The following is a 97,072-nucleotide window of genomic DNA, read 5'->3' as shown; positions in this document are numbered from 1 at the left end:
CCCCCCTGCTCGAGATCTCCCAGGTCGGCTTCCTCGACGACGGAACGCCCTTCGAGTTCTCCGTCGCACGCAGCAACGGCATGCGCTCCGAACTGCGCGACGTGAACGTCATATAGGCAGCAGGCAGGGACAGGAGAAGGACATGAAGAAGCTGGCGGTTCTCGACGTAGGCGGCTCCGCGATCAAGTACTGCACCATATGCGGTACGGATATCGAGGGTAAGGGGCAGGTGCCCACTCCCGACGGGGAAAGCCACGACCCCGAGGCATTCCTCGAGACCATCGAGGGCATCCTTGAGCGCATGGGAGACGTCGAGGGTCTGGCCCTCTCCATGCCGGGAGAGATCGACGCACGCCGAAAGTACATCCGAACGGGCGGCGCACTGCTCTACAACTACGACGTCGACGTAACGGAGTGGGAGAAGCGCTTCAGACTCCCAGTTGAGATCGAGAATGACGCGCGCTGCTCGGCAATCGCTGAGTTCTCCCGCGGTAACCTCCAGGGCGTTAACTGCGGCGTGGTTCTTGCCTTTGGGACGGGCATCGGCGGCGGTGTGGTCATCGACGGCAAGGTCCTGCGGGGAGCGCACCTCTTTGCGGGGGAGGCCTCGAAGGTCCTCACCTCCTGGCCCGAGAGGGTCTGCGACCCCATTGCGAACGACCGTCTCTGGTCGTCCGCCTGCTCGACCAAATCCCTATGCGAGCGCGTCGCCCGGGCAAAGGGAATCGACGGCTGCGACGGACGGCAACTCTTCGGCTGGCTCGAGGACGGGGACGAGGTCGTCGCCGGCGTGTTCCATCGGGTGTGCGACGAGATTGCCCTTCAGATCCACAACATCCAGTGCTGGCTCGACCCCGAGCGCGTCTGCCTCGGCGGCGGCATCAGCCAGAACCCGCTCTTCGTGGAGGGCGTGAGGGACGCACACCGGCGCTTCAACGCCGCGTTCGACAACGCATTCCCCGAGACGGACATCGTGGCGTGCCGGTTCTTCAACGATGCCAACCTCATCGGCGCCTACGAGCACTTCCTCGCCATGGAGCAATCGCGCTGACATGCGCGCATTATAGAAATGCATAGCGTCAGGGGGTGCGGACGAAAAGTTGGACCATCGGGTCCGGACTGGAGGTCCGCATGTACTCTAAGGACGACGTCGAGCTCGCCCTCCTCGTCGTCAGGGAGGGCATGAGCAGGGGGGAGGCCGCCGAGCTGGCGGGCTGCGGCGAGGCCGCGGTGCGCAACTGGGCGGCCGGCAGGCTCCCTCCGTCCGCCCCTCGCCTAGAATCGGGGGCGTGGGGCGGACGGAGGGAGCGCGCATGTGCCCGAGGGGCGTCTACGACCCGCCGGCGACGGGGCCGCTCGCCGGCCTGGAGCCGGCGCAGATGGAGAACATCCTGCTCAGGGCGGTGTTGGCCGACCTAAAAGCGGTCGGCTGGGGGCCGGGTTCGATCTCGAGCAGGAGCAAGTGCGAGCTCGGCGAGAGATTGAGGCTGGCGACCGGCCTGCCCCTCCGCTCGATCACCGGTTTCTTGAGGATATCGAGGAGCTCCTATGAGTGCCGCCGGGCGCGCCTTCGAGGCCGCCGAACCTGCCGCGCGAGCGCGCGGAGGCGAGGAGGGCGGCGGGCGAGGGCTACGCGCCCGACCACGACTTCTCCGCGGCGGCGCCCGGCGTGCTGGCCGTGACTGACGTCACCGAGCTCGCCATGGACGGCTACAAGTGCTACCTGAATCCCGTGGTCGACTGCTTCGACGGGATGCCGGCGGCGTGGTCCCTGTCGCTCCACCCCGACTCGGCCCTCTGTTCGTCGTCCCTGCGCTCCTGCCTCGACTCGCTGTCGTCCGGGTCGGCGCCGACCGCGCACACCGACGGCGGCGGGCCCTACCGCTCCGCGGGCTGGAAGGAGCTGTGCTCGGAGCGCGGCGTGACGCGGTCGATGTCGCGGCCGGGGCGAAGCGCCGACAACGCCCCGGCCGAGGGCTTCTTCGGCACGTTCAGGACCGAGTTCCTCGAGCCGCTCGACCGGGCGGGCGTCGGCCTCGGGGAGCTGGAGGGGGCAATCGGGGACTACATGGAGTGGTACGGGGACGGAAGGCTCAAGCGCTTCGAGAAGCCCGGCGGAGGGCGTCGCTACGAGACGATCTCGGGGAGGCGCAGGCGGCTGGGGGTCTCGCTGTAGGATGTATACAAGAAAATGTCCGCCCCCCCAAGTCACGTTCTCGCAGCTGAAAGCGTAACTTTGAGTGAGCTAGCTCCGCTCAACTCATTGAAAGCCACGCTTCGAGCGACGAAAACGTGACTTTGCATGAGTTTTCGCACAGCACGCGCGCGGCTCAGCGGCCCTTGCGCGCCACGGCGACGCAGGCGGTCATCCCGACGCGGCGCCAGCTCATCTCGGCGAACCAGGCGCCCAGGATATCCCTGAGCTCCGCCTCCGAGTAGATGCGCACGTCCCCCTCGCGCGAGCGCGGCAGCCACGCGTTCATGACGGCGCGCGCCGGCGCCGGTTGCCAGGCGTCGCCTATCACGAGCGCGCCGCCGGGCGCGAGCACGCGCCACGCCTGGAACGCCGCGCGCTCGGGGTCCGGGTAGTGGTGGAACGAGTCGTTGCACCAGGCCGCGTCGAAGCCCGCGTCGTGGAAGGGCAGGCGCTCAGCGTCGCCGAGAAGGACCTCGGCGCGCCCGGCCAGGCGCACACGCGCGGCCCCTGCCATGCGCGGCGACAGGTCAACGCACGTGAGGGTAGAGCCGGCGCGCGTGCTCGCCCTCCATCCCAGCGTCGTAGGTCGCGGCCTGCGCGTCGAAGGCCGCCCGGGTGCGCGCCTTGAGCTGCTCGGCGTTCTTCTCGTCCATCGTGGTTCCCTTCTGTTGAGCAATGTTCAATACAATTGGCAGAACGAAGCCCCGGCAACAGCCGGGGCAAGGTCCCTAGCTTGGCGACCCTCCCGCCCGAAACTCGGCGACAAGCGCGCGGAGGTAGCGCCGCGCCGCCGCGAGGGCCGCCTCGTCCGGCATGCCCGGGCCGGAGGCCAGGCCCACGCAGCCGTAGACCATGATGGCGGCGAGCTCGTCGGCGTCCTTCGCGGCGGCCCCCCGCTCCGCGGCGTCCACCTCGAGCGCGCGGCGCAGGTGCGGGCGGACCGCCTCGCACATCGCGAGCGAGAGCCGGTCGTGGAGCGCCCCGTGCCCCGCCGCGTGGAAGAAGTCCGCGTACGGGTAGCCGTCGTGGCGCGCGCCCGTCGCGAGCGCGCGGTCGAGCCGCTCATCCAGCGAGGGGCCCCGCTCGTCCAGCACGGCGCAGACCCCCTCGGCGCAGCGGCGCGCGTAGTCCTCGATGGCCTCCGCGAACAGGCGCTCCTTGGAGTCGAAGTAGTGGTACGCGAGCCCCGGCGCCACGTGCGCGGCGCGCGCGACCGCGCGGACGGACACGTTGTCGTAGCCATCCTCGGCGAAGAGCCGCATGGCGCAGGCGAGCAACTCGCGCCTGCGCTCCTCGGGGTCCCTCACGGTCCTGGGCATGCGGCATCACCTCCTCGGAGCCATCGTAACTCAGTGTTGAACATTGGTCAATAATTGGAGGGCAATCGCCCGTCCCACACGCCATCGGGACCTGTCCCGTTTGAGCTGCTCGTTTGAACCCGTCCCTTTTTTGCAGCCGTTAGGGCTTCGTTAGAAATGGGCCGCACCATGGAGGACGTCCACAAAAAAACCGAACGAAGGGACGTCCATGGAATACCTGCTCGAGACGCGCGGGCTCACCAAGCGCTTTGGCCGCAGCGCCGAGGTGCAGACGGCAGTGGCCAACGTGGGCCTCCACCTGCGCGAGGGCGAGGTCTACGGCCTGCTCGGCCCCAACGGCGCGGGCAAGTCCACCACGCTCAAGATGATCTGCGGGATGCTCCGCCCCACCGAGGGGCAGATCATCTTCGACGGCCATCCATGGCGCCGCGAGGACCTCTACGCCATCGGATCGCTCATCGAGGAGGCTCCGCTCTACCCCAACCTCACCGCCCGAGAGAACCTCCGCGTCCGCACGACGCTTCTCGGCCTGCCCGAGCGCCGCATCGACGAGGCGCTCGAGGCCGCGGGCCTTACCGACACCGGGCGCAAGCGGGCGGGACGATTCTCGATGGGCATGCGGCAGCGCCTGGGGATAGCGCTCGCCCTTCTCGCCCGGCCGCGCCTTTTGGTGCTGGACGAGCCCACCAACGGCCTCGACCCCATCGGCATCGAGGAGCTGCGCGACCAGATCCGCGGATTTGCGGCGGCGGGCACGACGGTCCTCGTCTCCAGCCACATCCTCTCCGAGGTGCAGCAGATGGCGGACACCATCGGCATCATCTACCGGGGGCGCCTCGCCTACGAGGACGCGCTGCGCCCGGGGCAGGACCTCGAGGAGCTCTTCATGGGCGTCTGCCGAGAAGGACGGCGCGGGCGCGGGGAGGTGGCGGCATGAGCGGCACGAAGAGCGGCCTGATCGCGGGCCTACGCGCCGAGGCGCTGAAGTCGCGCCACGCGGCGCCCGTGCGCCTGGCCGTGCTCATGGCGCTGCCGATGCCGCTGCTCGGCGCGATGCCCTACCAGGGCGTGCAGTCCTTCAGCGCGTGGAACTACTGGTACGCGCTCTTTTTGCCCGTGGCGCTCTCGCTCGTGGTGGCGTGCGTCGCGCAGGCGGACGCGCGAACGCGGATGCGGGGCATGCTGGGCCTGGGCTTTCCGCTCGGGCGCGCCTGGTGGGCCAAGGCGCTCTGGTGCCTGGCACTCTGCGCGCTCTCGAACCTCGTGGTCTTTGGCATCTACCTCGCGGGGTCGACGTTCTCCGCGCAGGGCCTCACGGCGGCCGGCACGCTCACGATGCTCTGCTGCGCGCTCGTGAACACGATGACCGCGGCGTGGATGATCCCGGCGGGGCTCTGGGCCACGGCGCGGCTCGGCATGCTCGCGGGGATCTTCTGTCCGCTTGCCGTGCAGCTCGTGGGCGGGTTCGCCTGGTCGCTGGTGCCGCTGCCGCAGCTCTTCCCGCCATCGGCGAGCATGGTCATCCCCACGAGCTTCATCCCCGTGCTGCCGAGCGGCGAGCCGCTCGCGGCGGACATGGCGCTCGGCGGGGCGCTCGCGGCGGACGGCATGCTCACGCTGGCCGGCCTTGCGGTCTGTGCGCTCGCGTTCGTCGCGCTCACGACGGCGGGCGCGGCCTGGTTCGCGCACTCCGAGGAGAGGTGATCGGCATGGCACAATTCACCGAAGCGACGCCGCGCATGACGCTCCCGCGGACCCTGCGCTCCGAGGCCCTGCGCCTGGCGCGCTCCCCGCTCGTGGCGGTGCACCTCGTCTGCGGCCTGGCCGCCGGCCTTGCCTGCGGCGAGTACTTCTCCGTGGCCCGATGGGACCCGGCACTGGGCGCGGACGCCTACGCCCAGTTCCTCGGCGCCCTCATGCCGCTCATGTCCGCCATCGTCTGCGGGCTCGCCGTGGACGAGGAGCGCGCCGCCGGGCGCCTCGCCAGCCTCACGGCGGTCCCCTCGCGCGGCCGCGCCGTCCTCGCCAAGTGGCTCGCCCTTGCGGCGCTCGGCGCGGGCGCGCTGGCCGTGGCGCTCGGCGTGTTCGGGGCCGTGCTCGCCGCGGCCGGCCGCCTGCCACTCGGGCCCGCTCCGCTCGCGGCAGCCTGGGAGGGCACCGTGCTGGGCAGCCTGCCGATCTACGCGCTTGGGCTCGGCGTGGCCCTGCGCCTCGGCCGCAACGCCGCCATTGGCGCCGGCGCGGCAGGCACGCTCCTCGCGTTCTTCTCGGTGGGAGGGCTTGCGCACGGCCTCATGACGGGCGAGCTCACCGGCGCCCTGACGACGCCTCTGAGCTGGGTGCCGTTTGCCTGGCCCGCGCGCCTGGGGTCGCTCGGGGTGGAGGCCTTCATCGACGTCGCGCGCGCGGCGGGACCGCTCGCCGCGACCGCACTCGCTGACGCCGTGCTCACCCTCGCGGCCGTCGTCGTTCTTCTCGCCTGGTTCCGCCGCTTCGAGGACGGGAGGGCAGATGCGTAGGAAGCCCCTCGTCGCCGCCATGCTCGCCCTTCTTGCCGTAGCGCTCGTCCTGGGCGGGAATTCCCTGCTCGAGGCCGGCTGGGGACCGGCCCTGCGCTCCGTCGCCGACCGTGTTCTGCCTAACCCGGAGGTCACCATGTGGGCGCCCGCGCCCGTGCCCGGAAGCCACACGAGCTCCTACGCCGACGCCACGGGCGCCGGCACCAACTACGTCTACCTTGTGGACGCGGCAGACGCCGACGGCAACGTCCGCGAGCTCCAGCTCATCTTCTTTGGGCGGGAGTCGGACGGCAGGGGCTGGCTCGAAATCGAGGCGTGCGGCGGATCTGGGGTGCGCTACCGGGCGCATGACCGGACGGACGTGCCCCCCAAGGCCCTCGACGCGCTGGGATAGATTGGTCGTCAGCGCATACCCCGACATTTTGGCTCAAATCTGGCCCAAAATGTCGGGGTATGCGACGTCGGCCGAAGTACCCTCGTTACACCTTCGTTAGAATTGGGCGCCAGACTGGTCTTGGACGAGTGAGGGGACGGGAGATGGCACGCATTCTGGCGATTGACGACGAGCGGACGATCCTGGACGCCCTCGCGCGCGTCCTGTCGCGCGACGGCCACGAGGTCGTGCGCGTCGCGGATCCCACGCAGGTCCCGGGCATGGACCTCACCCGCTTTGACCTCGTGCTCTGCGACGTCATGATGCCAGGGCTCGACGGCTTCGAGCTCATGCGGCAGATCCGCCCGGCCTTTGACGGGCCCATCCTCTTCCTCACCGCGCGCGTGACCGAGGAGGACGCCGTCACCGGCTACGGCCTGGGGGCCGACGACTACGTCCGCAAGCCCTTCGGCGCCGCCGAGCTGCGCGCCAAGGTTGCCGCCCACCTGCGCCGCGAGCGCCGGCCGCACGCGCATGCGCTCGCCTTCGGCGACGTGCGGCTCGACCTCGGGGCGCGCGAGCTCTCCGTGGGCGGAGCACCCGTGCCGCTCTCCCCCACCGAGTACGCGATCTGCGAGCTTTTGGCCCGCCGCCCCGGGCAGGTCATGAGCCGCGCGCAGATTCGCGAGGCCGTGCTCGGCTGGGAGAGCGACGCCGACGAGACGGCCATTTCCATGCAGGTCAGCCGTGCGCGCAAGAAGCTCGCCGCAGCCGGCGCCGACCCAATAGCAACCGTCTGGGGAATGGGGTACAAGTGGCAGCTCTAGGGACCGTGCAAAAGGGACAGGCACCTTTGCACGGCGGCCTGCCGCTCTCCTTCGTCATCGCGCGCTACTTCGCCTACGCATTCGCGGCGGTTGCCCTGGCGTGGCTCCTCGCGTTCATGGCGATTTTCTCGGCAATCAATCTGGGATGGGTCTACCAGGCGAGCTGGGGGCCCGCCAACGTGCGCGAGGTCGCGGCGCGCCTGGCGGACAAGAAGGACCTCGGAGCTGCGGACATCCCCACGGCGTACCACTACCTCGTCGTGGACGAAGCCGGCGGAGCGCTGACGACGGACCTCGAGGGCACGCGGCTCGAGGACGCGACGACCGCCGCCCTCGCGGCGCTCGCCGCCGAGCCGGGCTCGGTGGAGATCGACGGCGGCGGCTCGGGCCTCACCTACGCCGCGTTTCCGCTCGCAAACGGCGGCGCCTGCGCCCTCGTCTCCGAGTACCTGCCGCAGTGGGTCGCGCGCGAGGCGGCCGAGACCCTCCCCAACCCGCAGAACCTCATGCTCGCCGCCGGCGCGGCAGGCAGCGCGCTCGCGCTCGCGCTCGTGGCGCGCCGGGCGAGCCGCGTGATCTCCCGCAAGATGGCCCCGCTCACGGAGGCGGCCGCGCGCATCGGGCACGAGGAGCTCGACTTCTCCGTGGGCCGCACCAACGTGCGCGAGATGAACGATGTCCTCGACGCGATGGACGCCATGCGCGCCTCCCTCGCCGCGTCGCTCGAGGCTCGCTGGCAGGCCGAGCGCAGGCAGCGCGAGCAGGTGGCCTCGCTCGCCCACGACCTCAAGACCCCGCTCACGGTCCTGCGCGCCAACGCCGACTTTGTGGCGGAGGAGCTGGAGGGCGAGAAGGACGCGGACCTCGCGGCCGCCGCTCGCGACATCTCGGACGGCGCGGAGCGGCTCGACGGCTACGTGCGCCTGCTCATCGAGGCGTCGCGCGGGTCGGACGCCTCGGCAAAGGCGCCCACGCGCCCCGCCGAGCTCTGCGAGCAGGTCGTTGCCGAGGCGGCCCCCGTCGCGCGGGCGCACGGCGTGGAGCTCGTCGCGAACGTCGACCCTGCCGTCGCGGGCGCGCCCGAGGTCCCGCTCGACCGCACGGCCCTGGCGCGCGCCGCCGCCAACCTCGTTGCCAACGCCGCCGAGCACGCGCGCTCGCGCGTGGCGCTTACGTGCTCGATTTCAAACGAAGCGCTGGTCATCGAGGTCTCCGACGACGGCCCGGGCTTCTCGCCCGCCGCGCTCGAGCACGGATGCGAGCGCCTCTTCACCGACGACGCCTCCCGCACCGAGCGCGACGGCGAGCGTCACTACGGCCTCGGCCTCTCTGCGGCGGCGGAGGCTGCCCGCGCCCACGGCGGCACCGTCTCGCTTGCCAACAGCCCCTCGGGCGGCGCGGTGGCAATCATCGCGATCCCCCTGAGCGGGTCCTGACGACTCACGCCCCCTTCCGCGCGACCGCGACGCAGGCGGTCAGGCCCACGCGGCGCCACGTGACCTCACTGAACCAGGTGCCGAGGATGCGGCGCAGCTCGGCCTCGGAGTAGATGCGGACGTCGCCCTCGCGCGAGCGCGGCATCCACGCGTTCATGATCGCGCGGGCGGGCGCCGGCTGCCACGCCTCGCCCACGACGAGCGCGCCGCCGGGCGCGAGCACGCGCCACACCTGAAAGGCCGCCCGCTCGGGGTCCGGATAGTGGTGGAAGGAGTCGTTGCACCAGGCGGCGTCGAACGAGCCGTCGCGGAAGGGCAGGCGCTCGGCGTCGCAGAGCAGGACGTCGGCCCGCCCGCCCAGGCGCGCCCTCGCGGCCTCGGCCATCCTCGGCGACAGGTCCACGCAGCTGAGGCGCGCGCCCGGAACCCCCTCGAGCACCAGCGCAGCGAGAGCGCCTGTGCCGCAGCCCAGGTCGAGCAGGCGCGGGGCGGGCCTCCCCGCCACGGCGCGCCTCACCTCCGCGAGCACGTGCGGGTAGAGCCGGCGCGCGTGCTCGCCTTGCATGCTCTCGTCGTAGGTCGGCGCCTGCGCGTCGAAGGCGGCACGGGAGCGGGAGCGCAGCAGCTCGGCATTCTTCTCTTCCATCTTGTTCCCTTCTGTTGAGCAATGTTCAATACAATCGGCCGAAAAGAGCCCCGGCCGCAGCCGGGGCGGGATCCCTAGTCCGTGGCACTCCCCTTGCGGAACTCGGCGAGAAGGACGCGCAGGTAGCGCCGGGCGGCCGTAACTGCCGCCTCATCCGGCATGCCTGGGCCCGAGGCGAGTCCCACACAGGCGTAGACCATGATCGCCGCGAGCTCGTCGGCGCCGGACGGCGGCGCGCCCCGCTCCGCCGCGTCCGCCTCGAGCGCCGCACGCAGGTGCGGCCGCACCGCCTCGCACATGGCGAGCGAGAGCCTGTCGTGCAGCGCGCCATGCCCCTCGGCGTGGAAGAACGCGGCGTAGGGGTAGCCCCCGTGCCGCGCGCCGGCGGCAAGCGCGAGCTCGAGCCTCTCGTCCAGCGTGAGGTCCCTTCCGTCCAGGACCTCGCAGACGCCCTCGGCACAGCGGCGGGCATAGTCCTCGATTGCCTCGGCGAACAGGCGCTCCTTGGAGTCGAAGTAGTGATAGGCGAGCCCCGGCGCCACGCCGGCCGCACGCGCCACGGCGCGGACGGACACGTTGTCGTAGCCCTCCTCGGCGAAGAGCCTCATGGCGCACGCCAAAAGCTCGCGCCGGCGCTCCTCGGGGTCCATCACGGTTCTGGGCATCGCTCGCCACCTCCTTCACCGGTATCGTAGCCCTATATTGAACATTGGTCAATTAATGGGTGTCAAGAAGGACAGCTTGCGGTGTGGGCCCTCTTCAATCTTGGCGCCCTAGCTGTGGAAAGGCTAGTTTACGTCGTTGCCCGCCATTCAAAGAGGCAGGGTTCACCGCTCCGCAAGGTCGCTGGCGGAAGAGAGCCCGCTAGTGTCCCTGGCGCTTCCGCTTCGCCTTCTCCTGCCTCTGTTTGAAGCGCTGGCGCCTCTCCTCTTCTCGACGCTCCTTGACGCGGGCACCGGACTCCTGCGCCAGAGCCTCGCGCCGCTCGGCGAGCGCGACCTGGGCCCTCGTCGAGGGACCGCGCTGCTTCAGCTCGCGGGCGGCCTGGCGCTGGCGGCGCTTCGGGTTTCTCGCCATCGCCCGCCCCTCGCAGGCGACGGCAGGGCCGAGGGGGAGCCTCGCCCACTCCCTGAGCACGAAGTCGAGAACCTCCTCGTTCGAGGGCTCGGCGCCAAAGACGACGCGGCACGAGCTCAGGGCGCCGTCCTCGACGCGCTCCACGATCCCCACCCAGAACTGGCCGTCGAAGCACACGACGAGGGTGGAGGACACGGCTGTCTTCCGCATGGCGAATTCCTCCTTTATGTAGAGAGCCACGCGGAGAAGGGACAACCAAGGAGGCAGGTTACTGACGGGCGGCGCCCGCACCCCGACTACCCGACGGGGTCGTGTTTTCATCTCCGATGCGCCGATTATATCGCGCGGCGGGCCGCCCGTGGGGACTGTCTTTTGGGCTGCCGCCCGGAGAGGCGCCGCGCGGGCGCCCCTCCAGGCGGGGGCTCCCCGCGGGAAGCCTCTCGCCCGGCCGCTACCGCTCGCGGACGAGCCTTCCGCGCTTGAGGCGGAGCACCCGGTCCGCACGGCGGGTGAGGTCGCGCGAGTGCGTGACCGCGACCACGCATCGCCCCTCCTCGTGGGCGGCCCGCACGAGCAGGCCCGCGATCTCCTCCGCGGTGTCCTCGTCGAGGCTGCCCGTGGGCTCGTCGCACAGCAGCGCCCGCGCGTCGCTGCCCAGCGCCCGGGCGATGGCCACGCGCTGCTGCTGGCCGCCCGAGAGCGCGAGCACGCTGCGCCGCGCGTCCTCGGCCGAGATCCCCACCTTCTCGAGGAGCGGCAGCGCGGGCAGGCGCGTGGCGAGCGCCACGTTCTCCGCCGGCGTCAGGTAGTCGACGAGGTTGTAGCCCTGGAACACGAAGGCGACGTTCTCGCGTCGGTGCCGGGCGAGCCCTCCCCGCCCGAGCGGCGCGCCGCCGGCCGCGACCTCGCCCGAGACGGACACGTCGAGACCGCCCAGGAGCGAGAGCAGCGTGGACTTGCCGCAGCCCGACGGGCCCACGATCGCGTACATCACCCCCTCCTCGAACGAGGCGCTGACGCCGTTCAGTATCTTGAGCCGCGGGCGCGAGGCGTAGGCGTAGGTCACGTCCCTCAGCTCGAGCGCGGGGGCGCCGCGCCTTAGGGTCTCCGGGTTCTTCTCCATGGTCTTCCTCCCTAGCTGAGCGTGGACAGGATCTCGCGGGGCCCCATGCGCCTGAGCGGCAGGGAGGCGAGAAGGACCGCGCCGGCAGAGACGGCGAGCCCCACGCCGAAGAGCGCCGCGACGGACCCCGGCCCCACCTCGACCTCGATGTCGGTGAACGAGGCGCCGTCGACCTCGAAGGTCGGCGCGAAGGGGTCGCCCGAGACGGTGGACACGCCGTCGGCGGTGCTGACCCCTCCGTCGCCGCCGCCCGTCTGGACGCTCTCGGACGCCGAGCCCAGGAGGGCGTCCCCCATCGTTTGCGCCGCGAGCGAGCTCGCCGGCACGGCGAGGGCGAAGGCGACCGCCGCGACGAGCAGGACCTCGCAGAGGTACTGCCCCACCACCGAGGCACGCGTGAGGCCGAGCGAGAGCAGCACGCCGCTCTCGTGCAGGCGGTCGCGCACGCGCCCGGAGAGCACGAGGTAGAGGACCACGGCGCCCACGGCCACCGACGCCGCCGCGAGCGCGGTCACGAGGCGGTCCATGTTCTCGAGCGGGGCGCTCACCGCGTCGACGTCGGAGGTGTCGGCCGAGACGAGGTAGCCCTTGCCCGCGAGGGCGTCGAGCCCCTCGACCTCACCGGTGATGCGCCCGAGCTCGGCAGGGTCGTCCACCTGGAAGGTCACGCGGTCGTAGCCCTGCTCGGCGGTGCCCTCGCGGGCGTGGTCGAGCGTCGAGATGGTGCCGAAGATGGCGTTGTCCATCGACCAGCTGGAAAGGTCGGCCTGGGACTTGGCCGTGGGCTCGAAGACGCCGGCGACGCGCACCCGCGTGCGGGTGTCCTCCACGTCGATGCCGGCCATCTGCGCGTGGACGGTCGCCCGGCGCACGCTGAACTCGTCGCCGACGGCAAGTCCGTTCTTCTCGGCGAACTCCCGGCTCACGAGCACGCCGTCGCCGGAGTCCTCGGTGATGGGCTCGCCCTCGACGAGCTTGAGGTAGCCGTTGGCGAAGTAGGAGTCGAAGGCGCTGTCGCTCACGGCGTAGAACTGCACCGTGCGCCCGAAGTCGTCGCCCGCAAAGGCCGCGGCGAGCGAGGAGTCGCCGTCGGCGCCCTCCACGAGCTCGAGGGCCGCGGAACCGTCCGTGGTCTCGGGGATGAGCACGTTGGAGACGCTGCCCGAGCCGCCGCGCACGCCGTCCACCCCCTCCACGACCTCGCGCACGAAGTCGGCCGTGAGCGGCTCGCCCTGGAAGGTTATCTGGGAGCCCGTGCCCACGCTCGAGCTGCCCCAGTTGGCCGCGTTGGAGGAGTCGGGCTCCACGGTGAACGTGCCGCCGAGCGCCTGCCGGACGTTCAGCTGCGCCGTCTGGGCGGCGCCGCGTATCGACCAGCTCGTGAGAGCGAGAACTGCCACCACGAAGAGCAAGGCGAGAAGGGTGAGGGTCTTGCCCCTCTTGCGCGCGAGGTAGAGCAGGGCGCGTCTGGGAAACGGCATGGTGCCACCTTTCCGTCGGGTTCGGCGGCCGCGGCCGCCCGTGCGATCCCGATGGTGGTGTGTGCCCGTTCGCGCGCGGTCCTCGTTTGGTTAGTCTTCCGTTCGCACGGGCGCGGAGAGGCCGGAGAGGTCCGCCTCGAAGACGAAGCTTCCGTCCTCGCAGGAGAGCGAGAGCGGCGCGCCCAGGCGAGCGAGGGCCCGCGCGGCGAGGTGGAGCCCCAGGCCGGACCCGCCGCCGTCGCGCGAGCGCGAGGCGTCCGCGCGGAAGAAGGGCTCTGCGAGCCGGGCCACGACCTCGGGCGGCAGCGGCTCGCAGCGGTTCTCCACGCGCAGGCGCCCGCCCCCGAGCGAGACGGTCGCGTGGGTGCCGGGCGTGGCGTGGCGCGCGGCGTTGGAGACGGCGTTGAAGACGGCCAGCTCGAGCTGCGCGCGCTCGGCCACCACCGGGCAGGCCGCGCCGGGGAGCAGCGCGAGCTCCACGCCGCGCGACGCGGCGAGCTCCCGCGACGCCGCCACCGCCGAGGCCGCGACCTCGCGGGCGTCGAGGGCCTCGGGGGCCGCCGCGGGGCCGGACTCGGCCCGCGCCGCCGCGAGCATCTCGCACACGAGAGCGTCCATGCGGTCGAGGGCCGCGAGCGCCCGGGGCAGGTGGGCGCCGTGGTCGGCGAAGTCGCCGATGCCGAGCATCATCCCCTCAACCTGCGCCCGCGCCGCGGCGAGCGGGGTCTTGAGCTCGTGGGACGCCGCCGCCAGGAAGTCGCGGCGCTCGCGCTCCCGGGCGGTGGCCTCCTCGGCCTCGGAGCGCAGGCGCTCGTTGGTGCCGCGGAGCTCGCCGATGGTGCGCTCGAGGCGCGCCGCCATGGCGTTGAGGCTGCGCGCGAGCACGCCCACCTCGTCCGCGCGGCGCTCGTCACAGGACCACGTCATGTCGAGGCGCGACAGGCGCTCGGAGACGTCCGCGATCTCGACGACGGGGCGCGCCACGAGGCGGGCGCAGACCCACGCGCCGGCGGCGGAGACCGCGAGGATGAGGGCCGCGGCGGCCGGGAATAGGCGCAGGAGCGCGTCGGCGATGATCCCGAGCGACCCCGAGGAGTCGGTGATGGTGACGAGCTCGCTCGAGCCGTCGGCGAGCTCGACGGCGACGGAGACGGTGTAGGCGGAGCCCTCCGGCGCCCCCTCCCCGGCGGACGCGGCGCCGGGCTCGCCGGAGAGCGTCACCGAAGCCCCGTTCTCCGCGGCGAAGCGCTCGACGATGCCCGCCGCCTCCCCGGCGTCGGCCCCGGAGAGCTCGGCGGCAAGCGCGGAGGCTGCCTCCTCGGCTCGGGCGGCGGAGAGGGCGCGGTAGCCGCCCGGCAGCGCGAGGGCCACGGCGACGTAGAGGGCGAGGCACCCGACGGCGAGAAGCGCCGCCGTGAGCAGGAACACCTTCGCGGAGAGGCTACGGGCGATCGCGCGGCACACGGTAGCCCACCCCCCTCACGGTCTCGACGACGTCGGCGCCGAGCTTGCGGCGGATGTTCATGACGTGGAGCTTCACCGCCGACTCGCCGGCGGTGGGGTCCGCGGGGTCGGCCTGCCCGCCGGCCGAGGCGAGCTCGGCGCGGGAGAGCACCCTGCCCGGGCGCGACATGAGGACGAGAAGGACGTCGAACTCGGTCCTGGTGAGCCCGACCGGCGCGCCGGCCCGCACGGCCTCGCGCGAGGCGGGGTCGAGGACAACGTCGCGCCAGGCGACGACGCCCGCCGCCCCGACGCGCCCCGGGGCGGACCTCCTCAGCAGCGCGCGCACCCGCTCGAGGACCACGGGCAGCGAGAAGGGCTTGGGGACGAAGTCGTCGGCGAGGAGTGAGAAGGCGCGGAGCTGGTCGTCCTCCCCGTCGAGGGCGGTGAGGACCATGACGGGGACGTTGGAGGAGGACCTGATCGCCTCGCAGAGCGTGAAGCCGTCGATTTTGGGCATCATCACGTCCAACATGACGAGGTCGAAGGGCGCCGCCCCGAGCGCCGCCTGGAACGCGCGGAGGCCCGCGAGCCCGTCCTTCTCGCCCCGCGCCTCGTAGCCCGCGTGCGCGAGCAGCTGCACGAGCGCGTCCAGCACGTCGGGCTCGTCCTCGACCACGAGCACCCTCTCTGCCATGGTCGCCACCCCTTTCTCATCCGACCCCGCTGGAACCATACCGCGCGGGCGTTAGCTTACGGTTAGCTTCCCAGCTGAGGGCCGTCCCGGAGTCGCGATTCAAAAAAGTCGGAAATTACCCTTGCACTGTGTATAGGTGAGTATATGCTGTAGCTATCGGGTATATACGGTATATACCCGACGGGGCGGCGCGAAGACGTCCGCCGCCGCCAAGGGGGACGCCCCGCGGCGGCAACCCCCCGAGGGGACGCCCGAGGGGCGAGCAGGAAGGATCGGAATTTGGACATCATCATCTCAAACTCGAGCGGCAAGCCCATCTACGAGCAAATCACGGACCAGATCAAGGCCGCGATCGTGACGGGCCAGCTCAAGGAGGGCGAGCAGCTCCCCAGCATCCGGGCGCTGGCCAACAGCCTTCGCGTGAGCGCGATCACCACCAAGCGCGCCTACGCGGACCTGGAGGCCACGGGGCTCATAGAGACCGTGCAGGGCAAGGGAAGCTTCGTCGCCGGCGGAAACGCCGAGCTCATCCGCGAGGAGCAGCTGCGTGAGGTCGAGGGGCTTCTCGCCCGCGCCGTGGAGCGCGGCCGGGCCTGCGGCCTCACGAACGAGGAGCTCACAGAGATGCTCGCCCTCGTACTGGAGTGACGTGGAAAAGTGACAGGCACTTTTCCACATGAGGAAAGGAACTCACATGAGCGGCAGTCTCATCGAGGCCCGCGGGCTCACCAAGCACTACGACGGCTTCTCGCTTGAGGGCGTTGACCTCACCGTAAACGAAGGCGAGGTCGTGGGGTTTGTCGGCCAGAACGGCGCGGGCAAGTCCACCACCATCAAGGCGCTTCTCGGCCTCTTCCCCGTGGACGGCGGCGAGGCGCAGGTGCTCGGCACCCCGAGCGCCGAGCTCTCCCGTCCCTCCGGCGCGGCCACCAAGGAGCAGGTCGGCGTGGTGTTTGACGCGATCTCGCTGCCGGAGCACCTGCACGTGGCGGACGTGGGCCGCATCTACGAGCGCGCCTTTGCCACCTGGGACGCGCACCGCTTCTCTCGCCTGACCGCGGAGCTCGGCCTGGACGCGCGCAAGACCGTCAAGGAGCTCTCGCGCGGCATGGGCATGAAGCTCAGCCTGGCCTGCGCGTTCTCGCACGACGCGCGGCTGCTCATCCTGGACGAGGCCACGGCGGGCCTGGACCCGATGGCGCGCGACGAGGTGCTCGACCGCCTGCGCGACTTCGTGGCCGAGCCGGGCCGCGCCGTCCTCATGAGCAGCCACATCACGAGCGACCTGGAGCGCATCGCGGACCGGATCGTGTGCATCGACAATGGACGCATCGTCTTTGACCTGCCCAAGGACGCCATCACCGACGAGATGGGCATCGCGCGCTGCCGCGTGGCGGACCTCGAGCGCGTGGCGGCGAGCGGCGTCATCCCGGAGCGCGACCTGCGCTACCTGCGGCACGACTACGGCATCGACCTGCTGGTCCCCGACCGCTTTGCCTTTGCAGAGAGCTTCCCGGAGGTTCCGGTGGACCGCATGACCATCGACGACTACCTGGCACTCACGCTGAAGGGCGGTGTCCGATAATGAAGCGCGCATACCTCATTGAGATGACGATCTTCCGCGACTACGCGAAGCAGCTCCTGGGCCTGGGGCTCATCGTGAGTCTGTGCATCGGAGTGGGCATGCAGACGCCGCTCGCGATGCCGGCGACCCTCACCGTCATGTTCTTCATGATGGGCGCGATGGGCCTGGCCGCCTACGACGAGCTCAACCACTGGGGGCTCTTCCGCCTCACGCTGCCGCTCTCCCGGCGCGACGTGGTGCTCGGCCGTTATGGCGCCATCGTGACGCTGGGACTCATGGGCATGGTCGTGGGCCTTGTGGGCGCACTTATCGCCATCGGCGCGGTGAGTGCGCTGGGGATCGGCGGCGAGATAGGAGAGGCGTTCACCTTTGACGAGAGCCTCACGGGACCGACGGCCTTCGTCACCAGCTTCTGCCTGCTCATGGGTGCCGTGGTGGCAAGCGTGGTGACGCCGCTCTACTTCCGCCTGGGCCAGACGCGCGCCACGCAGCTCCTGCCCACGGTGATCGTGCTGCTCTTCGTGGTGCCGGTGGCGCTGCTGGGCAACAGTGGGATGCTCGACGGCGCGATCCCGGGACTGGACCTGCTGTCCGACCTGCTCACCGCGCTGGAGACGCCGGCGGGCATGGTCTGCGGCGTGGCGGCGTGCGTGGCGCTGGCCGCGGCGGCGCTGGCGATCTCCGCCGCGGCCTCCCTGCGCCTCTACGAGAAGCGCGAGCTCTAGGGACGGGCGAGAAGGACCTGACGGGGCGTCGCACCCACCTGATGGGGCGGCGCCCCACTCATGACGTGATGATTTCACTTTTTTATCCCTAGGAGCGCGCATGCGACGGGATTTCTGTCCGCGCGCTCGGCAGGGCGCCGCTCCCGTGGCGCATCGTCCGGTACGCTCCCGTGGCGCATCCTCCGATACGCTCCCGTGGCGCATCCTCCGATACGCTTCCGTGGCGCATCCTCCGGTATTGGGTGGCATTTTTTATGCACGGGGCAAAGCCGGCACCTCTCTGGGGCCGCCGAGCCCACGTTTCCGCAGGTCGTTTCTCTTGGCGCGCGCAGGCGAGCGCCCGGCGGGCGGCAACACATAAAACATGCCACCCAATACCGGAGGAAAAGGCCGCCGGCCCCCTAGGCGCGCGACCCCGCGCGCTGGCGCCACAGGTGGTCAACGGGACCTGAGCCGTGCCCCAGGTCCAGCCCGGCAGAAAGCGCGCCCGTGAGGTAGTCCTTCGCGCGCGCCACCGCCTCGGGCAGCTCGCGGCCCTCCGCCAGGCCGCAGGCGATCGCGCTCGAGAGCGTGCAGCCCGTGCCGTGAGTGTTCGCGGTCTCCACGCGCGGGGCGCGCAGCCACGTCACGCGCGGCGCGCCCTCGTCCTCGACGGCCGACTCCACCAGCACGTCGCTGGCGTCCGCCACGCCGTGCCCGCCCTTCACGAGCACCGCGCAGCCCAGGCGCCCGGCCAGCGCGAGCGCGGCGAGCTCCTGCTCGTCCTCGTTCCGCACCGGCTCGCCGAGAAGCGCCGACGCCTCGGGGATGTTGGGCGTGATCACGCGGGCGAGCGGCAGCAGGCGCGCCACGAGCGCCGATGCCGCATCGTCTCCCATGAGGCGCGCACCCGAGGTGGCTACCATCACCGGGTCCACGACCACGTTCCTCGCGCCCCAGCGCTCGAGCCGCGCGGCTATGGCCTCGGCGATCGCTGCGGAGGGCACCATGCCCACCTTGACCGCGGCGGGCGGGATGTCCTCGAAGACCGCGTCGATCTGCTCGGCCACCATCTCGGGCGTAGCCTCCATGACGTCGCGCACGCCGCAGGTGTTCTGCGCCGTGAGCGCGGTGATCGCGGTCTCGGCAAAGAGCCCGTGCGCGGAGATGGTCTTGATGTCCGCCTGGATGCCCGCGCCGCCGCTCGAGTCCGAGCCGGCGATCGCAAGCACCGCGGGAACGCTCCAGCCTCCCATGCCCATGAGACCCCCTATCTCGATCCCACGGCGGCCTCGGCAAGACGGCGCAGCTCGCGCGTCGCCGCCTCGATATCCCCGGCGGCAAAGATCGCCGAGACCACCGCCGCCCCATCCGCGCCCGTGCCGGCGAGCGAGGGCAGCGTGCGCGTGCTCACGCCCCCGATGGCCGTCACCGGGATATCCACGGCGGCGCAGATGCGCGCGAGGCCCTCAGGGGACACGGCCACGGTGTCGGGCTTGGTGGACGTTCCAAACAGCGCCCCCACGCCCAGGTAGTCGGCGCCGGCCGCCTGCGCGGCGAGCGCCTCCCCCACCGTGTGGGCGGAGACCCCCACGATGGCGTCCGGCCCGAGCGCCTCGCGCGCGGCGGCGCACGCCGTGTCAGACTGCCCCACGTGCACGCCGTCCGCGCCGCTGCGCCGGGCCGCCTCCACGTCGTCGTCGATCACAAAGGGCACGCCCGCCGCGCGGCAGACGGGGATGATCTCCAGCGCCTCCGCCACGATCTGGTCCGTCGCGAGGTCCTTCTCGCGCAGCTGGACGAAGGTGGCGCCGCCGGCGATGGCCTCCCGCACGCAGTCGGCGAGCGTCCGGCCAGCGAGCCAGGACCGATCCGTCACCGCATAGAGCAGCATGCCGTGCCGGATGGCCTCAGGCGAGAAGGACCCGCGGACGACGGGGCCCACTTCCGTGTGATTGACGTCCATGAGGGGTGTCTCCTTTCCTAGGCGCACGCCATTGCGCCGGACATGCGGACGGCACCGGCGGCGCCGGCGGCGCGGACGGCAAGCTCGGTGGCGTCGGTGATGCCGCCGAGGGCGAGCACAGGCACGTGGGCCGCAGCGATGACCTGCTCGAGAAACGCGACCCCGCGGCCCGGGAGCGGCTTGCACGACGGCGCAAAGACGGGGCTCGCCACAAGGTAGTCGGCGCCGAGCCCCTCGGCAGCCGCCACCTCGGCCACCTCGTGCACGTTGGTGCCGACGAGGTCGAACCCCTCCGGGCGACCAGCGAGCGCAAGCGCGGGCAGCGGCAGATGCAGGCGCGACACGCCGAGCTCGCGGGCGGCGGGCACGTGGCCGTGGGCGACAAAGGCGACGCCCGCGCGCCCGCAGGCCGCCATGACCTCACGGGCGAGCGCGACGTACGCGCCGTCGTCCAGGTCCTTCTCGCGCATGATGAGCGCGTCGTAGGCACCGGCGACCCGCGCCACCTGCTCGGGCAGCGGCCGCGCGCAGCGGCGCCGGTCCGTCATGGCAACGCGCAGGAAGCCTCCATCAAAGAGCGATCCCATGGGCGCCCTCACACCAGAACGTGGTCGTTCATGACCGGCTCGAGCCCCATGTCGCGCATGGCGGCGCACATCTCGGCCAGGCTGCGGCCGTCGTCGATCTCAAACTGGTCGTCGCCCTCCTCGGCCTGGTGCGCGTGCTCGCCGATGCCCGTGGACACGCCGGCCGAGACCTTGGTGGCCGTGATCGTGGCCACGTGGTCGCGGAAGCGCGCCGACTCGCGCGACGAGACCGTGACGCCGGCGAAGGGCATGAACAGGCGGTAGGCGCAGATAACCTGCAGGAGCTGCGCCTCGCTCACGTGCGGCCCGTTAGGCGTGACGGCGCCCGCGGCGGGACGCAGGCGCGGGCACGAGAAGGAGATCTCCGCGTGCGGGTAGGCCCGGCTCACGTAGTAGGCGTGCAGCGCGCAGGCGAGCGCGTCACGGCGAAACTCCGAGAGGCCAAGCAGCGGCGCGAAAGCCACGCCGCGCATGCCGCCCCTGAGCGCGCGCTCCTGCGCCTCGAAGCGGTAGGGCATGATGCGCTTGCGGCCGCGCAGGTGGAGCTTGGCGTAGCGCACCGGGTCATAGGTCTCCTGGAACACGGTCACGAAGTCCGCGCCGGCCTCGTGCAGGCGCGCGTAGTCGGCCACGTTGGCGGGGTACACCTCGACGCCAACATTCCTGAAGCGCGCGGCCGCGAGCTCGCAGGCGCGTGCGATGTAGTCCACGTCCGACGTCACCGGGTCCTCGCCGGTGAGCAGCAGGATCTCCTCCTGGCCCGTGGCGGCGATGGCGTCGAGCTCGGCGATGGTCTGCCCCTCGTCCAGGCGGGCGCGACGGATGCCGCTCTCGCAGTTGAAGCCGCAGTACACGCAGCGGTTCTCGCAGTAGTTTGCCAAGTAGAGCGGCGTGAAGAACTGGATGTTTGTGCCAAACCAGCGCACGCGCTCGGCCCGGGCCCGCTCGGCCATCTCCTCGAGGAAGGGCTCGGCCGCGGGCGACACGAGCACGCCGAAGTCGGCGGGCTCCACCACGTCGGCGTCGAGCACGCGGCGCACGTCGGCGGCGGTCACGGCGTCGGGGTCGTAGGCCTCCACGGCGTCGAGCACGCGGTCGAACATGCCGTTGTCCAGGACGTCCATGTCGGGCAGGAAGGTCATGGTGTCCAGGCCGTAGTCGGTGTGGATGGCGTGCGCCATGTCCTTCTCGTCCATGGAGACGATGCGCCGGCAGCGCTTGCCCACGGGTACGGTCTCAGGCCCCACTACCTGCACGTTCTTCTCGTCCGCGCTCATCTGGCCTCCTCCCCCAGAAATCCGGTGAGCGGGCTCGAGGCCTCGCCCGCGCCGTCGAGCACGCGACCGGGACCCGCAAGGAACGCCGCGCGACCGGCCCGCACCGCGTCGCCAAAGGCGCGCGCCATGAGCGGGATGTTGCCGGCGGTGGCCACGGCCGTGTTGGCCATGACGGCAGCCGCGCCCATCTCCATGGCCTCGCACGCCTGCGACGGGCGCCCGATGCCCGCGTCCACGATCACCGGCAGGTCAATCTCCTCTATGAGGATGCGGATGAAGTCCCGCGTCACCAAGCCGCGGTTGGAGCCGATGGGCGCGCCGAGAGGCATGACGGCGGCCGCGCCCGCGCTCACCAGGTCGCGCGCGACGTTGAGGTCGGGGTACATGTACGGCAGCACCGTGAAGCCCTCGCTCGCCAGCATGTCGGTGGCGCGGATGGTCTCTGCGTTGTCGGGCAGGAGGTAGCGCGCGTCGCGGATGACCTCGACCTTGACGAAGTCGCCGCAGCCGAGCTCACGCGCGAGGCGGGCGATGCGCACGGCCTCCTCGGCCGTGCGGGCGCCCGAGGTGTTGGGCAGAAGCGTCACGCCCTCGGGCACGGCATCGAGGATGCTCCCCTCCTGATTGGTGTTGGCGCGGCGAACAGCAAGGGTCACGATCTGCGCGCCCGCGTCCTCCACGGCCGCCCTGACCACGTCGAGCCTGAACTTACCCGACCCCAGGATGAAGCGCGACGCAAACTCCTTGCCGCCGAGGGTCCAGGTGTCCGCGCTGGGCGCGACGGCGCCCGATGCGATGTGCTCTGTCATGGTGCTTCCTTTCGTTGATGGGCGTCGCGGGCGCTGGGCCCCGCAAAACAGGTCGGCCCGCGGCGCGTTTGGTTGCCAGATAACCGGGGACGTCAGGAGCCCTCGAGCCCCAGGACGATCCTCACGGCGAGAAGAGCCTGCTGGGCGGCGCAGAGCGCGACGCGCGGGGCGAGAAGCGCCCCGGTCGCCCCGACGTCCGACGCGCCGTCGCCGCAGACGTAGAAGCGCCGGCTCACCCGCCTCGTGACGATCTCGCTCGCCGGGCCCGCGCCCGCCATGCCGTTGCCAGCGACGAGCACGGGACCCTCGGGCAGGGTGAGGAGCTCCTCGGCGAGAAGCGCCTTGGCCTCGGGGTCGTCGAAGGCCTCGCAGACGATGTCGCACCCCTCGAAGACCCCCCGGGCATTCTCGGGCGTGACGCGGGTGCGCAGCGCACGCACGCGCGTGCCCGAGCCGATGGCGAGGAGCTGCTCGGCGAGCGCCTCGACCTTGGGACGGCCCAGATGCTCGCGGAAGTAGTGCTGACGGTTGAGGTTGCCCTCATCAACCACGTCAAAGTCGGCGACAACGAGCTCGCCCACCCCGCTGCGCGCAAGCATGACGGCGATGTTGGAGCCGAGCCCGCCCGCCCCTGCGATCCCGATGCGCGCCGCGCGCAGGCGCTCCCGCGCCTCGTGCCCGATACGGCACTCGAGGGCGTCGGGGAGAGCGTCCCCCACGACGGCACCGCCCCTCTCGACGTCCCTCTCCCCCGCCATCAGCCGCCTCCCACGAAGCGGACGACCTCGAGCGCGTCCTCGGCCGTCAGCCGGCGGACATCGAACTCGGCGCGGGGAAGAATCTCCCCGTTGAGCTCGCACGCCACGCGGGCACGCTCGTATCCCATCTGCTCCAGCACCTCGGCGACGGTCCGGCCGTCGGCCTCGGGCGCGGTCCTGCCGTTTATCTGTGCCATGGCAGCCCCCTATTCCAGGTCGAGGTCGATCGTGGTGCCCTCGAAGACCTTGTTCACCGTGCGGACGGCGCACATCTTGCCGCACATGGTGCAGGTCCCCTCCGTCGAGGCGGGCGAGGCCTCGTGGCGCGCACGGGCCGTGTCCGGGTCGAGCGCATAGTCCCACATCTCGCCCCAGGCCAGGCGCCGCCGGGCGTCGCCCATGCGGTCGTCCGCCTCGCGCGCGCCGGGCACGCCCTTGGCGATGTCCGCCGCGTGCGCGGCAATCCGGGTGGCGATAAGACCGTCGAGCACGTCCTTTGCGTCGGGCAGGCAGAGGTGCTCGGCCGGCGTCACGTAGCAGAGGAAGTCTGCCCCGGCGCTCGCCGAGATGGCGCCGCCGATGGCCGCCGTGATGTGGTCGTAGCCCACGCCCACGTCCGTCACGAGCGGGCCGAGCACGTAGTACGGCGCGCCGTGGCAGAGGCGCTTCTCCATCGTCACGTTGGCGGCGATCTCGTTGATGGCCATGTGACCAGGGCCCTCGATCATGACCTGCACGCCCGCGTCCCAGGCGCGCTTCGTGAGCTTGCCGAGCTCGATCATCTCGGCCGTCTCGGCGGCGTCGTTGGCGTCGAAGAGGCAGCCCGGCCGGCACGAGTCGCCCAGCGAGATGGTCACGTCGTACTCGTGACAGATCTCGAGCACCTCGTCGTAGTGCTCGTAGAAGGGGTTCTCGTTGCCCGTGACCTCCATCCAGCCAAACAGCAGCGACCCGCCGCGGCTGACGATGTTCATGAGGCGCCCGGTCTCCTTGAAGGTCTCGATCACGCGGCGGTTGATGCCGCAATGGATGGTGAGGAAGTCCACGCCGTCCTCCGCGTGGGCGCGCACCGTGGCGAGAAGGTCCTCGGCAGTGAGCTCCACGAGCGGCTTCTCCATGTAGCCGATGGCGTCGTACATGGGGACGGTGCCCACCATGAGCGGCGTGCGCTCCACGAGCTGCTGCCGGAAGAAGCGGGTCTTGCCGGAGTTGGAAAGGTCCATGATGGCGTCCGCGCCGTACTTCTCGGCCGTGCCAACCTTCTCCCACTCCATGCTGGCGTCCGCCACGTCCCCGGAGATGCCGAGGTTGACGTTGACCTTGGTGGAGAGGCCCGCGCCCACACCGCGCGGCACGAGGCCCTTCTCGAGGTGGCGGACGTTGGCCGGGATGGCGATGCGCCCCGCCGCCACACCTGCGCGGACGAACTCCGGGTCTCGGCGCTCCGCCTCCGCCACGGCGCGCATCTCGGGCGTGATCTGCCCGGCGCGGGCATAGTCGAGCTGCGTGACGAGGTTCTTCTCGCCGCGCTGTGCCTGTCCGCCCAATTTCTCTACAGCTGTGCTCATGCGCAAAACTCCCTCCGTTGGCATTACCCATGTCAGGTTCCTCGGGTCGGGGCGGGCGCGCCCCCTCTCAGCCTGCCGTCCTGCAAGCTCCCCGCGCTATGCGATTGTTCCGGCGGCGCGAAGTCCGCCCGCGGCAAGTATAGCGCTCGCCCCGGGACTTGTGCTCGCACAGACAAAAGGTGGTTGTAGCGGGGCAAACGGCGTGTCGAGAAAAACTTTGCCCTTCTCGCTTGCACTGTGTATAGGTGTGTATATACTGTACTTACCGAGTATACACGGTGGGCTCGCGGGAGACGTCCTGGCGGGCCAGCACGGAAGGACGACGGCTTGGACATCATCATCTCAACCTCGAGCGGCAGGCCCATCTACGAGCAGATAACCGACCAGATCAAGTCGGCGATCGTGACGGGCCAGCTCGCGGAGGGCGAGCAGCTCCCCTCGATCCGGGCACTCGCCAACAGCCTGCGCGTGAGCGCGATCACCACCAAGCGCGCCTACGCGGACCTGGAGGCGGCAGGCCTGATCGAGACGGTGCAGGGCAAGGGCACCTACGTCGCCGGCGGAAACGCCGAGCTCATCCGCGAGGAGCAGATGAGGGAGGTCGAGGGGCTTCTCGCCAAGGCCGTGGAGCGCGGTCGGGTGATCGGCCTCACCGACGACGAGCTGTCCGAGATGTTCGCCCTGGTACTGGAGTGATGAAAAGGGACTGTCCCTTTTCGTCGGAAAGGACGTCACATGAGCGGCAGTCTCATCGAGGCCCGCGGGCTCGCCAAGCACTACAGCGCCTTCTCGCTGGAAGGCGTGGACCTCACCGTGAACGAGGGCGAGGTCGTGGGCTTCATCGGCCAGAACGGCGCCGGCAAGTCCACCACCATCAAGGCGCTTCTCGGCCTCTTCCCCACCGACGGCGGCGCCTCGAGCGTGCTCGGCGTGCCCAGCGACGAGCTCTCCCGCGCGTCGGGCGCGGCAACCAAGGAGCAGGTCGGCGTCGTCTTCGACGCGATCTCGCTTCCGGAGCACCTCAAGGTCGCGGACGTGGGGCGCATCTACCAGCGCACCTACGCCACGTGGGACGCGCACCGCTTCGGGCGCCTGGTCGACGAGTTTGGCTTGGACACCAAGAAGACCGTGAAGAGCCTCTCGCGCGGCATGGGCATGAAGCTCTCCCTGGCCTGCGCGCTCGCGCACGACGCGCGCCTGCTCATCCTCGACGAGGCCACCGCCGGCCTGGACCCGATGGCGCGCGACGAGGTGCTCGACCTGCTGCGCGACTTCGTGGCCGAGCCCGGCCGCGCGATCCTCATGAGCAGCCACATCACGAGCGACCTCGAGCGCATCGCGGACCGCATCGTGTGCATCGACGCCGGGCGCATCGTCTTTGACCTGCCCAAGGACGTCATCACCGACGAGATGGGCGTCGCGCGCTGTCGCGTGGCTGACCTCGAGAAGATCGCGGACGCGGGCGTCGTCCCGGACGCCGAGCTGCGCTACCTGCACCACGACTACGGCATCGACGTGCTCGTCCCCGACCGCTTTGCCTTTGCGGAGAACTTCCCGGAGATCCCGGTCGACCGCATGACCATAGACGACTACATGACCCTCACCCTGAAGGGCGGTGTCCGATAATGAAGCGCGCGTTCCTCCTCGAGATGACGATCTTCCGCGACTACGCACGGCAGCTCGTGGGACTGGGGCTTCTCGTGAGCCTGTGCATCGGCCTCGGCATGCAGACGCCGCTCGCGATGCCGGCAACGCTCACCTGCATGTTCTTCATGATGAGCGCGATGGGCCTGGCCGCCTACGACCAGCTCAACCACTGGGAGCTCTTCCGGCTCACGCTGCCGCTCTCCCGGCGCGACGTGGTGCTCGGCCGCTACGCTGCCATCGTGACGTTTGGCCTGCTCGGGATGGCCGTGGGCCTCGTGGCGGCGCTTGCGGCGACGGCCGTCGTCTCGGCGGTGGGCCTGCCCGGCGAGGTCGGAGAGGCCTTCGCCTTCGACCCCGGCATGCTCTCCGTCATGGCCGTCGTCACCTGCTTCACCCTGCTCATCGGTGCCGTCGTGGCGAGCGTGGTGACGCCGCTCTACTTCCGCCTGGGCCAGACGCGCGCCACGCAGATCCTGCCCACGGTTATTGTGCTGCTCTTCGTGGTGCCCGTGGTCGTACTCGGCAACAGCGGCATGCTCGACGGCGGTATCCCCGGCATGGAGCTTGTCTCCGCTGCGCTCGAGGCGCTCGACACGCCGACCGGCATGGTTGTGGGCTGTGTGGTCCTTATCGCCCTCTCGTCCGTAGCACTGGCGATCTCCGCCGCCATCTCCCTCAAGCTCTACGAGAGGCGCGAGCTCTAGGGCTAGCGAGAAGAATAGATGCGTTCCCAAGGTACGGGCTTCGTAAGCATAGCCCCGGCTGCCCCCGGCGCGCCGTGGCGCGTCCTAGACTGAGGGCGTTATCGCCAATTGGATTGGAACATGCATGCCCTTCTCGCCAGCAGACATCCTGGAAACCGCACGCCCATGGGTCGTCGCATGGGGTGTGCCCGTTGCCTACCTTGTCCTGTGCGTCATAATGAACCGTGTGGGCAAGCGGCTTAGGCCGCCGATTCCCGACGAAGTCCCCGCAACCTCCAACGTCCCCGAGCTGCACCCGGTGCTGCTCGGTGCGCTGCGCTGCCACGAGGAGAGCGAGCTCTCCAGCGAGAGAAACGCCTACGAGATCGCCCTCGCAGCGGTCGCTCGCATGCTGGGACACGGAGCCGCGACCTTCACGGCGCGCGGCCACGCAACGGGCATTGTTGCAACGTCCGACGAGGACGAGGGGCCCATTGTCACGAAAAAGCGCCACGAAGACCAACGCAACCTCAAGGAAAGGCTGATTCACTCATACGGCGCTCACCTGCGCCTTGCCGTGAAGACGGCTGGCCTGAGCCGCTACGACCTTGACGCACTCAAGCTCGTCATGCCCCCGGACGCCGCGAACTCAAGCGTGGAGGAGCTCTGCAGACACGCGAGAAGCGCCGATCAGTACCGTCGGCTCGGGCGTTTCCTCAAGGATTACGTTGGCGAGCTCTGCTCAGCTGGGCTCGCTCATAGGCCGAACCCACTTGTCTACCTTGTATTCAACCCTCTCGTCAGCATACTCGCCTGCCTCTGGTGCGTGTTCGGGCCGGCCGCCGCGCTCACCGACCCAAGCCCCGCAATCGCAGGCGTGTCGGTTGCGCTGATCGTTGCGGTCATGATCTTTCGTGTGGCCTTCGTTGACCTGGGGCTGAGGCTCACGCCGGCGGGCTGCCAGGTGCTCGCCCATGCGTCAGCGAACGTCAGCTGGGCCGCGACGGCGCGCAACGGCGACGCGTCCTTGGTACGGGAGCTCGCTGACGAGCAAGTTGCCGACCTGCTTGCGGTCCTTCTCGCCATGGGTCGCCGAGACCTGGCAGGCGACCTGGCCGATCAGCTCGTTTACGTGAAGGGGGAGGGCGATCCGGACGCGCGCGGCACGTCCATGGCAGCGAGCTTCTGCGCGCGGCGGCGCTACATAGACGCCTCAACTATGAGGCAGGACCTCTCCCCTGTCGACCTGCTGATCAAACAGACTGACGATATGGTCAACAGCATGAGCTAGCCCGCGGCGTCAGCGCGCGAGCGCCGCGCGGCCACAAAGCGTGGCCGCGAGCACATGCTCGAGCGCGCCGGAGCCGTGGAGCGGGGCACCGCAAGTCACGACCTCGCGGGCCAGCGCCGCGTCGGCGACCACGCTACCGGCAACGAGGTCCACGCCGGCTTCAAACACCGGCGCGCAGATCGTGGCCGACGGGCCCACCACACAGGTGAGCGCGCCGCGCGAAAGCTCCAGCAGCCGGGGCATGGTCTTGTTGGCGAGCGTCATGCCCGTCATGACAACGAGGTCCGCATCCGGCAGCAGATACTCGCACGCGGTGTCAGGCAGGTCGGTGTCCGCACGGGATGCGCGCTCCAGCACGGAGACGTTCGCATGCTCCGCGATGGCGCCGAGGTGTGGGAAGTGGCCGACCACCACCGCACGGGGCCGCGAGCCGTCGTTCTTCTCCGCCGCCATGCGCGCAGCGATCGGGGCGAGAAACACGAACGGGTCCGTGCTCTCAGCGTCCCTGATCAGGCCCAGCGCGTCCAGGCGCCCGAGCTGGTTGTGCCAGGCGTTGAGCGCCGCGACGCCCGTCGACGCCACCTCGAAGTCCCACGACTTGGCGCAGGTCGCAAGCTCACGTAAAGGACGCCCCACCCAGCCGCGCTCCATGCGCAGGCGCACGCCGCCGCGATGGAGCGCCGCCACGCCCGTCCCGCACTCGGCCTCGACAAGGCAGTGGTGAGCGCCCATGGACACGTGCCGCACGAGAACGTCCTCGGGAATCTGGGCGATCATCTGGTCGTAGAGCGACCACGCGTCTGTCATCATTTCCTCCAAGCGGGGTTGTTGGGAGGCGGCATGCTGTTCATTCTCACCGGAGACATCCGGACGGGCAAGACCACGTGGCTCGAGGCGCGGATGCGTGAGCTCGAGGCGGCAGGCGACCCCGTGTACGGCGTGCTCGCGCCCGGCGTGTGGCGCAATGGCGACAAGGTCGGCATCGAGAACGTGCTGTTGCCCTCGCACGAGCGCGTCCTTCTCGCCACACCTGCCGAGGATGGGTGCTCGACCGGCCTGGGCTGGGACTTTGACGCCGACGCGCTTGCCCGCGTGAACGCGCACCTTGCCGAGCTCGCAGCGGCCTCGGGCAACATGCGGGGCGGCCTTCTCGTGATCGACGAGATTGGCCCGCTCGAGCTGCGCTGCAGCGGCGGGCTCACCGCAGCGTTCGAGCTGCTGGATGCCGGGCCCACGCCCGCCTGGCCCCACGCCCTCGTGGTCGTGCGCTCGGCGCTCGCCGAGGACGCTCGCACGCGCTTTGCCCAGAGCTGGCGCTCCGGCGAGCTCCTCTTCCCCGATGAGTCGGGTGCCCGCCGGCTGCATGAGGCCCTTCCCTGACGCCTCCCGAAAAGGTTGGGTACTTTTTTGCTCACCCCCAAAGTAGCCGACAAATGTAACAAGCGTTTGAGCTGATAAAACGTCAAGGACGTGCGCGCTTGTACTCTGGACATGCACAAAAAAGTACCCAACCTTTTGCAACCGTGCGAGGGCCCCGCAAAACCGCAGGAAAGCGGTTGACAAACAGGCACCGCGGCTCCCCAACTCATTGTCTGGGTACTTTTTCTCGAGCACTCAAAGTAGTCAGGACAGCAGACAATGAGTTTGCGCAGCTCAAACCGCCATCGCTTCACAGCGATACTTGAGGGTGGGGCGAAAAAGTACCCAGACAATGAAATCTACTCCCGCACGGCGCCGCGCATCAGCGCGTCGTACTCCTCGTCCGTGAGGTCGTGGCCGTAGAAGAGCTGGTAGTACTCCCCCACCACGTCGCGCAGGTCGTCGTCGAAGCGGTCCGGGTAGCACAGGCGCGCGTACCACTGCAGGCCGATGATCTGGTTGACCGAGGCAGGCATGGAGATCCAGTTGTAAGGCTCGCTCGGCGCGCGGAAGTAGTTGCCGGACTTGATGGCGCTGAGCTCGGCCCAGGCCGGCTCGTCGCCCACGGTGTCAAAAATCGAGTCGCCTACGAAGACGATGAGCTCGGGGTCCCAGAGCGCAATTTGCTCGAGGCCGATCTCGTTGCCCTTGCCGCTAGACGACGGGTCGTCCACCACGACGACGTTCTCGGAGCACATGTCGATGATGCCGGACTGGAAGCCGCCGCGCGCCATCGCGTTGGTGCCGGTGTCGCCGAGCAGGTACGCCGCGTGCGGGCGCTCGTCCTCGGGGACCTCGGTCACGACGGACTCGACCTCGGCCACCGCATCGCGGCAGTAGTCCGCGAGCTCGGCGGCCTTCTCGGACTCCAGGATCTCCGCGAGCTGGTCATAGAGCTCGGCGTAGCTGTGGAGGTCGGTCGAGTCGATGTGCACGCACGGGATGCCGAGCTGCTCCTGCAGCGTGTCCAGCTCCTCGGCGAGCGAATCCTTGGCCTCGCCGATGTCGATGATCAGCTGCGGGTCCGCCGCGGCGACGGCCTCCTTATTGAAGTTGCCCTTGCCTCCGTAGATCTGGCCAAAGACGGGCAGGTCGGCAAGGTCCTCGCCGAGGTAGGCGAGCTGCTCGTCCGTGAGCTCGCCGGAGAGTCCGACCATCTTCTCGGGCGCCACCGTGAGCAGCACCTGCTGGGCCACGGGTCCGGACGCCGCGATGCGCTCGACCTCGGCCGGGATCTCCACCTCGCGCCCGAGCGAGTCCGTGACCACGCGCGTTGCGGCCTGCTCGGCTGCGGGCTGCTGGTCATCGGACTGCTGCGCCGCGGGCGCGCCGCCGCATGCCCCGAGCGACACCGCCACCGCAAGCGCCGCAACCGCCGACAGGAACGTTCTTCTCCTCATCTCACTGCCCTTCTATCTCGTCATATCCAGAGGCACGCAGGCGCGCGCCCGATCGCCGTGGAGCGAGCTGACCTCGACGGGCAGGCCGTAGAGCTCGCTCAGGAGCGGCCCGGTGATGACGTCAGCCGGACTGCCGCAGGCGCGGACGCGCCCGCCGTCGAGCGCGAGCACCGTGTCCGCGTAGAGATAGGCCAGGTCGGGCGCGTGCGTGGACGCAATCACCGAGAGCCCCTCGCTCGCGAGCCGCCGCACGACCGCCATCACGCGCGCCGTGTTGCCAAAGTCGAGCGCGCTCGTAGGCTCGTCCATCACGATCGAGCGCGCGTCCTGCGCGATGGCGCGGGCGATAAGGACGAGCTGCCTCTCCCCGCCCGAGACCTGCATGAAGCTCCGGTGCGCCAGGTGCGCCACGCCCACGCGCTCGAGCGCCTCCTCGGCGCGGGCGCGGTCGGCCGCGTCGGGCGCGCGCAGCGGACCCAGGCGCGACGCCGCGCTCATGAGCACCACGTCGAGCACCTCGTAGTCAAAGACCTGCGCGTGGCTCTGCGGGACGAAGGCCATCTCGCGGGCGCGCTCGGCCACCGTGAGCTCGCCGAGCGGCCGGCCGTTCACGAGGATGGTCCCCGCGCGCGGGCGCTCGAGGCCCAGGATGCAGCGGAAGAGCGTGGTCTTGCCCACGCCGTTGGGCCCGAGCACGCACGCGAGCTCGCCGTCCGCAACGGAGAGGTCCACGCCCTCGAGCACCGCGTGGTCGCCGTAGGAGAAGCTGAGGCCGGAGATCTCAAAGCTCATGTCAGCCGCGCCCCCTCTTCACGATGAGCCACAGGAAGAACGGCGCGCCCACCACGGACGTGAGGATGCCGATGGGGATCTCCGCCGTGAGCGCGAGACGCGCGATGTCGTCGACCACCAGGAGAAACGTCGCGCCCGCGAGCATGCTGGCCGGCAGGAGGTGCCGGTAGTCGCTACCCACCAGGCCGCGCGCGAGGTGCGGCACCACGAGCCCGACCCAGCCGATGAGGCCGGAGACCGCCACGCTCGCCGCGGTCACGAGCGCCGAGAAGAGCACGGCCACGGCACGCACGCGCGGGGCGTTCACGCCCATGGAGAGAGCCTCGTCGTCGGACATCGTGAGGACGTTGAGGCGCCAGCGCATGGCTATGAGGCCGGTGAGGCCGATCGCGATGGGCGCGGCCGCCAGCGCGAGGTCAGCCACCTTGGCGCCGTTGAACGAGCCGAGCAGCCAGAACGTGATGGCCTGCAGCTGGTTGGACGGGTCGGCCACGAGCTTGGTGTAGGAGACGCCGGCCTCGAAGAGCGACTTCACCATGATGCCGGCGAGCACGGTCACGAGGATCCGGTTGCCGCGCGCCCGACTGCTCACCAGCAGCACGATGCCCACCGCGGCGAGCGAGACGGCGAAGGCCGAGCCGGAGATCACGAGCGAGGTACCGCCCGCGAGGATGGCCCAGCACGCGCCGAACGCCGCGCCCTGCGACGCGCCGAGGAAGTCCGGCGAGACGAGCGGGTTCTGGAAGATGCCCTGAAAGGCGGCGCCTGCGGCCGAGAGGCTCGCACCCACGAGGATCACCAGCAGGATGCGCGGCAGGCGCACGTTGAAGAAGAGCGTCTCCTGCTGCGCGGAGAAGTCGCCGAGGCCGGGCGCCACGCGGGAGGCCAGGAGCTCGAGCGCGTCGGCCGGGCCGATGGGATAGCGGCCGAGCGCCAGCGACACGAGGACGATGGCCACGAGCAACGCGCCGAGAAGGGCAATGATCCGGCCGGGATGTCTGCGGGCGAGGGCCGTCATGCGCGCTCGCCCTTCCCCGGACCCTCGCCGCGGCGCTCGGCGCGCCGGCGGACGAGCTGCGCCACGATGGCGAGGGCAATCTCGGCGGGCGTGACGGCACCGATGGCGAGGCCGATCGGCATGGCCACGGCGTCGACGCGCTCCCGCGGCACGCCGGCGGCGACGAGGTGCTCGCGCGCGAGTGCGGCCTTGCGAGCGCTGCCGATGCAGCCCACGTAGGCGGGCTGGACGTCGCGGGAAAGCACGGCGAGAAGGACCGTCTCGTCGTAGGCGTGCCCGTGCGTGAGCACGACGACGGAGTCGCGCGGCCCGATGGCGGCGCTGGCGGCGAGCTCGTTGAATGCGCCGCAGGTCACGGTGGCTGCCTGCGGCAGGCGCTCGCTCGTGGCGAGCTCCGGTCGATCGTCGTAGACGTGCGCCTCGAAGCCCGCCGCGACGGACATGCCCACGAGCGCGGCGCCCACGTGCCCGGCACCAAAGACGTGCAGGCGGCTCGGGGCGGCGACGGGCTCGCGGTAGGTGGCCCGCGCGTCGTCCCAGGTCGGGGCGGAGAGGCGCGCGGCCGGGCCGACCTCGATCGTCGGCGCGGCGGCGTCCGCCCAGCGCTCCGACACGCAGACGGGCTCGTCACGCAGCAGCGCGTCGCGCACGGCGAGAAGAGCGGGCAGGTCGTCGGCCGTGAGCGCGCGCACCGCGAGCAGGGCGTCGCCGCCGCAGGCCATGGCGTCGCCCGTGTGGTACCACTCGAGGCTCGGAGCGCCACCGCCCTGCGCCGCGCGGGCGCGCTCGCTGGCCAGCTGCTCGATAGCGCCGCCGCCGACGGTCCCGATGAGCTCGCCATCTGCGAGGACCGCCAGGCGCGCTCCCTCGTGGCGCGGCATCGAGCCGCTCGTGGCGAGCAGGCTCGCCAGCCCCACGCGCCGTCCGGCCTCGAGCTCCGCCACGAGCGCGGAGACGAAGCCCTCGTCGGAAAGGGAGCCGTTGACAGGACGCGCGTTCTTCTCGGCCTGCTCGTCCTTCTCGCCCGAGAGCGCGAGGATCGCCTCGAGCACGCCGCCGCCCACGGCCAGTGCCTTGTCGGAGGCGCTCTCGATGTACTCCGGGTGGCAGCGCGGGTCCACGTCGCCGCACTTCATGCCCTTGTGCACGGGAACGCCCGCCTGCAGGAGCCCCCGCACCACGCCGTCGATCGTCGCGCGCATGGGCTCGCCGACCACCGTGGCGCAGACGTCACCGGCCGCGACCTGCGCGCCGACCTCCACACACGGCTCGAAGACGCCGTCCGCCGGCGCCCGCATCACGCGCTCGCCCGCGTAGCCGCCGATGAGTCCGGGCACCGCCGTGTTGGGGATCGGCGAGCCCTCGTAGTAGACGCGCCCCAGGTAGTGGCCGCGCATCGTCTCCACGGCAGCGTCGCAGTCCTCGCGCGCGGTGAAGCCGGGGCCCACGCCAATGACGACGGGCGCCAGGTCGCGCGTGGTGCCGAGGTTGCGCTTGGCGAGAATGGCATCCACCAGCGCGTCGGGTGCGAGGTCTCGCACGCAGGCGGCCTCGGGGTCAACGAGCACGGCGACGTCACCCGCCGCCGCGGCCGCACGCGCCGCCGCAGCGTCCGCGCACAGCACGCCGCGCACGCCCTCCACGCGCATCTCGCCCAGGCGGATGGCCTCCGAGAAGCACACGGTGCGCCGGATTGACGTGGGCACCGCAAGGTCGCACATCACGACCTGCATGCCCGCGCGATGCAGTCGCAGCGCGATGCCCGACGCGATGTCCCCCGCCCCGCGAATCACGACCAGCATGTCTTGATAACCTCCTCGTCAGCGTTATATTTTCAAAAACATAACGCTCTGCGCGACGTCGAATTCCTTCTAGTTAGTCTAGCTCACAAATAGTTTGCCTCTGCTGTCGACAGGGCGAGCGGCGCCAGTACGCTCCTGGGCGGCACCAGCATAACCATCGCGTCAGAACGGACAAAATCGGCCGGTTATATCGCTCGTTTTGGTCGTTTTGACGCGATGGTTGCCCGAAACGGCACGGCGAGAAGGACCTCAGCTCGCGGCGATCTCCCGCACGGCGGCCACGGCGGCGTCGATCTCGTCCTCCGTGTTGAACCAGCCGCAGCTCAGGCGCACGATGCCCTGGCGCTCCGTCCCCAGCGCACGGTGCATGAGCGGCGCGCAGTGGGCACCGGCGCGACACGCGATCCCCCAGCCGGCAGACAGCGCGTCGGCAACCTCCGCCGAGTCCAACCCATCCACGTTCAGTGCCACAATCGATCCGCAGCGCTCGGGCGCCACGGGCCAGCCGCCGTACACCGTCACGCCCGGCACGTCGCACACGCCCTCGTAGAGCCGCCGCGCCAGCGCGTGCTCGCGCGCGCCCACCGCCGCGGGCCCGCCGTTCTTCTCGATAAACGCAATGCCCGCCGCAAGACCGGCCAGACCGTGAGCGTTGAGCGTCCCCGCCTCCATCCGCGTGGGCCACTCCAGCGGGTGCCGACGCTCGAAGGAGTGCACGCCGGAGCCGCCCTCGGCCCACGGTCGCACGTCGACGCCCTCGGCCACCGCCATGCCGCCCGTGCCCTGCGGGCCCATGAGACCCTTGTGTCCGGTGAAGCATACCACGTCGATGCCCATGGCCTCCATGTCCAGGGGCACCGCCCCCGCCGTCTGCGACGCGTCCACCAGGCAGAGCGCGCCCGCGGCGTGCGCGAGCCGCGCCACGCGGGCCACGTCCACAAGGTTGCCCGTCACATTGGAGCCATGCGTCACCGCAACGAGACGCGTGCCCGGCGTGACCAGCCGCTCGAGCTCGTCCAGGTCGAGAAACCCGTGCGCGTCGCAGCCGGCGTAGGCGACCTCCACGCCCCGCTCGTCCGCCAGGCGCGCGAGCGGGCGCAGCACGGAGTTGTGCTCCAGCACCGTCGTGACCACGCGGTCGCCCGGACCCACCAGGCCGGACAGCGCGGCATTGAGCGCCGCCGTCGCATTGGCCGAGAAGCACACGTGGTCGGCGCGCGGGCAGCCCAGGAGCGTCGCCACCGCCTCGCGGGCGCGCAGCACCACGCGCCCGGCGTCGAGCGCGCCCGCGGACGCACCGCGCCCCGCGTTTCCGAGCGAGCCCATCGCCGCCACGACGGCGTCCACGACCTCCTGCGGCTTGTGCATCGTCGTTGCCGCGTTGTCCAGGTAGATCATCGGTCCCACGTCCTTCTCGCCTGCCACTCAGCGAAACTCCAAGAGCTCGATCACCGTCATGGCCTCGACGGGCACGCCGTCGGCGGCCAGCGCGGACGCGAGCTCCTCGCGTGCCTCCGGCGCGGTCTTCCACGCCAGGCCGCAGCCGGCCGCGACCTCGCCGGGCACCGGAATCATCCGTCCGCCCAGGCCGCGCCGCTGGCAACACTCCTCGCATGACATCGCCGCCGCCGTGGTGGGAAACGTCACCACCAGAGACGGCACCCGCACGCGCGCCATCGCCCGACGCCCCGCCGGACCCTACGGCCGCACCACGAGGCTCGCACCGGTCAGCCGCTGCGCGATCACGTACATGTTGGTGACCTCGCCCACGGCCAGCGTGTCCGCGATGCCGTAGTGGTCGAGGCAGGTCCCGCAGGTCAGCACCTCCACGCCGGAGGCCGCAAGGCCGCGCAGGTCCTCGAGCGCCGCAGAGCCCTCGCAGCTGAGGTGCGCGCCGCCGTTGTAGAGCAGCACGGTCGCCGGCAGCTCGTCGAGCTGCGTGAGCGAGTAGACGAAGCTCCCCATGAGCTTGCGTCCCAGCACGTCGTCGCCAGTGCCCATGCACTCGGAGGTGATGGCCACCACGACCTTGCGCGCCGCAGGCGCGGCCGCGGACGGCGCGCCCGGCGTCGGCACCTCGCACGTCGCCGACTCCGCCTCCGCGTCGCTCACGCCCAGCGCCACGTCCGTGGTCACGGTCACGCGCCATTCCTTCTCGCCCAGGCGCTCGCTCGCCACCGCGCAGCCCTTGCCCTCGCCCATGCGCGTGAGGTTCTGCACCGCGACCTCGTTGTCCACGAGGGTCTCCACGCTGCCCGGACCGGCCAGCGCCGCGAGCGCCTTCAGGGTCCGCACCACAGGGATGGGGCACGCCTCGCCCCGCGCGTCGATCGTGAGCACCGTGTCTGCCATGTTCTCTCCTCGCTCGTTTGCCGAAAAACGGTCTGCTAGCCAGAAAAATTGTAATAGGGCGTTGTATTTTGAAAACTACAATGCGGCGGACGGCAGCAATGCGTCGAGGAGGTGGGACATGGGCTTTGCGGAGGCTCTGGGCGTGAGGCCCGGCGTGACGTCGGTCATCGGCAGCGGCGGCAAGACGTCGCTTCTGGCGGCGCTCGCGCGCGAGCTGCCGGGCGCGGTCGTGCTCACCACCACGACGCACATCCTGCCATTCCCGAACGTACCGCTCGTGACCTCGGCCGACGCCGACAACGTGCGCACGGCCCTCGCGGGGTCGCGCGTCGTCTGCGTGGGCTCGCAGGCCGAGAAGAACGGCAAGCTCGTGACCCCCGAGCTGGGCATCGACGCGCTGGCGTCCCTCGCGGACCACGTGCTCGTGGAGGCCGACGGCGCCCGGCGCCTCCCCCTCAAGGCCCACGCCCCCTGGGAGCCCGTCATCCCCGCATGCTCGGACCGCACGATCCTCGTGCTCGGCGCCTCCGGCCTCGGCCATCCCGTGCGCGAGAAGGTCCACCGCCCGGAGCTCTTCTGCGAGCTCGCCGGCTGCGCGCCGGACGACCCCGCCACACCCGAGCTCGTCGCCCGCGCCGCCAACGCCGAGGCCCTGGCCGACGTCGCCCTCGTCAACCAGGCCGACGTCGCCCCCGACGCGGCCCGCGACCTCGCCGCCCTTCTCGCCATCCCAGCGTTCGTAGGCAGCGTCTTGCTACCCTCTTCCGGGTGTGCACAAGATTAAGCTATTGATAAGTTACCTAACGATTACAAACCCGCAGCTAGATGTCCCGCCGACAAGAACATCAGACTTGCAACTTCGTAGACACCCGGAAGGAAACCACCCAGCACCTGAGGACCAAAACGGCGGACGCCCGCCGCGCTTCTAAGCGAGAGTTCTGAGCGCAAAGCGCGAACACTCTCGCGTGAAGCGTGACGGGCCGTCCCCCGCGCGTGAGGCCCTGCCTACAGGTAAGCCACGGCCTTGATCTCGACCTTGGCGGCCTTGGGCAGCGCGGCCACCTCGAAGGCGGCGCGGCTGGGGTACGGCGCGGTGAAGAACTCGCCGTAGACCTCGTTCATGGCCGCGAAGTCGGCGATGTCGTCGAGAAGGACGGTGACCTCGGCGACGTCGGCCATGGAGGCGCCGGCGGCCTCGAGGATGTTCTTGATGTTGGTGAGGCTCTGGCGCGTCTGGGCCTGGATGTCCTCGCCGGCGAACTCGCCGGTGGCCGGGTCGATCGGCAGCTGGCCGGACACGTGGATGGCCTTGGTGGCCGGGGCGGCCACGGCGGCGGAGTAGGGGCCGAGCGCCGCAGGCGCCTTGTCGGTGACGATTGCCTCGATTGCCATGTTCTTCTCCTTTGCTTGAGGGGGATGTCCCCGCTTTACGACTGACTGGTGACTATCGTGCCACGTAGCGGCCGGGGGTGGGGCCGCAAGGTTCGCCGTCGCGGGCCACGAGCTCGCCGCCCACGTAGACGAGGTGCGCGCGACCGTGCGCCTCGAGGCCCTCCCACGGCGTGTAGTCCACGGCCTGGTGCTGGGTCGCGGCGCTGATGGTCCAGCGCGCCGACGGGTCCCACACGCAGACGTCGGCGGCGGCGCCCACGGCCAGGCGCCCGCGCTCCGGCCACAGGCCGAAGGTACGCGCCGGGCCCTCCGACAGCAGGCGGCAGAGCCCCTCGGGCCCGAGCTGACCCTCGAAGGTCGTGGCCATCACGGCCGGTCGGTGCTCGATGCCGGGACCGCCGTTGGGGATCTTGGTGAAGTCGCCGCGGCCGCGGTCCTTCTGGCCGTGCAGGTTGAACGAGCAGTGGTCCGTCGCGATGGAGTCCACCTCGCCGGCGAGCACCGCCTCGCGCAGGGCGCGCACATCACGCGGCTTACGCAGCGGCGGGCTCATCACGTACTTGGCGCCCGCGAAGCCGTCGTCACCGGCCTCGAGGTAGCGCGTGTCGTCCAGCGTGAGGTACTGCGGGCAGGTCTCCACGTAGATGCCCTGCTGGCCGCGGGCGCGGGCGGCGCGCACGGCGAGAAGGCCGAGCTCCGTGGACAGGTGCACCACGTTGACGCGCGCGCCCGCGATCTGGGCCAGGTAGAGCAGGCGGCTCACGGCGTCCGCCTCGGCCTCGGCCGGTCGGGAGAGCGGGTGCCCCTCCGGGCCCGTGATGCCCTCGGCGAGCACCTGACGCTGCAGCTCGTTCACCACGTCGCCGTTCTCGCAGTGCACGCAGAGCACGGCGTCCAGGTCGCGCACGACCTCCAGGCAGCGCAGCGTCTCCGCGTCGGAGAGCCGCAGGTGGTCGTAGGCGAGGTAGGTCTTGAAGCTCGAGACGCCCGCCTCGCGCATGCGGCGCATCTGCCCCGGCGAGTCCTCGCCCCACTCGGCGATCGCCATGTGGAAGCCGTAGTTTGCCGTGCAGCCGGCGCCGCCCTCGGCGCGCGCGTGCCACTCGGCCAGCGCCTCGTCCATCGTCACGCCGCGGTCGGCCGTGGCGTAGTCCACGATGCAGGTGGTGCCGCCGCAGGCAGCGGCGCGCGTCCCGGTCTCAAAGCTGTCGGCCGTCCAGTCCATGCCGGTCCAGCACTGCAGGTGGGTGTGCGCGTCGATGAAGCCGGGGAACACCCAGCAGCCGCTCACGTCCTCCACGACGTCCGTGAGCCCGGGCTCGATGTGCGCGGCAATCTCCGCGATCTTCTCGCCCTCCAGCGCGAGGTCGGCGCGACGCAGCCCCTCCGGCGTGACCAGCGTGCCGTTTGCCAGGATCCTCCTCATCGGCTCTCCCCTCTCTCGGCCAGCGCGCCCTCGAGGCGCGCCAGGTCCTCGGGCGTGTCCACGTCGGCGAGCTCCCACTCGTCGGCGGCCTCCACCAGGCGCACGCGACCCTCCAGCTCGGCATGGCCGTCGAGAAGGACGCGCCCTCCCGTGTCGCCCTCCAGCCGAGCCAGCGCGGCCAGCGTGTCGTTCGGCCAGAGCACCGGGTTCGCGGCGCGGCCGCGCCAGCCCAGGCGCACGATTGCCGTGGGCTCGCGGACGAGCTCCGCCACCATCGAGCGCACGCTCCTCTCGCTCAGGAGCGGCTGGTCGCCGGTCACGAAGAGGCAGCCGGCGCGATGCCCCAGCGCCTCCAGTCCCGCGCGCATCGTGTCGCTCTTGAGCGGACCGTCCGCGCGCACGCAGCGAACGCCGAGCCGCTCGCACAGCTCCTCGACCGCGTCCCAGCGCGTCACCACCACGACGTCCAGGAGATTCGCCGGCAGCGCGGCGAGCGTGCGCTCCAGCACGGCCGTGCCGGCCAGCGGCGCCACGAGCTTCTCGCCCGGCTCGCCGCCAAAGCGCGCGCCCTCGCCGGACGCCATGACCACGCAGCCCAGGCGGGCCACGTCGGCAAAACCCGAGAAGCACGTCTCGTAGGCGGCGGAGAGCGCCCAGCGGCTCGTGCGCTCGAACGCGCGGTAGCGCTCGATCAGCTCGCGCGCCTCGGCGGTAAGCTGCGAGCCGCCGCCCCCGGAGCCGCCCACGGTCCGCTCGGTGAGCGCGAAGCCAAAGGCCTGCTCGGCGTCGTGCACGAGGCGCGTGGCCTTGGTGTAGGCCATCCCCATGTCGATCGCGGCGGCGCGCAGGCTGCCCAGCTCGCCCACGCGCTCCAGCAGCTCGACCGGACCGGGCCCAAAGACCCGGTGCCCGTCGTCGCCCAGAAGATATGCCCTGAGGTCGGGTCTCATGCCGCGCGCCCCACCGTCCTTCTCGCCCGACGCGTCCTTGCTAGCCACGTACGATGGTACCCGTCTTGCCGGCGATTCCGTCGGCCGCCCGGTCGAGGAGCGTGATGAGCGACGAGCGGCCCTCGCCGGACTGCGCGAAGGCCAGCGCGGCCTCCACCTTGGGCAGCATCGAGCCGGGCGCGAACTGGCCCTCCTCGATGTAGCGCGCCGCAGTCTCGGGCGTGAGCTCGTCCAGCCACTGCTGGTCGGGCTTGCCAAAGTTCACGGCCACCTTCTCCACGGCCGTGAGGATCACCAGGAAGTCGGCGTCCAGCTGCTCGGCCAGGCGCGCCGCCGCGAAGTCCTTGTCGATGACCGCCGCGGCGCCCTTAAGGTGGTGGCCCTCGGTGTGGAAGACCGGGATGCCGCCGCCACCGCAGGCGATGACCACGTGGTTGGTCTCGACGAGCGAGCGGATGGTGTCCAGCTCCACGATGCCCACGGGCTTGGGCGAGGCCACCACGCGGCGGTACCCGCGCCCGGCGTCCTCGATCACGTCGTAGCCGCGCTCGGCGATCATGCGGTCGGCCTCCTCGCGCGTCATGAAGGCGCCGATCGGCTTGGTGGGGTTGGCGAACGCCGGGTCCTCCGGGTCCACCTCCACCTGCGTGAGCACCGTGGCGGCGCCCATCTCGATTCCGCGGTCCAGCATCTCCTCGCGCAGCGCGTTCTGCAGGTCGTAGCCGATGTAGCCCTGGCTCATGGCCACGCAGACCGACAGCGGGCACGGGATGTACTTCTCGGGGTCGGAGCGCGTGAGCTGCGTCATGGCCTCCTGGATCATGCCCACCTGCGGGCCGTTGCCGTGGGCCACCACGACCTCGTTGCCCTGCTCGATGAGGTCCACGATGGCGCGCGCCGTGTGCTTGACCGCCTCCATCTGCTCCGGCAGGTTCTTGCCCAGCGCGTTGCCGCCCAGGGCGATGACGATTCTCTTACCCATGGTTCCTCTCCTGAATAGAAAAGTTGCCTAGAAGGGGCGCTCCCCCTCTAGGCAACTCTGGGGAATCGAGCGACTAGGCCTGGTTCCAGCGGGGCTTGCCGGCCGCCTCGAGCGCGGCGAGCGTGGCCACGGGGTCCTTGACCTTCTGCAGGAAGATCATGGCCGCGATGGCGTACGGCTTGTAGCTGGCCTCCTTGTACATGCCCACGCGGTGCATGTCAAAGACGTCGGCCATGACCTCGCCGTGCTCGCAGGAGACGCCGGAGATGTCGGCGGGCAGCGGGTGCATGTAGATGGTGTCCTGGCCGTTGGCGGTCTTGGCCATGAGGTCGGTCGTGGAGCACCAGTCCTGGTGCGTGGCGTTCTGGGCGAGGAGCTCCTTCTCCAGCGCCTTGATGCCCTCGTCGTCGCCCGCGGCGTAGAGCTTGGTGCGCTGCTCCATGGCGGCGTAGGGCGCCCAGCTCTTGGGGATGACGATGTCGGCGCCCTCGAAGGCCTCCTCCATGGTGTTCACCTGCTTGAAGGTGCAGCCGGACTCGGCGGCGTAGGCCTTGGCGGCCTCCACGCGGTCGCCCATGAGGTCGTAGCCCTCGGGGTGGGCCAGCGTAACGTCCATGCCAAAGCGCGGAAGCAGCGAGATGAGCGACTGCGGGCAGGAGAGAGGCTTGCCGTAGCTCGGGGAGTACGCCCAGGTCACGGCCACCTTCTTACCGCGGAGGTTCTCCAGGCCGCCAAACTCCTCGATGAGGTAGAGCATGTCGGCGGAGGACTGGGTGGGGTGGTCGGAGTCGGACTGCAGCGAGATGAGCGTGGGACGGTGGTCGAGCACGCCGTCGGCGTAGGCCTCGGCGACGGACTCGGCGACCTCGGCCATGTAGGCGTCGCCGGCGCCGATGTACATGTCGTCGCGGATGCCGATGACGTCGGCCATGAAGGAGATCATCGTGGCGGTCTCGCGGACGGTCTCGCCGTGGGCGATCTGGGACTTCTTCTCGTCGAGGTCCTGGAGCTGGAGGCCCAGGAGGTTCGTGGCCTTGGAGAACGAGAAGCGCGTGCGCGTGGAGTTGTCACGGAAGAGCGAGACGGCGAGGCCGGAGTCGAAGATGCGCGGGGAGATGTTGCGCTCGCGGAGGTTGCGCAGGGCAGCGGCCACGGCGTAGAGCGCGCGCAGCTCGTCGGTGGTCTTGTCCCAGGTGTGCAGGAAGTCGGAGTCGTACATGCCGGAGAAGTCGTAGCCCTTGAGCTCGTCGAGGAGCGCGGAGAAGTCCTTGGCCATGGTTGTTTCCTTTCTGTGTGGGTCAGAGCGTCTACTGGATGTCGTTGTCGGTGGCGCCGGCGCGGAAGACGGTGACGTCGCCGGTCTTCTTGGAAGGGTCGTAGAGATTGAGCGCGGCGGTGTAGAGCGCGGCGCAGGTCACAAGGTCCTGCTTGTAGGTGACCTCGTTGGGCGCGTGCGCCTGGCTCTCGGCGCCGGGGCCAAAGCCCACGCACGGGATGCCGTAGCGGCCCTGGATGGACACGCAGTTGGTCGAGAAGGTCCACTTGTCCGTGAGCGGACGGCCGGCGCGCTTGTCCATGGACGGCTCGCAGCCGATGCGCTCCTCGCCGTAGAGCGCGTGGTGCGCGTCGACGAGGGCCTGGACGTGAGCGGCGCTCTCGGCGTTGATCCACGTGGGGAAGTAGGCCTCGGTCTCGTAGACGGTGCCCTTCCAGCTCGGGCGGTCGTACATGTACATGGAGACCTTGACGTCGTCGCCGTACTTCTTGACGGACGGCAGGTCGCGGATCTCCTGGAGGCAGGAGTCCCAGGTCTCGCCGGCGGTCATGCGGCGGTCGATGGAGATCGCGCAGCTGTCGGCCACGGCGCAGCGGCTGGGCGAGGTGTAGAAGATCTGCGACACGGTGCAGGTGCCGCGGCCCAGGAAGCGCGCGTCCTCAAAGTGCTCGGGGTTGTACTTGGGGTCGAGCATCTTGACGAGGCCCTTGATGTCGGTGGACTCGTCGCAGCCGTTGTTGTTGAGGGCGCGGACGTCGGCGATGATGTCGGCCATCTTGTAGATGGCGTTGTCGCCGCGGTCGGGAGCGGAGCCGTGGCAGGAGACGCCGTGCACGTCCACGCGAATCTCCATGCGGCCACGGTGACCACGGTAGATGCCGCCGTCGGTGGGCTCGGTGGAGATCACGAACTCGATCTTCTCGCGGGCGTCCTCGGGGCCGTCGAAGTACTTGTTGACGATGTACTGCCAGCACATGCCGTCGCAGTCCTCCTCCTGGACGGAGCCCACGACCATGATCTTGTAGCCCTCGGGGATGAGGCCCAGGTCCTTCATCATCTTCGCGGCGTAGGTCGCGGAGGCCATGCCGCCCTCCTGGTCGGAGCCACCGCGGCCGTAGATGAGCTCGTCGGTCTCGTAGCCCTCGTAGGGGTCGGCCTCCCAGTTATCGCGGTTGCCGATGCCCACGGTGTCGATGTGGGAGTCGATGGCGATGATCTTATCGCCTTCGCCCATCCAGCCGATGACGTTGCCCAGGCCGTCGACCTCGACCTTGTCAAAGCCGAGCTTCTCCATCTCGGCCTTGATGCAGGCCACGACCTCGCCCTCCTCGCAGGACTCGCTCGGGTGGGAGATCATGGCGCGCAGGAAGGCGGTCATGTCCTTGCCATACGCCTCCGCCGCGCTCTTGATCTGCTCGAAATCCAGTTCCTTGGCCATTTTGCTTACGTCCTTTCTGACGCCCTCGTTACCAGTCATCTGCCGAGAAGAACCCGTTCTTCTCGCTCTCCCCTACTCGGCGGGGTACGCGCCGTCCCACACGACCTTGCGGTAGTTCACCGGGTCCGTGTCGCCCTCGGTCGAGAAGAGCAGCACGGAGCTCGTCTCGTCCAGGCCGATGGCCTCGCGGAGCTCGGCGTACTCGTCGGACTCCATGAGGGTCGTGATAAGGCCCGCGCCCACGGCGCCGGACTCGCCGGAGATGACGCGCGGGTCGCCCTTCCTGGGGGCGCCGAGCACGCGCATGCCCTTGGCGGCCACCCAGTTGGGGCAGCTCACGAACACGGACACGTGGTTGCGCAGGATGTCCCAGCCCAGCGTGTTGGGCTCGCCGCAGGCCAGGCCCGCCATGATCGTGGGCATGTCGCCGTCCACGATGCGCGGGTCGCCGTCGCCGGCAAGGGCGCCCTTGTAGAGGCAGGCCGCGGTGTCGGCCTCCATCACCACGAAGGTGGGCGGGTTGTCGGGGAAGAGGTTGGTGAAGTAGCCCACCACGCCGCCGGCCAGGCTGCCGACGCCGGCCTGCACAAAGACGTGCGTCGGGCGCTCCACGCCGGCCGCCGCGTACTGCTCGGCCGCCTCGGAGGCCATGGTGCCGTAGCCCTCCATGATCCAGGACGGGATCTCCTCGTAGCCGTCCCAAGCGGTGTCCTGCACGATGACGCCGTTCTCGCAGGCCTCGGCCTCGGCGGCGGCCATGCGGACGCACTCGTCGTAGTTGACGTCCTCGATCGTGACCTCGGCGCCCTCGGCGGCGATGTTGTCAAAGCGGCTCTTCACGCTGCCCTTGGGCATGTGCACGACGGCCTTCTGGCCCAGCTTGTTGGCGGCCCAGGCCACGCCGCGGCCGTGGTTGCCGTCGGTGGCGGTGAAGAACGTGGCCTGGCCGAAGTCGCGTGCGAGCTCGTCGCTCGTGAGGTAGTCGTAGGTCATCTCGGAGACCGGGCGGCCGATCTTGCCCGCGATGTAGTTGGCCATGGCGAAGGAGCCGCCGAGCACCTTGAAGGCGTTGAGGCCAAAGCGGTAGGACTCGTCCTTCACGGCCAGGTTCTTGAGGCCGAGCTCACCCGCCAGCGCGTCGAGCTTGGCGAGCGGGGTGACGTCGTACTGCGGGAAGCTCCGGTGGAAGCTGCGCGCCGCCTCCACGTTCTCGAGGGACATGATGCCGAGGTGGCGGTCGTCGCTCTTAGGCATCTTGTTGGCGACCCACTTGATCTTCTCGCTCAACGCTTCCTCCTTGCTCCTTCGGGCTTACCAACTTTTTGTTTGCGTACCAAACAAAATGTTTGTTAGCCCATATATTCCCACTTTTCAAGAGTGTTTCAAGAGGAATTTTCGCGATGCCGCGGGCGGTACGTTTGCGGCTGCGAACGGCATGGCCAGAAGAACCACTCCACGACCACCACACGCGCCGTTCGTTCTTCTTGCCCGTTGCGTCGAAGACGTCCCGCGCCCCTCTCGCCGAAGCGGAGCAACTGCAGAAAAGGGTCGCGATTTCTCAGCCGATTTGTGCAGATGCTCCGTTTCGATAAAACGCGGACGGGCGAAAAGGACCGTGCGGCCAGCCTGGCACCCCTTACAAGCCGTCGTTGCTCAGCGCGGCCAGCACATCCGAGAAGCTCCGGGCGAGAAGGACCGGCTCCTCGTAGACGTTCTCCTGACGGGCGTCGTCAAAGTAGCCCTCAGGAGCCTGCAGGAGAACGCTGCCGTACGTGCTCGAGCCCTCGTCGCAGTCGAGCGCCGCAACGCAGCCACAGCTGTCGAAGATCGGAAGCAGCTGCTCCGCTATCAGCCCCTCCGCGCGGCAGCATCGGTAGATGTCGGGTATGCGCTCGGCGGGAAACCACTCGGAGACCTCGTACTCGTCGCCGTCGTCCGTGACAAGATGCGCCCGCGCGGGCATGACGGGCTCGGCGTACGCGGTCGCCACGTCCCGGAAGAGGAAGTCCCGGTACTCGCCGGGCACGGGGTGACGGAACTCCCGCTCGACCCAGTCCACGAAGTCGCTCTCCATGTGCCCTCCCCCGCCTCGTTGGCGCATCGCCCTTGCCCGTCCATCTTACGAGAAGAGCGGGAGCTCGAGCGGGGCTCGACCATGCGGTATGCTTTCGTTCCGTAGGCGCGCGAGAGGAGCGCCCGTCCGCGAGGGAGCCGCCATGTCCAACCGCCAGATCGCCCGCTGCGGCGTCTGCATAGCGCTGCTTGCCGTGAGCGCCTGGGTCACCGTGCCGCTGGGCCCGGTACCGTTTACCCTGCAGACCTTTGTGCTGGCGCTGCTGCCCCAGGTCATGCGCACGCGCGACGCGCTGTTCACCGTTGTCGTCTACCTGCTGCTGGGCGCGGTGGGCGTGCCGGTGTTCTCCGGCCTCCAGGGCGGGGTCGGCGTGCTGCTGGGACCCACGGGGGGCTATCTCCTGGGCTTCGCGGCGGGCATGCCCGTGGCGGGCGCCATCGCGCACACGGACGCGCTGCCGAGAAGGGCGTGCGGCGCGGCGGGCGGAGTCGCGCTGCTGGCGGTGAGCTACGTGCTGGGAACGATTCAGCTCATGAACGTCTACGCGCTCGACGCGCCTGCGGCGCTGGCCGTGGCGGTGGTGCCGTTCGTGGTGCCGGACGTGGCAAAGGTCGCGCTGAGCGTGGGCGTGGCGGAGCGGGTCAACCGCGCGCTGGGAGCAACGACGGGGCGATAACGGCAACACAAAACAGGCAGTCAGTAGCCGGACACCATGAAAGACATCACGTGCCTACGACCACGTCCCAGCCAGGAATTCGACGGGCTCGGTCGTCTCCTCTATCCGCACGCCGATTCGCTCGAGGAACCCCCGGTACTGCTCGTCCACGCCAAAGAACGGATCCGTGCCCGCGTCGCTCGGTATCCCCTTCTCAAGGAGGGCGAGGCACAGCCCGCGCTCGTCCTCCCACCTCCTGCCGCGCCGCCACACGTCATGGATGTGCGCATCCGGGCTCGGAATGATCCAGACAGTCTTGTCTTTCCTGTTATGGAACCCAACGCACTGCGTGATTCCAACAACGTTGATGCGGACGATTCCGCGGTCGTCCTGGTACTTCTTCTTATCCCGCAGAAACCAGGTGTGGAACAGGCGCCCATCCGCCGCAAACACGTCGCTCTTGACCGGGTGCAGGTGGTGGTGGCGGGCGACAAGAACCGACACGACCGCAAGCACGGCAAACGCGACGAACACGGAGCCGCCAATCACGGCGAGCCACGTTATGTCCTGCCCTCCGTACTCGCCGCGCGCCACGCCACTGACGAGCACCGAGATATCAATGACAAGGACAACGAGGAAGAACCCCGCGAAGGCCGCCACCCCGAGCGCCGTGCTGTCATGCGCGAAGGACCGCCCGAACGTCTGGGCAGCCTTGGCCGCGGCCTTCTCGTCATCGGTCGGCTCGACGACCCGTGTTGCGCGCCCGTTCGGGCGCAGCTGCCCCTCACCCATTGCCTTCCGCCTCTCAAGCGCGGGCGACACCTCTCCGGCTAGCATACCTCTCCTACGAGAACAGCTCGTCCAGCGTCGCGAGCACGCCGTCCTCGTCGTTGGAGGGGCACACACGGTCGGCGGCGGCCTTCACCTCGTCGGGCGCGTTGGCCATCGCGTAGCCGACGCCGCAGAAGCGAAGCATCTCCACGTCGTTGCCGCCGTCACCGAACGCCACGCACTGCTCCGGAGAGATTCCCCGGCGCTCGGCGAGGCGCGCGAGCCCCGACGCCTTGTGGCAGCCGGGAGTGATGAGGTCGATGGAGCCGTGGCCGCTCGTCGTGGGCTCCACCATGCCCTCGAGCTCTCGGCGAAAGAGGTCGTAGAAGAAGTCCGTGCGCTCGTCTGGGACGTTGACGGCAAACTTGAGGATCTGGTCGCCCGTGGCCTTGAGGTCGTCCACCCAGCTCAAGCGGTGGCAGTAGCGTCTCATCTCGTCGAAGAAGTCATCGGGAGCCGCGTCACGACTTGCCGGGGCTGGGCCTCCGCACCCGCGGTCGGCTTGAACGGGCTGACCTTCCTCATGGTGCCCCCTCGCGTCGAGTTCTCCGTTTTCGTTGTTTTATCCGTTTTCGTTTTTCTATTTTTTCTCGTTTTTCTATCAGAAGAGGCACGCCTCAATGATGTCCTTGCCCCGCAGCGCCTCCATCCATGCGGCAGGGATGGCGTCCGCTCCGTACACGATGCCCGCAAGCGCCCCGGCCACGGCCGCGGTGGTGTCCGTGTCGTCCCCGAGGTTGACGGCTCGCAGCACGCACTCCTCGTAGGATTCCGAGACCACCAGGCACCAGAGCGCGGCGCAGTACGTGTCCCGCACGAAGCCTCCCGAGCCCAGGTCCTTCTCGCTGGCAGCGAGAAGGACGTCAAAGTCCGGGACCGCCTCCGCCGGCGAGGCGCCGGCCGCGAGCGCGCGCATCACGTGCACCATATCCACGCAGGCGCCAGTGGAGACCGCGTGAGCGTGCGTGATTGCCGAGACCGCGCGGACCTACCTCGTCATCCGTCGCACCAGTGAAGGCAAGCGGCGCGATGCGCATGAGCGAGCCGTTGCCGTTGTCGCGCTCGCCCGTGCAACCCGTACCGGCGGCGAGCGCACGAGCCGTCGTGCCGCCGTAGTCAAAGACCACCCCATCGATGGCGTAGGCGCCGTCGTTGATCCACGCGCGGAACCGGGAGAGCATGTCCGCCGTGTCCACACGCCCGCACGCGCGGATGCTGTCACAGGTGGCGAGCGTCATGCTCGTATCGTCCGACCAGGTGCCCGCCGGTTGGTCGTGCGTGCCGTGGCCGACCATCCCCGTGCAGGAGAAGCTCCCCCGCGTGCGAAATTCGTACGGCACGCCGAGCGCGTCACCCACGGCCAGGCCGTAGATCGCGTCACGAAGCGTTGGCATGCGCGCCTCCCCTAAAGGAGCTGATCGAAGTTCCCCTGGTCGAGATTGAACCTCATGTTGCCGACGGTCTGCTCGATGCCGATCGAGCCATTCGGACGCACAACGCTCTGCATGTCCCCGAACGAGCCCAGAACCTGTGTCATGCTGCCGTCGGAGAGGTCAAAGCGCGCGTTGCCAATCTCGTGCTCGAAGTGCATCATGCCGTCAGACCTGATCACGCTGCGAAAGCCGGTATCCATCTGGACCCTCCGTTCTTCTCGCTTTGCTGGCCGTACGCCGACCCAGCCTCAGCGCGCATCCGTCACGAAGACGCCGACGCGCACCTGCTTCCAAGGCGCGGCCTCCGGGTCCACCTGCAGCACGCGCGCCTCGAACGCCGCGGCATGCCCGTAGAAGCACATCACCGAGAGCACGGCGTTCTCGTCTGCCGGAACGTAGCCGAGCTTGGTCCCATGGTAGCGCAGCGCAATGGCCTCGGGATCGTGCGGGTTGTCCGGCTCCGGGACGAGCTCGAGCGGCGTGCCCGCCCTGAGCTCCCCGAGCACCAGCGCACCGTCCCAGAACTGGAACCCCGCGACGTTGAACGACATCAGCTGACGTGACGGCTCGTACATGTTGGCTCCCCCCTCTTGACTTGAGAGGAGCGTACAAGGGCGACCGGACAATAATTAATGGCGGGGCTGTCGACACAGCGCCGACAGCCCCGCCGCCTCGTTCTATGCAGGCGAGCTCAGCCCGCCATCCAGCCGCCGTCCACGGGCAGGACGACGCCGTTGACGTAGCTCGCGGCGTCGCTGGCCAGGAAGAGCGCCGCAGCGGCGATCTCCTCGGCGCTGCCCGGCGCCGGCGCGCAGTCCAGCACGGGCTTGATGCGCCCGTAGCCTGCCGGGTTGGGGACGCCCATCGACGTGGCGATCTCCGTCACGATGCCGCCCGGCGCAATGCAGTTCGTGCGGATGCCGTCGGCCATGTACATGTAGGCGGTGTTCTTGGTGAGCGAGATGAGCGCGGCCTTGGAGGCGCAGTAGATGGCGCCGGCACAGGTGCGCATGCCGCCGACGGACGCCACGTTGACGATCGAGCCCTTGGTGCCGGAGGCCTTGAAGGCGTTCACCGCGGCGCGCATGGCCGCGAGCGGGCCGTAGACGTTGACGGCCATGACCTGCTCGTACTTCTCGTCCGTGGCATCGCCGACGGGGGACATGTCGTCCATGATGCCCGCGTTGTTGACGAGGACGTCAAAGCCGCCGAAGGTCTTCTGGGCAAAGTCGATCATGCCCTCGTTGACCTCGCGCAGAGAGACGTCGCCGGGATAGGGAGCAACCTCTCCCGGGGCGTCGGCCAAGCTCGCCGCCAGCTCCTCCAGGCGCTCCTTTCGCCGAGCGACGGCCACCACCTTTGCCCCCTCTCGCGCGAAGAGCTCCACGATGGCGTGCCCCATGCCCGACGACGCGCCGGTGACGACCGCAACCTTGTTCTCGAGCTGCATGTTCTTCCCTTCTTCCGTTGCGCGCCGGATGCGCGCTGCTGGCGTTTTCCTACCCCATGACAGGACGGGCGATAAGTACGGCACGACGGACGGAGACACGTCTTTCGGTAAGGGGCGTGCCGAGAGGGACGCGGGCTCTCGCACCCCTTGCCGCGGAACATCACCCTCGGCCGTCTGCCGTTTGTCTCATCGATGCGTGTCGCGCTGAGTCCTGGGGCGCCTCGTTGAAACTGGAAGTCAACGATGAAATGGCTGACGGATTCTGCAGGAAATCAGCTATCTCATACCAGTGGATACTGTAGCTATAATGGATAATAGAACTAGCGGATTTTGCAGAGAACTGAGGTAGAGATATGTATAGACGTAAATGCTATGAAAAGCTCCTCATATGGAAGCGGGAGTCAAAAGGAAAAAGTGCCCTGCTCATCGAGGGCGCAAGACGTGTGGGCAAGACCACGCTCGTCCGAGCATTCGCGAAGAACGAATATGCTGACTACCTCTATATCGACTTTTCGGCGGCAAGTCCCGCAACGCTCGAGCTCTTTCGCAACCATCGTGAGGACGTTGACACGTTCCTCCGCATGCTGCAGCTGGAGTACGGAAAGCAGCTGAAGAGGCGTGACAGTGTCATCATCTTCGATGAGGTGCAGCGATTCCCCCTCGCCCGTGAGTACGTCAAGCACCTCGTCGAAGACGGGCGTTTTGACTACATAGAGACCGGGTCCCTCGTCTCGCTGCGAAAGAACATTGCCGACATCGTCATCCCCTCGGAGGAGGACCGGATCGAGCTCAACCCCATGGATTTCGAGGAGTACCTGTGGGCATGCGGGCTCGACATCTACGCTGACGAGATACGGAGAGCCCGCGCAAGTCTACAGCCGCTCCCCGATAACGTGCACGCCAAAATCATGCGGCTGTTCAACGAGTACATGCTCGTAGGAGGAATGCCCCAATCGGTCGAGGCTTTCATAGAGGAAAAGGACTTCGGAGGATGCGACCACATCAAGCGCCGTATCCTCAACCTCTACCTCGAGGACATCACAAAGTTTGGGGGAAGTGACGCTCGAAGGGCGCGAGCCATTTTCCAGGCAATTCCGGGGCAGCTGTCCGCGTCCTCCAAGCGGTTCAAGTTCTCCACGCTCGGCAGGGGCGTTCGCTACGAAGGTTGCGAGGCAGCACTGGACTGGCTTGCCGATGCGCACATCGCCAACATGTGTCGCCTCTGCACCGACCCAAACGTTGGACTCCGACTCAACGAGGAAGAGAGCTCTCTCAAGTGCTACATGGCAGACACTGGGCTTCTCGTGTCTCTTGCGTTCGCCGACGGACCGGAATCCCTCTCCGTCCATCGCGACCTCCAGTTTGGCAGAGTTTCGGTGAACAAGGGAATGCTCGCAGAAAACGTTGTCGCGCAGCAGCTCAAGGCAAGTGGCCACTCGCTGTTTTATCACACATGGTCCGAGCCTCCTCTGTCTGACGACAAAAAGCCCCGGCCGCGCGAGGTGGACTTCCTGATAACGCAGCCCTATTCAGATGCCGGCAACAAGCTGCGCATCTGTCCGATTGAGGTCAAGTCGACAAAGAGCTACAGCACAGTGTCGTTGGATGACTTCAGGCCGCGCTACGAGAAGCGCGTGGGAGCCGAGTACATCCTCCATCCAAAGCAGCTGCAAAGCTCCGGTCACCGGCAGTATCTGCCGCTCTATATGGCGCACTGTCTTTAGGGGCAACCGCCCCTACCGCACCTCCGCGCCGAAGGGCCACAGGGTGAGCTTGGCCATCTTGAAGAGCTGCAGGCCAAACGGGATCCCGACGACGGTCACGCAGTAGAGCGCGCCCTCGATCAGGTAGCACAGGGCCGACCACCAGCCGCCCAGTATCAGCCAGACAACGTTCGCTGCCACCGACGGGGCGCCCCCGCCGTAGACGATTTCCTTGCCAAACGGCGCTAGGGTCAGGCTCGCCATCTTGAACGCCTGCCGGCCGATGGGGATCCCAATGATCGTAACGTAGCAGAGCACGCCAACGATGAGAAACCCGAGCGCCGTCACCCAGCCTCCCGTGAGAATCCAGATCAGGTTGAACAGTACGCTCAGACAGCCCATGGCCACCTCCCGCCAGACGAGTCGAATGTGAGAAGTGTACCCGCCCGGGCGGCGAGAAGAACCCGCGGGCTGCAGGTTCTTCTCGCCGGCGCTATCTGGCGTCCTTGGCCTTGCGCGCCTACCTCCTCCGTGCCCGCACGTCGGCGTCGAGCCCCACGCGCCACGCGTCGCCCATCGCCGCGCTGGGCGGGCACGCGCGCACCTCTGCCACCGCAGACGCCACCGCCTCGTAGAGCACCCCGGTTCCGCGGCCGTCCGCCACGTAGTCCGCCGCGCGCTCGGGCGCGATGCCCAGGCTCGCCGCCTCCGCCGCGGCGTCGATGTTGGCGCCTATGAACAGGAACTCCCAGCCCTTCTTCCGGTGCTCCTCAATCATGCGCTTGACCTGCGGGTGCGTGTAGCGACGGCTCGCGTTCTCCTGGCCGTCGGTGGTGATGACAAAGAGCACCCGGTCCGCCTCGTAGCCCTTGGGCTGCACACCCTGGACCAGGTCGACGTGCCTGATGGCGCCGCCCACGGCGTCGAGCAACGCCGTGCACCCGCAGCACTCGTAGTCGCGCCCCGTGAGCCGGGGCACCTCGCGAATGTCGAGCCGGTCGTGCAGGACGCGCGAGCCGCCCGAGAAGAGCACCGTGGACACCACGGCCTCCCCCGGCTCCTCCCGGTTCTTCTCGATGAGGCTGTTGAAGCCGCCGACCGTGTCTGCCTCGAGCCCCGCCATCGAACCGCTCGCATCCAGGATGAAGACGATCTCCGTGCGCATTGCTGCCTCCCTTGTCGCAGCCAACCTGACAACATGAAGGCTACGCGGAGACGCCGAGGTAGAGGTAAACCGCCGGGCGACATCTGGCGCGCTGGGCGCCGCTCCTACTGCGAGCCGAGCAGAGGCTGGTCGAAGGCGAAGAGCGCCTCGTTCACGGTCATGACGTCGTGGACGCCGCGCGCGAGGTAGAACTTGACGATCACGTCGAACTTGCTGCTGCGCGAGAGCGTGAGCCCGGCGTGGGCGAGAAGCCCCTGCGTCTGCGGCAGGGTGAGCCCGAGCGCGAGCGCCAGCGCCACCGCCGTGGGCTTGCTCGGTCGGTAGTCCGGCTTGGAGCGGATCTTGGAGAAGAGCTGGCGGCTGAGGTTTGCCCGGCGATAGACCTGGGCGTCGGTGAGTCCGCGCTCGTCGATCAGCGCGAGCAGCGCCTCCGAGAAGGACGCGTCCAGGTGCGCCAGGCGCTCGGCGAGCTCGTCGGGCGCGGCCGGAGCACTGGGGGTTGGGGCGGGTACGGGCGCCGCGGTGGGGTACGCCTCGGGGGCGCAGAGCTCGCGGAGCTCGGCGGAGCGGTCGTACAGGTGCGGGCTGTTTTCCACGTACGCGTCGTCCACGTACTCGCGCAGCTCGCCCAGGAGCGCCACGCCCTGCGCCACCACGTCGCGCGTGAAGACGACGAGCGTCACCTCCACGTCCGGGTGGTCGTCGAGAAACGCCGACGCCTCGGCGCGGGCCACGTCGAGCGCCTCGCGCACGGGGTAGCCGAAGATGCCGGCGGATATGAGCGGAAACGCCACCGAAGTCGCGCCGAGGCGCGCCGCCTCGGCGAACACGCTGCGGTAGCAGCTCTGCAGGAGCTCCCTCTCACCGTGTGACCCACCGCGCCAGACGGGGCCCACCGCATGGACCACCCAGCGGCACGGCAGGTCAAAGCCCGGCGTGGTCACCGCCGAGCCCGTGGGGCAGCGCCCGATCTTCGCGCATGCGGCCGCCATCCTGCTCACGCCCGCACCCTCGAAAATCGCCCCGCAGACCCCGCCTCCGGCGGCGAGCCGCTCGTTGGCGGCGTTGACGAGCACGTCGGCGCGCACGCGCGCGATGTCGTTGCGAACGATGGAGAACGGCATGGTGACCTCCCGCTTCGACCTTGAGGCGATAGTAGCAGGACGGGCGGACAGATACTGGCCTCAACGCAGCGAATCGGGTGTGGGGGGACACGCAAGCCAGTGGCGAATAATCTCACGACGTCATCAAACTCGAAAAAGACGCTCCGCCATTCTCAATCCACTCACCTTCAGAAGGTGCGGCTAGACGCGCTCAACTCACGCAAAGCGGTCCCAATCTGCTACACTTTACTCAGTTTTTTTGACTCAACTTTTTTGAGTAAACAGAGGTGAGTAAAGTGGAATTCATCGGACGCGTGCGCGAGCAGGCAAAACTCTGCGAACAATTCTCCTCCCCCGCTCAGAGCGCAACGCTCGTCTACGGCAGACGTCGCGTCGGCAAGAGCGAGCTCATCCTCCATGCCATGCGGCAGGCCAGCGGCGCTCGCGCCATCTACTACGAATGCCGCCAGACCACTGCCGAGAACAACACGAGAAACCTCTCCGAGGTCATCGCGGAGGCCTTTGAGATGCCCCCGCTCGCCTTCTCCGACGTCGAGGCCGCTCTGCGCTTTGTCTTCGACCGAGCGACAGGAGAGAAAATCGTGCTCGCCATCGATGAGTATCCCTACCTCCGCGACGTCGTGAAGGGAATGGACAGCATCCTCCAGGTTCTTCTCGACGAGTATCGCGACCGATCGCACCTCTCGCTCATCCTCTGCGGGTCGTACGTAGAGGTCATGAGGTCCCTGATGGAGCGTGACAACCCCCTCTATGGGCGCATCGACCTCAAGATCAACCTCCAGCCAATGGACTACTACGAGTCCGCGCAGTTCTATCCGGAGCGCTCCTGCGAGGACAAGGTTCGTCTCTTCAGCGTGTTCGGTGGCATTCCGTACTACAACCGCCTCATTGACAAGAACGCCTCGGTCCGGGAGAACCTCATTCGCCTGATTCTTGAGCCGGACGCGCGGCTTGAGGACGAGGTGCCCTCCTACCTGCTCTCCGAGATCTCGAAGATCGGAAACGCCCACGAGATCTTCTCCGCGCTCGCCGACGGGCACGCCCGCTACCGGGACATCCTGAGCCAGTCGCACGTCTCCAGCGGCGCGACGCTGGTCAACGTGCTCAACAGGCTGATTGGAATGCAGCTCGTCCAACGACGCACGCCCATCAACGATCCCAACAACAAGAAGCGCACCTCGTACGTCATCTGTGACGGGCTCTCCAAGTTCTACTACCGCTACGTCTTCAGGTACCTGTCGCAGCGCAGCGTCCTTGACCCCGAGGTCTTCTACGACCGCTACGTGAACGACGACTTTGAGACCCAGTTTGTCCCCCACGCCTTCGAGGAGGTGTGCCGTCAGTACCTGGTGCGACAGAACCGGATGGGCAACATCGAGCCGCCCTTTGACCTGATTGGCACTTATTCCTATGACGACCCGGCGACAAGAACGAACGGGGAGTTCGACGTTGTCACCCGAGACCCGCTCGGATACGCCTTCTACGAGGCTAAGTTCCGCTCGACGCCCATCACGCAGCGAATGATCGAGGACGAGGTCGAGCAGGTGCAGCGGACGGGGCTCATGTGCCACAGGTACGGGTTCTTCTCGCGCTCTGGGTTCGAGGCGCAGGGCGACGAGCGCACGGTGCTCATAGGGCTGGAAGAGCTGTATCGGTAGGCCTTTGCCTCAGAACAGGCACGCCTCGATGACGTCTGTGCCCCGCAGCCCGTCGAGCCACTCGGCCGGAATCCCCTCGATGCCGTAGACGATGCCGGCGAGCGCGCCGGCGACGGCGGCAGTGGTGTCCGTGTCGTCCCCGAGGTTCACCGCGGCGAGCGCGCACTCGGCGTAGCTCGACGTGTTGGCCAGACACCAGAGCGCGGCGTCGAAGGTGTGGCACACGAAGCCGGTAGAGCGAATCTCGTCCACGGGACGCGCGGCAATGTCACAAGCCACGTCCGCCGGGCTCGCCCCGGCGATGAGGTCCCGCGCGATATGCACCATAGCGACGCATGGCTCCGTCGAGGTCGGGTGCGCGTGCGTGATCGCGGAGACGGCGCGCACCTCGTCGTCAGCGGCGTCGGTGAACGCGAGCGGGACCGCGCGCATGAGCGAGCCGTTGCCGTTGTCCCGCTCCCCCGCAAGGCCGTGCCCGCACTCGAGCGCCTCGCGCGTGGCGTTGCCGATGTCAAAGAGCCCGTCGACCGTGTAGGCACCCTCGCGATACCACCGCACGAAGCGCCCGCGAATGTCGTCGACGTCAATGCGCCCCAGCTCACGGTAGCTGTCGCAGACCGCGAGCGCCATCGACGTGTCGTCGCTCCACGTGCCCGCCGGCTTGTTGTGGCTGCCGTGGCCGACCATGTCCGTGCAGCGGAACGAGCCCCGAGGACGAAACTCGTAGGGCACGCCCAGCGCATCGGCCACCGCCTGGCCGTAGACGCAATCACGAAGTGTTGGCATGTTCGGCTCCCCTCCCTATCTCACCACTCTTACTAAGCGCAGCGAGAAGAACGCCGGCCCCTACTTCTCCCCGTAATGCCCTCGACAAGAAACGACGCGCACAACGCCACCGTCCACCTTGTAGACCAGGCGATTCTTCGCGTCGATTCGTGCGCTCATCAGACCCGCGCCCGAATGCCTCAGGATCTCGTCCTTGCCAATGCCCTGCTCGGTCCCCGCCGTCCTTGCGATGTCCTTCAGCAGCGCATTGATCTTCCGAAGGGTCTTCTTGTCCTGTGTCACCCAGTACTGGTAGTCAGACCAGGCGCGATCGTCCCACAGATAGGGCATCTACGCCTCCACCAAGTCGTGAGCTGCCTCATTGCCCTCAAGCATGGAGCGATAGCGCGCGTCCATCTCACGCGTAAACTCAATCTCCGTTGGCACGCGCTTGCGAACGGCAAAGGGAAATCCTCCCTCGTCCACGAAGCGCTTCATGAGGACGGTGAGGGCAGACGTCGGGGTCAGCCCAAGCTCCTCCGCGGTCTCGTCGAACGCGCGCTTGAGATTGGCGTCAACGCGACTTCCGATCGGGACTGATGTGACAGCCATTGTTGCTCCTTAGAATCCATTTGCATTCAAATGCTTTCAATTGGATTCTATCCGATTGCAACTGCGCCTATACATGCAAATCAAACGATCCCTAAAAGCCTTCCGGAATCCTGCCGAGAAGAACGATGCAATGAGAGATGACATACGTCCACAACGGTCGTCCCGCCTCCGTCTTCGGCGCGGGAACAGCTTTAATAATGCGGCGATTGTCGAAACGGTCACATTTGCCGAATAGCGGGCTTTACTCAAGATCATTGAGATTCAAGGAATATAACCTAGAGAAAAGATTATTTGACGAAATGAGATGACGTCATGGAGCATATCACCACATTGAAGATGAAGCTCAAGCCTCTTGGCAAAGGCACGCTTTCCGGTGCTCAGGTGTTTTCTTGGGGGCCGTACATGCAGGGCGTGCTCATGAGAACAATTGACTCCCGCTATGCCGATGAGCTTCACGGCATGTCGTTCAACCCTTACAGCCAGTACTGCTATCTTGACGAGGGCGGCACGATTATCTGGCGCATAAGCGCCCTCACCGATCAGGCGGCAGACCAAATCATCACGCCCCTGCAAAAGCTTGACTCGTTCGAGATTCACTCTGCCGGCGTTTCGGTCGAGACCGATAGGGTAGAGACCGAATCTATCCGACTGAAGCAGCTCACCGACCTCATCACAACGGACCAGGGGAACAAAGCGTTCGTGCAGTTCGTCACGCCCGCGTCATTCAAGTGTCAGGGAAACTACGTGAACATGCCTTCGGTACGCCTGGTGCTGCAGAACCTCCTCATGCACTATTCGAAGACCTACGAGGGCCGAGGCGAGGCAGACCAGGAGACTCTCGATTTTATTGTCGACCACACGCTGATCACCTCGTACAATCTGCGCTCCCACTACGTTCCCCATGTGGCAGGAGCGGGCAGGAAGATCCCCTCCTTCATGGGCAAAATGACCTTCGGTGTTTACGGGCCTCCAACGATGTCCGGTTTGGTGAGGATGCTTCTCCGCTTTGGAGAGTTTTCTGGTGTTGGAATTAAAACGGCGATGGGCATGGGCGGCATGAGATGCGCTTTCAGCGACAAGCCGACTCGTCCTGTCGAAGGGCAGGTGGCGTGATGACCTCAGATAGAATCGCCCTGTATTATGGCGCGCTGCTTCATGATGTGGGCGAGGTCATTTTTCGCACTTCGAGCGGCTCGGGTGATGCGGCCGAGCTCGGCGCTGGCTTTCTCGAGCGAGAAGTGGCGCCCCTCAACTCAAACTATGCCGATGATGTGGGAAAGCTCGTAGTCGAGCAGGTTCGTTACGGCTCGTCGGCAAAAGTCGGGGACGCGGCGGGCATCAATGCCACGTCGCTCGCGCACCTCGTCCGCTTTGCCGATGGCATATCTCTGGGCTGCGGCATAAATGGTGCTCCAAACGCAAGCTTCTGTCCTGAGACCTACGATTGTGATGCAGAGCTGCGGAAGATCTTTAATATCATCGACGGCCGTTCCGACGACAACACGATTCCCCACGAAAGCTATTCGAGTATCTTGGATCGCATTCGCGAAGGGCTCGTCCATACGGGTATCAGCCGGGCCGGGATCGACTCTCTGCTCAACCTGCTTGAAGTGACGGCGGGATCGATTCCGACCTCCACTGACAAAGCGGGGCTCATCGATGTGTCGCTATACGACCATGCCAAGACCACAGCGGGGATAGCCGCTTGCGCCCACGCGTGGTTGGAGGCGCAGGGCGCAAGCGATTACCAGACATCCCTGTTTGCAGAGGGGCATGGCGCTGGGTCTCGCGGGGCTCAAATGTTTTTGCTCTTCTCCTGCGACATGAGCGGCATCCAGAGCTTTATCTACACCATCAGCGGGTCGGGCGCGCTCAAGCAGCTCAGAGCCCGCAGCCTGTATCTCGAGCTACTCCTTGAGCATATTGCGGACGGTCTGCTCGACCGCCTAGGCCTTTGTCGCGCCAACCTGCTCTACACCGGCGGCGGTCATGCATACCTGTTGCTCCCCAATACGCCCGAGACCGTGGCTGCCCTTGAGTCGTTCGACCGCGAGCTCAGGACGTGGTTCTTAGCGCATTATCGAACAGATCTCTACCTCGCCTCCGCATGGGTGCCCTGCTCGCCGAACGATCTGCTGAACGTCGGCGAGGACGGCCGGCGCTTCCCGAACCTGTTCAGGGAGCTCACCAGGCGCCTGTCTGATCGGAAGGCAGCAAGATACTCAGCCGATACGATACGCAGGCTCAACGCGCCCATAGCATATGACGACCACAGCAGGGAGTGCCGGGAGTGCCACCGGTCGGACTGCGACCTTATCGACGGCAGGTGCCCGCTGTGCAATGCGTTGGGCGCCATCTCGCCCGACTTGGTGAAGAAGGGTGTTTTCGCCGTTGTGCCACATCGCAACCAAGCGCCCACGTACCCGCCGAGGCTGCCCCTGCCGTTCGGTGCCGACTTGGCGCTCTACGATCGCGACGGATATGTGCGCGCGGCTCCCGAGACGGTTCGCGTGTACACCAAGGATTCCGTGGGGCTCGATATCGGCGCGGTGACCCATATTTGGATGGGCGACTATACGGCAGATACCAATGGCGAAGGAATCTCAGCCTATGCTGCGTTGGGTACGAGCTTGGATTCCGGTCGCGGGATTCGGCGACTCGGGGTCCTTCGTGCAGATGTAGACAACCTGGGGTCTGTGTTTATCAGCGGAATCCCAGCAGACAAAGCGTCCATCAGTCGGACCGTGACCTTGAGCCGAGCGCTCAGCTACTTCTTCAAGAAGAAGATCAATGAGATTCTTGCCGAGGGCGACTGGAGGATGCAGATCGTCTACTCCGGTGGCGACGACCTGTTCGCCATCGGAAACTGGAGCGACGTGATTCACGCGGCGGTCGCCATACGCAAGGCGTTCGATGAGTTCACCGGCAACGGCGCGCTTTCCATCAGCGCGGGCATCGGCATGTTCGAGCAGAAGTATCCCCTTGCGAGCATGGCGAAGGAAGCCGGCGAACTTGAGGATGCAGCGAAGATGTTTGTCGCCACCGACGGTTCCGGAGCCGAGAAGAACGCCATCGCGCTTTGGTCGGCGAAACAAGTGTTCAGCTGGAGCGAGTTCATCGACGTCGTCGTTCCGCGCGCGCAAGAAGTCGCTCGCATCTTCGACGGCATCGAAAAGGGCAAGGCGTTCGCCTACCGTCTCATGGAGCTCTTGCGCGACGTCGACAACCCGGTGTCTATCCCGCGTCTTGCCTACGTCCTAGCACGGGCTTTCGAGGGACGTGGGGATGAGGACCGCAGGTACTCCCAGCAGTTCTACAACTGGGCGACCGATACAAAGCAGCGCGCCTATCTCGTTACTGCTTTGGAATGGTACGCGTACGCGTCGAGGGAAAGGTAGTTGACATGGCACCGATAAAGCTGGAGAAGGTGGGCAAGACCCTAACCGGCTCGAATTACGCCGATGTGGCAAACGAGATCATGGGGCGCGGAATGCAGGACCGATTCAAAGGCCTCTCGACATCGAAGCTCCGTAGCATCTATGGCCTGATCATGAATGTCTACACGCGCGTGACAGGGCCCGAGGAGTTCAAGGCGAACGAGGCGGACATCCAGTACCTCAAGGTCCGCATGGCCTATGAATCCGGTAGGGAGCATTCGGTCCGCGAGTTTCTGGATGCAACGGGTCTCTTCGCCGCCCTTGACGGCGTGCACGATTACGAGACGTTCGTCCTGTATTGCCGCTATGCGGAAAGCCTCGTAGCCTACTTCAAGTTCTATGGCGGAAAGGACAACTAGCACCATGAGCTTCACGAAAATCCTGATTACGAGCACGCTCGAGCTTAAAACCGGCCTGCATATCGGCGGCGACGATTCGTTCAGCGCGATTGGAGCAATCGACTCCCCGGTGGTGCGCGACCCCCTTACGCGCGAGCCCGTCATCCCGGGCTCGACACTCAAGGGCAAGATGCGCTCGCTGCTTGCGCGCGATTTGGGCAGCATACCCGCCAAGGGCGTCGAGGGCTTTCAAAACGACTGCCAGGAGATCCAGCGTCTGTTCGGCTCAAATTCGAAGACGAGCAACGCCGACGGGACGGGAATACAGATATCGCGCCTGCAGTTCTCCGATTGCTTCTTGTGCAACAAAGACGAGCTTCCGCAGATCTTCGAGAGCAAGTTCGAGAACACCATCGACCGTCTGACCTCCGTAGCCAACCCGCGTCAAATCGAGCGCGTAGTCCGCGGGGCGCGCTTCAAGGTCGAGATCATCTACAACGTCGAGAACGTTGACGAACTGCAGGAGGACTTCGCCAACATCAAGAAGGCCATCGATCTTCTCGAGCACGACTACCTTGGAGGCGGCGGCACACGAGGCAGCGGAAGGGTCTTGTTCAAGGATTGGCAGTGTACGGTGGTTACCGGCGATACGTCGCTTGCTGTTCCGGAATTGGGATAACCATGCCGGCCAATACCATCATCTTCCGCTTCAACGGACCCGTCCACTTTGGCGCAGGGCGCCTGTCGGACGGTGGCCATGGCTTCGATGCGGGTACGCTGTTCAGCGCTCTCTACCTAGAGGCGTTGCGTGCGGGCTGCGCCGATGAGCTACTTGAAGCTGCTCGTACGGGGTCGTTTTCCATAAGCGACGCCTTTCCGTATATTGGCGGGACGTTCTACCTGCCGCGGCCCATACTGGCGTCGGAGTTGTCAGAGGAAGAAGATGAGCCACCGCTAGCGCGCAACACGCGGCGCCGCAAAGCCATGAAGAAGCTCGAGTACCTATCCTGCGAGCATTATGGCGCGTATCTTTCGGGCGAGCTCGACCCGGTTAAGGAGCTCGAGGGCTTCGACCTAGGCGTTGGCGCCGTGCGGACGCGCGTGAACCTTGAGCGGCGCGAATCCGGGGACGCAGAGCCCTACCATGTGGGAAGCTTCTCGTTCCGCCCTGGAACCGGCCTTTATGTGCTGCACGAGGGCGACTACGACATCCGGCCCCTACTTGACCAACTGTCGTATGCCGGAATCGGCGGAAAGCGCACGAGCGGCTACGGGCGGTTCGAATACGCAATCGAGCCCATCGACCCGCGTGAGCAGATTGCCGCGAGGAGCGGTCGCAGCGTCCTGCTCTCGACTGCGATTCCACGGGATGACGAGCTTACTGACGAGCTGCTCACCGGCGCGCGCTATCGCTTGGTTAGGAAGGGCGGCTTCGTCCAGTCCGCATCGCATTCCGCATCTCCGCAGAAGAAGCGCGATGTCTACGCGTTTGCGCCGGGGTCAGTGTTCGAGCGGCGCTTTGAGGGCGACATCGTCGACGTGAATGCCACGCCAGGCGCTCATCCGGTGTACCGGTATGCACGTACGAGCTGGTTGGAGGCCTAGTCATGGCGGTACGTAGGTATACCGTTTCTGTCACCACGGTCGGCCCGGTGCATATCGGTGACGGCGGCATGTACGGGAAACGAGACTACTTCATCAATAAGGACCACATCGCCGTACTCGATGTCAGGAAGTTCACGGCGCAGCTTAGCCCTGATCAGCTCGGTATTTACCTAGACTATCTGGGTGATCCCAACTCGGGGAATCTGGACGAGTTTCTCGCGAGCCACTCCGACCTGCACAGCATCGCCCGGTCGTGCACCGCGTACGAGACGGAGCTACGCCTCTCCAAGAACAAACGGGGCGAGTGGCGCTATTGCGATGTGAGGACGTTCATCAAGGACGTTTATGGCCTGCCGTATGTACCCGGATCGAGTGTGAAGGGCGCGCTGCGAACGGCGCTCCTCGTCTGCCTAGTGAAAAGCGACAGCAACAGGTATCGCCCGCTTTACATCGATGGCCGGCCTGAATCCAGGAGGAGTCGCTGGGCAGGTGGCGCCATCGAGCGCAAAGCATTTCGGAGTGGAAGCTCGGCTGGCTCGTACGATGATGCTGTGGACGATGCGCTCAAGTACCTCTCCGTCTCGGATTCTGCTCCACTTTCCCTCGATGACCTGGCGTTCGTGAAGAAGTACGACCAGTTCTCCAAGGCGGACAACGCATCGCACAAGCGCGCGAACCCTCTCTTTGGCGGAAAAACCGGCCGCGGAAACGAGCTCAACATCTACCGCGAGTGCTTGAAGCCTGGCGTCACGTTCACGTGCGACCTTACGATAGACGGCCGCATCGACGATGCCCTGGGCTTGGACGCACCCCTTGACGGCACTGCGCTGTCCCAGGCCATCCGGCAAGCCTACGACCTGTATGCGGAGTGCTTCCTCAAGTATTTCGAGACTGAGGACGCCGGTTCGAATGGCAGCGCTGCAGACGGCAGGTGCCAGTACATCATCCCCAGCGGTCCGCTGGCGGGCATGAGATGTCGCAACCAAGCAGTGGACGACACGGGTTATTGCAGGAACCACCAAGATGCAGCCGACAAGGCGAGCTCTTCGGCTTCCACGACGTTGTATCTGGGCGGTGGCGTGGACTTCGACAGCAAGACGGTGGTCAACGCCCTCTTCGACGACCCTGCAGAGCGAGTCGAGGAGATATCGAAGACGCTCTACGAGCAGTTCCCCAGCAGGGGTGAATGGCGTAAATTCCCCGAGCTGCACCGCGACATCCAAGATGCTGGCTTCAGTCCCAAAGATGGGCGCTTCTACGGGAGGAAGCACAAGGATGACCATCGCCATTGGCGGGATCAGGAGTTCGGCGTTTCTCCCCATACGCTCAAGATGGGCATACTAGGCGGCAAGAACCTGCCGATGGGCAAGTGCGATATCGAAATCAGGGAACAGCAATGAAGGTCTTGTTTTCACCGGTAGGCACCGCCGATCCGCTGACGATGCTCGGCGACGGGCCAATGCTCAACATCGTTAGATACCACCGCCCCGACAAGGTCGTCCTCTTCTTCTCGTCAAAGATGGCGATGTACCAGAAGCGCGACGCGCGGTACACAGAGGCCATCAAGCTGCTGTGCACCTCCGAAAGGGCTGCCTGCCCCGAGTTGGAGCTCGTAGAGTCATCCCATCAGGCGGTCTATCAGTTCGATCACTATATCGAGGAATTTGAGGAAATCCTGACGCGTCTCAAGGCGGAAAACCCCAAAGCAACGATTCTGGTGAACGTGTCATCTGGCACGCCAGCCATGGAGCAGGCTCTCGTTGCCTTGGGGTCCTTCGGCCATCTCGACATACAAATGCTGCAGGTGATAACCCCTCGGAAGGATATCAACGACCGCTCCGATCGCGAGGATCCGAACAATTACGATTTGGATGTCCTGTGGGAATGCTCCTTCGAGGAGGCGTGCGATACCACCAACCGCATCCATGTGGTCGAGTCGCCCAACTTTGGCGCGCGGCTGCTGCGCGAGAATGCCCGGACGCTCGTCGCACAATACGAGTACGATGCCGCTGCGAAGATCCTGTCATCGCAGCAGGGCGCCAGTGGCAAAGCGTTGAGTACCGTCCGCGCCGCTGCGGACCGTTTGAATCTCGATCATAAGCCAGAGTTGGGGCAGAAGTTCAATGCCGCCGAGGTGGCATACCGCCCTCCCAGTTCTCTGGAAAACCAGCTTGCCGAGTATATCTGGGTGATGGAAGTCCGTTACCAGCAGGGCCATTGGGCGGAGTTTGCCCGGTCGGTGACCCCAGCGCTCTCAAAGCTCATCCTGCTCGCCCTCAGACCGCATCTGAGCGAAGCGGAGTGGACGGTCTTGGACAAGGAGGGCAAGCTGGAGAAAGAGGACTTTAAGCAGGTCGAGGGTTCGAAATATCTGGGTTCCATTGCTCACGATGTGCTTACCGACAGAAGAATAGTCTACTTCCTGTCCAACAACGACCTGATGGGACTGCTGGAGGCCGCCCAGAAGAACGGAGACCTGAAGAATCGGGAGCTTTACCGGGCTCTTCGCAATGTCCGCCGGTTCGAGAGCAAGTGCAGAAACAAGATCGCGCACGAGATCAGGCTGACAAGCAGGCAGGCCCTTGAAGAGATCTCTGGGTACAAGCTTGCAGACGTGAAGGGCTGGCTGTTCCAAAGCTACAACGAGCTCGTTGACGACAACCCCATCGAGCCCGGTGTGTACGACCGCATTAACGACTGGATTCTAACGTTGATATAGCGGGGGAAGATGTCCCATATCTATCTGATGAAAAGCGACATCAAGCTCGGCTTCCGTGAGGGGCAGATGACCATTGCCGACTTGGGAAAGGGCACTAAGCGCGAGATGCCCTTTTCCACGGTCGAAAGCATCTCTGTGTTCGGACAGGCTCAGCTCTCAACGCAACTGATACGAGAGTGCATCGCACGCGATGTGCCGATAATTTACTACTCGGATGACGGACATTACTTTGGGAAGGTTGAGTCGTTCGACCGGATCGACCCTATACGCCACAAAATGCAGATGTACGCCTCCGATGATTCGACTTTCAGCCTCGGAATCGCGCGGAGCATTGTCGATGCGAAGGTCAGGAATAGTCTCACCTACCTGCTGCGCCGTTCTGATGTTTATGTCTTTACCGACAAAGAGCTGCAGCCCCTCGGCCATTCAATCCAGAGGATTCAAGAATGTACCAGCATAGATGAATTGATGGGGTACGAAGGCAACGCCGCGAGAACGTACTTTCAATGCCTTTCGCGGTTGTTACCCGATGAGTTTGCCTTTAGTGGACGGAGTGCCCGTCCACCAAAGGACCCATTCAACTCTATGCTGTCATTCGGTTACAGCATCTACTTTAGAACGATTATCGGAGCTATCGAGCGGGCGGGGCTGCATCCGTACTTCTCATTTCTCCACCAACTTAAGTTTGGGCACGCGGCCCTGGCTTCAGATTTGATTGAAGCGTTTCGCGCCCCTGTTATTGATGCCGCAATCGTCGATTTTGCTTGGTCCGGTGATGTACATCCGAACGATTTCTATCATAACGACGCGGGCGCAGTTTATATGAAACGAGGGGTGGCAAAAGAGCTATCCGGCTATCTGTCAGGCATAGCCCTAGAAAAGCACGCCTATTATCTGCATTTCGGGGACAGGCGAAAGTATAGCTTCCGCGTGGCGTTGGATACTATGATCAGGAGTCTGATAATAGCAATCGAGCAGAAGGACCCTTCTCTGTACTTACCGTTCCTTTGGGTTCCGGAAGACAGGGATTAAGATGGGCAGCTTGGAGAGAAATGAGTTGAATCTTGGTGCCATCGGAGGGGCTTCGCCCGCGGAGACGCGATATTACTTTATCGCGTTGTTTGATATCTCGGATAAGAAAAAGTATCGAATTCTGTTGAAATTGCTCAAGCGCTACGGGACAAGGATTCAGAAGTCGGTTTTCGAAGGGCGCGCAACGAACACGCAACTACGCGAGCTGAATTGTGAAATAGCTCGACTCATGGATTCCGACCGGTTTTTCAACCCAGACGATAGGATTCGGCTGTACCGGATTGCAGGGAATTGCAGCGTAACAGTTTATGGAGATTATAATGGGGAGCTACTAGAAGAGAATGTCTTCATATAGGAGTGCCTTTAGGAGTGGTGTTTTGCGCTCAGCAGGCTTCGCGTCGTTGGGCACAGTGTTGCTATCCCATTTTGGATAAGATGTCAATGGGGGTCCTTGACCCCAATCCCCGCGAGGGGACGGAAACCAACGATTGCCCGGTCGACTTCGCAAGGTACAGCGGGATCGGTCCTTGACCCCAATCCCCGCGAGGGGACGGAAACAAGAAGTAGATCAGGACGTCGACCTCGCTCACCCTGACGGGTCCTTGACCCCAATCCCCGCGAGGGGACGGAAACTCTTAAAGCTTCTTACCAGTTGCGAGATCCTCAATCATGGGTCCTTGACCCCAATCCCCGCGAGGGGACGGAAACCGGCATCTCGTCGCACAGGAACAGGTTGCAGCAGCACTCGAACAGGTCCTTGACCCCAATCCCCGCGAGGGGACGGAAACTTGAACACTTCAATCGCGGGTTGAACATTCCACGCCCCGCCGGGGTCCTTGACCCCAATCCCCGCGAGGGGACGGAAACGTGACGGGGGTTGCTGCTTCCCCTATTACATCGATCGAGTTATTGGTCCTTGACCCCAATCCCCGCGAGGGGACGGAAACTGCTCGCCCCAGAAGTTGAAGTTGTACTCGTTGTTGCAGGGTCCTTGACCCCAATCCCCGCGAGGGGACGGAAACACGGGCTCCATGTCCTGCTGCTGCTTCGTGGCAGCGCGGTCCTTGACCCCAATCCCCGCGAGGGGACGGAAACGGATCGTCCTCGATCTCGGAGTAGGTCTTGTGGCTCTGCTCGAGGGTCCTTGACCCCAATCCCCGCGAGGGGACGGAAACTTGTTTCGGTCGATCGCTCGATCGCTAATCTCATCGCAACGGGGTCCTTGACCCCAATCCCCGCGAGGGGACGGAAACCATGGGCCTGTTGTCCCGGTTGCACGGGACCCACCTGTTGGCGGTCCTTGACCCCAATCCCCGCGAGGGGACGGAAACTTGGTCATGGTCCTCGGGGTGAGCACGTTCCATGTCGGCTTGGTCCTTGACCCCAATCCCCGCGAGGGGACGGAAACTAGAGGAAGGACTTCTTCTCGTAGTCTTCCTTCACCTTGAGAGGTTCTTGGCCCCAATCCCCGCGAGGGGACGGAAACTGGAAGTACGCCATCTGTCCAGTTGCCTGGGACATGTTGATGGTCCTTGACCCCAATCCCCGCGAGGGGACGTAAACAATTCCGCCGTCTCGATGCAGAGATTACTTAACCGCACCAACACCACGGGCAATAAAATAGCCGCGATGCAGTCGTCGTGAACTCTACGCGAGGCGGTGACAAAGAAGGGTCGCTGTCAGGCCTGTTCGGCAGCGACCCTCTGACTTGCGAGGGGACTACGCTTCAACAAAGGGCATGTTGGTTAATTACCTGGGTGCTCTATATATATATTGCCTGCCAGGCTTCTTCTTCGTAGAGCGACACCCTCTCCCCCACATCGAAAAGAGCATCCTTGGGAAGCGGCCCCTGAACAAGGTCCACGGAAACGCTCAGGCGGCTCTCCATAGCTTCGAGCACCCGCACGAGTGTGAAGAGACTCACCACCGAAGATGAAAACGAGACGAGAAGATCGACGTCAGAGTCATCGTCGGCCGCACCTTTGGCGTAGCTGCCAAACAGGAAGACCCTGCGAATGCGGGCGTCATCGGGTGCCGTCGAGTTGTACTCCACCGCCACGGAACTCACCGCGTCGCGAATCTCGTCGAGCGTGTGGCACATGAGCACCTCCCTCCCGTATGGGTTGATCCCTCAGCGCAAGTAGCGAGCGTCCATCGCACGGGCGAATTCAAGCTCAGAAACTTCGCTGCGGGCAAAGTGCTCGCGGCTCTTCAAGAGCTTGTCGTTGAGATAGCGGTTCTCAATGAGACTGTCGCAATCGCGTGCGCCCATGTTCAGCCTGCCATTCTTCGAGCAACTGCGGCCTCAACCTGACCAGCATTCGAATCGTATTCGATGAACTGGCCACTATCGGTGTCGCTCCAGGCATCGAGCTCGTGCGAGAAGGACGAGATCTCCGACGACGTCTCAAACGTATTGACGAAGTCGGCGACCTCGTCGACGAGCCGGATCTCATCCTCGCTGAGAATGCCTTCCGGACAGCACACGGGAACCACGACCTCGCCCCAGCCCTTCTCCGTGAGCTCAACGAAGCCCGCATCCTGAAGCTCGGCGACGATCCTGTCCCTGCCGTCCATTACGGGGCCATAGTCCGCATGCGCGTAGGCAAGTCCGGTCATAGATCGAGACGTCCTTGCATAGCAGAGGAAGTCGGTGAAGAACATCGCCTTCTGGAGCTTTGTCTTGTAGAGATCCTTGCAACGAGCGGCGAGCTCGCACACCACGGCGGCAACGCGATCCATGCTGAAGGAGCGGAAGCCGTTGCGACCGCTCGGTGTCACCATCTCCTGAGACGGCCGCTGACACGCGGCGAAAGCTGCGGCCAGCCCAGAGAGCGGGGTCCTGCTCTCGATGAACCGTCGGACTGCTGACGCCGTCCTCCCACTAAGCTGGCTCTCCCTAACCGACAGCAGGGAGGCCGCCCCCTCTGCCGTCGAGGCAAGCTTGAGCATGGTGTTGTGCGAGTCATCGGGAATGGCACCCGACTCATAGCGGGCGATCGTCTGCTCGCCAAAGCCGAGGAACTTACTGAACTCGCGCAGGGACAGGCCATAGCTGTTCCTAAGCTCCTTGACCTCGTCGGGGGCCATGAGGCCATGAGCCGCGCAATAGGCGGAGTATGCGCGGCGCAGATTGCCCTCCTCGACGCGGGAGTCACCAATCGCCTCGCCGCAGCACGGGCAGACGGCCACCTCGGCATCATAGGAGGTCGGCTCGCCCTTGACGGGCAACGTCTCGGCCCTGTGCTCAAGCCGCGCGTCGACCTCACGGTCGCATTCAGGGCAGTATGTGTTCAGCATCTTCTCTGCGTTCATTCCCTCGTCCCCCGTCGGTCCACATACAGCTTTACCGACAAGCACTTACATCGCTCCACGTCCGTTCGAACAGACAACTTCAGATACAGCGTTTCTTCCTCATACTCCGGCGAGAATTCCGCCACGGTCCACTTCTCGGCGCGTCGAGGGTCCCTGTCTGGCTCCGGCCCGTCGAACATGTCTCTCGGCTCTAGCGAGAGAATCACTCGCCTCAGGTCATCTACCGTCATACCATGCTCAGCCATGAATGAGATGTTCTGCTCGCGAGGGACGAGGATGAACCCGTGCTTTTCGACGAACAGCTTGACCTGCCGCAGAAACAAAGTCCTTTGGTCCATCACCCTCCTCTCGAGCTGAGTGTAATCATATGATTACACAGCATAGTACGCAACAAGCCACGGATGCGTATAGAAACGCTGGTCTCAACCAAGAAGGACTCGCGAGCAATCTTGAGCGCAACATGCAAAGCAGTCGAGGTTTCAAGCATGCGCAAAACGGAGTTATTACCGCTCACCCTCAAAACAGGCAGCTCTCGATGAGGCCCTTTCCCCGCAGCTTGTCGAGCCACTCGGACGGAATCCCCTCGATGCCGTAGACGATGCCGGCGAGCGCGCCGGCGACGGCGGCCGTGGTGTCCGTGTCGTCCCCGAGGTTCACCGCGGCGAGCGCGCACTCGGCGTAGCTCGACGTGTTGGCCAGACACCAGAGCGCGGCGTCGAAGGTGTGGCGCACGAAGCCGGTAGAGCGGATCTCGTCCACGGGTCGCGCGGCGACGTCGCCCGCCACGTCCGCCGGGCTCGCGCCGGCGATGAGGTCCCGCGCGATATGCACCATAGCGACGCATGGCTCCGTCGAGGTCGGGTGCGCGTGCGTGATCGCGGAGACGGCGCGCACCTCGTCGTCAGCGGCGTCGGTGAACGCGAGCGGGACCGTGCGCATGAGCGAGCCGTTGCCGTTGTCCCGCTCCCCCGCAAGGCCGTGCCCGCGCTCGAGCGCCTCGCGCGTGGCGTTGCCCACGTCGAAGAGCCCGTCTACGGTGTAGGCATCCTCGCGGTACCACCGCACGAAGCGCCCGCGGATGTCATCGACGTCAATGCGCCCCAGCTCACGGTAGCTGTCACAGACCGCGAGCGTCATCGACGTGTCGTCGCTCCACGTGCCTGCCGGCTTGTTGTGGCTGCCGTGGCCGACCATGTCCGCGCAGCGGAACGAGCCCCGCGGGCGAAACTCGTACGGCACGCCCAGCGCGTCGGCCACCGCCTGGCCGTAGACGCAGTCGCGAAGTGTTCTTGCCACGCCAGCCTCCTCTTTATCAACGGCCTGCCCATCATAGGCACTCAACGGACATCAATCCAGAGCAGACATTGGATATGGTACCGCTATAAAATGTTCGACGTTGTGGTGCCTGCCAGAAATGGAAGCACGAGATATATCGATAAGAGCGACAAAATCTGCCACAAGTTGTGGCAATCAATCCCCCAGTAACCATCGTGTTTGAGACTGCCCTGGCACCCATATACGCCGTAGCTTAGTTCATAAGACCAAGAACAATTCTCCCGCAACTTGTGGGAGAAACTTGGCGTCAGGAATTGTGCAACAACTTGTTGCAAGATTACCTGTCCCCGCAGCTTTCATTGACGGCCAGATGCCCAAACACGTTCATATCCAGCCGGATGTAAAGATTTCTTGACCGCATCAGCATCGCGGGTATTATAAGAGCAGTGATGCAGTCACCGTGGACTCTACGTGAGGCGGTGACAAAGAAGGGTCGCTGCCGGGCTTGTCCGGTAGCGGCCCTTTGACTTACGAGGGGGTCACCATGGCCAAGGAATTCAAGACTATTGACCAGCTCGTTGAGCTCATGGAAAGTCGCGGGATTGTCACGGACAAAAAGACGGCGGCGGCAATCAAGCGAGAGAGCTACTACGCCATCATCAATGGATACAAAGCCCCATTCCTTGATAGAGAAGCAATGAAGTCTTCCGCCGACGACGTCTATCTCGAAGGTACAACCTTCCAACAGATATATGACCTCTTTATGTTTGACCGGAATCTGAGGGAGTCAACGTTCCCCTACCTAACCGCCGCGGAGTCTGCGCTCAAGAACGCAGTCGTCTACGCCTTCTGTGAGAGGAATCGGGACGCGGAGGCCTACCTCGAACGATCAAACTACACTTCGGCAAAGGACATGTTGGTGCCAAAGTCCTACCAAGGAAACAAAGCTGAAGAGCACGCAACAAACATGGCCAACCTCATGAAGATCCTGAACGGAAAGCTCACCAACAAGAAGAAGATGCGACCCTTCGTGAAGCACTATCTCAACAGCTATGGAAAGGTTCCCCTCTGGGTTCTTCAGAATGACCTAACCTTCGGCAATATCGCTCACTTCTACCAACTCCAAAAGAGAGGCGTTCAGAACGCAGCCTGCAAGATCGTCGGCGAAATCTCCGGAAGAGGTGTCCGACTCAACCCTCATGACCTCCTGAGAGCGTTCGACGTTCTCGTTGGGTATAGAAACATCTGTGCTCATGACGAGAGACTCTACTGCGCCACAGTAAAAGGAGCTCGCTTCGCGGATATGTTTGATGAACTATGTGTTGTTCTCCCCGAAGGGGATACACACGCAATGATCGACACTCTCAATTCGCTCATCCGGGCTTACCAAGGGAGAATCAGTACGGAAGTCCTTGTTCAGATCAACACAGAGATGGGCGTTAAGTTTGCCAATCAAAGCTAGAAACTATTCGACCTCAAAACACGTCGGCAGCAGTACCCCGGACCAAGAAAAGCGAAGCCTGTACCCAATCTCATTATGAGCGGGGAGATGTTGATTGTTGGGGCGGAAACGTATAGTCGAAAGGCTGTTCGCCGCCTCATGCTGCAGCTCGTAGAAGCGCTTCATGTACCGAAGATTGCGCGGTGAGAAGCCCTTGGCATCGGGAATCTCTTTCCTAAGATCCCTGCTCAGCGTCTCGAAGAATCCCGAGCCCCACCGACTCTCAGCGTGCAAATCAGCAATGTCTTTTCCCAGCCGCCAGTAGAACAGCAGCATCTCACGGTTTACCGAAACCGCCGCCTTGATCTGGCTGCAACGATACCGCTCACTCAGCTCCTGCACCCAAGCCAGGTACTCAGGGTCGTTCTTGATAATCGCTTCCGCCATGGCGCCACCTTCCCGAGAGACTTCCTCAGGCTTAGTGTCGCTCAGGCACCGGACAACAATTAGCGCTCGCGCTTACGCTGGGGAAGCAGCCTCTCAGCGCAATTTGACACGCCTTTCGTCCGGGGCTCTATGACCTTCCCATCAGGACGTTGAAGAGAGCGGCCCGCTCTCGATGAAGCGGCGAACCGTCGACGAGGTCTACTCCCCCAGCTGACCCTCCCGGTCACATTCAGAGCAGTACGTGTTTAGCGTCTTCCCCGCACCCATTCCCTCGTCAATCTGCCTCAGCCTCTGAAGCCAGCGCCCGATGCAGCCGGACTCCAGGAAGCCCAGAAGGGCGCCGTCACAGAAGCGCTCGGCCCTAACCGCCCCTACGAGCAATGCCATGACCGTCTTGCCGTCAAGAGCGGAGACGTCGGTACCCTCCATCGACTCACTCCCCCACTCCAGGCCTGCCCTCTCGAGGATATCTGCATACCGCGTGAGACACAGCTCCGGGTGATTGTCCACGAAAGACATGATCGAACTCTCAAGTGCGCTCACTGTCCGGTTGTACTCCACAAAGGGGAAGCAGATAGGGTCGTCGACCGTTCCGGCGTGCTCATGGTCAACAACCCGTACGCCAAAGTCCCCTTCACGATCAAGCAGCGGAATGAACCTTGTCAGACTCTCAAACACCGCAACCCCCGTCAGTTACTTAGCGAGAAGTACGATCAAGATTAGAATCAGCAGGACAATGACGGCACGCTGGAAACCAGACGTCTTATAGACGATGAAGTTACCGTACTCGTCACGGTCAACCAACTTCTCGTGTCTCTGCAACCACCTGATGTCCTTCTCGAACTCTTTATACTTTATTGAACCAACGGGATAGGGGTTAGCAATCTCATGCTCGACGGAGTTTCCCGTGTCCGGCTCCACAGACCTAACCTTCACTACAGCCATCCCTTCGGCTGGGCGGACAAAACGTCCCAGATTTCGACACTTCCCTACTCCCCATAAGCCCAGACTAGCACCTCGAGGTTGTTATCCTACGCCCCGCCAACGTACCTGATGGGGTTCTGCCCGTGGAACAGGTCCGTCACGAGACGACCCTTGTAGCGCTTGCGCAGCTCGTCGCTGGCAAGGTTGCCAACGAACTCAACACGGCCTTCTGCGGGAGGAAAGTCGCCGTCAGGCCTCATGATCTCGCCAGTATGAAACCAGCCCGCGACACGGTAGACCTCAACGACCTTACCGTCGTGGACGCCAAGAGCAAGCCGGATGTTGCGCACGCGGTCGAGACTTACGGCCCACTCCCTACGGACTCGCTCGTAAAGCCCAAACCGAGAAGACAGCACCGACGAATCGACATTCGTAATCTTGATGAGAATCGCAGGCTCGTCGAAGTCGGACTCTCGAAGCTGCGTTGCAACGTCAACGCTCGTCACCATGCAACGCCCCCTGGATTCTGAGCCAGTAGTCACTCATCAATTGTATGCGCTCAACAGCCCGGCCACCGAACGCATCCTGAGCAGCCCCGTCACAAGCCAGCCATACAGCTCGTCCCAGTGCTCGGAGCTAACGTCCGCGTCCAGCCGCACCTGAAGCTCGCGCGTCTTCTCGCTCGGCTCGTGCCAGGAAACTGTTCCGCCAAGGTCTGCAAGCATCGCGTCGACCTCCTCGCGGCGCGCGACAAGCCCCTCGTACAGCGACGCATCCGTGAACCACAGATTCACGCCGACCCAGCCATCGCGCTGCGCGAAGTACGCCGTCGCATGAACGCCCCTCATGCCCAGCCCGAACGTCGCATACCACCCGTTGTTCTCTGCCCTGCCCGATGGGTCGGCATACGCGGACACAAAGTCCTGTCGCTCGGCGCAATAGTCGTAGAAGCCGTCCCAGAAGAGCGACTTGAGATCAGGGTTCGTAACCTCCGCAAGACACTTCGCCCGCACGTCATAGAGCAGCGGACCGCTCTCCCCCACACGCCAGTACCTCCACCCGTTGGCGGTAACATACTTCCCGGTCACGAGCTCCTTCACCCGCGTCGCCGCACGTGAGGGGCTGTTGAGAACATCCCCGTTGAAGAGGCGAATGCCGTAGTCGTCGGTCACCGTGGCAACAACGGCACGGTCGCCCTCGCTGGCAACCAGCTCAGTCCCCGGAGCAATCTCCGCCATGGTGCAGACTGCCCTGAACGTCATGGACTTCATCGCGGGCGCGGCCTTCTTGACCGGCTTATACGACGCCACAACATCGGCGCTCAGCTCCGGAAACGGCCAGACCTTGAGGGCGCGTTCCGCCAACCGCTTGGCACGGGCGCGGATAACGTCCTCATTCCACACGTCCAAGTCATGCAGCTCCTTGGAGATCACCAAATAGTCCTGGTCAAAGCCGCCCTTGAGATGCGCCTTCTTCTCCGCGAAGGGCGCATCCGAGAGCTCGGGGTTGTACGCCGTGAGCGTGAGGTTGCCCAGCGTGTTGATGAGCTCTTCGTAGACGCGCTCGCAATCATCCCCGAGCATCTCGCGCCACTCCGCACTAGCGAGCGCGTTCTGCGACATGATGTGCTCGATGGAAAAGGTGCTGCCCGAGAAGTCTGGCGGGTCCTTCGCGTTCCAGCTGCTCTCGAGGTTGGTGAGCAGGTAAAGGTCGCGCTTGAACGCGTAGCAGTCGCGCGTCCTGAGTGCCCGCTCGAACTCCGCGTCACTCGGCATGCGCCGAGCCGTCCTTCCTCTCCCAGGAGAATCGCCTCGTAGGCCTCAGGGATGTTGCCGCCATCGTCCCGCACCGCGTTCAGCCGTGCGATTACGGACGAGAAGAACTTGTTCAGGCTGTTCGTTGCGACGTCACACACAGAACGACGGAAGATGGGGCTCTCCGTGGTCCTCAGCATAGAGACGGAGTCGTCATGCGAGAGGAAATCGCCGCATAGTCCACGAAGAAGGACACCAGAGCGGGTTCACGACGGAGACGTCAAGCTTCTGAATACGAGTGAGAAGAACGCGGAACTCCTTGTCCTTACAGGCACCAGCCGTGATGCACGCGTAGTGCCCTGTGTAGCGACGAATCTCCTTGAGGAGGTCCGCCATCTGCCCAGGCTTGTCGTAGCCGTTGTCCATGACATGACGCTTGAACAGTCGGTACACGTCACGCGCGACGATGCTGGTCGGCGCGTTGATGACCGTTAGCCAGTTACGCAGGAACTCGTCGAAAACCTCGTCGTAGCTGTCCGCTCCGAGCGTCTCCTCGATCTTGCGCCAGTAGTTGGCATAGAGGTCCTCCTGCTCGTCCATGGGAAGGCCCATGAGCACGAAGTTGCGCACGAGGTCTGCCGTGGAGAGATCCTTGCCGGTAGAGTTCATCGACTCGAAGATAAGCTGAGGGATGCCCCGCCTCGCCTACGAAGCGAAAAAGTCACCTCCAAAACGCATTTGTTCGTCCATACCATTGTTCGGATATGAGCCTGAAATTTCAGCGATAGCTGAGCCTAAGCAAACGCGGCATCAAATGCTCGGGACAATTCGTCGACATCCGAGTAGCGGCGTGAGACATCTGATGTGGTGCCTCCATCAACGAAGGTTTTTATTTTATGATTTTTTATATTATCAATTCGGCTCCGTCCGGTCATTACATAGTACAACACTAACGTAATTGCATATATTTCATGTTTCATGTTGTAATTTACAAAACCTATTCTTCTCAACTCAGGATCATTGTAGGCACCTTTAAACTCAGTCCCATCAGAAGTTAAGTTAGATTCTTGAAGTTTTACTAAACCAAAATCAGATAATTTTACTACAACTGTATCGTCAAATTCTTTAATTAATATATTTCTTGGGCTGATATCTCTGTGCAGAATTTGCTTTGAGTGCACATAGCGAAACGCACGAATAATCTGACGAGAGATAGATAGTCTCACTCTATTTGAATCTTTATTATTAAGCTTCGCAATATACTTTTCAAGGGTGCAATCCATGAACTCCATGAAATACTCCCTTGCCTCTCGATTATACCTATAGGCTTCCACCACGTAAGGGGAGTGAAGCTCTTTTATTGTTTTATACTCCCTCTCAAATCGTTCAAGCTCTTTTTCAGAAAGGCCTTCTTTAGCTCGTTTTATAACAATATTCATGCCATAGAATTTATCTTTGTATTTGTATGTTTTCGCGTACGAACCTTCCCCCAGTACTTTTAGCTGGTATGAAACCGAATCTCGACTGGGAGTATTGACAGTAACCGAATTTGATAAAATGAATATAGGTTCCGTGAAATATAGCTCGATTGCATCTGTGTGAGGCGGGATTTCGCTCCCTCCGCTAGAGCGTAGATTTGGGCGCAGCTCATTAATTCGGTCCCGGTAATAGTCGCAGACACGGAATGCATTTGGTGAATCCCGTAGTCCCGCCTCCAGGGTATTTACAATATCTATAATTCCGAGCAATTCACGACTTTCATTTGCCCAGTAGTGCGCTGGATAATCACCCGTAGGAAGCCGGCCGTTCATTAGTTCAAACAGCTTAATAAGTTCATGATGAATGGTCGCCAACAGGGCCCGCAGCTCAGTATCAGGACAGCTCACGTAGATGAACTCGTATTCTAGGTTTTCTTCGGAGTATACCGATAGGGCACGTTTGGCCGATACGAGTGCATTTCTATAGCTTACAGGCATCATTGTCCCTCTCGCCTAGAGCGTACGCGCACGTAAAGTGCTGTCAAAATCACTCGTTAAAGGTTACGCCAATATCAGTCAAAGAATCGCTGAGCTTGCCCCCGAACATTTCCTCAACGAACTCGACAAGCTTGCCTTCCTTGGCAAGCTCCGCAGAGTCGGCCATGACGAAGTTCGTGTCGCAACCCTGACCGACTTCGTCATGGAAGCCAAGGATGAAGTGCGTCGCAATCTCGTAGATGATCTTCGTCGGAGCGATACCAAAGACCTGGTGCTCAAGAATGTGATCGAGGCGCTTGCGATCATCGGGGAATAGCTCGCGCATCTTCTCGCTGTTATACAAGCGTTTGATAACCTCGGTGATGTAGAGCCCCGACTTCATGTAGAGATCGGCAAAGGTGCGCTTGGAGTCGTCAAAGCACCCTGGGTTTTCCTGCTCAAAAAGGTCGAGCATCTGCACGACGACACGGCGCGGAGTGAAAATCTGGTTCGTCTTCTGCGGCGGGACGTAGTCAAAAATGTCTTCCTTGAGCGATTCGTCAAAGTAGTTCGCCAGCTCGCCTCGTAGACGGATGAACTCGCGCACAGAGTCATCGAATACGACGGGATCAAAGAGATTCCCGTCAAAGTGATCGACCGCACCCGTCTCCTCGTTAGTAAAGTCCCCACCATCGCGCAGGAAGCGGAACTGCTCAACCGTGATACTCGTAACCTCGAGAAACACATCAGACGGAATAATCTGGTCGAAGTTAGCGAGCGTCGTATCGTCGTCGCCGTAGGCCATGAGGAACGACGGAATAGTGCGTGAGAAGCCACGCAAGTGGTCACGGATACCGTTTTCAAGCCCCTGCTTTTTTGCTTCCCTTTTGGCGGTCTCGGTCTCGCGCACTATGGTCTCACCAGCGCTCTGCACGAGCCTGTCGCTCGACCCTTTCAGGCTTTCTACCAGCTGATTGCGCGCCTGGCTCAAACGCTCATCGCACGCACGATTGACGGCATCGGCTTCCTCACCCGTGTCCGCAGCATCAAGTCCCGCCTTACGCTCCTGTTCGATGAGATTACGCTGAATCTTGAAGTCTCCAAGCTCACGATTGATTGCGATGTCCACGTCTGCCTTGATGCGGCGCTCAATCTTTTTCTGTTGAGCAGCCTTAAGGTCATCTCCATAACTTTGTTTCGCGGCTTCGACAAGCGGCTCCGTCATGTCATTCGCAAACGCCTTGGTCAGCCGCTCTATGAGCTCGTCATCCTCAGAGGGCTCCGCTGGAGTCAGCCTAATTTCGTCGATAGCGTCATACAGGCTTTCCTTGATGCTGTAGCGTTTATCACCGAACAGCTCCTTGGCAGTACCAATGACCTGCTCGTCGGAAACCTTGACCTCACCGTCGTAGTCAAGCGACAGCTCCTCAGCAGTGTCCTTGGTAATCCCCAGGTCCTCATTCGGAGCCTTGTACGGATCAAACTTCTGGATAAGCTGGATGACCTCCGCAGGCGCGCGGAACACGTTCGAGATGTTCTGGAACAGGAAGTCGCTCATGAAGCCGCGCCGCACGACCTCACGCGAACGAATTCTGCGTGGAATGGAAAGCACCCGCTCCGCGTCGAGCTCAATCATCTCGCCGTTTTCGTCCTCACCGATAACTGGGAAGAAGTTGAGCAGCGTGCGAATGCGCTGTTTGCGGTCATCAAGCGTGCCGCCACCCGCCGCCGTGTCGATGTAGAGATCGTTCGCGAACTCCTCGAAGATAGTGAGCGTCCGTGCTGGATCAAAATCGAAGACGTAGGCGTTCTCCTTGCGCAGGTACTTGCCATCATGACAGAACAGGCACGGGTTCTGTGCGCGAAACGCCGCTTGCATGTAGAGTGACGGACTCTTCATGTTGGAGAGAATGAGCACAGCAGTCCACTCAGGGATGGTGACACCCGTCGTGAGCTGACCCACCGAGAGCGTGATGGTTCTGTCATGCTCGGCGATGGCGCTGCGCACGCGATTGAACGACTTCTGAGTCTCGCTGGCATCGTCAATCTTTCCGTCACCTGCGGCAAGCACAATCTCGTAATCCTTGAAGACAGGGTGCTTCTGCAGTTTCTTGGCGAGCGCCCGAGCCGAGTCAACGCGGTTGAGCATCCAAAACGTGTGTCGTAGCTCGTTGCGAAGCTCAGGTGTGGAGAACGGGAACTTCTTCTGCGAGGTTAGCGCGTCAAGAAAGCGGTCAACATCGTCGTTATGGACAAAGAACCCACGCGAGTCCGTCGCAAAGAACTCATTCAAGTCAAACGCATACTCGATTGTTTCACCATCAATGTCTACGCCTCGCGCAACCTCATCCTCAATGATGTCTGACATCTGATAGGTAAACATATTGAGCTGCGGCAGGTCCGCATATGGGTTGGGCAGCTCAGGGTCATCCCAGTCACGCTTTGCCCTTTGCTCGTCGGCATAGGTCCAGTTGAAAATGGCCTCCTCAGGAAACTTCTCATTTGCTATGGCCTTGAACGGCGTACCCGAAAGGTGCAACGTGAACTTGCGTCTTATATGGTCAAACGCAACGTCAGTCTTGAATGTATCTACGCCTTCGTGCGCCTCGTCGATGATAAGGATGTCCCATTCGAGGTCGACAGCCTCCTTGAGCTTGTCGTAGGAACCTCCCAGATAGACAGAGCCCTTAAGGTCCTGCAAGCTCACAAACTCGATAAAGCGCTTGGGCGTCAAATCCTTCATGACAGCGTGGGTGTAATCCTCACGCGAAAGGCAGAAAGGCTTTCCCGCGAGCGCGTCGACGCTGCTCACGAAACTGTAGCCATTATCGGTACCGACGAACTTGACGTAGTCGTCATACCAGGAGTTGGCGATGGCAGGACGGTTCGTGACGATGAGCACTTTCTCAGCACCAAGCGTCTTGACAAGGTCATAGGAGGCAAGTGTTTTACCGAAGCGCGGTTTGGCGTTCCAGAGGAACTCGCCCCTCTCGTGGCAGTGCGCGTAATCAACCGTCTTCTCTACCGCCCGCGCTTGTTCGGTTCGCAGAGTATACGGAATCGCAGAAGGCGTTCCCAGCACGCCGTGATTCTCTCGAAACTCATAGAAGTGCTGTTTTGATTCTGCGACACCGATTCGGAACCATTCCTTCTTTGGCATGCGCTCGTAGCCGAGCTTTTCTAGGTACGCCTGGAACGGCTCGTCTCTAAAAGTACCCGATCCATCCTCCCAAGTGGCATTACCGTGCCACTCGAGCTTCTTGATGACGTCTGCGGTATAGGTCTGCTGGTCAATGCGGACGTCAACGGATTGCTCTGTATAGCCAATCTTGAGCCATCCATTGTGGCGGACAATCTCGGGTGTCGAATAGGCGTAGATCTGGGGAATTGCCGGACGGGATGTCTTGATCTTTCCAGAGATATCGGTCATGCCCATCGCTAGCTCATCTCCTTCACGTGGGACTCGATGAACTCAATCTCATCGTCATCGAGACCATACTTGCGATAGAGCTGCCGATCGATCTCTGGAATAGGTTTGGACCAATCGATGTCAGACGCCGAAGTGAAGTCTTGGAGTGGAATCGTCCTCCAAACCTGAGACGGACTATGTTGTGTCACCTTCTTTGCTCCGAGCAAGGCCCTGAAGAACTTCGTCTTGTAGTACTTCCGCAGACACTCTGCCTCTTGAGATGTTTTAAACGGGCCAACATTCAAGAACGTATCCGAAGTCCCCTCGCCGGGCTTGCTCACAAGGGGGTCAGCCAAGGCCTCTCCGTAGACACCGGAGTTATTCGCCTCAGGAATCAGGAGCTTGAAGGCATCAAGATACTCATTAGGCTGCAGATACCGACGAGCTATACATCTCGTCTGACGCCTGTTTTCAATTCGGCCCAAAAAAACAACCTCATCATCAGCCGGAATTTTCTTGTCAATAAAGACGTCGGGCAGCCTCTGCATTAGGCTAGAAACTATTTTAATCCGCGGGCTCTTCTCCAGTGCCTTCTTGACAACGGGGTCGTCAGCATGCTCTTCATAAAAAACGTCAGAGAACTTATAGCAGCGCTGAGAAGCGAACAAGCTATCCAATCTCGGAGCATTACCCTCAGTTTTATTTACTCTTTTAATTATTGAGTTCAGTTCTGGAAAGATAGTAAACACTTTGATAGGGCCGAAATCCCTACCTTGATCGTGAAGGGTGATTGCTATTCCACCCTTGATATCCGTTCCTGTAAACATTTTTGAAGCATCAGGCTCGTACGCTAGAACTTTAAGATGTTTGTCGCCGAGCATCTTTTCGTTCCACTGAGTTGAAGTCTGGCCAGCATTAAACAGAAATCGGGCAGGCGTAATGAGCTCAACAATCTCACCGACCTGATACGCTGCATCCATAAAGTCGTTGTAAATCGGAGGCTTTCGTCCGTTGCTGTCGTTCTCTCCTTGGTACGGAGGATTGCCAATAACGGCGTAGAACTTTTTCATGACTGCATCGACCTGCCTCTCAGGGCCGCGAACTCAAACGGCTCGTCATTCTCCCAGTCATAGATAATACAAAGCGGTATTGTTTGCTGCGGCTCCTTGTCGGCAGGCGGCTCTTCAACAAACCCCTCGAAGACGTCGAAGAGCGACATCTGAACGGGCTCTGGCTCTGGAGCCTCGAAGCCAGGCAGTATAGACTGCACAACAACACCCTCAGCGTTTGTGGGTGGTGAACATGTAAGCCCGTCCATCTGCCAAAAGTTCCACGAGACTACCCAGGCGATCTCGTCCATCTCCTCTTGAGAGAGGCTCTCTCCCCACCTAGCAGAGAGGTGCTCGGTCATCGTCTCAAGCACATTGATTCGGGCAATGAGTAGGTTGTCGCCCTGGTACTCGTAGCCGTAGGTACTCTTGAGAGCAGCGAGCGCCCACTTCGTCCATGTCTTTCTCGTCCTACAGTTCTCGCTCACGATACGCAGCTTACGATCAAGGATTCCGATGCGGTCGAAGACGGGAATCTCGTCACCAGTTGCAGCATCGTAGCGCGAGCAGATAAATGGGGCCTCGCCGCAAGTGATCTCGAGTCTTGTGCTCTCAACATAGGCATGCCAGCCTCGGCCCCTAGCTTTCGGAAACTCGACGGGCCCAGGGTTGGTTTCCCAGCCACACTCAACTTCCGTGTTGAATGTGCCAGTCCTGCCGAACCAGTCAGTATCCAGGTAGTTGTTCATCCTATTTACAAGCCACGAAGGTGTGAACACCTCTGCTCGGCTCTTTGTACGCAGAGACTGTCGCTCCAGCTCCTTGGCAACGCGAGGCTTTACGACGCCTGAGCGGGCACCCGTAATGAGGTCGACGGTGATCTCATCATCTCCGCCGTAGCCATCGCCCAGCTCTTCGTACTCGCCATCGGCCCAGATAATATTCCTACCCGTCGTGCGATCACAGAGCAGCGTCTCAAGTATTCGCCGCGGATAGCGCTGGACAAAGGACTCTATAAAGCCAGTCTCAATGGAATGGGTCACTTATCGCCCTCCATGCGAAGTCTTCTATCAGAAAGACGCTCCCCTTCGTAGGTAAAGTGAAGCGGCCCCTGCACCCCGCTATTGTGGTCTAGGAACTCCTTAGCCAACGCAGAGAGCGAAGTAGTTACGCCTTCATACTCGACGCGCGTATCGTCAACAACGGTCGCAACTTTTGACGGGTCGTTTGCGAAAACGACTTTCTCGCCAGGCTTGATGCCAACCATAGAGAAGCGGAAGCGAGTTCGCCTTCCCGTCTCTGTATCCTGGCGGGCCTCCTCCGCCTCGCGCTCCTCTTCAATCTGTTCGCCAGTGGGAGTGACGCGATGGAGTCTGCCCCCCGTTCCCGAGATGCGGGCGATGGCCTCAAGGATGGCATAGGCATCCTCGGGAGACATCTCAAAGAACTCCTTGGTACGGGTCTTCCCATTGAAGGTCTCGATGGTACGTAGGTCGGGATTCAGCTGGTCAATGAGCTCGTGAAGCGCCTTATCCGTCAGCTTGTGGTCGACGTCATAGGTCGCGTACGCCCGGACCGCGTACGGAAGCGCCTCGGAGCGGTTGAGCTCATGGAGCCTACGCTGCAGGTTGCTCGCGTAACCAATCTTCACGTATTGCGGGAAGCTAGGGTTGGTGAGGATGTAGATGACGCCTTTGCTCACTCTTCAGTCTCCCCTATCTGGTTCATCGTCTATAGACGTATCTATCATATCGGGGAAAACCGCACGACATATAGTCGCGTCAATGAAAGCAAATCAGCGAATTAAGAGTCTTTCAGGTATGCACTGCATAACCATGCCTTCAAGCAGATCCTCATCACCCCCGACGGTAGCCGTCATGACCCGGCCTTCTCGCGCGCGCCCTTCCTCGCGGCATTACAACGCCTTCGCGCTTTCGAATGACATAGCCCCAGCTGCAACTACTTTGCCATTTCGTTTTCGCATATCTATCGAGGTCAGACATAGCCATCACTTTTTTAATAATGCGAAAGGCTCCAGATCTGCGATTGCCGAAAAAGGGAGGAATTCACCGTCTCTTGAGTAGCTCGATTCGTCACTCCCCTTAAGAACAATTCCAATCACCTCGTGCCGAGTGTTAAACACGGGCCCACCGCTCATTCCCTTGATGAACGCCCTGTCGACAACAATACTTCCATTGCCGTAACGGTTGGGAAGCACCGAAGCTTGCACACAGTGCGAAGGCATTTTACCACCCGCATAACCTGAGGCGTATATTGTTTCCCCTGCCTGAGGCAAATATGCTGTATTAATCGAACGAACCCCCATGTTGCCGAGCTTCGCGTCAAGCAGAACAAATGCAAAATCAAAACCTGAGCATTTCCTAAAGCTGGAAGCCTTTATATAAAACCTTTCGTCGAATGCTGTCCGAATTTCAATAGGAACGGCATCCCCATTCGCATCGGTACTTTCTTCGGGCAGACCATGAGCACACGTTAGCAGAATATCCCGAACAATTACTCCGCTAGATTCCGCTGCGACAGCATCGTTCTTTTCTTTGGAATCAAACACGTATGAAAGCTGGACCGCTGATTTCTCAAAGGTTAGGTACGGCACACGTTCATGAGCTGCTTGATGAAAGAGTGTCCACAACTTTGCCATCGGCTCAGTAGGGTGTCCATTTACCCCCACAACCATTGAGAAATAGTCGAGACGCCCACGAATGTGCCTCACAAAAGATTTCTCATCGCACAACTCGTCTCCGTCACATAGCTTTGCCTTGTAACAATGGTTTTTCTTGTTCCCAAAGTATGCAGCGGCCGCCGAAGAACAGCCCTCCCTAATCCACCTATGGAAAAGAGCCCTGAACTCCCTGTATTGACTTCTTCGTATATTGCACTTTTGATTTACTATTATGCCATTGACTATCTGTCGACTCCCGCGGTTAGCTACATGGACTTTCCGCTCGTTAATTTCAAATCCGTTAGATTCAATTGTGTCGATAATGAATCGATTGATTCCATCAACAACGTTCTTCCCCTGATCTACCATCTTTCGAGCCGAGTATGCGCTGGTACTGGAGAAGACAAGGTCGTCGGCATATCTTGTGTATGTAAAACCGCTATTTGCTGCAAAATTGAGCAGCGCTCGGTCCATCTTGAAACATATCATGTTGCTTATTACGGGAGAAGTCGGCGCGCCTTGGGGCAAAGATCCCTCGTAGCAGACTAGGTTTGTAAGTGTGTCTGCAACATCTTGAGGAAAGTCCATTGCCTTCATAAAGAGACCGCGAACACGTGGGGCCGAAATCGAAGGAAAGAAGTCCTTGAGATCGAGGGTGAGCACCGTCCTCTTTCTTGCGTGTTGCAAAGCATTCATGGCCACGTTGCGCTCACAAACAAATCCGTAAACGCATTTCAGAGGGCTATAGAATTCCGATAGGCCATTAGCAATCGCCCGTTGCACTCTTCTCAGGTTTGCCATGGGCGAGGAGATCCGCCTAAAGCCTTCCCCGTTCCTTTTGGGGACAAGCCACTCCGTATACCGTTTAATCCTATTTGCATACGCAAGCATTTTAAGCTCGTCCCATGAAACACCGCAGTATTCGGCAAGCTGAGCGTTTGTAGCGATACTTGTAAAACTAATCTCTTGGGAGGCCACGGCGAAGCTCCTTCCGGACGGTCCAGGCGATAATAAGACTAATTCAATCAGTCCATCAAACAGATGCCCGCAGTGAGAAACAGTTCTTTTGCGAATGCGAAGTCACATTCAAAGTTCGAGCTTCGCCGTGACCAGATAGCAGTTTAGCACGTTATACCTACAAGTCTCCTCCTCATATAATATGAAGCATCGAACATACTGACCAACGGATTTTATTAACGACGCAATTGCCAGGTCTTCAAGACATATTGCCTTGAAGGCATTTTTCTCACCAGCTGATTACTGCTTTCGCAGCTTCTTTCGCTTGCAGAAACTACCGCCAATTGTTTGCCAGCCAGGAGCACTGCGAGACAGCAGCGAGTTAATGAAGCGAACCAGAATCTACAACCCCATCCTGAGGAGAAGAGTCTCTCCAATCTCTGGGATTATTCTTCCCAGTACTTCCCAAACGGCAGTTTGAACGGAAGCGAATCCGCAGTCTTCGTGAGACCAACTCTGCCAATGGCATTGCCAAGCTCTTGGACTCCACCAGCTACAGCGGCTCCTAAATCAGCAGTGCCCTTCTCTGTCGCCTCACCGATTCCAATAAGTCCCAGAAGCTCCGAATGGGGATACTCAAATTAACGTTCCTCCGAGAGATGGGAGAAGAAATGGCAAGGTGTCCAAGATGTGGGGAGAAGTTTGACAGGGACGAGGCTGAGTATCAGTTCTCTAGCAAGTACTTCGGTCTCAACTACGATCATCTGAGTGAACCGCTCTGCTTTGAATGCGCACGCAACGCGATGGAGGCGGAAGAGCCCGGAGTTTATATGGAGACCTGTGAGCAGTGCGGATCCTCGTTCGACTACTTTCAAGCCAAGAGCTCACTGGCATATGACGACCCGAGGTACATGGATGCCGACCTCCAGTTCGTATGGGACAAGACGGGGAGCATTCTATGCGCCCAATGTGCCAATGAGCACCTGTCCGAGATGTACTATTCCGGAGATGACGGTTTCTAACTTTTTCTCCCCCGAGCCGCTTGGTCCGCACTTCCGGCAGAGGTGATTGCCCCTCTGCCGGATTTGGTCCTTCTCGTGCCCACATGCTGCCAATCTCCGGATTTCCCTCAGCATTCATACACTCGGGTTCAAGCCGTTCGTTGAAGGCACACGCCTTCTCCAGGTGGTACTCCTCAGTACGCTCCTGCCACATGTCAGTTTGCCTGTTCAGATTCACGCCCGCCGCGTTACACGAGGGCACGCTGCACAATCGCACATCGGCTCAACTTGCTCACGGCGAGCCACATCAAGCCGTGGGCAGCGGCCACACCGAGCGAGCGCCTCATGTCGTCGAACGGCCTCCTGCTCAACGCGCTGCACGACCGCGCCTTTGACCGCGGCCTCATCACGCTTGACGACCGCTACCGCGTCGTGGTCTCCTCGCGCGTGCCGCACACGCCCACGAACGACCTGTGGCTCTACGCCTTCGACGGGAGGAAGATCGCCCTGCCGGGCAGCGACGAGTCGACCTGGCCGAGCCTCGACTTCATCCACTACCACAACGACTGCGTCTTCGAGCAGTGCGCTTAGCCGAGCCATCAATCACTACCGACACTCAAAGTCCTAGCGGCCACTCCTCATCGAGCGCGGCCATTGCCTCCTTGACGGTGTGATGGGACCGGAGAGGCTCCTGCTTTCGCGGCAATTGACTCGATACGCCACCTACATTCGCACGAGAAGCGTGGGCTCGTCCGCAAACAGCTCGGGCTCGCTGTACTGGAAGCCGTTTGTCAGCGTCTCCGCGCGCATCGCGATCACCTCGTAGGGCGGCGTGTCCTCGGCGGCGGGGTTCTTCTCGACCCGATAGAGCGTGGGCGCAAGGCCGCCCGGCGTGACGCCCAGCTCCGCAAGGCCCGTCTGCGGGTCCTGGCTGTCATACGCCAACCCGATGTCAAACCAACCTTTGTCCCGCACGCTTTCCGGCAGACGCGCAAAGAGGTCTGGGGCCACCGCTAGGCTATAGGCCTCAAAGGCCCCCGGTGCGAACTCGCGCTCGTCAAAGCGCTCGAGGCTCCCACTCTCCTGGAGTTCCTCCAGCGAGACGGGACTCTCCACGGTCTCCAGCTCCACATCACTCGTGCGCAGACGCACGCCGCACTCATCGGAGGTGACGTAAACGCCCTTGCCCACGGGGAACCACTCCACGATGAGCCAGCTGCCAATGTCATCGGCACCCGTATCACTATTGTCAAAGGGGCTGAGCTCACCGAGCTTGCCGTTCTCCGCGTCGCTGAGAACGGCGGCGTCGGTGTCTTCGGGCACCCCATCGCGACACCCGGCCTGGTAGACGACCACCCGCGTCTCCGCGTCCCCGTCCGTCAGAGGAAGCAGCGCGCGGCACGCCCCCTCGATGGGCGCCACCCACGCGGGCGTCTCGGGGACGTCCGTCGGGAAGCCGTCCGCGTAGTCCGCGTCCGCACCGGAGAGCTCAATCTCAACGTACGGCACGCCCAGGCTGACGCGCGAGGCCTCCTGCTCGAAAAAGCTGTCGTCGCCCGTGTAGCGCGCGTAGAAGAACGACGCGCTCTGCTCCACGGTCGTCTCGGCCTCGCCGTTCTTCTCGCCAGCTGGATCCTCCGGCCAGTAGTACGTCGAGATGCACCCCTCAAAGAAGCCGTCCTCCTCAAGCGGGACGCCGTTCACAGTCACGGATGCAACGTCGCAGCCCGCGTCCCCCAGGCGCTCGCAGCAGCCCTCGAGCTCCTCGCGGAAGCGCTGCTCGTAGGCTGCCGTGACCTCGTCCTGCTGCCGGTTGTCGCCAACGACGCCGTCCTCGAAGTCCACGAGCACCGTCTGACCGTCGCTCATGGTGCAGAACGCCCGACCGGACGACTGGTAGCCAAACAGGGCGTACGACCGGTCCTCCCAGACGTCGGCCACGTGGGCGTTGTCACCGTACTTCTCGGCGTAATACTGCTCCGCCTGCCTGGCAACGCCCTCTTCGTCGAACTCCCCCAGGTTGCTGCAACTCCCGAGGGCAAGAACGGTCACTATGGCGAGAAGAACGAGCAAGACGAGCCTGCGGCGCAAAACCGGAGCGGTGGCAAACGTCATGGGGCACCTCCCGCGCGAGGGGGATTGTAGCCCCATTGTCGCAGAACGAACGTCAGGAGCGCACTACTTGTCCCTGAACGACAGCATCCCGCTGTAGTCCGTGTCGCGCGGGCGTCGGCGGTCGGGATCGCGGAAGAAGTCCGCCGCAAGCCGCCGGATCACGGGCGAGAGCGCGATCAGCGCGATGAGGTTCGGAATCGCCATGAGGCCGTTGAAGCAGTCGGCGAACTCCCACACCACGTCGAGGTTGGTCACGCAGCCCGCGAACACCATGGCGACGTAGGCAACCTGATAGACGCGCACGGAGGCGCGTCGCGCGCGGCTCTTGCGGAAGAGGTACTCCACGCACTTCTCGCCGTAGTAGTACCACGCGATGAGCGTGGCAAACGCGAAGAGCATGAGGCCCACGGTCACGATGTACTGGCCGCCGGGGATGCTCTGCCCAAAGGCCGCCGAGCTCATGGCGCCCTCGGACATCATGGGGTCGGCGTGCCACAGCCCTGAGGTGATGATCACGAGGCCCGTGATCGTGCACATGACGATGGTGTCGAAGAACACCTCGAAGGTGCCCCACAGGCCCTGGCGGGCGGGGTGATCGGTGTCGGCGGAGGCGTGCGCGATGGGTGCCGAGCCCATGCCCGCCTCGTGGGTGAACACGCCGCGCGACATGCCCACGCGGCACGCGTACATGACCGTGGCGCCCAAAAAGCCGCCCGTGGCTGCGGTGCCGGTGAAGGCGTCGCGGAAGATCTGGGCTATCGCGGCGGGGATCTCACCGGCGTTGACCACGAGCACCGCCGCGGCGCCAAGCAGGTAGAAGATGGCCGCGAAGGGCACGAGCTTCTCGGTGATCTGGGCAATGCGGGTGATGCCGCCGATGAGGACGAGCCCCGCGAGCAGCGCCACGACGGCGCCGATGACGGGCAGCGGCACCCCGAAGGTGGCGTTCACGCTGCCGGCGAGCGAGTTGGCCTGCACGCTCGCGCCGATGCCGAAGGACGCTAGGAAGCCGAAGGCGGCGAACAGCATCGCGAGCCAGGTCTTGCCCAGGCCACGGGAGATGTAGTACATGGGGCCACCCACGATCTCGCCGCGCTCGTTGCGCGTGCGGTAGGCCACCGAGAGCGTGACCTCGCAGAACTTGATGACCATGCCAGCCAGCGCGGAGAGCCACAGCCAGAAGATCGACCCCGGGCCGCCCGTGGCCACAGCGAGCGCCACACCCACGATGTTGCCGGTGCCGAGCGTCGCGGCGAGCGCGGTGCACACCGCCTGGAAGGGCGAGATGGTGCCCTCCCCCGCCTCCGACGGGTCAGCGCGCTGGAAGAGCGTCTTGGTGGTGTAGCGCATCACCACGTTGAAGCGTGAGAACACGACGCCCTTGATGACGAAGAGCAGGAACACGCCGGTCCCGAGCATCAGCACGACCATGGGGACGCCCCACAGCACGTTGTCGTTCAGGGCGGTGATGGCGGACATGAGGAAGTCGAACATGGAGGGCCTCTCGACGGGGCGCGGGCAGTTTCAGCTACACAAAGGGTAACTTTGCCCTACCTGTGTTTCCGTAGCGTGACGGGAGCGTTGATTGTCGGGCTACGCTTGAAGCGCCGCGCCCTTCTCGGCCGCAAGATTATTCTCCGCAGAATTATTCACGCCAGAATAATCTTGTCCTCCACGCTCCGATAGGGTTTTACCGCCACTGGCGGTAAAGATTTGGCGGTAAAGTCGCGAGCGTCGCGAACGCCTGGCCCTCGTTGTCCACAAGTGCTTCTTCCAGCAAGCCGTTTTGACGGCGACTATGCCGTTCGCTGTCCCCGACACCCATTGTGCGGACGCGCGACGCAACGATTTGCACCCAAGGCAACTTGTCTACCGGTGACACACGAAACCCGACCGTCTGTCGATAGAGATTCGAACCATATGTCCTTCTCAACTGTCTTGAGCTGGGAACGCAGCTACGTGGAAGACAACTGCAAGACAAGGCCTACCGCCTCCGTGCTAGGGTCTTACCCCTCAATGGAGGCACGGAGGCTTCATGAGGAACTACCTCAAGAGCTTGAACGCGAGCGCGCTACACTTGAAGAGAAAGGAACGACATGGTTGGAGGACTCGTCATGGACGTCTCGTCGGCGCAGGCAGCAGCAAAGAGAGCGGTTGAGATTCTCGTGGAGCTCATCCCGGAGGCCAGGTACGCAGCTCTTGAGGGCATCGAGTTGAGCGAGGACGAAACCAGCTGGCGCGTCGTTGTTGGTTACGTCCTCGGAAGCGACCTTCCGGCAACGGCCCTTGCAGGACTCACTACAAGCCCAAAGTCACTGCGCACCTATAAGACGCTCATCCTCGACAGAGCGACGCTCGAGCTCAAGAGGATGGAGCCCTACCATGAGCCGGCGTAAAGTTGCGCTCGACACCAACGTATTCCTATAGTTTCTGCGTGAATGCAGCTAGCCGTCCTTACCAACAGCGTTTGTCGGCATGGTTCATCTGGCACGTGGGGAATTGGCGCGGTGCACGGGTCGGCTACGCAGCATCAAACCGTCGCTCTTCTCGCCTGAATGCCGATGCTGCACCCTCGAGCTCCTAAGAAACTTTAAATATATTCTGAGGTCAAGGCCACTCGATATACTCTGTGAAAACATCGTTCGTGTGTAACTCAGTATCTCACGGGAATGTTCGACTGCTCAACCGCGGCTCGATAGCCACAGCTCTTCAGCATCTCCTCAACGACCTTTTTCTGCACAGCCTTCTGATCATCGCTTCCAAGACTCGGTCCAAGCGTTATCCGAGAAACAACAGCCCTGTCAAAGTTGAGGGAGACATAGGGAACCACGTATCCGGCACAGGTTCTGTACTCAACACGCACCTCAGATTCAAGCTTGTTGTACACGTTGACGAACAAGCGCACCTCCTTCTCGTGGGAAAAGCAGGCGTACTTAAAGACAGGCTTCAGATTACTGAGTAACGTTCCGATGTGATATCTAACGTGTCCCCCATAGCCCTGTTCGTAGTTCTCATACAAATCGAGGAGTGCCCTCTCGATTAGCTCAAGCTGCTCTCTTTCGTCATATATCACCTTCACCATGAGCGCCATCATGGTTCCGTCTTGGTTTTGGCGTGAGCTGAGAGAATTCAGCAAGTCGCGAGAAGAGACTCCTATATTCATCCCCTCATATCGGTTGCCCTTGGAATAGTAGTTCCACATTGCCAGCGCGTCAGGGTCCTCAGAAAAAGAGGTGACGTACGTCTTGAACTCATCTCTCACCGGACGAGTCTTTCCGCTTGCCGTATAGAGGATAAGCCCGGTGCGGTTGGGACGAACATCTCTGATCAATTCGTAGAAACTCTCGTCAATTCTCCCAGCGGCCTTAAGCTCGTCGCAGGCCTGGGCGAACCGAATTACGGGCAGCGTCCCCTCGGAAGCGTCGTTCAAACAGTCAATTCTGCTCGCCCAGAGGCATAGGCCTTCTTCGTCCAGGAGGATGGGATTGACGTTCCCCAGTGAGGAGTAGTGATACACCTCACCGTCGTAAAGCTTGAGCTGCCACACGGTCTCAAATTCAAGCTTCTCCGTAAACCCATCAAGAAGGCTTCTCGCAATCAACCTACACTCCTAGCAAACTCTCCGCCAGCTTGAACGCATCCGTCATCCCGGGCCCGGGTAACTCATCCGCACGGGCAACGCGCTTCTCTCTCGCGTTTGCTATCGCACCCCTCACGTCTTCGAGCGAGAACTGCGTCGGAGTCAGGCGCTTATCGTACCCGGGCATGTGACGTTTAAGGGCAGCGTCGACCTTTGCCGCTGTCGTGCATCCGTTGGCTTTCTCAAAATGCATGACGAGGAACAGCTCGAACTTTGGATTGCTCACTGCGAGGTGGAAACCCGGATGACTGTCACACCACTCGAGAAGATCACCGAGCTCGCCCTCGTAGTCATCTACGTCCACGACAACCCACGCCTCATCTCCATCCCTAAGCTCCTCGGACCCGATTTCCTTCTGGAGTCTCTTGAGAACCGCTGCGGGATTTCTCCTTGAAGGATGGACGTTTTTCGGATACTTCACGGAGGCACGGGCATCCTTGAAAACCGCCATACGGAAGTAGTCTCGCTCGGTGGCACCCTCGGCTGAGACCCAGCAGACGGGGCGATAGGCACGCCGCCCCGTCTGCCTTACCAGCGTATTGTTCTTCCTCTTACCCATGGTCGGACACCTCACCCAGCATCGGGATACCGCCGAAGCGCCCCTCGAGGTAGCTCTTGATCAGGTCCTTGTCAAAGCGAATCCCCTCGAAGTCGCTCAGGGCAACAATCTGGGACCGCCCATCTGACCCTCGCTGGGCGATGTACATCTCGTCCCTGCGCATGAGCGACTGGTCCATGAGAAGAAGGTCGTGTGTCGTAAAGAGGAGCTGCTTTCGCTTGTCGGGCCCGCACGTCGCGAGAAAGTCCTCTATGAGACGGGAGGTGAGCATGGTGTGAAAGCAGCGGTCAAGCTCGTCCACCACAAAAACCTTTGAGCCGTGTGAACCACTCTCGCCAGAGAGGTCGAACAGCATGGGGAGTAGGCCCATGAGCCTCTGGGTTCCGGAGGACTCCGCGCTTAGTCCAAAAGAGTGCTCCTCGCCGTCGGGGCCACGATGAAGTGTTCTAAGCCTCTGGACATCCGGCCGGGAATCGCCGCCGCGAACCGAGAGCATCTCGAACCCGTAGTCGCCGGGAGCCCTGTCGACAACGACGGTGATAGTCTCATCCTCCTTGAGCTCCGATGCCCTCTTGAGCAGACGAGCGTCGGGTGGGAGGGCATCAACTTCAACCCGTTCTCCAACCAAGCCACATATCCCCGTGTCCATTCGCGAGAGCGCCTCACCCGCATATCGGAGGAAGTCCTCGCGGTCGGTCGCTGCCGTGGCAAACGACCAGGCCTGCGACTCAACACCCACCAGCTCGAGAGTCTCGGCAAACCACCCAAAAGGCTCTCTTAACTCATCAATGTTTTGGGAGAATCCCGCCCCGAGAAAAACCTGATTACTTCGAGTGCTCTTTGCGGCGTACAGTACGTGATCGGGGTCGCTGAAAAGCTCTCTGTTGAGCTGGAAACGCTCATCGCGAGATGCGTCGCGCTCATAAACGTCTATCGATTGGCCTTCTTTGACTATCTCAAGGCATTCATAGGAGACGGAGAAGCGTGTAGCTTCAACCACAAGTCGATACGTCGTCCTCCCGGCAAGGAAAGTGATGTCGAACATCGTCGGACTCATCGAAGACTGAGAGTCAAGCATGAAAGGCCGAATGGGAAGCAGACCGTCCACCCCAGGATCAGTAAGGACCATCTCGCGAAGCGCAGCGAGCCCCTTGAAGAGGGCAGTCTTTCCGGAAGAGTTGCCGCCGTACACGGCAGCAACTGGGAGGATCTTCTTGCTCCGAAAGCCCGGAAGCTCCGAGCGAGTCTCCCCATGCTGCCGCTCAAGCGAGGAAATCATACTGAGGGAAGCTTCATCACGATAGGACATCCAATTGCTCAGAGTGAAGTTCAGCAGCATCTGTATCCCTCCTCAATACAGCACTGAATGTGATATTATCACATTCAGTGCTGTATTGCTTTATACGGACAATCGTTTCGCGAATTGTGATGTACGGTAAGCTTGGAAATGAAGCGGCCTCCAACCTGAATCCTCTTTCATCCAAGAAGAATAATCGGAAACAAAAGCCACCCTGGACTCTCTGCCACAAGGCGCGCTCTCGATGCTCGAGTTTGTCGAGGAGATCGGCGGGAGTCTCACGAATCTTGCCCAAGCACCGCTCGAGGCGGTAATGAACGAGAAAAATGCCGCACATGCCGACGCCGCACGTCCGGCGAACGGAGCCGCAAGGAGCAGGCTCCGCGAGAGCAGACTCGAGGCACGGGATGGAACGAGCGACGGGCGCGAGCACGCCCAACAGCGAGAAAAACGGGGCGCCTGGCATCCATCGCGTTAGAACGGACAGAATCGGGCGGTTTTCTCGGCCTTTTGTCCGTTTTGACGCGATGGATGCTCAGGCGGGCGGGCGGCCGGGCAAGCGAGGAGCCGAGAAGAACGAGAGCCCGCCGGGCATGGCATACCGGCGGGCCCTCTGCAAGGGATGTGCGAGGAAGCGGAGCTACTTCTCGCGCGAGTAGTACGTGTGACGCAGCGGGAGCTCGGTCTGGAGCTCGCCGGTGAGGGCACGGTAGGCGTTCTGGACCGCGGGTGCGGTGGGGATCGTGGCGATCTCGCCGATGCCCTTGGCGCCGTAGCCCACGTCCAGCAGCTCGTCCTTCTCGACGTAGATGGCGTTGATGTAGGGGATGTCCGGCGCACGGAAGAGACCCAGCGTGCCAAACTTCACCTGCGGGACGCAGTCCTTGAGGTCAAAGCGCTCGGTGAGCGCGTAGCCCATGCCCATGAGCACGCCGCCCTCGATCTGACCCTGGATGGCGATGGGGTTCACCACCTTGCCGGAGTCGTGCGCGGCGTGGACCTCGGTCACGCGGCCGTCGTCGTCCAGGATCACGACGTGCGTGGCGTAGCCGTAGGCCACGTGGCTCTTGGGGTTGGGCACGTCCGCGCCGAGCTTGTCGGTCTTCTCGAGGTACTCGTAGGAGAACTCGCGGCCCTCGAGGGCAGCCAGTGCCGCCACGGGATCGGCCGCGTGGTAGCCGGCGCCCGGGCCCACGTAGGGTGTGCCGTCGGCGTACTCCACCACAAAGCCGTCGCCGTGGGCCACCACGGGCTCGGTGCCGGTCTCGGTCCCCTCCTCCACCGCGAGCATGGCGTCGCGCAGCAGGAACGCCGCGCCACGCACGGCCTCGCCGGTGATGAGGGTCTGGCGCGATCCCGAGGTGGTGCCGGAGTCGGGCGCGCTCTCGGTGGAGCACTCGCCGTTCACGATGTTCGCGAGCGGCAGGCCCGTGGCCTCGGCGACGTCCTGCAGGAAGACGGTGTTGCAGCCCTGGCCGATGTCGGAGGTGGCGGAGTAGACCACGGCACGGCCGTCCTCCACGCGGATCTTGCAGCGGCCGGCGTCGGGCAGACCCACGCCCACGCCCGCGTTCTTCATCGCGCACGCGAGGCCGGCGTGGCCGGGGTGCGCCTCGTAGACGTCCTTGACCGCGAGCAGGGTCTCCTTGAGGGCGGTGGAGCGGTCGGCGATCTGGCCGTTGGGCAGGACCTTGCCCGGCTCGATGGCGTTCCTGTACCGGATCTCCCACGGAGAGATGCCCACCTCGTCGGCGAGAAGGTCGATGAGGCTCTCCAGCGCAAACTCGCTCTGGCAGACGCCGAAGCCACGGAACGCGCCGGCGGGCGGGTTGTTGGTGTACCAGCCGTAGCCGCGGATGTCCGTGTTCTGGTAGCAGTACGGGCCCACGGAGTGCGTGCAGGCGCGCTCGAGGACCGGGCCGCAGAGCGACGCATACGCGCCGGTGTCGAAGTTGATCTCGCAGTCCAGACCCACGAAGGTGCCGTCCTCGTCGCAGCCGAGGGTGAACGTGCCCTCCATGTAGTGGCGCTTGGGGTGGAAGTTGATGGACTCCTGGCGCGTGAGGCGCACCTTGACGGGACGGTTCACCGCGAGCGCGGCGAGCGCGGCCAGGTGCTGCACGGAGACGTCCTCCTTGCCGCCAAAGCCGCCGCCCACGAGCATGGTCTCCACGACGACCTTCTCGGGCGTGGCATCCCAGCCCAGCATGTGGGCGATCTCCTTGCGGGAGTCATAGGCGCCCTGGTCGGACGAGCACACCTTGACGCCGCCCTTGTACGGGAAGGCAACGGCGCACTCGGGCTCGAGAAACGCGTGCTCGGTGAACGGCGTCTTGAAGGTGCGCGTCACCTTGTGCGCAGCGCCGGCAAGCGCGGCGGCCGCGTCGCCGCGG

General features: G+C 64.2%; 102 protein-coding genes, 1 CRISPR repeat array and 1 riboswitch (1 of these 104 cut by a window edge). Of the genes, 32 read left to right on the top strand and 70 right to left on the bottom strand.

Going from position 1 to position 97,072, the window contains the following annotated elements:
- The first annotated feature begins 142 nt into the window (after positions 1-142).
- Positions 143-1,051, top strand: a complete 909-nt coding sequence (locus B5F84_RS04360; RefSeq protein WP_087321247.1) for an ROK family protein — start codon at positions 143-145, stop codon at positions 1,049-1,051.
- Positions 1,052-1,552: 501 nt separating this feature from the next.
- On the top strand, positions 1,553-2,176 hold the full coding sequence (locus B5F84_RS04350) for a DDE-type integrase/transposase/recombinase (RefSeq protein WP_087321243.1): 624 nt from the start codon (positions 1,553-1,555) through the stop codon (positions 2,174-2,176).
- Positions 2,177-2,330: 154 nt separating this feature from the next.
- On the opposite strand, the gene B5F84_RS04345 is transcribed toward B5F84_RS04350, so the two are convergent.
- From B5F84_RS04345 to B5F84_RS04340, 3 genes are all read right to left on the bottom strand, one after another.
- Positions 2,331-2,711, bottom strand: coding sequence for a class I SAM-dependent methyltransferase (locus tag B5F84_RS04345; protein WP_087321241.1), 381 nt, complete (start codon positions 2,709-2,711; stop codon positions 2,331-2,333).
- Positions 2,712-2,724: 13 nt separating this feature from the next.
- Entirely contained in the window at positions 2,725-2,850 is a 126-nt protein-coding gene (locus B5F84_RS09735) for a hypothetical protein (RefSeq protein ID WP_255375232.1), read from the bottom strand.
- Positions 2,851-2,925: 75 nt separating this feature from the next.
- Complete coding sequence (locus tag B5F84_RS04340; RefSeq protein WP_087321239.1) at positions 2,926-3,516, bottom strand: TetR/AcrR family transcriptional regulator; 591 nt, start codon at positions 3,514-3,516, stop codon at positions 2,926-2,928.
- 208 nt (positions 3,517-3,724) lie between these two features.
- Between B5F84_RS04340 and B5F84_RS04335 the strand changes: the two genes are divergently transcribed.
- The 6 genes from B5F84_RS04335 (at position 3,725) to B5F84_RS04310 (ending at position 8,671) form a co-directional block, all read left to right on the top strand.
- Positions 3,725-4,453 (top strand): lantibiotic protection ABC transporter ATP-binding protein, encoded by a 729-nt coding sequence (locus tag B5F84_RS04335; protein WP_087321237.1) that lies wholly within the window; start codon positions 3,725-3,727, stop codon positions 4,451-4,453.
- Positions 4,450-5,220, top strand: a complete 771-nt coding sequence (locus tag B5F84_RS04330) for a hypothetical protein (RefSeq protein WP_087321235.1) — start codon at positions 4,450-4,452, stop codon at positions 5,218-5,220. Before B5F84_RS04335 ends, B5F84_RS04330 begins: the two co-directional genes overlap by 4 nt.
- 5 nt (positions 5,221-5,225) lie before the next feature.
- The gene (locus tag B5F84_RS04325; protein WP_087321233.1) at positions 5,226-6,035 is read left to right on the top strand and encodes a hypothetical protein; all 810 of its coding nucleotides are present in this window, start codon (positions 5,226-5,228) and stop codon (positions 6,033-6,035) included.
- A complete protein-coding gene (locus B5F84_RS04320) occupies positions 6,028-6,429 on the top strand; it encodes a hypothetical protein (protein ID WP_087321231.1) in 402 nt (133 codons plus the stop codon). Before B5F84_RS04325 ends, B5F84_RS04320 begins: the two co-directional genes overlap by 8 nt.
- 143 nt (positions 6,430-6,572) lie before the next feature.
- Positions 6,573-7,235, top strand: coding sequence for a response regulator transcription factor (locus tag B5F84_RS04315; protein ID WP_087321229.1), 663 nt, complete (start codon positions 6,573-6,575; stop codon positions 7,233-7,235).
- Between the two features lie 5 nt (positions 7,236-7,240).
- On the top strand, positions 7,241-8,671 hold the full coding sequence (locus B5F84_RS04310; RefSeq protein ID WP_158094489.1) for a HAMP domain-containing sensor histidine kinase: 1,431 nt from the start codon (positions 7,241-7,243) through the stop codon (positions 8,669-8,671).
- Between the two features lie 4 nt (positions 8,672-8,675).
- Here the strand turns inward: B5F84_RS04310 and B5F84_RS04305 are convergent, their stop codons facing one another.
- From B5F84_RS04305 to B5F84_RS04275, 7 genes are all read right to left on the bottom strand, one after another.
- Complete coding sequence (locus tag B5F84_RS04305) at positions 8,676-9,317, bottom strand: class I SAM-dependent methyltransferase (RefSeq protein ID WP_087321225.1); 642 nt, start codon at positions 9,315-9,317, stop codon at positions 8,676-8,678.
- Between the two features lie 74 nt (positions 9,318-9,391).
- Complete coding sequence (locus B5F84_RS04300; RefSeq protein ID WP_087321223.1) at positions 9,392-9,982, bottom strand: TetR/AcrR family transcriptional regulator; 591 nt, start codon at positions 9,980-9,982, stop codon at positions 9,392-9,394.
- 199 nt (positions 9,983-10,181) lie between these two features.
- On the bottom strand, positions 10,182-10,604 hold the full coding sequence (locus B5F84_RS04295; RefSeq protein ID WP_087321221.1) for a YjdF family protein: 423 nt from the start codon (positions 10,602-10,604) through the stop codon (positions 10,182-10,184).
- 241 nt (positions 10,605-10,845) lie between these two features.
- Positions 10,846-11,517, bottom strand: a complete 672-nt coding sequence (locus B5F84_RS04290) for an ATP-binding cassette domain-containing protein (RefSeq protein WP_087321219.1) — start codon at positions 11,515-11,517, stop codon at positions 10,846-10,848.
- A gap of 11 nt (positions 11,518-11,528) precedes the next feature.
- On the bottom strand, positions 11,529-12,998 hold the full coding sequence (locus tag B5F84_RS04285) for an FtsX-like permease family protein (protein WP_087321217.1): 1,470 nt from the start codon (positions 12,996-12,998) through the stop codon (positions 11,529-11,531).
- 90 nt (positions 12,999-13,088) lie between these two features.
- A complete protein-coding gene (locus B5F84_RS04280; protein ID WP_087321215.1) occupies positions 13,089-14,462 on the bottom strand; it encodes a HAMP domain-containing sensor histidine kinase in 1,374 nt (457 codons plus the stop codon).
- The gene (locus tag B5F84_RS04275; protein WP_158094488.1) at positions 14,440-15,138 is read right to left on the bottom strand and encodes a response regulator transcription factor; all 699 of its coding nucleotides are present in this window, start codon (positions 15,136-15,138) and stop codon (positions 14,440-14,442) included. Before B5F84_RS04275 ends, B5F84_RS04280 begins: the two co-directional genes overlap by 23 nt.
- Positions 15,139-15,417: 279 nt before the next feature.
- Here B5F84_RS04275 and B5F84_RS04270 point away from each other — a divergent pair, with 279 nt between their 5' ends.
- From B5F84_RS04270 to B5F84_RS04260, 3 genes are read left to right on the top strand one after another with little or no spacing between them, the layout of a single operon-like run.
- Entirely contained in the window at positions 15,418-15,786 is a 369-nt protein-coding gene (locus tag B5F84_RS04270; protein WP_087321209.1) for a GntR family transcriptional regulator, read from the top strand.
- Between the two features lie 46 nt (positions 15,787-15,832).
- Positions 15,833-16,723: an ABC transporter ATP-binding protein gene (locus tag B5F84_RS04265; protein ID WP_087321206.1), complete on the top strand. Its 891-nt coding sequence runs from the start codon at positions 15,833-15,835 to the stop codon at positions 16,721-16,723.
- A complete protein-coding gene (locus B5F84_RS04260) occupies positions 16,723-17,448 on the top strand; it encodes an ABC-2 transporter permease (RefSeq protein WP_087321204.1) in 726 nt (241 codons plus the stop codon). Before B5F84_RS04265 ends, B5F84_RS04260 begins: the two co-directional genes overlap by 1 nt.
- A gap of 401 nt (positions 17,449-17,849) precedes the next feature.
- On the opposite strand, the gene thiD is transcribed toward B5F84_RS04260, so the two are convergent.
- From thiD to thiC, 8 genes are all read right to left on the bottom strand, one after another.
- Positions 17,850-18,689, bottom strand: coding sequence for a bifunctional hydroxymethylpyrimidine kinase/phosphomethylpyrimidine kinase (gene thiD, locus B5F84_RS04255; protein WP_239378245.1), 840 nt, complete (start codon positions 18,687-18,689; stop codon positions 17,850-17,852).
- Positions 18,690-18,697: 8 nt separating this feature from the next.
- Entirely contained in the window at positions 18,698-19,393 is a 696-nt protein-coding gene (thiE, locus tag B5F84_RS04250) for a thiamine phosphate synthase (protein ID WP_087321202.1), read from the bottom strand.
- A 17-nt stretch (positions 19,394-19,410) separates the two neighbouring features.
- Positions 19,411-19,980, bottom strand: a complete 570-nt coding sequence (locus tag B5F84_RS04245; protein WP_087321200.1) for a thiamine phosphate synthase — start codon at positions 19,978-19,980, stop codon at positions 19,411-19,413.
- 8 nt (positions 19,981-19,988) lie between these two features.
- Complete coding sequence (gene thiH, locus B5F84_RS04240) at positions 19,989-21,257, bottom strand: 2-iminoacetate synthase ThiH (RefSeq protein ID WP_087226093.1); 1,269 nt, start codon at positions 21,255-21,257, stop codon at positions 19,989-19,991.
- A complete protein-coding gene (locus B5F84_RS04235; protein ID WP_087321198.1) occupies positions 21,254-22,066 on the bottom strand; it encodes a thiazole synthase in 813 nt (270 codons plus the stop codon). Before B5F84_RS04235 ends, thiH begins: the two co-directional genes overlap by 4 nt.
- A gap of 92 nt (positions 22,067-22,158) precedes the next feature.
- Positions 22,159-22,824, bottom strand: a complete 666-nt coding sequence (gene thiF / locus B5F84_RS04230; protein ID WP_087321197.1) for a sulfur carrier protein ThiS adenylyltransferase ThiF — start codon at positions 22,822-22,824, stop codon at positions 22,159-22,161.
- Positions 22,824-23,021, bottom strand: a complete 198-nt coding sequence (thiS, locus tag B5F84_RS04225) for a sulfur carrier protein ThiS (protein WP_087226084.1) — start codon at positions 23,019-23,021, stop codon at positions 22,824-22,826. Before thiS ends, thiF begins: the two co-directional genes overlap by 1 nt.
- Positions 23,022-23,030: 9 nt before the next feature.
- Positions 23,031-24,392, bottom strand: coding sequence for a phosphomethylpyrimidine synthase ThiC (thiC, locus tag B5F84_RS04220; protein WP_087321195.1), 1,362 nt, complete (start codon positions 24,390-24,392; stop codon positions 23,031-23,033).
- A riboswitch (TPP riboswitch) is annotated at positions 24,384-24,496 on the bottom strand. (Overlaps the previous gene by 9 nt.)
- A 223-nt stretch (positions 24,497-24,719) precedes the next feature.
- Between thiC and B5F84_RS04215 the strand changes: the two genes are divergently transcribed.
- From B5F84_RS04215 to B5F84_RS04200, 4 genes are all read left to right on the top strand, one after another.
- Complete coding sequence (locus tag B5F84_RS04215; protein ID WP_087321193.1) at positions 24,720-25,088, top strand: GntR family transcriptional regulator; 369 nt, start codon at positions 24,720-24,722, stop codon at positions 25,086-25,088.
- A gap of 39 nt (positions 25,089-25,127) precedes the next feature.
- On the top strand, positions 25,128-26,018 hold the full coding sequence (locus B5F84_RS04210) for an ABC transporter ATP-binding protein (RefSeq protein ID WP_087321191.1): 891 nt from the start codon (positions 25,128-25,130) through the stop codon (positions 26,016-26,018).
- Positions 26,018-26,743 carry an ABC-2 transporter permease gene (locus B5F84_RS04205; protein ID WP_087321189.1) on the top strand — a complete coding sequence of 242 codons (726 nt, stop codon included), beginning with the start codon at positions 26,018-26,020 and terminating at the stop codon, positions 26,741-26,743. Before B5F84_RS04210 ends, B5F84_RS04205 begins: the two co-directional genes overlap by 1 nt.
- Positions 26,744-26,867: 124 nt before the next feature.
- Complete coding sequence (locus B5F84_RS04200) at positions 26,868-28,013, top strand: hypothetical protein (protein WP_087321187.1); 1,146 nt, start codon at positions 26,868-26,870, stop codon at positions 28,011-28,013.
- 9 nt (positions 28,014-28,022) lie between these two features.
- On the opposite strand, the gene B5F84_RS04195 is transcribed toward B5F84_RS04200, so the two are convergent.
- On the bottom strand, positions 28,023-28,820 hold the full coding sequence (locus tag B5F84_RS04195; protein WP_158094486.1) for a DUF364 domain-containing protein: 798 nt from the start codon (positions 28,818-28,820) through the stop codon (positions 28,023-28,025).
- A 33-nt stretch (positions 28,821-28,853) separates the two neighbouring features.
- Here B5F84_RS04195 and B5F84_RS04190 point away from each other — a divergent pair, with 33 nt between their 5' ends.
- Positions 28,854-29,393 (top strand): nucleoside-triphosphatase, encoded by a 540-nt coding sequence (locus B5F84_RS04190; protein WP_158094485.1) that lies wholly within the window; start codon positions 28,854-28,856, stop codon positions 29,391-29,393.
- Between the two features lie 338 nt (positions 29,394-29,731).
- Here the strand turns inward: B5F84_RS04190 and B5F84_RS04185 are convergent, their stop codons facing one another.
- The 7 genes from B5F84_RS04185 to yedF all read right to left on the bottom strand — a co-directional run bounded on the left by B5F84_RS04185 (position 29,732) and on the right by yedF (position 36,796).
- Positions 29,732-30,832 carry an ABC transporter substrate-binding protein gene (locus B5F84_RS04185; protein ID WP_087321181.1) on the bottom strand — a complete coding sequence of 367 codons (1,101 nt, stop codon included), beginning with the start codon at positions 30,830-30,832 and terminating at the stop codon, positions 29,732-29,734.
- Between the two features lie 12 nt (positions 30,833-30,844).
- Positions 30,845-31,624 (bottom strand): ABC transporter ATP-binding protein, encoded by a 780-nt coding sequence (locus tag B5F84_RS04180; RefSeq protein WP_087321179.1) that lies wholly within the window; start codon positions 31,622-31,624, stop codon positions 30,845-30,847.
- Position 31,625: 1 nt separating this feature from the next.
- Positions 31,626-32,642, bottom strand: a complete 1,017-nt coding sequence (locus B5F84_RS04175) for an iron ABC transporter permease (RefSeq protein WP_087321177.1) — start codon at positions 32,640-32,642, stop codon at positions 31,626-31,628.
- On the bottom strand, positions 32,639-34,444 hold the full coding sequence (yqeB, locus tag B5F84_RS04170; protein ID WP_087321175.1) for a selenium-dependent molybdenum cofactor biosynthesis protein YqeB: 1,806 nt from the start codon (positions 34,442-34,444) through the stop codon (positions 32,639-32,641). The genes B5F84_RS04175 and yqeB overlap by 4 nt, the downstream gene beginning before the upstream one ends.
- Before the next feature lie 249 nt (positions 34,445-34,693).
- On the bottom strand, positions 34,694-35,869 hold the full coding sequence (locus B5F84_RS04165; protein ID WP_239378244.1) for an aminotransferase class V-fold PLP-dependent enzyme: 1,176 nt from the start codon (positions 35,867-35,869) through the stop codon (positions 34,694-34,696).
- A complete protein-coding gene (locus B5F84_RS04160) occupies positions 35,870-36,121 on the bottom strand; it encodes a DUF3343 domain-containing protein (protein WP_087321171.1) in 252 nt (83 codons plus the stop codon).
- Positions 36,122-36,142: 21 nt separating this feature from the next.
- Positions 36,143-36,796, bottom strand: coding sequence for a sulfurtransferase-like selenium metabolism protein YedF (gene yedF / locus B5F84_RS04155; RefSeq protein ID WP_204205501.1), 654 nt, complete (start codon positions 36,794-36,796; stop codon positions 36,143-36,145).
- 118 nt (positions 36,797-36,914) lie between these two features.
- On the opposite strand from yedF, the gene yqeC reads away from it, so the two are divergent.
- Positions 36,915-37,580 carry a selenium cofactor biosynthesis protein YqeC gene (gene yqeC, locus B5F84_RS04150; protein WP_087321169.1) on the top strand — a complete coding sequence of 222 codons (666 nt, stop codon included), beginning with the start codon at positions 36,915-36,917 and terminating at the stop codon, positions 37,578-37,580.
- A gap of 221 nt (positions 37,581-37,801) precedes the next feature.
- On the opposite strand, the gene B5F84_RS04145 is transcribed toward yqeC, so the two are convergent.
- The 8 genes from B5F84_RS04145 to B5F84_RS04110 all read right to left on the bottom strand — a co-directional run bounded on the left by B5F84_RS04145 (position 37,802) and on the right by B5F84_RS04110 (position 46,334).
- Positions 37,802-38,188 (bottom strand): Rid family detoxifying hydrolase, encoded by a 387-nt coding sequence (locus tag B5F84_RS04145; RefSeq protein ID WP_087321167.1) that lies wholly within the window; start codon positions 38,186-38,188, stop codon positions 37,802-37,804.
- 52 nt (positions 38,189-38,240) lie between these two features.
- Entirely contained in the window at positions 38,241-39,614 is a 1,374-nt protein-coding gene (hydA, locus tag B5F84_RS04140; protein WP_087321165.1) for a dihydropyrimidinase, read from the bottom strand.
- Positions 39,611-40,612, bottom strand: a complete 1,002-nt coding sequence (locus tag B5F84_RS04135; protein WP_143786047.1) for an NTP transferase domain-containing protein — start codon at positions 40,610-40,612, stop codon at positions 39,611-39,613. The genes hydA and B5F84_RS04135 overlap by 4 nt, the downstream gene beginning before the upstream one ends.
- Positions 40,605-41,546, bottom strand: coding sequence for a carbamate kinase (gene arcC / locus B5F84_RS04130; RefSeq protein ID WP_087226028.1), 942 nt, complete (start codon positions 41,544-41,546; stop codon positions 40,605-40,607). The genes B5F84_RS04135 and arcC overlap by 8 nt, the downstream gene beginning before the upstream one ends.
- 73 nt (positions 41,547-41,619) lie before the next feature.
- Positions 41,620-42,822, bottom strand: coding sequence for a knotted carbamoyltransferase YgeW (gene ygeW, locus B5F84_RS04125; RefSeq protein ID WP_087321161.1), 1,203 nt, complete (start codon positions 42,820-42,822; stop codon positions 41,620-41,622).
- A gap of 31 nt (positions 42,823-42,853) precedes the next feature.
- The gene (locus tag B5F84_RS04120; RefSeq protein ID WP_204205500.1) at positions 42,854-44,260 is read right to left on the bottom strand and encodes a YgeY family selenium metabolism-linked hydrolase; all 1,407 of its coding nucleotides are present in this window, start codon (positions 44,258-44,260) and stop codon (positions 42,854-42,856) included.
- Between the two features lie 72 nt (positions 44,261-44,332).
- Positions 44,333-45,547 (bottom strand): diaminopropionate ammonia-lyase, encoded by a 1,215-nt coding sequence (gene dpaL / locus B5F84_RS04115; RefSeq protein ID WP_087321159.1) that lies wholly within the window; start codon positions 45,545-45,547, stop codon positions 44,333-44,335.
- A gap of 349 nt (positions 45,548-45,896) precedes the next feature.
- Positions 45,897-46,334, bottom strand: coding sequence for an SMI1/KNR4 family protein (locus tag B5F84_RS04110; RefSeq protein WP_087321157.1), 438 nt, complete (start codon positions 46,332-46,334; stop codon positions 45,897-45,899).
- 142 nt (positions 46,335-46,476) lie between these two features.
- Between B5F84_RS04110 and B5F84_RS04105 the strand changes: the two genes are divergently transcribed.
- A complete protein-coding gene (locus tag B5F84_RS04105; protein ID WP_087321155.1) occupies positions 46,477-47,010 on the top strand; it encodes a biotin transporter BioY in 534 nt (177 codons plus the stop codon).
- Between the two features lie 54 nt (positions 47,011-47,064).
- Here the strand turns inward: B5F84_RS04105 and B5F84_RS04100 are convergent, their stop codons facing one another.
- From B5F84_RS04100 to B5F84_RS04075, 7 genes are all read right to left on the bottom strand, one after another.
- A complete protein-coding gene (locus B5F84_RS04100; protein ID WP_143786046.1) occupies positions 47,065-47,826 on the bottom strand; it encodes a hypothetical protein in 762 nt (253 codons plus the stop codon).
- 7 nt (positions 47,827-47,833) lie between these two features.
- Positions 47,834-48,223: an HAD-IIB family hydrolase gene (locus tag B5F84_RS04095; RefSeq protein ID WP_239378246.1), complete on the bottom strand. Its 390-nt coding sequence runs from the start codon at positions 48,221-48,223 to the stop codon at positions 47,834-47,836.
- A gap of 198 nt (positions 48,224-48,421) precedes the next feature.
- Positions 48,422-48,736 (bottom strand): ADP-ribosylglycohydrolase family protein, encoded by a 315-nt coding sequence (locus tag B5F84_RS09730; RefSeq protein WP_343225125.1) that lies wholly within the window; start codon positions 48,734-48,736, stop codon positions 48,422-48,424.
- Positions 48,684-49,214, bottom strand: a complete 531-nt coding sequence (locus B5F84_RS04090; protein WP_255375230.1) for an ADP-ribosylglycohydrolase family protein — start codon at positions 49,212-49,214, stop codon at positions 48,684-48,686. The genes B5F84_RS09730 and B5F84_RS04090 overlap by 53 nt, the downstream gene beginning before the upstream one ends.
- Positions 49,215-49,225: 11 nt before the next feature.
- A complete protein-coding gene (locus B5F84_RS04085) occupies positions 49,226-49,453 on the bottom strand; it encodes a hypothetical protein (protein WP_087321149.1) in 228 nt (75 codons plus the stop codon).
- 48 nt (positions 49,454-49,501) lie between these two features.
- Positions 49,502-49,828, bottom strand: coding sequence for an HIRAN domain-containing protein (locus B5F84_RS04080; protein WP_087321146.1), 327 nt, complete (start codon positions 49,826-49,828; stop codon positions 49,502-49,504).
- Positions 49,829-49,944: 116 nt separating this feature from the next.
- Entirely contained in the window at positions 49,945-50,703 is a 759-nt protein-coding gene (locus B5F84_RS04075) for an SDR family oxidoreductase (RefSeq protein WP_087321144.1), read from the bottom strand.
- A gap of 353 nt (positions 50,704-51,056) precedes the next feature.
- Between B5F84_RS04075 and B5F84_RS04070 the strand changes: the two genes are divergently transcribed.
- Positions 51,057-52,427, top strand: coding sequence for an AAA family ATPase (locus B5F84_RS04070; RefSeq protein WP_087321141.1), 1,371 nt, complete (start codon positions 51,057-51,059; stop codon positions 52,425-52,427).
- 12 nt (positions 52,428-52,439) lie between these two features.
- Here B5F84_RS04070 and B5F84_RS04065 read toward each other — a convergent pair whose 3' ends face one another.
- The 3 genes from B5F84_RS04065 to B5F84_RS04055 all read right to left on the bottom strand — a co-directional run bounded on the left by B5F84_RS04065 (position 52,440) and on the right by B5F84_RS04055 (position 54,695).
- Positions 52,440-52,808: a YccF domain-containing protein gene (locus B5F84_RS04065; RefSeq protein WP_239378242.1), complete on the bottom strand. Its 369-nt coding sequence runs from the start codon at positions 52,806-52,808 to the stop codon at positions 52,440-52,442.
- Between the two features lie 118 nt (positions 52,809-52,926).
- Positions 52,927-53,571: a vWA domain-containing protein gene (locus tag B5F84_RS04060; RefSeq protein WP_087321138.1), complete on the bottom strand. Its 645-nt coding sequence runs from the start codon at positions 53,569-53,571 to the stop codon at positions 52,927-52,929.
- Positions 53,572-53,675: 104 nt separating this feature from the next.
- Positions 53,676-54,695: a macro domain-containing protein gene (locus B5F84_RS04055; RefSeq protein WP_087321135.1), complete on the bottom strand. Its 1,020-nt coding sequence runs from the start codon at positions 54,693-54,695 to the stop codon at positions 53,676-53,678.
- 275 nt (positions 54,696-54,970) lie between these two features.
- On the opposite strand from B5F84_RS04055, the gene B5F84_RS04050 reads away from it, so the two are divergent.
- The gene (locus tag B5F84_RS04050; protein WP_087321132.1) at positions 54,971-56,353 is read left to right on the top strand and encodes an ATP-binding protein; all 1,383 of its coding nucleotides are present in this window, start codon (positions 54,971-54,973) and stop codon (positions 56,351-56,353) included.
- Between the two features lie 9 nt (positions 56,354-56,362).
- On the opposite strand, the gene B5F84_RS04045 is transcribed toward B5F84_RS04050, so the two are convergent.
- The 3 genes from B5F84_RS04045 to B5F84_RS04035 are packed head-to-tail and all read right to left on the bottom strand — an operon-like array spanning position 56,363 to position 57,730.
- On the bottom strand, positions 56,363-57,139 hold the full coding sequence (locus B5F84_RS04045) for an ADP-ribosylglycohydrolase family protein (protein WP_087321129.1): 777 nt from the start codon (positions 57,137-57,139) through the stop codon (positions 56,363-56,365).
- Positions 57,140-57,199: 60 nt separating this feature from the next.
- Positions 57,200-57,469, bottom strand: coding sequence for a Txe/YoeB family addiction module toxin (locus tag B5F84_RS04040; RefSeq protein WP_087321126.1), 270 nt, complete (start codon positions 57,467-57,469; stop codon positions 57,200-57,202).
- Positions 57,470-57,730, bottom strand: coding sequence for a type II toxin-antitoxin system RelB/DinJ family antitoxin (locus tag B5F84_RS04035; RefSeq protein ID WP_087321123.1), 261 nt, complete (start codon positions 57,728-57,730; stop codon positions 57,470-57,472).
- Between the two features lie 312 nt (positions 57,731-58,042).
- Between B5F84_RS04035 and cas6 the strand changes: the two genes are divergently transcribed.
- Genes cas6 through cas1 form a run of 8 tightly spaced genes read left to right on the top strand, consistent with a single transcriptional unit; the run spans position 58,043 to position 66,861 of the window.
- Positions 58,043-58,843 carry a CRISPR-associated endoribonuclease Cas6 gene (cas6, locus tag B5F84_RS04030; RefSeq protein WP_087321120.1) on the top strand — a complete coding sequence of 267 codons (801 nt, stop codon included), beginning with the start codon at positions 58,043-58,045 and terminating at the stop codon, positions 58,841-58,843.
- Between the two features lie 47 nt (positions 58,844-58,890).
- A complete protein-coding gene (gene cas10, locus B5F84_RS04025; protein WP_158094484.1) occupies positions 58,891-61,128 on the top strand; it encodes a type III-A CRISPR-associated protein Cas10/Csm1 in 2,238 nt (745 codons plus the stop codon).
- A gap of 5 nt (positions 61,129-61,133) precedes the next feature.
- Positions 61,134-61,526, top strand: coding sequence for a type III-A CRISPR-associated protein Csm2 (gene csm2 / locus B5F84_RS04020; protein WP_158094483.1), 393 nt, complete (start codon positions 61,134-61,136; stop codon positions 61,524-61,526).
- Positions 61,527-61,530: 4 nt separating this feature from the next.
- The gene (gene csm3, locus B5F84_RS04015; RefSeq protein ID WP_087321111.1) at positions 61,531-62,184 is read left to right on the top strand and encodes a type III-A CRISPR-associated RAMP protein Csm3; all 654 of its coding nucleotides are present in this window, start codon (positions 61,531-61,533) and stop codon (positions 62,182-62,184) included.
- Positions 62,185-62,186: 2 nt separating this feature from the next.
- Entirely contained in the window at positions 62,187-63,110 is a 924-nt protein-coding gene (csm4, locus tag B5F84_RS04010) for a type III-A CRISPR-associated RAMP protein Csm4 (RefSeq protein ID WP_087321108.1), read from the top strand.
- 2 nt (positions 63,111-63,112) lie between these two features.
- The gene (gene csm5, locus B5F84_RS04005) at positions 63,113-64,510 is read left to right on the top strand and encodes a type III-A CRISPR-associated RAMP protein Csm5 (protein WP_087321105.1); all 1,398 of its coding nucleotides are present in this window, start codon (positions 63,113-63,115) and stop codon (positions 64,508-64,510) included.
- Positions 64,507-65,829, top strand: a complete 1,323-nt coding sequence (locus B5F84_RS04000) for a hypothetical protein (RefSeq protein WP_087321102.1) — start codon at positions 64,507-64,509, stop codon at positions 65,827-65,829. The genes csm5 and B5F84_RS04000 overlap by 4 nt, the downstream gene beginning before the upstream one ends.
- A gap of 27 nt (positions 65,830-65,856) precedes the next feature.
- The gene (gene cas1 / locus B5F84_RS03995) at positions 65,857-66,861 is read left to right on the top strand and encodes a CRISPR-associated endonuclease Cas1 (RefSeq protein ID WP_158094482.1); all 1,005 of its coding nucleotides are present in this window, start codon (positions 65,857-65,859) and stop codon (positions 66,859-66,861) included.
- Positions 66,862-67,307: 446 nt separating this feature from the next.
- Positions 67,308-68,424: direct repeats of the CRISPR family, unit length 36 nt; unit sequence GGTCCTTGACCCCAATCCCCGCGAGGGGACGGAAAC.
- Positions 68,425-68,623: 199 nt separating this feature from the next.
- On the opposite strand, the gene B5F84_RS03985 is transcribed toward cas1, so the two are convergent.
- The 5 genes from B5F84_RS03985 to B5F84_RS03970 all read right to left on the bottom strand — a co-directional run bounded on the left by B5F84_RS03985 (position 68,624) and on the right by B5F84_RS03970 (position 71,472).
- Positions 68,624-68,962: a nucleotidyltransferase domain-containing protein gene (locus tag B5F84_RS03985; RefSeq protein WP_087321092.1), complete on the bottom strand. Its 339-nt coding sequence runs from the start codon at positions 68,960-68,962 to the stop codon at positions 68,624-68,626.
- 30 nt (positions 68,963-68,992) lie between these two features.
- Complete coding sequence (locus B5F84_RS09560; RefSeq protein WP_158094481.1) at positions 68,993-69,133, bottom strand: hypothetical protein; 141 nt, start codon at positions 69,131-69,133, stop codon at positions 68,993-68,995.
- Positions 69,134-69,135: 2 nt separating this feature from the next.
- Complete coding sequence (locus B5F84_RS03980; RefSeq protein WP_087321089.1) at positions 69,136-70,176, bottom strand: type II TA system antitoxin MqsA family protein; 1,041 nt, start codon at positions 70,174-70,176, stop codon at positions 69,136-69,138.
- On the bottom strand, positions 70,173-70,514 hold the full coding sequence (locus B5F84_RS03975) for a type II toxin-antitoxin system MqsR family toxin (protein WP_087321086.1): 342 nt from the start codon (positions 70,512-70,514) through the stop codon (positions 70,173-70,175). Before B5F84_RS03975 ends, B5F84_RS03980 begins: the two co-directional genes overlap by 4 nt.
- 178 nt (positions 70,515-70,692) lie before the next feature.
- A complete protein-coding gene (locus tag B5F84_RS03970) occupies positions 70,693-71,472 on the bottom strand; it encodes an ADP-ribosylglycohydrolase family protein (RefSeq protein ID WP_087321082.1) in 780 nt (259 codons plus the stop codon).
- A 523-nt stretch (positions 71,473-71,995) separates the two neighbouring features.
- Here B5F84_RS03970 and B5F84_RS03965 point away from each other — a divergent pair.
- The gene (locus tag B5F84_RS03965) at positions 71,996-72,913 is read left to right on the top strand and encodes an Abi family protein (RefSeq protein WP_087321079.1); all 918 of its coding nucleotides are present in this window, start codon (positions 71,996-71,998) and stop codon (positions 72,911-72,913) included.
- A 3-nt stretch (positions 72,914-72,916) separates the two neighbouring features.
- Here B5F84_RS03965 and B5F84_RS03960 read toward each other — a convergent pair whose 3' ends face one another.
- The 12 genes from B5F84_RS03960 to B5F84_RS03905 all read right to left on the bottom strand — a co-directional run bounded on the left by B5F84_RS03960 (position 72,917) and on the right by B5F84_RS03905 (position 86,088).
- A complete protein-coding gene (locus B5F84_RS03960) occupies positions 72,917-73,339 on the bottom strand; it encodes a DUF1016 N-terminal domain-containing protein (RefSeq protein ID WP_087321076.1) in 423 nt (140 codons plus the stop codon).
- Between the two features lie 198 nt (positions 73,340-73,537).
- Positions 73,538-74,017 (bottom strand): DUF6508 domain-containing protein, encoded by a 480-nt coding sequence (locus B5F84_RS03955; protein ID WP_204205499.1) that lies wholly within the window; start codon positions 74,015-74,017, stop codon positions 73,538-73,540.
- Between the two features lie 15 nt (positions 74,018-74,032).
- Complete coding sequence (locus B5F84_RS03950; RefSeq protein ID WP_158094480.1) at positions 74,033-74,284, bottom strand: hypothetical protein; 252 nt, start codon at positions 74,282-74,284, stop codon at positions 74,033-74,035.
- Between the two features lie 86 nt (positions 74,285-74,370).
- The gene (locus tag B5F84_RS03945) at positions 74,371-74,772 is read right to left on the bottom strand and encodes a hypothetical protein (protein ID WP_087321070.1); all 402 of its coding nucleotides are present in this window, start codon (positions 74,770-74,772) and stop codon (positions 74,371-74,373) included.
- A 36-nt stretch (positions 74,773-74,808) separates the two neighbouring features.
- A complete protein-coding gene (locus B5F84_RS03940; RefSeq protein ID WP_087321067.1) occupies positions 74,809-76,038 on the bottom strand; it encodes a DUF4268 domain-containing protein in 1,230 nt (409 codons plus the stop codon).
- 192 nt (positions 76,039-76,230) lie between these two features.
- Entirely contained in the window at positions 76,231-76,686 is a 456-nt protein-coding gene (locus tag B5F84_RS03935) for a DUF262 domain-containing protein (protein WP_087321064.1), read from the bottom strand.
- Positions 76,687-76,811: 125 nt separating this feature from the next.
- Positions 76,812-77,903, bottom strand: a complete 1,092-nt coding sequence (locus B5F84_RS03930; protein WP_204205498.1) for a protein kinase family protein — start codon at positions 77,901-77,903, stop codon at positions 76,812-76,814.
- Positions 77,904-78,042: 139 nt separating this feature from the next.
- A complete protein-coding gene (locus B5F84_RS03925) occupies positions 78,043-81,408 on the bottom strand; it encodes a DEAD/DEAH box helicase family protein (protein WP_204205497.1) in 3,366 nt (1,121 codons plus the stop codon).
- Positions 81,409-81,410: 2 nt separating this feature from the next.
- Complete coding sequence (locus tag B5F84_RS03920) at positions 81,411-82,451, bottom strand: Eco57I restriction-modification methylase domain-containing protein (RefSeq protein WP_087321061.1); 1,041 nt, start codon at positions 82,449-82,451, stop codon at positions 81,411-81,413.
- Positions 82,448-83,473 (bottom strand): hypothetical protein, encoded by a 1,026-nt coding sequence (locus B5F84_RS03915; RefSeq protein WP_087321058.1) that lies wholly within the window; start codon positions 83,471-83,473, stop codon positions 82,448-82,450. Before B5F84_RS03915 ends, B5F84_RS03920 begins: the two co-directional genes overlap by 4 nt.
- Positions 83,470-84,132 carry a GIY-YIG nuclease family protein gene (locus tag B5F84_RS03910; protein WP_087321055.1) on the bottom strand — a complete coding sequence of 221 codons (663 nt, stop codon included), beginning with the start codon at positions 84,130-84,132 and terminating at the stop codon, positions 83,470-83,472. Before B5F84_RS03910 ends, B5F84_RS03915 begins: the two co-directional genes overlap by 4 nt.
- Before the next feature lie 306 nt (positions 84,133-84,438).
- A complete protein-coding gene (locus B5F84_RS03905; protein WP_087321052.1) occupies positions 84,439-86,088 on the bottom strand; it encodes a reverse transcriptase domain-containing protein in 1,650 nt (549 codons plus the stop codon).
- Between the two features lie 605 nt (positions 86,089-86,693).
- On the opposite strand from B5F84_RS03905, the gene B5F84_RS03900 reads away from it, so the two are divergent.
- Both B5F84_RS03900 and B5F84_RS03895 read left to right on the top strand, forming a co-directional pair.
- Positions 86,694-87,089 carry a hypothetical protein gene (locus tag B5F84_RS03900; RefSeq protein WP_087321049.1) on the top strand — a complete coding sequence of 132 codons (396 nt, stop codon included), beginning with the start codon at positions 86,694-86,696 and terminating at the stop codon, positions 87,087-87,089.
- Between the two features lie 249 nt (positions 87,090-87,338).
- Positions 87,339-87,659, top strand: a complete 321-nt coding sequence (locus B5F84_RS03895; protein WP_343225126.1) for an HNH endonuclease — start codon at positions 87,339-87,341, stop codon at positions 87,657-87,659.
- A 132-nt stretch (positions 87,660-87,791) separates the two neighbouring features.
- Here the strand turns inward: B5F84_RS03895 and B5F84_RS03890 are convergent, their stop codons facing one another.
- Positions 87,792-89,183: a hypothetical protein gene (locus tag B5F84_RS03890; protein WP_239378240.1), complete on the bottom strand. Its 1,392-nt coding sequence runs from the start codon at positions 89,181-89,183 to the stop codon at positions 87,792-87,794.
- 63 nt (positions 89,184-89,246) lie between these two features.
- Positions 89,247-90,677: a sodium:alanine symporter family protein gene (locus tag B5F84_RS03885; protein WP_204205496.1), complete on the bottom strand. Its 1,431-nt coding sequence runs from the start codon at positions 90,675-90,677 to the stop codon at positions 89,247-89,249.
- 602 nt (positions 90,678-91,279) lie between these two features.
- On the opposite strand from B5F84_RS03885, the gene B5F84_RS03880 reads away from it, so the two are divergent.
- Positions 91,280-91,579 (top strand): hypothetical protein, encoded by a 300-nt coding sequence (locus B5F84_RS03880; protein ID WP_087225984.1) that lies wholly within the window; start codon positions 91,280-91,282, stop codon positions 91,577-91,579.
- 257 nt (positions 91,580-91,836) lie between these two features.
- On the opposite strand, the gene B5F84_RS03875 is transcribed toward B5F84_RS03880, so the two are convergent.
- The 4 genes from B5F84_RS03875 to xdh form a co-directional block, all read right to left on the bottom strand.
- Positions 91,837-92,784, bottom strand: a complete 948-nt coding sequence (locus B5F84_RS03875; protein WP_087321043.1) for a DUF2971 domain-containing protein — start codon at positions 92,782-92,784, stop codon at positions 91,837-91,839.
- A 1-nt stretch (position 92,785) separates the two neighbouring features.
- Positions 92,786-93,382 (bottom strand): RloB family protein, encoded by a 597-nt coding sequence (locus B5F84_RS03870; RefSeq protein ID WP_087225978.1) that lies wholly within the window; start codon positions 93,380-93,382, stop codon positions 92,786-92,788.
- The gene (locus B5F84_RS03865; RefSeq protein WP_087225975.1) at positions 93,375-94,721 is read right to left on the bottom strand and encodes an ATP-binding protein; all 1,347 of its coding nucleotides are present in this window, start codon (positions 94,719-94,721) and stop codon (positions 93,375-93,377) included. The genes B5F84_RS03870 and B5F84_RS03865 overlap by 8 nt, the downstream gene beginning before the upstream one ends.
- A gap of 598 nt (positions 94,722-95,319) precedes the next feature.
- A protein-coding gene (xdh, locus tag B5F84_RS03860) for a selenium-dependent xanthine dehydrogenase (RefSeq protein WP_087321040.1) crosses the window boundary here: on the bottom strand, positions 95,320-97,072 show its 3' portion. 1,022 nt of this gene lie beyond the right edge of the window; only the last 1,753 of its 2,775 coding nucleotides appear in the window; the start codon falls outside the window, past its right edge; the stop codon is at positions 95,320-95,322.

Origin of the sequence: Olsenella sp. An290 (genome assembly GCF_002159535.1) — a bacterium.
In the GTDB taxonomy this organism is placed as follows: domain Bacteria; phylum Actinomycetota; class Coriobacteriia; order Coriobacteriales; family Atopobiaceae; genus Thermophilibacter.
The sequence above is the reverse complement of the archived record's forward strand: the minus strand, read 5'-3'. Positions and strand labels throughout refer to the sequence as shown.

What these genes read in the sequence shown, in the direction of transcription:
- B5F84_RS04100 (WP_143786046.1), bottom strand. Translation starts at nt 47,826, where the DNA reads ATGCTAGCCGGAGAGGTGTCGCCCGCGCTTGAGAGGCGGAAGGCAATG.
- B5F84_RS04145 (WP_087321167.1), bottom strand. Translation starts at nt 38,188, where the DNA reads ATGGCAATCGAGGCAATCGTCACCGACAAGGCGCCTGCGGCGCTCGGC.
- B5F84_RS04035 (WP_087321123.1), bottom strand. Translation starts at nt 57,730, where the DNA reads ATGGCTGTCACATCAGTCCCGATCGGAAGTCGCGTTGACGCCAATCTC.
- B5F84_RS04305 (WP_087321225.1), bottom strand. Translation starts at nt 9,317, where the DNA reads ATGGAAGAGAAGAATGCCGAGCTGCTGCGCTCCCGCTCCCGTGCCGCC.
- B5F84_RS04195 (WP_158094486.1), bottom strand. Translation starts at nt 28,820, where the DNA reads ATGACAGACGCGTGGTCGCTCTACGACCAGATGATCGCCCAGATTCCC.
- ygeW (WP_087321161.1), bottom strand. Translation starts at nt 42,822, where the DNA reads ATGGCCAAGGACTTCTCCGCGCTCCTCGACGAGCTCAAGGGCTACGAC.
- B5F84_RS04205 (WP_087321189.1), top strand. Translation starts at nt 26,018, where the DNA reads ATGAAGCGCGCGTTCCTCCTCGAGATGACGATCTTCCGCGACTACGCA.
- B5F84_RS04315 (WP_087321229.1), top strand. Translation starts at nt 6,573, where the DNA reads ATGGCACGCATTCTGGCGATTGACGACGAGCGGACGATCCTGGACGCC.
- thiC (WP_087321195.1), bottom strand. Translation starts at nt 24,392, where the DNA reads ATGAGCACAGCTGTAGAGAAATTGGGCGGACAGGCACAGCGCGGCGAG.
- B5F84_RS03985 (WP_087321092.1), bottom strand. Translation starts at nt 68,962, where the DNA reads ATGTGCCACACGCTCGACGAGATTCGCGACGCGGTGAGTTCCGTGGCG.
- B5F84_RS03940 (WP_087321067.1), bottom strand. Translation starts at nt 76,038, where the DNA reads ATGCCGAGTGACGCGGAGTTCGAGCGGGCACTCAGGACGCGCGACTGC.
- B5F84_RS04190 (WP_158094485.1), top strand. Translation starts at nt 28,854, where the DNA reads ATGCTGTTCATTCTCACCGGAGACATCCGGACGGGCAAGACCACGTGG.
- B5F84_RS04090 (WP_255375230.1), bottom strand. Translation starts at nt 49,214, where the DNA reads ATGCCAACGCTTCGTGACGCGATCTACGGCCTGGCCGTGGGTGACGCG.
- cas1 (WP_158094482.1), top strand. Translation starts at nt 65,857, where the DNA reads ATGAAAAGCGACATCAAGCTCGGCTTCCGTGAGGGGCAGATGACCATT.
- B5F84_RS04200 (WP_087321187.1), top strand. Translation starts at nt 26,868, where the DNA reads ATGCCCTTCTCGCCAGCAGACATCCTGGAAACCGCACGCCCATGGGTC.
- B5F84_RS04045 (WP_087321129.1), bottom strand. Translation starts at nt 57,139, where the DNA reads ATGCCAACACTTCGTGATTGCGTCTACGGCCAGGCGGTGGCCGATGCG.
- B5F84_RS04105 (WP_087321155.1), top strand. Translation starts at nt 46,477, where the DNA reads ATGTCCAACCGCCAGATCGCCCGCTGCGGCGTCTGCATAGCGCTGCTT.
- B5F84_RS04180 (WP_087321179.1), bottom strand. Translation starts at nt 31,624, where the DNA reads ATGAGCTTTGAGATCTCCGGCCTCAGCTTCTCCTACGGCGACCACGCG.
- B5F84_RS03880 (WP_087225984.1), top strand. Translation starts at nt 91,280, where the DNA reads ATGGTTGGAGGACTCGTCATGGACGTCTCGTCGGCGCAGGCAGCAGCA.
- B5F84_RS04245 (WP_087321200.1), bottom strand. Translation starts at nt 19,980, where the DNA reads ATGGGATCGCTCTTTGATGGAGGCTTCCTGCGCGTTGCCATGACGGAC.
- B5F84_RS09560 (WP_158094481.1), bottom strand. Translation starts at nt 69,133, where the DNA reads ATGGGCGCACGCGATTGCGACAGTCTCATTGAGAACCGCTATCTCAAC.
- B5F84_RS04080 (WP_087321146.1), bottom strand. Translation starts at nt 49,828, where the DNA reads ATGTACGAGCCGTCACGTCAGCTGATGTCGTTCAACGTCGCGGGGTTC.
- B5F84_RS04000 (WP_087321102.1), top strand. Translation starts at nt 64,507, where the DNA reads ATGAAGGTCTTGTTTTCACCGGTAGGCACCGCCGATCCGCTGACGATG.
- B5F84_RS04175 (WP_087321177.1), bottom strand. Translation starts at nt 32,642, where the DNA reads ATGACGGCCCTCGCCCGCAGACATCCCGGCCGGATCATTGCCCTTCTC.
- B5F84_RS04325 (WP_087321233.1), top strand. Translation starts at nt 5,226, where the DNA reads ATGGCACAATTCACCGAAGCGACGCCGCGCATGACGCTCCCGCGGACC.
- B5F84_RS04265 (WP_087321206.1), top strand. Translation starts at nt 15,833, where the DNA reads ATGAGCGGCAGTCTCATCGAGGCCCGCGGGCTCACCAAGCACTACGAC.
- cas6 (WP_087321120.1), top strand. Translation starts at nt 58,043, where the DNA reads ATGGAGCATATCACCACATTGAAGATGAAGCTCAAGCCTCTTGGCAAA.
- B5F84_RS04320 (WP_087321231.1), top strand. Translation starts at nt 6,028, where the DNA reads ATGCGTAGGAAGCCCCTCGTCGCCGCCATGCTCGCCCTTCTTGCCGTA.
- B5F84_RS03885 (WP_204205496.1), bottom strand. Translation starts at nt 90,677, where the DNA reads ATGTTCGACTTCCTCATGTCCGCCATCACCGCCCTGAACGACAACGTG.
- thiH (WP_087226093.1), bottom strand. Translation starts at nt 21,257, where the DNA reads ATGAGCGCGGACGAGAAGAACGTGCAGGTAGTGGGGCCTGAGACCGTA.
- B5F84_RS03925 (WP_204205497.1), bottom strand. Translation starts at nt 81,408, where the DNA reads ATGGGCATGACCGATATCTCTGGAAAGATCAAGACATCCCGTCCGGCA.
- B5F84_RS04335 (WP_087321237.1), top strand. Translation starts at nt 3,725, where the DNA reads ATGGAATACCTGCTCGAGACGCGCGGGCTCACCAAGCGCTTTGGCCGC.
- B5F84_RS04065 (WP_239378242.1), bottom strand. Translation starts at nt 52,808, where the DNA reads ATGGGCTGTCTGAGCGTACTGTTCAACCTGATCTGGATTCTCACGGGA.
- B5F84_RS04160 (WP_087321171.1), bottom strand. Translation starts at nt 36,121, where the DNA reads ATGGCGCGCGTGCGGGTGCCGTCTCTGGTGGTGACGTTTCCCACCACG.
- B5F84_RS04085 (WP_087321149.1), bottom strand. Translation starts at nt 49,453, where the DNA reads ATGGATACCGGCTTTCGCAGCGTGATCAGGTCTGACGGCATGATGCAC.
- csm4 (WP_087321108.1), top strand. Translation starts at nt 62,187, where the DNA reads ATGCCGGCCAATACCATCATCTTCCGCTTCAACGGACCCGTCCACTTT.
- B5F84_RS03980 (WP_087321089.1), bottom strand. Translation starts at nt 70,176, where the DNA reads ATGAACGCAGAGAAGATGCTGAACACATACTGCCCTGAATGCGACCGT.
- B5F84_RS04260 (WP_087321204.1), top strand. Translation starts at nt 16,723, where the DNA reads ATGAAGCGCGCATACCTCATTGAGATGACGATCTTCCGCGACTACGCG.
- B5F84_RS03975 (WP_087321086.1), bottom strand. Translation starts at nt 70,514, where the DNA reads ATGGACCAAAGGACTTTGTTTCTGCGGCAGGTCAAGCTGTTCGTCGAA.
- B5F84_RS03890 (WP_239378240.1), bottom strand. Translation starts at nt 89,183, where the DNA reads ATGACGTTTGCCACCGCTCCGGTTTTGCGCCGCAGGCTCGTCTTGCTC.
- B5F84_RS04300 (WP_087321223.1), bottom strand. Translation starts at nt 9,982, where the DNA reads ATGCCCAGAACCGTGATGGACCCCGAGGAGCGCCGGCGCGAGCTTTTG.
- B5F84_RS03920 (WP_087321061.1), bottom strand. Translation starts at nt 82,451, where the DNA reads ATGAAAAAGTTCTACGCCGTTATTGGCAATCCTCCGTACCAAGGAGAG.
- B5F84_RS04360 (WP_087321247.1), top strand. Translation starts at nt 143, where the DNA reads ATGAAGAAGCTGGCGGTTCTCGACGTAGGCGGCTCCGCGATCAAGTAC.
- thiF (WP_087321197.1), bottom strand. Translation starts at nt 22,824, where the DNA reads ATGGCGGGGGAGAGGGACGTCGAGAGGGGCGGTGCCGTCGTGGGGGAC.
- B5F84_RS03865 (WP_087225975.1), bottom strand. Translation starts at nt 94,721, where the DNA reads ATGCTGCTGAACTTCACTCTGAGCAATTGGATGTCCTATCGTGATGAA.
- thiE (WP_087321202.1), bottom strand. Translation starts at nt 19,393, where the DNA reads ATGGACGTCAATCACACGGAAGTGGGCCCCGTCGTCCGCGGGTCCTTC.
- B5F84_RS04210 (WP_087321191.1), top strand. Translation starts at nt 25,128, where the DNA reads ATGAGCGGCAGTCTCATCGAGGCCCGCGGGCTCGCCAAGCACTACAGC.
- B5F84_RS09735 (WP_255375232.1), bottom strand. Translation starts at nt 2,850, where the DNA reads ATGGACGAGAAGAACGCCGAGCAGCTCAAGGCGCGCACCCGGGCGGCC.
- B5F84_RS04295 (WP_087321221.1), bottom strand. Translation starts at nt 10,604, where the DNA reads ATGCGGAAGACAGCCGTGTCCTCCACCCTCGTCGTGTGCTTCGACGGC.
- B5F84_RS04060 (WP_087321138.1), bottom strand. Translation starts at nt 53,571, where the DNA reads ATGCGCACGGAGATCGTCTTCATCCTGGATGCGAGCGGTTCGATGGCG.
- B5F84_RS03950 (WP_158094480.1), bottom strand. Translation starts at nt 74,284, where the DNA reads ATGGCTGTAGTGAAGGTTAGGTCTGTGGAGCCGGACACGGGAAACTCC.
- B5F84_RS04040 (WP_087321126.1), bottom strand. Translation starts at nt 57,469, where the DNA reads ATGCCCTATCTGTGGGACGATCGCGCCTGGTCTGACTACCAGTACTGG.
- B5F84_RS04330 (WP_087321235.1), top strand. Translation starts at nt 4,450, where the DNA reads ATGAGCGGCACGAAGAGCGGCCTGATCGCGGGCCTACGCGCCGAGGCG.
- B5F84_RS04285 (WP_087321217.1), bottom strand. Translation starts at nt 12,998, where the DNA reads ATGCCGTTTCCCAGACGCGCCCTGCTCTACCTCGCGCGCAAGAGGGGC.
- yqeB (WP_087321175.1), bottom strand. Translation starts at nt 34,444, where the DNA reads ATGCTGGTCGTGATTCGCGGGGCGGGGGACATCGCGTCGGGCATCGCG.
- thiS (WP_087226084.1), bottom strand. Translation starts at nt 23,021, where the DNA reads ATGGCACAGATAAACGGCAGGACCGCGCCCGAGGCCGACGGCCGGACC.
- yedF (WP_204205501.1), bottom strand. Translation starts at nt 36,796, where the DNA reads ATGGCAGACACGGTGCTCACGATCGACGCGCGGGGCGAGGCGTGCCCC.
- B5F84_RS04275 (WP_158094488.1), bottom strand. Translation starts at nt 15,138, where the DNA reads ATGGCAGAGAGGGTGCTCGTGGTCGAGGACGAGCCCGACGTGCTGGAC.
- csm5 (WP_087321105.1), top strand. Translation starts at nt 63,113, where the DNA reads ATGGCGGTACGTAGGTATACCGTTTCTGTCACCACGGTCGGCCCGGTG.
- B5F84_RS04110 (WP_087321157.1), bottom strand. Translation starts at nt 46,334, where the DNA reads ATGGAGAGCGACTTCGTGGACTGGGTCGAGCGGGAGTTCCGTCACCCC.
- B5F84_RS03900 (WP_087321049.1), top strand. Translation starts at nt 86,694, where the DNA reads ATGGGGATACTCAAATTAACGTTCCTCCGAGAGATGGGAGAAGAAATG.
- arcC (WP_087226028.1), bottom strand. Translation starts at nt 41,546, where the DNA reads ATGGGTAAGAGAATCGTCATCGCCCTGGGCGGCAACGCGCTGGGCAAG.
- B5F84_RS03960 (WP_087321076.1), bottom strand. Translation starts at nt 73,339, where the DNA reads ATGGCGGAAGCGATTATCAAGAACGACCCTGAGTACCTGGCTTGGGTG.
- B5F84_RS04070 (WP_087321141.1), top strand. Translation starts at nt 51,057, where the DNA reads ATGTATAGACGTAAATGCTATGAAAAGCTCCTCATATGGAAGCGGGAG.
- csm2 (WP_158094483.1), top strand. Translation starts at nt 61,134, where the DNA reads ATGGCACCGATAAAGCTGGAGAAGGTGGGCAAGACCCTAACCGGCTCG.
- csm3 (WP_087321111.1), top strand. Translation starts at nt 61,531, where the DNA reads ATGAGCTTCACGAAAATCCTGATTACGAGCACGCTCGAGCTTAAAACC.
- B5F84_RS04055 (WP_087321135.1), bottom strand. Translation starts at nt 54,695, where the DNA reads ATGCCGTTCTCCATCGTTCGCAACGACATCGCGCGCGTGCGCGCCGAC.
- B5F84_RS04345 (WP_087321241.1), bottom strand. Translation starts at nt 2,711, where the DNA reads ATGGCAGGGGCCGCGCGTGTGCGCCTGGCCGGGCGCGCCGAGGTCCTT.
- B5F84_RS03945 (WP_087321070.1), bottom strand. Translation starts at nt 74,772, where the DNA reads ATGGTGACGAGCGTTGACGTTGCAACGCAGCTTCGAGAGTCCGACTTC.
- yqeC (WP_087321169.1), top strand. Translation starts at nt 36,915, where the DNA reads ATGGGCTTTGCGGAGGCTCTGGGCGTGAGGCCCGGCGTGACGTCGGTC.
- B5F84_RS04185 (WP_087321181.1), bottom strand. Translation starts at nt 30,832, where the DNA reads ATGAGGAGAAGAACGTTCCTGTCGGCGGTTGCGGCGCTTGCGGTGGCG.
- B5F84_RS09730 (WP_343225125.1), bottom strand. Translation starts at nt 48,736, where the DNA reads ATGCGCGCGCTCGCGGCCGGCGCCTCGCCGGCGGAGGCGGTCCCGGAC.
- hydA (WP_087321165.1), bottom strand. Translation starts at nt 39,614, where the DNA reads ATGAGGAGGATCCTGGCAAACGGCACGCTGGTCACGCCGGAGGGGCTG.
- B5F84_RS03935 (WP_087321064.1), bottom strand. Translation starts at nt 76,686, where the DNA reads ATGAACTCTACCGGCAAGGATCTCTCCACGGCAGACCTCGTGCGCAAC.
- B5F84_RS03965 (WP_087321079.1), top strand. Translation starts at nt 71,996, where the DNA reads ATGGCCAAGGAATTCAAGACTATTGACCAGCTCGTTGAGCTCATGGAA.
- B5F84_RS04075 (WP_087321144.1), bottom strand. Translation starts at nt 50,703, where the DNA reads ATGCAGCTCGAGAACAAGGTTGCGGTCGTCACCGGCGCGTCGTCGGGC.
- B5F84_RS03870 (WP_087225978.1), bottom strand. Translation starts at nt 93,382, where the DNA reads ATGGGTAAGAGGAAGAACAATACGCTGGTAAGGCAGACGGGGCGGCGT.
- B5F84_RS04290 (WP_087321219.1), bottom strand. Translation starts at nt 11,517, where the DNA reads ATGGAGAAGAACCCGGAGACCCTAAGGCGCGGCGCCCCCGCGCTCGAG.
- thiD (WP_239378245.1), bottom strand. Translation starts at nt 18,689, where the DNA reads ATGGGCATGGGAGGCTGGAGCGTTCCCGCGGTGCTTGCGATCGCCGGC.
- B5F84_RS04340 (WP_087321239.1), bottom strand. Translation starts at nt 3,516, where the DNA reads ATGCCCAGGACCGTGAGGGACCCCGAGGAGCGCAGGCGCGAGTTGCTC.
- B5F84_RS04120 (WP_204205500.1), bottom strand. Translation starts at nt 44,260, where the DNA reads ATGGCCAAGGAACTGGATTTCGAGCAGATCAAGAGCGCGGCGGAGGCG.
- B5F84_RS04235 (WP_087321198.1), bottom strand. Translation starts at nt 22,066, where the DNA reads ATGACAGAGCACATCGCATCGGGCGCCGTCGCGCCCAGCGCGGACACC.